General features: G+C 70.3%; 106 protein-coding genes and 1 tRNA gene (1 of these 107 running past the window's edge). 39 read left to right on the top strand and 68 right to left on the bottom strand.

Translation table 11 applies throughout. The features are described from left to right. Both AB0878_RS12070 and AB0878_RS12065 read left to right on the top strand, forming a co-directional pair. Positions 1-1,101, top strand: the 3' portion of a protein-coding gene (locus AB0878_RS12070; RefSeq protein WP_366579089.1) for a hypothetical protein. Its footprint begins 69 nt before the window's first position; the window shows 1,101 of its 1,170 coding nt (coding positions 70-1,170); its start codon lies off the left edge, out of view; it ends in the stop codon at positions 1,099-1,101. 54 nt (positions 1,102-1,155) lie between these two features. Beyond that, on the top strand, positions 1,156-2,559 hold the full coding sequence (locus AB0878_RS12065) for an FAD-binding oxidoreductase (RefSeq protein ID WP_366579087.1): 1,404 nt from the start codon (positions 1,156-1,158) through the stop codon (positions 2,557-2,559). Between the two features lie 63 nt (positions 2,560-2,622). On the opposite strand, the gene AB0878_RS12060 is transcribed toward AB0878_RS12065, so the two are convergent. From AB0878_RS12060 to AB0878_RS12045, 4 genes are all read right to left on the bottom strand, one after another. Next, positions 2,623-3,855 (bottom strand): glycoside hydrolase family 88 protein, encoded by a 1,233-nt coding sequence (locus tag AB0878_RS12060; RefSeq protein WP_366579085.1) that lies wholly within the window; start codon positions 3,853-3,855, stop codon positions 2,623-2,625. A gap of 200 nt (positions 3,856-4,055) precedes the next feature. Then, positions 4,056-4,514: a DUF4396 domain-containing protein gene (locus AB0878_RS12055; RefSeq protein WP_366579083.1), complete on the bottom strand. Its 459-nt coding sequence runs from the start codon at positions 4,512-4,514 to the stop codon at positions 4,056-4,058. Positions 4,515-4,554: 40 nt separating this feature from the next. Then, positions 4,555-5,118, bottom strand: a complete 564-nt coding sequence (locus AB0878_RS12050; RefSeq protein WP_366579081.1) for a DUF305 domain-containing protein — start codon at positions 5,116-5,118, stop codon at positions 4,555-4,557. A 59-nt stretch (positions 5,119-5,177) separates the two neighbouring features. Further along, positions 5,178-5,633 (bottom strand): hypothetical protein, encoded by a 456-nt coding sequence (locus tag AB0878_RS12045; protein ID WP_366579079.1) that lies wholly within the window; start codon positions 5,631-5,633, stop codon positions 5,178-5,180. A gap of 168 nt (positions 5,634-5,801) precedes the next feature. Here AB0878_RS12045 and AB0878_RS12040 point away from each other — a divergent pair, with 168 nt between their 5' ends. After that, entirely contained in the window at positions 5,802-6,824 is a 1,023-nt protein-coding gene (locus AB0878_RS12040; RefSeq protein WP_366579078.1) for an autoinducer 2 ABC transporter substrate-binding protein, read from the top strand. 77 nt (positions 6,825-6,901) lie between these two features. On the opposite strand, the gene AB0878_RS12035 is transcribed toward AB0878_RS12040, so the two are convergent. From AB0878_RS12035 to AB0878_RS12025, 3 genes are all read right to left on the bottom strand, one after another. After that, positions 6,902-8,518, bottom strand: a complete 1,617-nt coding sequence (locus AB0878_RS12035; protein ID WP_366579077.1) for an esterase-like activity of phytase family protein — start codon at positions 8,516-8,518, stop codon at positions 6,902-6,904. Between the two features lie 91 nt (positions 8,519-8,609). Then, positions 8,610-9,830 (bottom strand): hypothetical protein, encoded by a 1,221-nt coding sequence (locus tag AB0878_RS12030; RefSeq protein ID WP_366579076.1) that lies wholly within the window; start codon positions 9,828-9,830, stop codon positions 8,610-8,612. Positions 9,831-9,835: 5 nt separating this feature from the next. After that, positions 9,836-10,597, bottom strand: a complete 762-nt coding sequence (locus tag AB0878_RS12025; RefSeq protein WP_366579074.1) for a hypothetical protein — start codon at positions 10,595-10,597, stop codon at positions 9,836-9,838. A 517-nt stretch (positions 10,598-11,114) separates the two neighbouring features. Between AB0878_RS12025 and AB0878_RS12020 the strand changes: the two genes are divergently transcribed. The 6 genes from AB0878_RS12020 (at position 11,115) to AB0878_RS11995 (ending at position 16,966) form a co-directional block, all read left to right on the top strand. Then, positions 11,115-12,527, top strand: coding sequence for a family 2B encapsulin nanocompartment shell protein (locus AB0878_RS12020; protein WP_366579073.1), 1,413 nt, complete (start codon positions 11,115-11,117; stop codon positions 12,525-12,527). Between the two features lie 181 nt (positions 12,528-12,708). Beyond that, positions 12,709-14,088: a family 2B encapsulin nanocompartment shell protein gene (locus tag AB0878_RS12015; RefSeq protein ID WP_366579071.1), complete on the top strand. Its 1,380-nt coding sequence runs from the start codon at positions 12,709-12,711 to the stop codon at positions 14,086-14,088. A gap of 28 nt (positions 14,089-14,116) precedes the next feature. Beyond that, positions 14,117-15,139, top strand: a complete 1,023-nt coding sequence (locus tag AB0878_RS12010) for a family 2 encapsulin nanocompartment cargo protein polyprenyl transferase (RefSeq protein WP_366579070.1) — start codon at positions 14,117-14,119, stop codon at positions 15,137-15,139. A gap of 235 nt (positions 15,140-15,374) precedes the next feature. Further along, on the top strand, positions 15,375-15,686 hold the full coding sequence (locus AB0878_RS12005) for a hypothetical protein (RefSeq protein ID WP_366579068.1): 312 nt from the start codon (positions 15,375-15,377) through the stop codon (positions 15,684-15,686). Positions 15,687-15,741: 55 nt separating this feature from the next. Beyond that, a complete protein-coding gene (locus tag AB0878_RS12000) occupies positions 15,742-16,203 on the top strand; it encodes a helix-turn-helix domain-containing protein (protein ID WP_366579066.1) in 462 nt (153 codons plus the stop codon). A gap of 79 nt (positions 16,204-16,282) precedes the next feature. Continuing rightward, entirely contained in the window at positions 16,283-16,966 is a 684-nt protein-coding gene (locus tag AB0878_RS11995) for an SDR family oxidoreductase (protein WP_366579064.1), read from the top strand. Positions 16,967-16,973: 7 nt separating this feature from the next. On the opposite strand, the gene AB0878_RS11990 is transcribed toward AB0878_RS11995, so the two are convergent. After that, a complete protein-coding gene (locus AB0878_RS11990; RefSeq protein ID WP_366579062.1) occupies positions 16,974-18,098 on the bottom strand; it encodes a CapA family protein in 1,125 nt (374 codons plus the stop codon). A gap of 411 nt (positions 18,099-18,509) precedes the next feature. On the opposite strand from AB0878_RS11990, the gene AB0878_RS11985 reads away from it, so the two are divergent. From AB0878_RS11985 to AB0878_RS11965, 5 genes are all read left to right on the top strand, one after another. After that, positions 18,510-19,469 carry a substrate-binding domain-containing protein gene (locus AB0878_RS11985; protein ID WP_366579061.1) on the top strand — a complete coding sequence of 320 codons (960 nt, stop codon included), beginning with the start codon at positions 18,510-18,512 and terminating at the stop codon, positions 19,467-19,469. Positions 19,470-19,535: 66 nt separating this feature from the next. Next, positions 19,536-21,071 (top strand): sugar ABC transporter ATP-binding protein, encoded by a 1,536-nt coding sequence (locus AB0878_RS11980; RefSeq protein WP_366579059.1) that lies wholly within the window; start codon positions 19,536-19,538, stop codon positions 21,069-21,071. Beyond that, positions 21,068-22,111, top strand: a complete 1,044-nt coding sequence (locus tag AB0878_RS11975; RefSeq protein ID WP_366579057.1) for an ABC transporter permease — start codon at positions 21,068-21,070, stop codon at positions 22,109-22,111. The genes AB0878_RS11980 and AB0878_RS11975 overlap by 4 nt, the downstream gene beginning before the upstream one ends. A 1-nt stretch (position 22,112) precedes the next feature. Then, positions 22,113-22,790: an FCD domain-containing protein gene (locus AB0878_RS11970; RefSeq protein ID WP_366579055.1), complete on the top strand. Its 678-nt coding sequence runs from the start codon at positions 22,113-22,115 to the stop codon at positions 22,788-22,790. A gap of 92 nt (positions 22,791-22,882) precedes the next feature. Beyond that, a complete protein-coding gene (locus tag AB0878_RS11965; protein WP_366579053.1) occupies positions 22,883-23,974 on the top strand; it encodes a glycoside hydrolase family 88 protein in 1,092 nt (363 codons plus the stop codon). A 49-nt stretch (positions 23,975-24,023) separates the two neighbouring features. Here AB0878_RS11965 and AB0878_RS11960 read toward each other — a convergent pair whose 3' ends face one another. From AB0878_RS11960 to AB0878_RS11935, 6 genes are all read right to left on the bottom strand, one after another. Continuing rightward, positions 24,024-25,343, bottom strand: a complete 1,320-nt coding sequence (locus tag AB0878_RS11960; protein WP_366579051.1) for a DNA polymerase IV — start codon at positions 25,341-25,343, stop codon at positions 24,024-24,026. 1 nt (position 25,344) lies between these two features. Next, positions 25,345-25,662, bottom strand: coding sequence for a transcriptional regulator (locus tag AB0878_RS11955; RefSeq protein WP_220246822.1), 318 nt, complete (start codon positions 25,660-25,662; stop codon positions 25,345-25,347). Next, positions 25,659-26,300, bottom strand: coding sequence for a hypothetical protein (locus tag AB0878_RS11950; protein ID WP_366579355.1), 642 nt, complete (start codon positions 26,298-26,300; stop codon positions 25,659-25,661). Before AB0878_RS11950 ends, AB0878_RS11955 begins: the two co-directional genes overlap by 4 nt. Before the next feature lie 78 nt (positions 26,301-26,378). Continuing rightward, the gene (locus AB0878_RS11945) at positions 26,379-27,113 is read right to left on the bottom strand and encodes an ABC transporter permease (RefSeq protein WP_366579049.1); all 735 of its coding nucleotides are present in this window, start codon (positions 27,111-27,113) and stop codon (positions 26,379-26,381) included. Continuing rightward, a complete protein-coding gene (locus AB0878_RS11940) occupies positions 27,110-28,024 on the bottom strand; it encodes an ABC transporter ATP-binding protein (RefSeq protein ID WP_366579047.1) in 915 nt (304 codons plus the stop codon). Before AB0878_RS11940 ends, AB0878_RS11945 begins: the two co-directional genes overlap by 4 nt. Positions 28,025-28,196: 172 nt before the next feature. Continuing rightward, positions 28,197-29,765 (bottom strand): alpha/beta hydrolase, encoded by a 1,569-nt coding sequence (locus tag AB0878_RS11935; protein WP_366579045.1) that lies wholly within the window; start codon positions 29,763-29,765, stop codon positions 28,197-28,199. 292 nt (positions 29,766-30,057) lie between these two features. Here AB0878_RS11935 and AB0878_RS11930 point away from each other — a divergent pair, with 292 nt between their 5' ends. Continuing rightward, positions 30,058-31,227, top strand: coding sequence for a macrolide family glycosyltransferase (locus AB0878_RS11930; protein WP_366579044.1), 1,170 nt, complete (start codon positions 30,058-30,060; stop codon positions 31,225-31,227). 38 nt (positions 31,228-31,265) lie between these two features. On the opposite strand, the gene AB0878_RS11925 is transcribed toward AB0878_RS11930, so the two are convergent. The 4 genes from AB0878_RS11925 to AB0878_RS11910 are packed head-to-tail and all read right to left on the bottom strand — an operon-like array spanning position 31,266 to position 35,598. Next, positions 31,266-32,990 (bottom strand): aminotransferase class V-fold PLP-dependent enzyme, encoded by a 1,725-nt coding sequence (locus AB0878_RS11925; protein ID WP_366579042.1) that lies wholly within the window; start codon positions 32,988-32,990, stop codon positions 31,266-31,268. Then, positions 32,987-33,763 (bottom strand): amino acid ABC transporter ATP-binding protein, encoded by a 777-nt coding sequence (locus AB0878_RS11920; protein WP_366579040.1) that lies wholly within the window; start codon positions 33,761-33,763, stop codon positions 32,987-32,989. Before AB0878_RS11920 ends, AB0878_RS11925 begins: the two co-directional genes overlap by 4 nt. After that, positions 33,756-34,649 (bottom strand): amino acid ABC transporter permease, encoded by an 894-nt coding sequence (locus AB0878_RS11915; protein WP_366579038.1) that lies wholly within the window; start codon positions 34,647-34,649, stop codon positions 33,756-33,758. The genes AB0878_RS11920 and AB0878_RS11915 overlap by 8 nt, the downstream gene beginning before the upstream one ends. Next, positions 34,636-35,598 (bottom strand): ABC transporter substrate-binding protein, encoded by a 963-nt coding sequence (locus tag AB0878_RS11910; RefSeq protein WP_366579036.1) that lies wholly within the window; start codon positions 35,596-35,598, stop codon positions 34,636-34,638. The genes AB0878_RS11915 and AB0878_RS11910 overlap by 14 nt, the downstream gene beginning before the upstream one ends. Before the next feature lie 98 nt (positions 35,599-35,696). Here AB0878_RS11910 and AB0878_RS11905 point away from each other — a divergent pair, with 98 nt between their 5' ends. Further along, the gene (locus AB0878_RS11905) at positions 35,697-36,677 is read left to right on the top strand and encodes a Gfo/Idh/MocA family oxidoreductase (protein ID WP_366579035.1); all 981 of its coding nucleotides are present in this window, start codon (positions 35,697-35,699) and stop codon (positions 36,675-36,677) included. On the opposite strand, the gene AB0878_RS11900 is transcribed toward AB0878_RS11905, so the two are convergent. Both AB0878_RS11900 and AB0878_RS11895 read right to left on the bottom strand, forming a co-directional pair. Then, a complete protein-coding gene (locus AB0878_RS11900) occupies positions 36,635-37,216 on the bottom strand; it encodes an NADAR family protein (RefSeq protein ID WP_366579034.1) in 582 nt (193 codons plus the stop codon). The two genes, AB0878_RS11905 and AB0878_RS11900, sit on opposite strands and share 43 nt — an antisense overlap. Positions 37,217-38,506: 1,290 nt before the next feature. Next, positions 38,507-38,911, bottom strand: coding sequence for a hypothetical protein (locus tag AB0878_RS11895; RefSeq protein ID WP_366579032.1), 405 nt, complete (start codon positions 38,909-38,911; stop codon positions 38,507-38,509). Positions 38,912-38,961: 50 nt separating this feature from the next. Here AB0878_RS11895 and AB0878_RS11890 point away from each other — a divergent pair, with 50 nt between their 5' ends. Then, a complete protein-coding gene (locus AB0878_RS11890) occupies positions 38,962-39,363 on the top strand; it encodes a TIGR03618 family F420-dependent PPOX class oxidoreductase (protein ID WP_366579031.1) in 402 nt (133 codons plus the stop codon). Here AB0878_RS11890 and AB0878_RS11885 read toward each other — a convergent pair. From AB0878_RS11885 to AB0878_RS11865, 5 genes are all read right to left on the bottom strand, one after another. Beyond that, on the bottom strand, positions 39,360-39,899 hold the full coding sequence (locus tag AB0878_RS11885) for a TetR/AcrR family transcriptional regulator (protein ID WP_366579029.1): 540 nt from the start codon (positions 39,897-39,899) through the stop codon (positions 39,360-39,362). The two genes, AB0878_RS11890 and AB0878_RS11885, sit on opposite strands and share 4 nt — an antisense overlap. Then, a complete protein-coding gene (locus AB0878_RS11880; protein WP_366579027.1) occupies positions 39,899-41,458 on the bottom strand; it encodes a long-chain-fatty-acid--CoA ligase in 1,560 nt (519 codons plus the stop codon). The genes AB0878_RS11885 and AB0878_RS11880 overlap by 1 nt, the downstream gene beginning before the upstream one ends. Positions 41,459-41,552: 94 nt before the next feature. Next, positions 41,553-42,746, bottom strand: a complete 1,194-nt coding sequence (locus AB0878_RS11875) for a GTPase (RefSeq protein WP_366579026.1) — start codon at positions 42,744-42,746, stop codon at positions 41,553-41,555. After that, the gene (locus tag AB0878_RS11870) at positions 42,743-44,515 is read right to left on the bottom strand and encodes an isoniazid inducible protein IniA (protein WP_366579025.1); all 1,773 of its coding nucleotides are present in this window, start codon (positions 44,513-44,515) and stop codon (positions 42,743-42,745) included. The genes AB0878_RS11875 and AB0878_RS11870 overlap by 4 nt, the downstream gene beginning before the upstream one ends. 98 nt (positions 44,516-44,613) lie before the next feature. Then, positions 44,614-45,636 carry an IniB N-terminal domain-containing protein gene (locus AB0878_RS11865; RefSeq protein ID WP_366579024.1) on the bottom strand — a complete coding sequence of 341 codons (1,023 nt, stop codon included), beginning with the start codon at positions 45,634-45,636 and terminating at the stop codon, positions 44,614-44,616. 522 nt (positions 45,637-46,158) lie between these two features. Here AB0878_RS11865 and AB0878_RS11860 point away from each other — a divergent pair. Further along, positions 46,159-47,301 carry a molecular chaperone DnaK gene (locus AB0878_RS11860; RefSeq protein ID WP_366579023.1) on the top strand — a complete coding sequence of 381 codons (1,143 nt, stop codon included), beginning with the start codon at positions 46,159-46,161 and terminating at the stop codon, positions 47,299-47,301. Beyond that, a complete protein-coding gene (locus tag AB0878_RS11855; protein WP_366579022.1) occupies positions 47,298-49,853 on the top strand; it encodes a helix-turn-helix transcriptional regulator in 2,556 nt (851 codons plus the stop codon). The genes AB0878_RS11860 and AB0878_RS11855 overlap by 4 nt, the downstream gene beginning before the upstream one ends. Before the next feature lie 19 nt (positions 49,854-49,872). Here AB0878_RS11855 and AB0878_RS11850 read toward each other — a convergent pair whose 3' ends face one another. Genes AB0878_RS11850 through AB0878_RS11840 form a run of 3 tightly spaced genes read right to left on the bottom strand, consistent with a single transcriptional unit; the run spans position 49,873 to position 51,834 of the window. After that, positions 49,873-50,616, bottom strand: coding sequence for a ferredoxin reductase (locus AB0878_RS11850; RefSeq protein WP_366579020.1), 744 nt, complete (start codon positions 50,614-50,616; stop codon positions 49,873-49,875). Next, entirely contained in the window at positions 50,586-51,185 is a 600-nt protein-coding gene (locus tag AB0878_RS11845; RefSeq protein ID WP_366579018.1) for a sulfite oxidase-like oxidoreductase, read from the bottom strand. Before AB0878_RS11845 ends, AB0878_RS11850 begins: the two co-directional genes overlap by 31 nt. 40 nt (positions 51,186-51,225) lie before the next feature. Continuing rightward, the gene (locus tag AB0878_RS11840) at positions 51,226-51,834 is read right to left on the bottom strand and encodes a pentapeptide repeat-containing protein (protein ID WP_366579016.1); all 609 of its coding nucleotides are present in this window, start codon (positions 51,832-51,834) and stop codon (positions 51,226-51,228) included. Between the two features lie 97 nt (positions 51,835-51,931). Here AB0878_RS11840 and AB0878_RS11835 point away from each other — a divergent pair, with 97 nt between their 5' ends. Continuing rightward, positions 51,932-52,225: a hypothetical protein gene (locus tag AB0878_RS11835; protein ID WP_285969862.1), complete on the top strand. Its 294-nt coding sequence runs from the start codon at positions 51,932-51,934 to the stop codon at positions 52,223-52,225. Between the two features lie 104 nt (positions 52,226-52,329). Beyond that, positions 52,330-53,124, top strand: coding sequence for an LmeA family phospholipid-binding protein (locus tag AB0878_RS11830; protein ID WP_366579014.1), 795 nt, complete (start codon positions 52,330-52,332; stop codon positions 53,122-53,124). A gap of 4 nt (positions 53,125-53,128) precedes the next feature. Here AB0878_RS11830 and AB0878_RS11825 read toward each other — a convergent pair whose 3' ends face one another. The 9 genes from AB0878_RS11825 to AB0878_RS11785 form a co-directional block, all read right to left on the bottom strand. Next, on the bottom strand, positions 53,129-54,370 hold the full coding sequence (locus tag AB0878_RS11825; protein ID WP_366579012.1) for a cytochrome P450: 1,242 nt from the start codon (positions 54,368-54,370) through the stop codon (positions 53,129-53,131). Next, positions 54,370-55,023 carry a TetR/AcrR family transcriptional regulator gene (locus AB0878_RS11820; protein WP_366579010.1) on the bottom strand — a complete coding sequence of 218 codons (654 nt, stop codon included), beginning with the start codon at positions 55,021-55,023 and terminating at the stop codon, positions 54,370-54,372. Before AB0878_RS11820 ends, AB0878_RS11825 begins: the two co-directional genes overlap by 1 nt. A gap of 91 nt (positions 55,024-55,114) precedes the next feature. Beyond that, entirely contained in the window at positions 55,115-55,702 is a 588-nt protein-coding gene (locus tag AB0878_RS11815; protein ID WP_366579008.1) for a hypothetical protein, read from the bottom strand. Continuing rightward, the gene (locus tag AB0878_RS11810) at positions 55,699-57,321 is read right to left on the bottom strand and encodes a substrate-binding domain-containing protein (protein ID WP_366579007.1); all 1,623 of its coding nucleotides are present in this window, start codon (positions 57,319-57,321) and stop codon (positions 55,699-55,701) included. The genes AB0878_RS11815 and AB0878_RS11810 overlap by 4 nt, the downstream gene beginning before the upstream one ends. Next, complete coding sequence (locus AB0878_RS11805) at positions 57,318-58,469, bottom strand: toxic anion resistance protein (protein ID WP_366579005.1); 1,152 nt, start codon at positions 58,467-58,469, stop codon at positions 57,318-57,320. The genes AB0878_RS11810 and AB0878_RS11805 overlap by 4 nt, the downstream gene beginning before the upstream one ends. Continuing rightward, positions 58,469-59,560, bottom strand: coding sequence for a hypothetical protein (locus AB0878_RS11800; protein WP_366579004.1), 1,092 nt, complete (start codon positions 59,558-59,560; stop codon positions 58,469-58,471). The genes AB0878_RS11805 and AB0878_RS11800 overlap by 1 nt, the downstream gene beginning before the upstream one ends. A gap of 234 nt (positions 59,561-59,794) precedes the next feature. Continuing rightward, positions 59,795-61,219 carry an ATP-binding protein gene (locus tag AB0878_RS11795; RefSeq protein WP_366579002.1) on the bottom strand — a complete coding sequence of 475 codons (1,425 nt, stop codon included), beginning with the start codon at positions 61,217-61,219 and terminating at the stop codon, positions 59,795-59,797. After that, entirely contained in the window at positions 61,216-62,868 is a 1,653-nt protein-coding gene (locus AB0878_RS11790) for an FAD-dependent oxidoreductase (protein WP_366579001.1), read from the bottom strand. Before AB0878_RS11790 ends, AB0878_RS11795 begins: the two co-directional genes overlap by 4 nt. Before the next feature lie 131 nt (positions 62,869-62,999). After that, the gene (locus tag AB0878_RS11785) at positions 63,000-64,214 is read right to left on the bottom strand and encodes a sigma factor-like helix-turn-helix DNA-binding protein (RefSeq protein ID WP_366578999.1); all 1,215 of its coding nucleotides are present in this window, start codon (positions 64,212-64,214) and stop codon (positions 63,000-63,002) included. Positions 64,215-64,297: 83 nt separating this feature from the next. Between AB0878_RS11785 and AB0878_RS11780 the strand changes: the two genes are divergently transcribed. Next, positions 64,298-64,693, top strand: a complete 396-nt coding sequence (locus AB0878_RS11780) for an ester cyclase (protein ID WP_366578997.1) — start codon at positions 64,298-64,300, stop codon at positions 64,691-64,693. Between the two features lie 52 nt (positions 64,694-64,745). Here the strand turns inward: AB0878_RS11780 and AB0878_RS11775 are convergent, their stop codons facing one another. The 6 genes from AB0878_RS11775 to AB0878_RS11750 form a co-directional block, all read right to left on the bottom strand. After that, a complete protein-coding gene (locus AB0878_RS11775) occupies positions 64,746-65,822 on the bottom strand; it encodes an ABC transporter ATP-binding protein (protein ID WP_366578995.1) in 1,077 nt (358 codons plus the stop codon). Then, positions 65,819-66,589, bottom strand: a complete 771-nt coding sequence (locus AB0878_RS11770) for an ABC transporter permease subunit (protein ID WP_366578993.1) — start codon at positions 66,587-66,589, stop codon at positions 65,819-65,821. The genes AB0878_RS11775 and AB0878_RS11770 overlap by 4 nt, the downstream gene beginning before the upstream one ends. Continuing rightward, positions 66,586-67,521 carry an ABC transporter permease subunit gene (locus AB0878_RS11765; RefSeq protein WP_366578991.1) on the bottom strand — a complete coding sequence of 312 codons (936 nt, stop codon included), beginning with the start codon at positions 67,519-67,521 and terminating at the stop codon, positions 66,586-66,588. The genes AB0878_RS11770 and AB0878_RS11765 overlap by 4 nt, the downstream gene beginning before the upstream one ends. 1 nt (position 67,522) lies before the next feature. After that, positions 67,523-68,653: an ABC transporter substrate-binding protein gene (locus AB0878_RS11760; RefSeq protein ID WP_366578989.1), complete on the bottom strand. Its 1,131-nt coding sequence runs from the start codon at positions 68,651-68,653 to the stop codon at positions 67,523-67,525. Between the two features lie 314 nt (positions 68,654-68,967). Continuing rightward, entirely contained in the window at positions 68,968-71,220 is a 2,253-nt protein-coding gene (locus AB0878_RS11755; RefSeq protein WP_366578987.1) for an RICIN domain-containing protein, read from the bottom strand. A 361-nt stretch (positions 71,221-71,581) separates the two neighbouring features. After that, positions 71,582-71,654, bottom strand: a tRNA-Ala gene (locus AB0878_RS11750). An 844-nt stretch (positions 71,655-72,498) separates the two neighbouring features. On the opposite strand from AB0878_RS11750, the gene AB0878_RS11745 reads away from it, so the two are divergent. Continuing rightward, positions 72,499-73,785 carry an MFS transporter gene (locus AB0878_RS11745; RefSeq protein ID WP_366579353.1) on the top strand — a complete coding sequence of 429 codons (1,287 nt, stop codon included), beginning with the start codon at positions 72,499-72,501 and terminating at the stop codon, positions 73,783-73,785. 15 nt (positions 73,786-73,800) lie between these two features. On the opposite strand, the gene AB0878_RS11740 is transcribed toward AB0878_RS11745, so the two are convergent. The 9 genes from AB0878_RS11740 to AB0878_RS11700 form a co-directional block, all read right to left on the bottom strand. After that, positions 73,801-74,430: a DUF5134 domain-containing protein gene (locus AB0878_RS11740; RefSeq protein ID WP_366578985.1), complete on the bottom strand. Its 630-nt coding sequence runs from the start codon at positions 74,428-74,430 to the stop codon at positions 73,801-73,803. Further along, positions 74,427-75,341, bottom strand: coding sequence for an alpha/beta hydrolase (locus AB0878_RS11735; RefSeq protein WP_366578983.1), 915 nt, complete (start codon positions 75,339-75,341; stop codon positions 74,427-74,429). The genes AB0878_RS11740 and AB0878_RS11735 overlap by 4 nt, the downstream gene beginning before the upstream one ends. A 38-nt stretch (positions 75,342-75,379) precedes the next feature. Further along, positions 75,380-75,790: a cupin domain-containing protein gene (locus AB0878_RS11730; RefSeq protein WP_366578981.1), complete on the bottom strand. Its 411-nt coding sequence runs from the start codon at positions 75,788-75,790 to the stop codon at positions 75,380-75,382. A 49-nt stretch (positions 75,791-75,839) separates the two neighbouring features. After that, the gene (locus tag AB0878_RS11725) at positions 75,840-76,559 is read right to left on the bottom strand and encodes a MoaF C-terminal domain-containing protein (RefSeq protein WP_366578979.1); all 720 of its coding nucleotides are present in this window, start codon (positions 76,557-76,559) and stop codon (positions 75,840-75,842) included. Between the two features lie 45 nt (positions 76,560-76,604). Further along, positions 76,605-77,891 carry a cytochrome P450 gene (locus AB0878_RS11720; RefSeq protein ID WP_366578977.1) on the bottom strand — a complete coding sequence of 429 codons (1,287 nt, stop codon included), beginning with the start codon at positions 77,889-77,891 and terminating at the stop codon, positions 76,605-76,607. A gap of 28 nt (positions 77,892-77,919) precedes the next feature. After that, complete coding sequence (locus tag AB0878_RS11715; RefSeq protein ID WP_366578976.1) at positions 77,920-78,672, bottom strand: PDR/VanB family oxidoreductase; 753 nt, start codon at positions 78,670-78,672, stop codon at positions 77,920-77,922. A 517-nt stretch (positions 78,673-79,189) separates the two neighbouring features. Continuing rightward, a complete protein-coding gene (locus AB0878_RS11710) occupies positions 79,190-81,490 on the bottom strand; it encodes a LuxR C-terminal-related transcriptional regulator (RefSeq protein ID WP_366578974.1) in 2,301 nt (766 codons plus the stop codon). Positions 81,491-81,604: 114 nt separating this feature from the next. Further along, positions 81,605-82,237 (bottom strand): MBL fold metallo-hydrolase, encoded by a 633-nt coding sequence (locus AB0878_RS11705; RefSeq protein ID WP_366578972.1) that lies wholly within the window; start codon positions 82,235-82,237, stop codon positions 81,605-81,607. Beyond that, on the bottom strand, positions 82,234-83,319 hold the full coding sequence (locus AB0878_RS11700) for an S-(hydroxymethyl)mycothiol dehydrogenase (RefSeq protein ID WP_366578971.1): 1,086 nt from the start codon (positions 83,317-83,319) through the stop codon (positions 82,234-82,236). Before AB0878_RS11700 ends, AB0878_RS11705 begins: the two co-directional genes overlap by 4 nt. Before the next feature lie 154 nt (positions 83,320-83,473). Between AB0878_RS11700 and AB0878_RS11695 the strand changes: the two genes are divergently transcribed. Then, positions 83,474-84,727 (top strand): LuxR C-terminal-related transcriptional regulator, encoded by a 1,254-nt coding sequence (locus AB0878_RS11695; RefSeq protein ID WP_366578969.1) that lies wholly within the window; start codon positions 83,474-83,476, stop codon positions 84,725-84,727. Between the two features lie 27 nt (positions 84,728-84,754). Here AB0878_RS11695 and AB0878_RS11690 read toward each other — a convergent pair whose 3' ends face one another. Then, on the bottom strand, positions 84,755-85,699 hold the full coding sequence (locus AB0878_RS11690; protein ID WP_366578967.1) for a 5,10-methylenetetrahydrofolate reductase: 945 nt from the start codon (positions 85,697-85,699) through the stop codon (positions 84,755-84,757). A 218-nt stretch (positions 85,700-85,917) separates the two neighbouring features. Between AB0878_RS11690 and AB0878_RS11685 the strand changes: the two genes are divergently transcribed. Beyond that, complete coding sequence (locus tag AB0878_RS11685; RefSeq protein WP_366578965.1) at positions 85,918-86,883, top strand: hypothetical protein; 966 nt, start codon at positions 85,918-85,920, stop codon at positions 86,881-86,883. On the opposite strand, the gene ligA is transcribed toward AB0878_RS11685, so the two are convergent. The 3 genes from ligA to AB0878_RS11670 all read right to left on the bottom strand — a co-directional run bounded on the left by ligA (position 86,880) and on the right by AB0878_RS11670 (position 89,903). Then, positions 86,880-88,871, bottom strand: coding sequence for an NAD-dependent DNA ligase LigA (ligA, locus tag AB0878_RS11680; protein WP_366578964.1), 1,992 nt, complete (start codon positions 88,869-88,871; stop codon positions 86,880-86,882). The genes AB0878_RS11685 and ligA overlap by 4 nt on opposite strands. Positions 88,872-89,133: 262 nt before the next feature. After that, positions 89,134-89,700, bottom strand: a complete 567-nt coding sequence (locus tag AB0878_RS11675; protein ID WP_366578962.1) for a hypothetical protein — start codon at positions 89,698-89,700, stop codon at positions 89,134-89,136. Continuing rightward, complete coding sequence (locus tag AB0878_RS11670) at positions 89,697-89,903, bottom strand: hypothetical protein (RefSeq protein ID WP_366578960.1); 207 nt, start codon at positions 89,901-89,903, stop codon at positions 89,697-89,699. The genes AB0878_RS11675 and AB0878_RS11670 overlap by 4 nt, the downstream gene beginning before the upstream one ends. 227 nt (positions 89,904-90,130) lie before the next feature. On the opposite strand from AB0878_RS11670, the gene AB0878_RS11665 reads away from it, so the two are divergent. Both AB0878_RS11665 and AB0878_RS11660 read left to right on the top strand, forming a co-directional pair. Continuing rightward, positions 90,131-90,466 carry a hypothetical protein gene (locus AB0878_RS11665; RefSeq protein WP_366578958.1) on the top strand — a complete coding sequence of 112 codons (336 nt, stop codon included), beginning with the start codon at positions 90,131-90,133 and terminating at the stop codon, positions 90,464-90,466. An 81-nt stretch (positions 90,467-90,547) separates the two neighbouring features. Then, on the top strand, positions 90,548-90,955 hold the full coding sequence (locus AB0878_RS11660) for a VOC family protein (protein WP_366578956.1): 408 nt from the start codon (positions 90,548-90,550) through the stop codon (positions 90,953-90,955). 206 nt (positions 90,956-91,161) lie between these two features. Here the strand turns inward: AB0878_RS11660 and AB0878_RS11655 are convergent, their stop codons facing one another. Further along, on the bottom strand, positions 91,162-91,605 hold the full coding sequence (locus AB0878_RS11655; RefSeq protein ID WP_366578954.1) for a nitroreductase family deazaflavin-dependent oxidoreductase: 444 nt from the start codon (positions 91,603-91,605) through the stop codon (positions 91,162-91,164). Between the two features lie 126 nt (positions 91,606-91,731). Between AB0878_RS11655 and AB0878_RS11650 the strand changes: the two genes are divergently transcribed. After that, on the top strand, positions 91,732-92,214 hold the full coding sequence (locus AB0878_RS11650; protein ID WP_366578952.1) for a MarR family transcriptional regulator: 483 nt from the start codon (positions 91,732-91,734) through the stop codon (positions 92,212-92,214). A gap of 178 nt (positions 92,215-92,392) precedes the next feature. On the opposite strand, the gene AB0878_RS11645 is transcribed toward AB0878_RS11650, so the two are convergent. Then, a complete protein-coding gene (locus AB0878_RS11645; RefSeq protein WP_366578950.1) occupies positions 92,393-93,526 on the bottom strand; it encodes a permease in 1,134 nt (377 codons plus the stop codon). Positions 93,527-93,712: 186 nt separating this feature from the next. Between AB0878_RS11645 and AB0878_RS11640 the strand changes: the two genes are divergently transcribed. Then, a complete protein-coding gene (locus AB0878_RS11640) occupies positions 93,713-94,321 on the top strand; it encodes a response regulator (protein WP_366578948.1) in 609 nt (202 codons plus the stop codon). Beyond that, on the top strand, positions 94,318-95,733 hold the full coding sequence (rox, locus tag AB0878_RS11635) for a rifampin monooxygenase (protein ID WP_366578946.1): 1,416 nt from the start codon (positions 94,318-94,320) through the stop codon (positions 95,731-95,733). Before AB0878_RS11640 ends, rox begins: the two co-directional genes overlap by 4 nt. 54 nt (positions 95,734-95,787) lie before the next feature. Here the strand turns inward: rox and AB0878_RS11630 are convergent, their stop codons facing one another. Continuing rightward, entirely contained in the window at positions 95,788-96,507 is a 720-nt protein-coding gene (locus AB0878_RS11630) for a hypothetical protein (RefSeq protein WP_366578944.1), read from the bottom strand. Positions 96,508-96,792: 285 nt separating this feature from the next. Here AB0878_RS11630 and AB0878_RS11625 point away from each other — a divergent pair, with 285 nt between their 5' ends. Further along, a complete protein-coding gene (locus tag AB0878_RS11625; RefSeq protein WP_366578942.1) occupies positions 96,793-97,176 on the top strand; it encodes a nuclear transport factor 2 family protein in 384 nt (127 codons plus the stop codon). Between the two features lie 51 nt (positions 97,177-97,227). On the opposite strand, the gene AB0878_RS11620 is transcribed toward AB0878_RS11625, so the two are convergent. Next, positions 97,228-97,968, bottom strand: coding sequence for an SDR family oxidoreductase (locus AB0878_RS11620; RefSeq protein ID WP_366578940.1), 741 nt, complete (start codon positions 97,966-97,968; stop codon positions 97,228-97,230). Positions 97,969-98,022: 54 nt separating this feature from the next. Further along, entirely contained in the window at positions 98,023-99,147 is a 1,125-nt protein-coding gene (locus AB0878_RS11615; RefSeq protein WP_366578939.1) for a polysaccharide deacetylase, read from the bottom strand. Positions 99,148-99,295: 148 nt separating this feature from the next. Here AB0878_RS11615 and AB0878_RS11610 point away from each other — a divergent pair, with 148 nt between their 5' ends. Next, positions 99,296-100,159, top strand: a complete 864-nt coding sequence (locus AB0878_RS11610) for a LysR family transcriptional regulator (protein WP_366578937.1) — start codon at positions 99,296-99,298, stop codon at positions 100,157-100,159. A 217-nt stretch (positions 100,160-100,376) separates the two neighbouring features. Here the strand turns inward: AB0878_RS11610 and AB0878_RS11605 are convergent, their stop codons facing one another. After that, positions 100,377-100,784: a hypothetical protein gene (locus AB0878_RS11605; RefSeq protein WP_366578936.1), complete on the bottom strand. Its 408-nt coding sequence runs from the start codon at positions 100,782-100,784 to the stop codon at positions 100,377-100,379. Positions 100,785-100,897: 113 nt separating this feature from the next. Here AB0878_RS11605 and AB0878_RS11600 point away from each other — a divergent pair, with 113 nt between their 5' ends. After that, on the top strand, positions 100,898-101,479 hold the full coding sequence (locus tag AB0878_RS11600) for a dihydrofolate reductase family protein (protein WP_366578934.1): 582 nt from the start codon (positions 100,898-100,900) through the stop codon (positions 101,477-101,479). A 27-nt stretch (positions 101,480-101,506) separates the two neighbouring features. Here the strand turns inward: AB0878_RS11600 and AB0878_RS11595 are convergent, their stop codons facing one another. Next, positions 101,507-102,655: a hypothetical protein gene (locus tag AB0878_RS11595; protein ID WP_366578932.1), complete on the bottom strand. Its 1,149-nt coding sequence runs from the start codon at positions 102,653-102,655 to the stop codon at positions 101,507-101,509. A gap of 237 nt (positions 102,656-102,892) precedes the next feature. Next, positions 102,893-103,687: an IclR family transcriptional regulator C-terminal domain-containing protein gene (locus AB0878_RS11590; RefSeq protein ID WP_366578930.1), complete on the bottom strand. Its 795-nt coding sequence runs from the start codon at positions 103,685-103,687 to the stop codon at positions 102,893-102,895. Between the two features lie 98 nt (positions 103,688-103,785). Between AB0878_RS11590 and AB0878_RS11585 the strand changes: the two genes are divergently transcribed. From AB0878_RS11585 to AB0878_RS11575, 3 genes are read left to right on the top strand one after another with little or no spacing between them, the layout of a single operon-like run. Next, positions 103,786-105,108 carry an MFS transporter gene (locus AB0878_RS11585; RefSeq protein ID WP_366578928.1) on the top strand — a complete coding sequence of 441 codons (1,323 nt, stop codon included), beginning with the start codon at positions 103,786-103,788 and terminating at the stop codon, positions 105,106-105,108. Between the two features lie 13 nt (positions 105,109-105,121). Continuing rightward, positions 105,122-106,642 (top strand): AMP-binding protein, encoded by a 1,521-nt coding sequence (locus AB0878_RS11580; protein WP_366578926.1) that lies wholly within the window; start codon positions 105,122-105,124, stop codon positions 106,640-106,642. Between the two features lie 21 nt (positions 106,643-106,663). Further along, entirely contained in the window at positions 106,664-107,428 is a 765-nt protein-coding gene (locus tag AB0878_RS11575; protein WP_366578924.1) for a citryl-CoA lyase, read from the top strand. Positions 107,429-107,467: 39 nt separating this feature from the next. Here the strand turns inward: AB0878_RS11575 and AB0878_RS11570 are convergent, their stop codons facing one another. Beyond that, positions 107,468-108,418, bottom strand: coding sequence for a ring-cleaving dioxygenase (locus AB0878_RS11570; RefSeq protein ID WP_366578922.1), 951 nt, complete (start codon positions 108,416-108,418; stop codon positions 107,468-107,470). Further along, on the bottom strand, positions 108,399-109,802 hold the full coding sequence (locus AB0878_RS11565) for an amidase (RefSeq protein ID WP_366578920.1): 1,404 nt from the start codon (positions 109,800-109,802) through the stop codon (positions 108,399-108,401). The genes AB0878_RS11570 and AB0878_RS11565 overlap by 20 nt, the downstream gene beginning before the upstream one ends. A gap of 72 nt (positions 109,803-109,874) precedes the next feature. On the opposite strand from AB0878_RS11565, the gene AB0878_RS11560 reads away from it, so the two are divergent. After that, entirely contained in the window at positions 109,875-110,816 is a 942-nt protein-coding gene (locus tag AB0878_RS11560; protein ID WP_366578918.1) for a D-2-hydroxyacid dehydrogenase family protein, read from the top strand. A 152-nt stretch (positions 110,817-110,968) separates the two neighbouring features. Next, on the top strand, positions 110,969-112,123 hold the full coding sequence (locus tag AB0878_RS11555) for a TetR/AcrR family transcriptional regulator (RefSeq protein ID WP_366578916.1): 1,155 nt from the start codon (positions 110,969-110,971) through the stop codon (positions 112,121-112,123). Here AB0878_RS11555 and AB0878_RS11550 read toward each other — a convergent pair. Together AB0878_RS11550 and AB0878_RS11545 are read right to left on the bottom strand one after the other, a co-directional pair. Then, entirely contained in the window at positions 112,084-112,662 is a 579-nt protein-coding gene (locus tag AB0878_RS11550; protein WP_366578915.1) for a DUF6518 family protein, read from the bottom strand. The two genes, AB0878_RS11555 and AB0878_RS11550, sit on opposite strands and share 40 nt — an antisense overlap. 4 nt (positions 112,663-112,666) lie before the next feature. Beyond that, the gene (locus AB0878_RS11545) at positions 112,667-113,032 is read right to left on the bottom strand and encodes a glyoxalase (RefSeq protein ID WP_366578913.1); all 366 of its coding nucleotides are present in this window, start codon (positions 113,030-113,032) and stop codon (positions 112,667-112,669) included. 106 nt (positions 113,033-113,138) lie between these two features. Here AB0878_RS11545 and AB0878_RS11540 point away from each other — a divergent pair, with 106 nt between their 5' ends. After that, entirely contained in the window at positions 113,139-114,143 is a 1,005-nt protein-coding gene (locus AB0878_RS11540; protein ID WP_366578911.1) for a YdcF family protein, read from the top strand. The last annotated feature ends 13 nt before the right edge of the window (positions 114,144-114,156 follow it).

The following is a 114,156-nucleotide window of genomic DNA, read 5'->3' as shown; positions in this document are numbered from 1 at the left end:
CGGGTGGACCTGTCCACGGTGGACGGTGACGACGTGAACGTGTCCTCGGTTTCGGGTTTCCTGACGCTGGCCGAGTCCGCGTGGAACCCGGTCACCGCGCGGAGTTCCGGCGTTCTCGTCACGGCCGCGCGCCGCCTGGGGTCCTCGGTGGGCCGGGTGACCGCGCGGGTGGTGGACGACGTCCCGGCCGGCACCGCCGTGGAGGTCGACGTGCGGGGCCGCGATGCCGCCGGCGACTGGACGGAGTGGACCCCGGCGGGCCGGGAGTTCCCGTTCGCCGTTCAGGTGGTCCAGGCCCGGATCTCGCTGTCCGGCACGGCCGACGGCGTGCGACCGACCGTGCGCGCGGTGACGCTCACCGCGTCGGGCGGCACCGCGCGGGCCGCGGTGGTCACCGAACCGCTCACCTACCGGATCTACGCGACGCGCGAAGGCCTCGTCGGCGGCAAGACGTCCAACGGGCACATCATCGCCAAGAGCGACCACTTCGTGTCGTTCCCGTCCACGAAATCGGTGTCCCCCAAGGGAACCGGCTCGTACACGGCGAAGGTCTGCCGCACCGACGGCACGCGCTGCGAGTTCGCGCCGGTGTGGGAGGTCGGCCCCTGGAACACCCACGACGACTACTGGAACCCGTCAGATCAGCGCGCCACCTTCCCCACGCTGCCGCAGGGCACGCCCGAAGCGCAGGCCGCGTTCCAGGACGGCTTCAACGGCGGCAAGGACTCCCGCGGGCGCGCGGTGAAAAACCCGGCGGGCATCGATCTCGCCGACGGCGTCTTCTGGGACGGCCTCGGGCTCACGGGCAGCTCGTGGGTGGACGTGACCTACCTCTGGACGGGCACCGGCGGCCCCGCCGGCGTGATCACCACCGCCGGCGCGCCGCTGAATCTACGCGAAAGCCCCAGCACGTCAGCGGCGATTAAGGGCGTCGCCGCGCCGTACGCGCGTGTGCCGATCGAGTGCTCGGTGACCGGCGAGTCCGTGAGCGGCGCCCTCGGCACCAGCGCGATCTGGGACCGCGTGGGCCCGGATCTGTACGTCTCGGACACGTACGTGAAACCCGGCGCCGCCGGTCCCGTCGCGCCGATATGCCCTTGAGCTGCGACGACAGGCGACCAATACTGGACAATTCGCCAAGCCTGAGGGGGCAGCATGACCACACTCGACACGAAGGACGTGACCCCGTTGCGGCGGGGGTTCGCGGGAACCGTCTTCACCGCGGCCGACGACGGCTACGACGAGGCGCGAAAGGTCTGGAACGGCCAGATCGACCGGCACCCGGCCGTGATCGCGCAGGTGGCCGGCACCGCGGACGTCTCGACGGCGCTGGCGTTCGCCCGCGAGCACGGGCTGCCGGTGAGCGTGCGCGGCGGCGGGCACAGCTTCGGCGGGTTCTCGGTGTGCGACGACGGCCTCGTGATCGACCTGAGCGCCTTGCGCTCGATCACCGTGGACACGCACTCCTCCACCATCCGCTGCGGTGGTGGCACCACGTGGGCCGAGCTCGACGCGGCGGGCCAGCAGGAGGGGCTGGCGGTGCCGGGCGGCACGATCAGCGACACCGGCGTCGGCGGCCTCACGCTCGGCGGCGGCGTCGGCTGGCTGACCGCGCGCCACGGCCTCAGCGTCGACAACCTGATCTCGGCCGAGGTCGTCACGGCCGACGGCACCCCGCTGCACGTGTCGGCGGACGAGAATGCCGACCTGTTCTGGGCCCTGCGCGGCGGGGCCGGCAACTTCGGCGTGGTGACGGCGTTCGAGTTCCGCGCGCACCCGGTCGGCCCGATCATCGAGCTGGGCCTGTTCTTCTGGCCGCTCGCCCAGGGCCGCGAGGCGCTGCGCTTCATCCGCGACACCCTCACGACGCTGCCGCCGACGACGGGCGCCATGCTGGTCGGCCTCAACGCGCCGCCGGCCGATTTCGTGCCGCCCCAAGCGCACTTCGCGCCCGGGTACGCGCTCGTCATCGCCGGGTTCGAGGGGCCGGAACAGCACGCCGAGGTGGTCGCGCAGGTCCGGCGCGGGCTGCCGGCCGCGTTCGAGCTGGTCGCACCGATCCCCTACGTCGGGCTGCAGCAGATGCTCGACGACGCGGCTCCGCGCGGGATGCTGGCGTACGAGAAGGGGCTGTACGTCGACGAACTGAGCGACGAGGTGCTCGACGTGATCGCCGAGTACCTGCCGCGCAAGTCGTCGCCGCTGTCGATCACGCCGATGTTCCTGCTGCGCGAGGCCTTCTGCAACGTGGCCGAGGACGCGACGGCGTTCGGCGGCACGCGCACGCCCAAGATCGCCGTGAACCTCGCGGCGACCACGGCCGACCCGCAGGAGTTCGAGGCGGACCGCGCGTGGGTGCGCGAGTTCTGGACCGCACTCACGCCGTTCGCGTCGAGCGCCAGCGGCTACGTCAACTTCATGACGGAGTACGACGAGAACCGCGTACGCGCGGCCTACGGCGCCGAAAAGTACGACCGCCTGGCGCTGATCAAGGCGAAGTACGACCCCGGCAACGTCTTCCACCTGGGCGCCAACATCCGGCCCGCCGTGGCCGTCTGAACGACAACCGGGCCGAGGTGCCGGCCGCCGGCGGACACGGCGGCCGGCACCTCGTTCGGGACCTCAGTGCCCGGACAGGTCGATCGCCTTGTCGAGTTCGCGGGGCTTCAGCACGCGCAGGATGCCTTCGAGGAGGTAGTAGTCCGCGTACGGCAACGAGATCTCGATCCCGTCCTCGGCCGGGCGGTTGCGCGTGCAGCGGGCCACCACGGCGTCGGCGCGGGTCGACTTCGTCGTGAGGCAGGTGCGGGAAGTCGCCTCCAGCAGGCGCAGGCCGGCCGCGCGGTAGTCGGGCCGGCCCGCCGCCGCGGCGAGGTCGATGAGGCCGCACGCCATCACGACGCCGGCGGACGCGTCCTTGATGTCGTTCGGCGCCTGCGGCGCGGTGTAGTCCCAGACCGGCACGTTGTCCGGGGTCAGGGCCTTCAGCGCGAAGTCGGCGAGCCGCCGCGCAGCGGTGAGGAACGAGCGGTCTCCGGTGCGACGGTACATCGTGGTGAATCCGTAGATGCCCCACGACTGCCCGCGTGACCAGCAGGAAGCCGGGCTGTAGCCCTGCACGGTGTTGGGGCCGATCTCGGCGCCGGTGGCCGGGTCGAAGTCGAACACGTGGGGCGTGGAGCCGTCGGGGCGCAGGAACACGCGCTGCGCCGTCTTCGCGTGCTCGATGGCGATGTCGAGGTACTGGCTGTCGCCGGTCTGCTTGGTCGCGAAGTCGAGCAGGTCGAGGTTCATGATCGTGTCCATGATGATCCGGCCCGCGTCCTTCGGGTCGGTCAGCGAACCCCAGGCCCGGATGAAGTGGCCCTTGGCGTTGTAGCGCTTGATCAGCGACGAGGCCGCCTGGATCGCGCCGGCGCGCCACTTGTCGTCGCCGGTGATGCGCCACGCGGTGACCCACGACGGGTAGAACAGGAATCCGAGGTCGTGCGTGCTGGTGTCGTTCTGGCGCGGCGCGAGTTTGTCGGCCGATGCGAGTGCGAGCGTGCGGAATTGTTCGTCACCGGTGTGCAGGTATGCCATCCAGAGCGTGCCGGGCCAGAATCCGCCGACCCAGTCACCATTCTGCGAAAAGGCCCATTTCTCGAACTTGGTCCCGGTGGGAAACGAGGTGACACCCGGCGCGACCGCGCGCAGCTTCTGCACTGCGTAGTCTGCCGCTGAGCGGAACACCTTCTCCTGGCTCGCGATGTCGGACACCCCTTGCTCGGCCGCCGCCGCAACGGTGCTGGTCGCGGTCACCGCCACGGCGGCACCGGCCGCGGTGGTCAGCAGGGTACGCCGGGAAACACTCACGATTGCCCGCCATTTCACAGTCGTGGAAACACCAGTGGGGAAATGCCTCACGAGAAGGCCGCCTGAGTTTTACATGACGGTCATGTGGTTGTACACCCGCCAAAGCGTGCTTTCACGGTTGTGAATTGTTCATGGATGTGAACCCGCTATTCCACGCTCCGGACCGGAGTGAACCACGGGCTCACCCCGGTCCGGACCACTCAGTGGTGGTGGTGCGCGTGGACCACCGCGTGCCCCTTGCCCCGGCCGATCATCCACTTGTTGACCGGCACCGTGATCACGAAGGCGACGACGAGCGAGAACAGCAGCGACAGCCAGAACAGCGCCGTCGCCAGGCCCGCGTCCATCGCGCCCGGGACCACGACGATCACGAGGTTGTCGACGATCTCCATTACGGCGATCGACACGGTGTCGGCGGCCAGCGCGACCTTGAACGCCGCCGAGAAGGCCAGGCCCGACTTCAGGACTCCGCGCATCGTCAGGCCGTAGCCGAAGACGAACGCGAGCACGATAGACAGCACCACGGTGGCCGCGTTGTGCAGCCCGAACGCGGTGCCGAGAACCATGCCGAGCACCTCACCGATGGCACAGCCGGTGAGGCAGTGCAGCGTCGCCTGGATCGCGGTGGACCAGGACGCGCCGTGCTGGTGGTCAGTCATGTCGTCCACTATACCCCCTTAGGGTATCTCGACCCTGCGCTCAGCCGGCGAGGAGCGACTTCATCGTGGTGATCTCGGCCTCCTGGGTGTCGGCGATCCGCTGGGCCATGGCCTTCGCGGCCGCGCTGCTCCCCTGGGCCAGCTCGGTGCGCGCCATCGCGACGGCACCCGAGTGGTGCTCGATCATCAGCTCGAGCCACTTGCGGTCGTAGGCCGCGTCACGCAGCTGGTCGAGACCCGCGGTGTCGACCATGCCGGGCATCCGGCCGTGGTCCATCCCGGACATCCGGCCGTGGTCCGTGCCGCCCATCGTCGAAGGCGCTGGCGCGCCCCAGGCCTTCAGCCACGCCGTGAGCTGGTCGATCTCGGGCTGCTGGGCCTGCTGGATCTGCTGGGCCAGCTTGACCACGCGCTGGTCGCCGGTGTGCTGCGGCACCGGCACGGACATCTCCACGGCCTGGCGGTGGTGCGGGACCATGTCCTGCGCGAACGTGACGTCCGCGGCGTTGTGGTCAGCGGTCGGGGCGGCCGGTTGCGACGAGCAGCCGACGAGCACGGCGGCGATCGCGGGCGCCACGATGCCCGCCAGGAACTTGCGATTCATGACGTTTTCTTTCCTCACTGGGTACGACGGAGTTCGGACACGATGGAGCGCGTGCCCGATCAGATCCGCAGTGCGCAGGAGGCGGTGAGGAGTTCCCGGCCCGTTCGCGAAGGCGGCGCCCGGGCGAACCCGCCGGTCCCGCGTTCGACCGAACCGGGCACCGCACGCTCGCGACGCCGGCGCAGCCAGGCCAATACGAGCAGCAGGCCCGCCGCGGCCAGCAGCACCGCGAGGCACAGGTGCAGCATCGCGTGGCCACCGTCGCTCGCGGGCGGAGCGGCAATCGGATCCCCGGACGTCGACATCACCGGCACCGGCACCACCGCCACCGGGTCTGTCACCACCACGGGCGCGTCCATCGGCGAATGCGCGACGGACACCGCCGGCATCCCGCCCATCCCGCCACCGTGCGGCGCCGGGACGTGGTGCATCGCGAGCACACCGAAGACCAGCGCGCCGAGCAACAGCCAACGCGCCGGGGCCGGAAGCGGGAACCCGCGGAGCGGTCGAGTCATCGGGAGCAGTCTAACCACATACCCCAAACGGGTATATCCCCAAGATCACCGTTGAACTCACTTCCGTAACCCTTTGCACACGACCGGTTGACCACCGTGAACACGCTCCCTTACGTTCACTCCAGGTCGCCGGCGGTGCGCAGACCGTGAAACCGAAGGACTGGTGGGATGCGAAGGCCGACCAAGACGCTCGTGCTGGGCGTCGCGCTGCTGCTCACGGCGGTGGTGGGACTCGGCAGCTGTTCGTCGGCACTCAGGACGTCGGCGGCCGACGACCGGACTTCGGTCCGGATCGCCTTCGTGCCGAAGGTCGCGGGCATCGCGTACTTCGACGCCATGAACGCGGGCGGCCGGGAAGCCGCCGAACAGCTCGGCGCGCAGTGGATCACGCGCGGCCCCGCGACGGTCGACCCGGCGGCCCAGACCGCCATCCTGCACGACCTCGTGAACCAGCACGTCGACGTGATCGCCGTGGCGCCCAACGACCCCGCGGCCCTCGCGCCCGCGATCGCCGACGCCCGCGCCAAGGGCGTCCACGTGCTCACCACCGACACCGACGCGCCGCAATCGCAGCGCGAGGTGTTCGTGAACCAGGCCTCCCCCGAGGGCGTCGGCACCGCGCTCGTCGACTCGCTCATGGCGAAAACGGGCGGCAGCGGCAAGTTCGCCATCGTCTCGTGCGGGCGGACCGCGGCGAACCTCAACGCGTGGATCTCCGTCGAGCAGACCTACGCGGCCGAGCGATACCCGAAGGCGCAGCTGGTGGAGACCGTCTACGCCGGTGAGGACACGACAACCGCGACCGAGCTCGCGAAGCAGGTCCTCGACCGCCACCCCGACCTGACGGGCCTGATCGGCGAGTGCACCACGTCGGCGCCGGGCGTCGCGCAGGCGGTGCGGGACCAGCAGAAGATCGGCCGCGTCTACACCGTCGGCACGGGCACCCCGCAGACGATGAAGCCGTACCTGCTCGACGGTTCCTGCTCGATGTCGGTGCTGTGGAACGTCGAATCGCTGGGTTACCTCACCGCGTGGGCGGCGGAGCAGCTGGTGCAGGGCCGTTCGTTCGGCCCCAGCAACAACGTGAGCCTCGAACTGCCCGCGGTGAAGTACGACGGGCGCTCGAAGACCATGCTGCTCGGCGACCCACTGCTGATCACGCAGGACAACGTGGACCAGTTCAAATACTGACGGCCGGGACCCCCGCAGCGGGAGCCCCGGCCGTGCAGTGCGTTGCGACGAGCAGTGCCTTGCCGTGAAACGGGAACTCAGCGCACGTCGATGGTGACCGTGGCCGTGGTGACGCGGGCGGGCAGCTTCGTCGTGTCGATCTTCAAGTACTCCCCGTCGTCCTGCCGGCCGTTGGGCAGGATCTTGGCGTGGAGCGCGTACGGCGGCGCAGTGTTCGAAAGGCCGTCGATGCCGAAGTCGTTGTCGTTGCTGACCACGAGGGTGCGGCCGCCGTCGGTGGTCGCGACGCCCTCCACCTTGTCGTGGCCGAAAAAGCCGCCGGTCGGGTCGAACCCGGTCACCAGCGCACCGAGGTCCAGGTACAGCTTCTTCGCCACCGGCGTGATCCCCACCTTGGCGAGATCCGCAGTGGCCTCCTCGGTGGTGTCCTTGCCGACGTAGGCGTCGATGCTCGACTGCTTGTCGCCCACGAGCAGCCCGCCCTTGGCGGAGTCGTAGGCGGCACCGGCCACCTTCGCCTTCGGCCCGACGTCGGTCGCGCCGCGCAGGTCGATCTCGTAGATCTTCTTGAACGCACCGGGTTCGAAGTTGCCGTCGCGTTCGTCCACGAGGAACTTCGTCGACGACAGCGCGGTGATCTCGCTGACCGCCGTGCCCGTGTCGTCCGGGTCCTGCAGCAGGTACAGGTACTCGTGCGTCGCGCGCGTGCGCAGGTCGACCGTGACGATCCGCAGGGTGGTCACGTTGCCGGGCTTCTTCGTGAGGTCCGGCTGCTGCAGGGCCGACTGCATGATGCCCACGAGCGTCTTGCCGTCCGGCGTGAGCGCGAGGCCTTCCATGCCCTTGTTGGGCACGCGGTACTTCAGCTCCTGGGGCAGCGAGCCGTCGAACGGCGAGAGCCGCTCGATCGCGCGGCCGTCGGCGCGGAAGTGCGTGATGAAGGGACCGTACTCATCGGACACCCAGAACGTGCCGTCGCGTTCGGCGACGAGACCCTCGGAGTCGTAGCCGTTGGGAGTGGCCGGCAACGGCTTCCCGTCGAGGCCCACGATCGTCTCGCCGGTGTCGGCGGCCGTGCTGACCTGCCCGTTGTACGGCGAACCGTCCTTGGCGCGCAACGGGATCCGCTTCTCGAGCACGGCCTTGCCGTCCTTGAGGCGGAACTTGCCGATGGCCGGGTCGAACGCGGGCAGCGGCTCCACCTTGGCCCCGTCCGGCGCGTCGACGTTCGGGCCGCGGTCGGTGAGGCCGTAGAACTCGTCGCGCGAGCCCGGCACCGGCGTGAGCGCGGAACCGTAGGCACCACCGGTGAGCTTCACGCCGCCGATGGTCGCCAGCGGCGGCAGGGAGGTCGGGTAGAGCTGCACCGCGTCCGACACGGAGTACGTGAAGGTGTCACGGCCGTGGAAGCCCGGCGCGGGCGTGTAGCTGAACGACCCGCTGGGGTCGAGGGTCAGGGATCCGTGTGCCGGCGCGGTGTGCCGCACGATGGCGCCGCTCGCGCCGCCGCGGCTGTCGTTGCCGAGTACGCCGTCGCCGTGGACCTGCAGCGATCGGCCGGCTCGGGTCCCGTAGTGGTCGTCGCGGGCGGCGAACTCGGCGTGCCCTCCGCCTCCGTGCGCCGACGCCGTGCCGGTGGCCAGCAGCGGCAGGGCGAGGATCCCCGCGGCGACCCCGATTCTCACGCGCTTCATCCGTTTTCTCCTCCTCCGGCGTCACACGACGCCGGAGGAGGAGTCTGGTTAACGGAGTTGGACAACCGCCGTCTTCGAGGCGACGCCCGCGTTAACGGCCTCGTCTCACATGCGCGGCCGCCGCTCCGCCGCCGATCACGAGCACCAGCACGGCGACGCTCCACCTGCGTTGTTTCTCCACGCGGTGGCCGGCGTCGGCCACCGCCGGTTGCGGAGTCGCGACAGGACGGAACTTCGTCGGCGGCGCGACCGAGGTCGAGGCGACGATCGGGGCGGGCGAAGTCGCGTTCGGCGGCGGGGGCACCGCCGGCGACTGTTCCGCGAGCACCGGTGGTGAAGGTGGTGGTTCTTCCGCCGTCTGCGAAGGTTTCACCGAGTCCGACGACGGTGGGGGATCCAGTCGCGCGGGCGGCGGAGGCGGTGGGGGTGGCGGAGGCGGCGCGGTTGCCCCGGCGAGGCACCCGGCCGCGTCGGAGGTGTAGAGCTCGGGTCCGGTGCTGATCTCCTGCGCCCCGCCGGAGCCATCGCGCGGCAGCCGGTAGGTCACGCTGCGGTGGCCGATGCGGTTCGCCGTCGCGTAGAGGGCACCGTCCGGTCCGAACACGACCGAGCCGTACGCCGTGGCGAGCGGGAACTTCAGGCCCGGCACGATGGCGACGCGGCCGTCGCGCGGGTTGATCGTGACCACCGAGCCGTGGCCCGCGGCCGTGACCGAGACACCGTAGAGCAAGCCGTCCGCCGAGTTGTAGGCGAAGTCGTCGACGCCGGCGGACAGGACGACGGGCCGAAGCACCTGGTGCGCGACCACGTCGAGGTAGTGGGGACTGGCCGGGTCGACGTCCACTGTGTACAGACTGTTGGCGTGCAGCAGGTACCACGAGTTGCCGGCCATGGCGCCGCCCGTGGAACCCGTCGCCCAGCTCCAGATGCCGTGGCGCGCGCCGGCGCGGAACACCCCGCCGAGGTCGGTCACGTGGCCCGCTGCGTCGATCCGCACCGCGTGGGCGCCGTCGTGGAAGTGGCCCGAGGTCGGACCGTCGGCCACGCCGTAGACCACGCCCTGCGAGGCGGAGTAGGCCATCGCGTTGATCGTGTAGCCGGGGTCGCCGAGCGACTGCCGCTGCCCGGTCGGCAACGTGAGCCGGACGAACGACGACGAGTGCGAGTTCTGGCTCTCCACCTGGAGAACCGGGCACGTCGCCGGCGCGGCCGGGTGGGTCCGGCCGGGTGGTTCGAGCCACCCCGACGCCACGAGCAGCGCCGACACGGCGACCGCGGCGGCCACCACCGGGAGGAAACGGGGAATGCGCACCGCGGTCAGCCCAGTCGCGCCAGTGCCGAGCTGAACGCGTCGGGCTGGATGCTCGCGCCGCCGGCGAACGGGTTCTGCAGCTGGAAGATCGCGTAGAGCAGCAACGCGATCGTGCCGGCCAGCGTCGACACGATCACCAGGTGCGCCGCCATGCGCGTGCCGCCGAAGAGGTTGGGCAGCAGCACGGAAATCAGGCTGCCGAGGATCAACGCGAACCACACCACGGAGCCGACCCCGCTCGTGGCGGCGTCGGTGAGGCGCGCCTGCCGGGCCTGGTAGACCTGCCACAGGTCGTTGGCGGCCTCGGTCTTGCGGTCGTTCTCCCAGTCGTCGGTCGCCTGCGCGCCGGCGATGGTGCGGCGCATCTGGTCGAGCTGCGTCCAGCCGGTGTCCGGGATCGTGCCGCCGTCGGCCAGGCGCGGCCATTCCTGGCGCTGCACGGTAGTGGCGTACGCAGTGGCGAGCTGTTGCACGCGTTGGCCGGTGTCACCGGGCAGCGCTTCGGCGGCCCAGGTCATGGAAACGAGGCTGTCGGCCTCCGTGTAGGAACCGTCGCGCGCGGTGCCCACGGCGTCGAAGAGCGAGATCAGCACGAACGCCACCAGAACCGCGTGGAGCCCGCCGACAATGGTGAACACCTGACCGGCCGCATCGTTGTTGTCACGACGACCTTCATCCCAGCCAAACCGCCTCACCAGATAGCCGATACCGCCGCCGACGACAGCCGCTCCGACCACCCAGAAGATCCCGGTCAGGTAGACGCTCATCTGACCCCTTTCACACTCGAAGCCCACTGGATCCACCATTGTTCGGCGAATTACCGGAAGTGGGCCCGCTCAAGTTAGTCATCTGATTCCCAGGCGACAAGAAGCGACAGTTCGGTTCATTCGAGTGGCCCTGCGACGCGCCCGATGATCACTGGAACGGAGCAGTTGAAAGTTGGAACACCTGCTCTGGATATGCCCGTTCACCTGGGGTACACCGGCGATCTTCGGTCGAACTTCCCGTCCGGGTGAGTCCTGTCGACCGAGGGTGACGAACGCGGTACCGATCAAGATCGTCTGAAACTGGCGCGCCAACAACAGCAACTGGAATGTCCGATTACCCGTTCTGGCAAACAGGTGAACCGGCCCGGTTACCCGATCGTGGGATTGTCGGGCGAGGCCGGCTTGCTATGTTGATTCCGCGGTGCCGACCCGAATGAATTGCAGCAGGATAACGAACTCCAATTCGTGCTGGAAACTTTCTCACACGTCCGAAATCCGACGATAGGTGGTTTTCGCTGTGACCGTCACGGACCCCGTGGACTCCGCGAATCAGGAACAACCGCAACTGAGCCTGGGCCGGGCCGCGGCCCGCACGCTCGCGACGACGACCAAGTCCGTTCCGCAGATGCAGGGCATCACCACGCGGTGGCTTCTCAAGGTGCTGCCGTGGGTGGAGGTTTCGGGCGGCGCGTACCGCGTGAACCGCCGGCTGAGCTACGCGGTGGGCGACGGCCGCGTCACGTTCACCACCACCGGCGCCGAGGTCCGCGTGATCCCGCCGGAGCTGGGTGAACTGCCGGCGCTGCGCGGTTTCGACGACGAAGAGGTGCTCATCGAGCTGGCCGGCCGGTTCGTGCAGCACGAGTACTCCCCCGGCGACGCGCTCGTGGAGTTCGGCCACCAGGCCGACCAGATCTTCCTCGTGGCGCACGGCAAGATCAGCAAGGTCGGCACCGGCGCGTACGGCGACCAGACGGTGCTCGGCACACTGGCCGACGGCGACTACTTCGGCGATGCCGTGCTCACCAACGCCGACGGGATCTGGGAGTACACGGCGAAGGCCGTGACCGCGTGCACCGTACTTTCCCTGTCCCGCAGCGAGTTCCAGGGCGTGCTCGACCGCTCCGACGCGCTGCGCGAGCACCTCGACGCCGTCGCCGCCGGTTCGGCCGGGCCGGCCAACGACCACGGCGAGGCGGTGATCGACGTCGCATCCGGGCACGACGGCGAACCACAGCTGCCCGGCACGTTCGTGGACTACGACAGCTCGCCGCGCGAGTACGAGCTGAGCGTGGCGCAGACCGTGCTGCGTGTGCACAGCCGCGTCGCCGACCTCTACAACCAGCCGATGAACCAGATCGAGCAGCAGCTGCGGCTCACGGTCGAGGCCCTGCGCGAGCGGCAGGAGCACGAGCTGGTCAACAACCGCGACTTCGGGCTGCTGCACAACGCGGACTACTCCCAGCGCGTGTCGACCCGCACCGGCCCGCCGACGCCGGACGACTTCGACGACCTGCTTTCCCTGGTGTGGAAGGATCCCGCGGTCTTCCTGGCGCACCCGAAGACGATCGCGGCGTTCGGCCGCGAGTGCAGCCGGCGCGGCGTGTACCCCGACGCCGTGGACCTCGGCGGGCACCAGGTGCCGGCGTGGCGCGGCGTGCCCGTGTTGCCGTGCAACAAGATTCCGGTCACCGACACGCGCACCAGCTCTGTGCTGCTCCTGCGCACCGGAGAGCAGTCGCAGGGTGTCGTCGGTCTGCACCAGACCGGGCTGCCCGACGAGTACCAGCCGGGGCTGAACGTGCGGTTCATGGGCATCAGTGAGCAGGCGATCATGTCGTACCTGGTCAGCGCCTACTACTCCGCCGCCGTGCTGGTGCCCGACGCGCTGGCCGTGCTGGAGAACGCCGAGATCGGGCGCGGTGACTGAGCATGGCCCCGCCCGCCACCCCGCCGCGCCCGCCCGAGGCCGCCCCCGTGCGGCCCGGGTCGGCGCCACTGCCCCCGTCGGCGTTCGGGCCGACGGGCCTGGGCACGAGCGCGCTGCGGATCGTGCCGAGGCCCGCGTCCCAGAGACCTCCCGAAGCTGAGCCCACCAAGCGAGGAACCGCATGACCGTGACCGAAGAGCCGCCGCTTTCCCTCTCCACGCGCGCGGCCCGGACCCTGGCCACCACTACCAAGTCGCTGCCGCAGATGCGCGGCATCACCCCGCGGTGGCTGCTGTCGCAGCTGCCGTGGGTGGAGGTGCCGGCCGGTTCGTACCGCGTGAACCGCCGGCTGACCTACACCGTCGGCGACGGCCGGGTGAGCTTCTTCAACACCGGCGCGCGGGTGCAGGTGGTCCCCGCGGAGCTGGCGGAACTGCCGCTGCTGCGCGGGTTCGCCGACGCCGACGCGCTGTCCGCGCTGGCCGAGCGCTTCGAACAGCGCGAGTACGAGCCGGGCGACACCATCGTGACGGCGGGTTCGCCGCTCGACTCGGTGGTGCTGGTGGCGTTCGACAAGGTTTCGCGCACCGCACCCGGTTCGTACGGCGAGGAGGCGAACCTCGGCACCCTCACCGCCGGCGACCACTTCGGCGGCGAGCTGCTGGGCGGTTCGGCGGGTGACTGGAAGTTCACCGCTCGCGCGGCCACTCGCTGCATCGTGCTGGCGCTGCCGGCGGAGGCGTTCGAGCGGCTCAACGGGCGCGCCGAAAGCCTGCGCGCGCACATCGCCGAGGTGCTGGCCGGCCCGCGGCGCGAGCACAACAAGGCAGGCGAGGCGAGCATCGACCTGTCCGCCGGGCACGACGGCGAGGTCGCGCTGCCGGGTACCTACGTCGACTACGACCCCGCGCCGCGGGAGTACGAGCTCGCGGTGGCGCAGACGATCCTGCGCACGCACAACCGCGTGACCGATCTGTACAACCAGCCGATGAACCAGCTGGAGCAGCAGCTGCGGCTGACCGTGGAGGCGTTGCGGGAGCGGCAGGAGCACGAGCTGGTGAACAGCACGGACTTCGGGCTGTTGCACAACGCGGACCTCGGCCAGCGCGTGACCACACGCAGCGGCCCGCCGACGCCCGACGACCTCGACGAGCTGCTGTGCCGGCGGCGCAAGTCGCGGTTCTTCCTGGCGCACCCCAAGGCGATCGCCGCGTTCGGGCGCGAGTGCACGGCGCGGGGCCTGTACCCGGCGAACGCGGTGCTCGACGGGCGCCGGGTGACGACGTGGCGCGGGGTGCCGCTGCTGCCGTGCGACAAGATCCCGATCTCGCCGCAGGGCACCACGTCGATCCTCGTCATGCGCACCGGCGAGGAGGACGCGGGTGTGATCGGGCTGCGGCCGGCGGCGTTGCCGGACGAGTACCAGCCGGGGCTGAACGTGCGGTTCATGGGCATCAGCGACCGGGCCGTGACTTCGTACCTGGTCAGTGCGTACCACTCGGCCGCGGTGCTGGTGCCAGACGCGCTGGGAGTGCTCGACGACGTCGAGATCGGGCGCTGAGCTTCGTTTTTCCGTTCGGAGGGGATGTATGACCACAGTGGACGCCCGGGCGCGGACGGTGCCGGAGGTGCTGGCGTGGAGCCGGGACCTGTGGGAGCCGGCGATGCGCGCGGCGGTCGACCGGCTGCCCGACTCGATGCGCCGCATCGCCGGCTACCACTTCGGCTGGTGGGACGCGTCGGGCGCCGCGTCGGCCGTCCCGGCCGGCAAAGCCCTGCGGCCGGCGCTGGTGCTGCTGTCCGCGGAGGCCGCGGGCGGCGACCCGGCCGACGCGATCGCCGCCGCCGTGGCGGTGGAGCTGGTGCACAACTTCTCGCTGCTCCACGACGACGTCATGGACGGCGACGAGACCCGCCGCCACCGGGCGACCGCGTGGACCGTGTTCGGCACCAGCCCCGCCATCCTCGCGGGGGACGCGTTGCTGACGTTGGCCTTCGACGTCCTGGCCACGGACGGCCCCGCCGCTGCTCGCGTCCTGAGCACGGCGGTGCTGGACCTGCTCCACGGCCAGAACGAGGACCTCGCCTTCGAACGACGGGCGTCGGTCGACCGGGCCTCCTGCATCCGCATGGCCGAAGGCAAGACGGGCGCCTTGCTCGGCGCCGCCTGCACCCTGGGCGTCCTGGTCGTCGGCGGCCGCGGCACGCACGTCTCGGAACTCGGCGCCTTCGGCCGCTCCCTCGGCCTGGCCTTCCAACACGTCGACGACCTGCTCGGCATCTGGGGCGACCCGGCCGTGACGGGGAAACCGGTGTACTCGGACCTGCAGAACCGGAAGAAGTCCCTGCCGGTCGTGGCGGCCCTCGCTTCGGAGACGGCGGCCGCCGGGGAGCTGGCGGAGCTGTACCGGCAGGAGGCGCCGCTGTCCCCGGCCGAACTGGCCCGGGCCGCGGTCTTGGTCGAGTCGGCGGGCGGACGTTCGTGGAGCTCCGCGGAAGCCGAGCGGTTGCTGGCTTCGGCTTTGTCGTCCCTGGCCGCCACGGCGCCCGCCCCGCGCCCCGCGGCGGAACTGACCTTGCTGGCCCACCACATCACCCGCCGCGACCACTGACCGGCGGCGGCCCGGCCCCGGCGTGCTCGTGCCACTCCCCCGAGGCACGAGCACGCCGTTCCTGCGCGTCGCCGCGGTGTTCGACAGCGATGTCGAAGACTTCTTCCTCGCGCACTTCGCCATGAGCGGCGCGTCGACCGAAGTCGCTCGCGCCCAAGGCCCACCGGGCTGCCCACGGGGCTCGACATCACCACCCGGCTCACCACGTCGCCCGTGATCAGCATCGCGAAGATCCGTGGTCGGCTACGTCAACCGAGCCGTGCCCGACGCCGAACTCGACGAGTACGTCGACGCCCTCGCGAGGCGCATCGCGTCGTTCGGCCGGCAGCCCATCGCCGCGGCCAAGACCCTCGTCAACCGGACGACCCTGCCCGACGTGCGGCATCTCGTGGAAAGCCAGGCGAAGTTCGGCGAGACGCTCACCTGGCTCGAGACCACGGCCCGGGTTCGCGAGCTGTTCGGCCGGGGCTTGCAACAGCCCGGCGACCTCGAGAACCGGTTCGGGTACCACCTCGGCGTGCCGCCGGAAGAAGCAAAGCGAGCGTGACCGAGAGCGCCGACGTTTCTCTCCGGCTGGGTTGCGAAGTGATATTCTGCTTGCTATGGCACCACTGCAAAATGCCACCGAGGAGCTGACCGACGACCCCGCCTGCTCCATCGAGCGAAGCCTGGAAGTGCTCGGCGAACGGTGGACCTTCCTGATCCTGCGCCAGCTCTTCCGCGGCCAGACGCGGTTCAGCGAGCTGCGCGAGTCACTGGGCATCGGCCCCAATCTGCTCAGCGCGCGACTGCGCACGCTGACCGCCGCCGGGGTCGTGGAAACCGCGCCGTACCAGGAAATCGGGGCGCGTCCGCGGCAGAGTTACCACCTCACCGAGGCCGGGAGGGAGCTGCGGGTCGTGCTCCTCGGGCTGCAGCAGTGGGGTGACGTGCACCGGCCGCGGCCGGCCGGGCCTTCGGCCGTACGGCGGTCGAAGACGACGGGAAAGGCCGTGCGAGTGGCGTTCGTCGACGAGGACGGGGTCGAGGTGCCCGTCGACGACGTGGAGATCCTCGCGCGGTGAGTCCCCTGGGCGAGCTCTCATCGCCTGAGTACTAAATCTGTATTCAGAGTGATAGTGTGGCGCCCGGAAGGGAGCCACCATGGACATCAAAGGATCTGTCGCGCTGGTCACCGGAGCCAACCGCGGCATCGGCCACGCCTTCGCCCGCGCGCTCGTCGAGCACGGCGCCGCGAAGGTCTACGCGGGTGCACGAGACCCGGCGACGGTCACCGACCCCGACCTGACGCCGCTGCGCCTGGACGTCACCAGCGCCGAGGACATCGCGGCCGCCGCGGCCGCGGCGGGCGACGCCACGATCGTGATCAACAATGCCGGCATCCTCGGCAACGTCGGCGAACTGCTTGCCGGCTCACTGGACACCGCCCGGCAGGTTCTGGAGGTCAACTTCTTCGGCACCTGGGCGGTCTCGCGGGCGTTCGCGCCCGTCCTCGCCCGCAACGGCGGCGGCGCGCTGGTCAACATGCTCTCCGTGGCGTCCTGGAAGGGCAACGCGAGAACCGCCGCCTACTCGGCGTCCAAGGCGGCCCAGTGGTCGCTGACCGACGCGCTGCGCGAAGGTCTGCGCGACCAGGGCACGCTGGTGGTGGGCGTGCACGCCGGGTACGTGGACACCGACGGCGCCGCGTGGCTGGACGCCCCGAAGATCGAGCCGGCGCAGGTCGCGGCGAAGACCATGCAGGCGTTGCTGGACGACCGCGTCGAGGTCCTGGCCGACGACGCGGCGCGCCGCCTCAAGGCCACCCTTTCCCAGCCCCTCGACTGAGGACCCGCTACTTACCCGGCCGAGTCAAGCCGTCGTCGCCGGCACCGCGCGACAGGACCACCTCGTCGGTGTTCGCCAGCGCCTCCGTGCCGCGTGGGGTGGGCGGAGCGGAGGTCAAGTCGCGCAGGCGGATCGGCGGGCCGAGGTCGATCAGCGTCGGGAGGTACTCCGCCTTGGACACGGCCCAGTGGCCGTCCGTCTGCGTGAAGGTGAAGCGGGCGGCCGTGCCTTCTTCGGTGGAGCCGCGGGGGTCGTCGTGGCGGGCGATCTCGTTGCCGAGGCCGTAGGCGACCCACTTGCCCTCGACCTTTTCAAACGGCTGGACCACGTGGGCGTGATGCCCGACGATCAGGTCGACGTCGGGAGAGGCCAGCAGCTTGCGGGCCAGCGAAGCCTGGTCGTCTGTCACCGAGTGCTGGTACTCGATCCCCCAGTGCAGGCTGGCGATCACGACCTCGGCGCCGGCCGCGCGGGCGGCGTGGGCGGCCGCGAGGATGTCGTCGGCGTCGATTTCGTTGGCCAGCCAGGGTTTGCCGGCGGGGACCTTGATGCCGTTGAAGCCGAAGGCGAACGACAGTTGCGCCACCTTCACGCCGTGGACGTCGAGGATCAGCGGCTGCGAAGCCTCGGCCTCCGAGCGCGCGGAGCCCGTGTGCTTGAGGCCCACCTCGTCCAGCTTGTCCAACGTCCGCGTGATGCTGGCCGCGCCCTTGTCCAGCGTGTGGTTCGAAGCCGTGGAGCAGGTGTCGTAGCCGGTGTCCTTGATGGCGTCGGCGATCTGCGGCGGCGCGCTGAACGACGGGTACCCGGTGTACGGCCCGCCCTCGGGCGCGAGTGGCGTCTCGAGGTGGCAGATGGCCAGGTCGGCCCCGGACACGAGCGGCTTGACGCCCGCGAGGATCTGGCGGTAGTCGATCTGCCCGCCGCCATCGGCCTCGGCCTGGTCGGTGAGCGCGGGGTGGATCAGCACGTCGCCCGTCGCCACGACCGTGAACGACGTCGGCGCGGCCGAAGAAGGCAAGCCTGCGGGCGCCGAAGGAGCCGGCAACGCGGCCTGCGGTGCCCCGCTGCACCCCGCCAGCACCAGCACGGCACCGGCCCACCCGAGGATCGAGCGGCGGATGTGCGTCATGTTCGCCCCCTTTGTCCAGCTGCCGTCGACATCCTGCCGCATGTCGACCGGACAAGACGCAACGCCCGCCATGACGGACCGTAATCGAACCCAAGTCAACAAGAAAACCCACCAGCAACCGAAATAGCAACACGATCAGGGCGGAGCAACAAACCCTGGTCAGCCGGGAAAAAATACGATAATTAGCGCCCAACCACCAGTAGGAAAATCACTCTCCGTAGGTATCCATCCGCTAACTGCGGCAGAACCTGTGGTTGACGTCACCCGCTCCAGTGTCTTGTAATACGAGTTACGCGGAGTTCACGCCCACGCAACAGTCGTCCTCGGCCCCCATGGGAGCACTCGATGTCCACATACCCGCACAGATCACGCACCTGGAGCGTTGTTGGTTGTTGTTTGATTGCCGGTGCAGTGTTGGTAGGATGCTCCTCCGGCAAGGACACCGCCGCGCCCGCGCAGCAGGCGCCGACGAACGGCAAGATCACGCTCTACTACCTGCAGAAGCAGGGTGATCAGCAGTACTTCGTGGAGCAGGCGCAGGGCGCCCAGGAGAAGGCGAAGGAGCTGGGTGTCGACCTCAAGGTCGTCAACCTCGGCCAGGACGCCAACAAGGCCATCACCGAGCTCGACGCCGCGGTCGCGCAGGGGGCCAACGGCGTCGCCATCGTGGTGCCCGACCAGGCCATCGGCCCGGAGGTCATCGACAAGGCGAAGTCCGCCGGCATCCCGCTGATCTCCTCCGACGACGTGATCAAGGACGGCACCGGCAAGGCCGCCCCGTTCGTCGGCTTCAACGGCACGCAGATGGGCACCTCGGTCGGCCAGGAGGCCGCGAAGCTGTTCAAGGCCGCCGGCTGGTCCGCCGCCGACACCAAGGTGATCAGCGCCTACAAGCAGGACCTCACCGTCTGCACCGACCGCGTCAACGGCGCCAAGGCCGCGTTCGAGAAGGACGCCGGCGCGCAGGTCGACGTGATCGACGTGGGCACCGACAACTCCCCCGTCGACGCCCAGAACCGCTCCGGCGCCGTGATCAGCTCCAACCCCGGCGTGAAGCACTGGGTCGTGTGGGGCTGCAACGACGAGAACGAGACCGGGGTCGTCACCGCGCTCGCCAACTCGGGCGTCGCCGCGAACAACATCATCGGCGTGGGCCTCGGCGCCTACCTCGACTGCAAGGACTGGGCCGCGGGCAAGGACACCGGCAACAAGTCCTCGCTCTACATCTCGGGCGCCGAGGTGGGCCGCACCGCGATCCAGGTCCTCGTCGACAAGGTCAAGAACGGCAAGGACCTCCCGCTCGAGACCATCGCCAAGACCCAGATGGTGAACAAGGACACCTTCAAGGCGGCCGGCGTCAACTGCACCTGACCCGACCACGGCCCGGGGGTGTCCACACGCGACACTCCCGGGCTCACCTGTGAAGGAAGGCTCACCATGGCCAGTTCCACGGCGCTCATCGCCGAGGGCATCGGCAAGCGCTTCTCCGGCGTCACCGCGCTCGACGACGTGACGCTGGAGTTCCACTCCGGCGAGGTGCTCGCGCTCATGGGCGAGAACGGCGCCGGCAAGTCGACGCTGCTGCGTGTGCTCTCGGGCGACCACGAGCCCAGCGACGGCACGCTGCGGGTCGACGGCGAGCCGGTGGTGTTCGACAACCCGCGCGCCGCGATGGCCGCGGGCGTGCGCGTGATCTACCAGGAACCGGAGATCATCCCGCACGTCTCGGTGGCGGAGAACGTGTTCGTGGGCGAGCTGCCCTCGCGCGCCCGCGTGTTCAGCCGCCGCACGCTCAACCAGCGCACGCACGAAGCGCTCGTCGAGTACGGCTTCGAAGGCGTGCTCGACCCGGCCACGCCCGGCAGCAAGCTCTCGGCCGCGCAGCGCCAGCTCGTCGAGATCCTGCGCGTGCTCACCGCGGCCACCCCGCCGCGTGTGATCGCCTTCGACGAGCCCACCTCGTCGCTCTCGGAGCACGAGGTCGACGCGCTGTTCCGGCTCATCCGCCGCCTGCGCGACTCCGGCGTGGCCGTGGTCTACGTGTCACACCGCATGAAGGAGATCTTCCAGCTCGCCGACCGCGTGGCCGTGCTGCGCGACGGCAAGCTCGTCGGCGTGCAGCAGGCGGCGGAGTCCGACGAGAACCAGCTGGTGCGCATGATGATCGGCCGCGACCTCTCGGCGCTGGAGCGGCGTGAGACCGCCGAGACCGGCGAGGTCGTGCTGCGGCTGGAGGGCGTGACCACCGACGACGTCACCGACGTCTCGTTCGAGGTCCGCGCCGGTGAGGTCGTGTGCCTGGCCGGGCTGGTCGGCGCCGGACGTTCCGAGCTGGCGCGCGCGATCGTCGGCGACCTGCCCGTGCGGTCGGGAAAGCTGGAACTCGACGGGAAACCGTTCAAGGCCCGCACGCCCGGCGACGCGGTGAAGGCGGGCATCGGCTTCGCGCCCGAGGAACGCAAGACCGACGCGTTGCTGATGCAGCGTTCCGTGCGCGACAACGTCTCCATCGCCGTGCTCGACCGTCTGCGCCGCTTCCGCGTGATCCGGCGGGCGAAGGAGCGCGAGCTCGTGGCGGAGTACATCCGCGAGTTGCGCGTGCGCACGCCGTCGATGGAGCAGGAGGTGCGCAAGCTTTCGGGCGGCAACCAGCAGAAGGCCGTGCTCGCGCGCTGGCTCGCCCGCCGGCCCCAGCTGCTGATCCTCGACGAGCCCACCCGTGGCGTCGACGTCGGCGCGAAAGCAGAGATCTACCGCATCATCGACGGTCTCGCCGCCGAAGGCATCGCCCTGCTGGTGATCTCGTCCGACCTGCCTGAAGTCCTCTCGCTGGCCGACCGCATCGTCGTGATGCGCGCCGGGCACGTCGCGGGCCAGCTGAACCGCGACGAAGCGACCGAAGAAGCCGTACTGACCCTGGCCATCCCGGCGACGGAGCCGGCCGCCGAAGACATCCAGGAGGTGGGGGCGTGAGCACCCCGACCCGGCCCAGCCCCGCGCAGGAGCAGCCGACCGAACACCCCGACCCGCACCGCGTGTCCACCGCGCGCAAGGTGCTCAACGGCATCGGCGTGCAGAACAGCAGCCTGATCATCACGCTCGTGGTGCTCGTCGTGCTGCTCTCGACGCTGAACGACAACTTCTTCCGCACCAACAACCTGCTGCTCATCGGCAGCGCGATCACCATCATGGGCCTGCTGTCGCTGGTGCAGACGCTGGTGATCATCCTTGGCGCGCTCGACATCTCGGTCGGCTCGATGGCCGGGCTCGCGTCGGTGATCTCGGCGATGGCGTTCACGTCCACCGGCAGCTCGATCGTCGGCATCCTCGCCGCGGTCGGCACCGGGATCGCGTGTGGTCTGGTCAACGGCCTGATCATCATCTTCGGCCGCGTGAACCCGGTCGTCGCCACCCTGGCCACGCTCGCCACGTACAAGGGCATCGCGCAGGTCGTGTCCGACGGCAAGGCCCAGGGCTACACCGGCGCCGACGACCTGTTCATCTTCCTGGCCAAGGGCAGCGTGCTCGGGCTGCCGACGCTGGTGTGGGTGTTCCTGATCGTCGCGGCGGTGCTGCACTTCCTGCTGAAGTACACCGACATCGGCCGCAACGTGTTCGCCATCGGCGGCAACGACACGGCCGCGCGCCTGGCGGGCATCAACATCAACCGCTACATCATCGGCGTCTACGCGCTCGTCGGTGTGGTCGCGGCCATCGCGGGTGTGCTGATCACCGCCCGCACGGGCTCGGGTCAGCCGACGTCCGGGTCCGAGGGCTTGGAGCTGCAGGCCGTCACGGGCGCGGCGCTCGGCGGCACGATGCTCAAGGGCGGCAAGGGATCCATCGTCTCCACGGTGCTGGCGGTGTTCATCCTCGGCGTGCTCGACAACGGCATGTCGGGCCTGGGCATCAACCAGTTCTGGCAGAACGTGGCCCACGGCGCGCTGCTCGTGGTCGCCGTCGTGCTGCAGCAGCTGCGCAGCGGGGAGCGCCGCGTCGGTCTGCCCGCCTGACGTGGGTGCCGACGGGGCCGGCCTGCACGCCCGCATCGTCGACGCGCTGGGCCGGCTGATCGTCGAAGGGGCGCTGCCCACCGGCGAGCCGATCGTGCCCGAGGACATCGGGCGCCGGTTCAAGGCCTCCCGGACGGTGGTCCGGGAGGCCTTGCGGGTGCTGGAGTCGAAGGGGCTCGTGGCGGCGCGGCCGCGCGTCGGCACGTGGCCGCAGCCGCCGGAATCGTGGGACGCGATCGACCCCGACGTGATCGGCTGGCGGGTCCGCGGGCCGGATTCGATTCGGCAGCTGCACGACCTGATGGAGCTGCGCCACCTCGTGGAGCCACAGGCCGCGCGGCTGGCGGCGCGGCACCGCGCGCCGGACGAGCTCTCCGCGCTGGCGGCGGCGTACGGGCTGATGACCGACGCCGTGGAACGCGAGGACACCGGGGCGTTCACCGAGGCCGACACGCTGTTCCACGCCGCGCTGGTGCGGGCCGCGGGCAACGCGTTGCTCACCCAGCTGCAAGTGCCGGTCGTCGCCGCCCTGCGCGCCGCGCCCGAGCCGACGGCGGGCACGCTCGTGGCGCATTCGCGCGTGCTCACCACGGTGCTCGCGAAGAACGCCGACGGAGCCGAGAACGCGACGCGCCGGCTGCTGGAAACCGTTGCGGCGTACCACTCACCGGCACCTTGACACGCCCAGTGGTCCACACCATAGTCCGTGATCGACCGGCCACCGATCACGATGGCCTCCGCCGCCATGAGCTGCTTGAGGAGGACGCACCCATGCGTTTCCCGGGAATCCGCGGTTTCGCCGTGCTCGCGGCGGCGGTGACGGCCGGTGGGCTGGCGCCGGCCGTGGCGAGTGCGGCACCGGCGGCGCCGGCCGCGCAGTGCGCCGTGGCCGACGCGATGGTGAAGGCCGGTGACTACTGGGTCGCCCACGGGACGAACCTCGCGCCGGCCGACTGGCAGAACGCGACGTTCCACGTGGGCAACCTCGCCGTGGTCCGCACCACCGGCGTGTCCAACCACCAGACGCTGCCGTGGGGCGAGGCGAACAACTACCTGCTGCCGACCACGCCGGGCCAGCCGTTCGCGGCCGAAGACGAGGCCGCCGGCGAGGCGTACCTCGACCTGTACACCTACTTCCACCCCGACCCGCCGATCCTCGCCGACCTGCGTTCGCGCCTGGCCGACGAGGTCGCGAGCGTGCAGGCCGGGCACACGGGCTACTGGGACCACGTGAGCGCGCTGAACATGGCGATGCCCTCGTTCGCCCGCATCGGCGTGATGGACTCCTCGGAGCCGACGCTCGCCGCGATGCAGAAGCTCTTCCAGCACACGGAAAAGAGCCTGTTCGACGAGTTCTCCGGCTTGTGGCGCACCGATGCGCACTCGCTGTCGTACTGGTCGCAGGGCAACGGCTGGGCGCTGGCGGCCCTGACCAAGGTGCTGCAGGTGCTGCCCGCAAACGACCCGCGGCGCCCGGAGTACCTGCGCGTGTTCAAGAAGATGGCGACGACGCTGAGCGTGCTGCAGCGGCCGGACGGCTTCTGGAACGCCAATCTGCTGAACCCGTTCGGCGGCCCGGAGAGCAGCGGCACCTCGCTGATCACCTACGGCCTCGCGTGGGGCGTCAACGCCGGGGTCCTCGACAGCCGCTGGTTCGAGCCGGTGGTCGACCGCGCGTGGAAGTCCTTGTCCACCAAGGCGGAGAACGCCGACGGCTTCGTGGGTTACGTCCAGCCGAAGACCGACGGACCCGGTTCGGCCAAGGCCACGGACACCTCGGCCGCCGGTGTTGGGGCCTTCCTCCTGGCCGGTCAGCAGGTCGCGGACCTCACCCCGGGGTGCGCGCTGCCGCCCGCCAGCTGAACCGAGGAAACGTGAAGGGCCGCCACTCTCGTCGTGGCGGCCCTTCCGTCTACTTGAGACAGTCTTGGGGGTCGCCGCGGGTCAAGGCGGGGTCGGTTTGCTCGAACGTGCGTGCCACGCCCGGGCCGGAGGTCCGCGTCTCGAAGCGCACGGTCACGCGGCCGTGGCCGGCGCCCTGGACCCAGCCCGTGCCGAACTCCGGGTGCACCACGTCGTCGCCCGGGCGCCAGCCGCTCGACGACACCGGGGCCGACCCACCCGGTGACGGCACCACCGCCACCACGGGCTCGGCCGAGGCCCCCGGCACGGCCAGGGTGAACAACGCGTCTTGGTGCGGCACGGAAAGCCCGCTGAACGCCACGCCGACCAGCCGCACGCCGCCGAACTCCTGCGGATCCAGCAGCAACCGCTCGGCGGTGGCGACGAGCTGGTTGAGGTCGTCGGTGGGCGAGGCCGTGGTCTCCGAGCGGGTCACCGTGCTCATGTCCGTGTGCCGCAGCTTGATCACGACCGTGCGCGCCACCCGGCCCGCCTTCACCAGCCGCGAGTGCGCGCCCGCCGCGATCTTGCGGACTTCCGCGCGCAACCGGGTGAGGTCCACGATGTCGACGTCGAACGTCGTCTCCGCGCTGACCTGCTTGGCCTCCCCGCGTTCGGCCACGGGCCGGTCGTCCGTGCCGCCGGCCAGCTTGCGCAGCTCCCGGCCGACGACCCCGCCCAGCGTCGCCACCGCGTCCGGCTCCGACAACGCCGCCAGCTCGCCCAGCGTCAGCACCCCGATCGTTCGCAGCTTCGCCTCCGCCACGGGCCCGATCCCCCACAGCGCCCGCACCGGCAACGGCGCCAGGAACTCCCGTTCGGTGCCCGGCGGAACCACGAGCAGGCCGTCGGGTTTGGCCCGGTCCGAGCCGATCTTCGCGACCTGTTTGCCCGTGCCCGCCCCGATCGAGGCCGTGAGCCCGGTTTCCGCCCGAATCCGCGCCCGCAGCTCCTCCGCGAACCGCGTCACGTCCGCCACCGACGCACCGGCCAGCGAAGGCGGCTCCGCGAACGCCTCGTCCAGCGAAATCCGCTCCAGCACCGGTGCGACGTCGGCGACGATGTCGAAGACCTGCTTGCTCAACGTCTCGTACAACCGGAACCTCGGCGGCAGGATCACCGCCCCCGGCGGCAGCAACCGGCGCGCCTGCGACATCGGCATCGCCGACCGCGCGCCGTACACCCGCGATTCGTAACTCGCCCCGGCGACGACCCCACGCGGCCCGGTCCCGCCGACCACGACGGCGCGGCCCCGCAGCGTCGGGCGCGTGAGCTGCTCGACCGAGGCGTAGAAGGCGTCCAGGTCGAGGTGGACGACCCAGCGGGTCACGTCAGCTCCCGCCGGTGGCGTCCAGCAGCCGGTGCAACGCCGTCGTGTAGGACTCGAACGCCGCGCGGCCCTTGGCGGTCAGCTTCACGAGCGTGACGGGCGTGCGGTGCTCGTAGGCCTTGGTGATCTCCACGTACTCGGCGTCTTCGAGCTTGCGCAGGTGCGTGGAGAGGTTGCCGGCCGTCATGTCGAGGAGCTGCTGCAGCCGCGGGAAGGTGATCTGGTCGCCGTGGTGCAGCCCGGCGAGCGCGACCGTGACGCGCAGCCTGGCCTGGGCGTGGATCACCGGGTCGAGCTCCGGCAGGCTCGCCTCCGTCACGTGCCGGCCCGCCCGCCGGTGCGCGCGGGCCGGCAACGCAGGTCACGCACGAAGTACACGAGCGCCGCGACGAGGAACCCGCCGCCGCCGGCCAGGCACAGCACGAGGAAGTTGCCCGGAACACCGACGAGCACGCTCGCGCCACCCGACACGATGATCCACACCCCGAAGCCGTACTGCAGCTTGTCCTGCCACAACATCCCGCCGGCGAGGTAGAGCATGCCGGTGAGCAGCAGTGAGGAGCCCGACCACAGCAGGGAAATCGTGTGCGGGTCGAGCGCGCCCTTGTTCATGATGCTGATGTTGATCAGCGACAGCGCGGCGAACGAGATCATCCAGCTCCAGCCGTACATCGCGCCGGTGCGCCGAGACGGGCCGCGTATGCCCCGGCTGATGCGGCCGCCGTAGTAGGCGGAGTACGCGATGGCCGCCACGAACAGCACCCCGACCACGATCGCCGCGACCCACCCGGGCATGAGCGGCCTCGCGTGGCTGTCGTCGGACAGGTACACCAGGCCCCAGCCGACCAGCCACGTGAAGGCCCAGACGCCGAGCAGACGCGCCGGGCTGGCCCCCAGCTCCCGGCGCGTCCGCTCGTTCTGCCGGGCGATGAGGTTCAGCGACTCGGCGGCCGACATCGGCTGCTCTTCGTCGTCATCCACCTTGTTTCGCCCTCCCACCGTGCTGACCCCACATGCAGCACGGAAGTTAACACGTCAACCGACTTTGGCCGTGTCCAACCGGAACCGCCGCACCACCACGAGCGCAGGGATGACGAGCCACGCCGCGAGCACCGCCACCGCGAGGCCGAGACCGTTCGCACCGCCCACCGGCATCGTGCCGACGCGGCCGAGCCAGTAGGTCGGGACGAAGTGCGCGATCGTGGTCATCCAGGCCGGCATGATCGACAGCGGCATCCACAACCCGCCGAACACCCCGAGCGGCAGCATCAGCGCGCCGGTCATCGCGCCCACCGTGTCGCCCTTGCCGAACAGCCCGAGCAGCAGGCCCAGCACGGCGAACGGCAGGGCCCCGAGCCACAGCGCCACCGCGGTGAGCACCCATTGCGTGGCCGTCAGGTCGACCCCGCGCAGGGCGCCGGCCACGAAGATCACCACGAGCACCGGCAAAGCCATCGCCATGGCGGAGGCGATCTTCACGAACACGTAGTCCGGCGCGCGCATCGGCGTGAGACGAAGCTGCCGCTGCCAGCCGTCGGTGCGTTCGGTGGCCACGCGCGTGCCGGTGAACAACGCGCCGCTCAAGGCGCCGTACGCGCCCATGTTGATCATCGTGGTCGTGCTCGCCTTCAGCCCGTCCGGGCCGACGTAGTCGCCGAACAGGCCGCCGAAGAGCAGGAACATGCCCAGCGGCACGGCGATCGTGAACAGCGCGAACTGCGGGCTGCGCACGATGCGCAGGATCTCCAGGCGCAGGTAAACGAGGTTCATCGCAGGGCTCCTTCCGGCTCGTCGGTGTGCTCGTCGCCCGTCAGCGCGAGGAACGCTTCTTCCAGGCCGACGGCGGTGATCTCGATGTCGCTCGCGTCCGGGAAGGTGGTGAGCAGGGCGCGGATCGCCAGGTCGGAGTCGGCACACGCCAGCTCGGCGCGGCCGCCCTGAAGGCGTGCGGTCGTGACCCCGGCGAGCGCGGCCAGCTCGGCCTCGCTCGCGCCCGGCACCACGGCCCGCAGCACACGTCCGGACACGGCGGCGCGGACCTCGGCGACCGAGCCGTCGGCGACGACGCGGCCGTGGCGCACGAGCACCACGCGGTCGGCGAAATCCTCGGCCTCGGCCAGGTAGTGCGTGGCGAACAGCACCGTGCGGCCGCCTGCGCTGAACTCGTGCATCGAGGCCCAGAACGAGCGCCGGCCGTCCACGTCCATGGCGGCGGTCGGCTCGTCGAGCACCAGCAGCTCGGGGTCGCCGGCCAGGGCCAGCGCGTAGCGCACGCGCTGCAGCTGGCCGCCGGAAAGCTTGCCGCAGCGGCGGTTCGCGAAATCCGTGATGCCGGCGCGTTCGAAGACCTCCGCGGCCGGCAGCGGGTCGCGGTACATCGAGCGCATCAGCCCGACGAGCTCGGCCGGCGTGGTGTCGCGCAGCAGGAAGCCGTTCTGCACCATCGCGGCCATGCGCCCGGCGTCGACGGCCGCCCGCGCGTCGCCGCCGAACACCCGCACCTCGCCCTCGTCGGGCCGCGTGAGCCCGAGCAGCATGTCGATGGTGGTCGACTTGCCGGCGCCGTTGGGGCCGAGCAGCGCCACGACCTCGCCGCGGCTGACCTCGATGCTCAGCCCCTCGACAGCGTGCACCGGCCCGAACCGTTTCGTCAGGCCTCTCAGACTGAACGCCTCACTCATCCCGTCCCCCGTCGACTTTGCGTTGCAAACCTGCTGGGGAACTTTGTAACACAAACCTCGTTGTGATGAAAAGCCCTACGAGGGACGAAGTTGTTTGATCAAGCCCCTGGAACGCCGAAGCGCCGGGCGGGGATGGTCCCCACCCGGCGCTTCGAGCCGGTGTTTCAGCTGGTCAGAGGTGACCCAGCAGCGGCAGCACGTCGGCCTTGGCCTTCGCCTGCGCGGACGCCGACGGGGCCGGTTGCGGCTGCGGCAGCGGCGCGCACTCGACATCGGCCGTGCGACCCGGCTTGCGGGCCGGCAGGGCGCCGGTCGCCAGGTAGTCCGCGATCTTGGTGTCCACGCACGCGTTGCCGCGCGGCGTGATGGCGTGGCTCGTGCCGCCCGGCTCCGCGATCAGCGACGCGCCCGGGAAGCGGCTGCGGACCTCGAGGCTGCCCTCGTACGGCGTGGCCGCGTCGAGCGTCTCGTCGATCATCAGCACGCTCTGCACACCCTTGCCGTCGACCTGCACGGGCTTGCTCGCCTTGGCGGGCCAGTAGACGCAGGGGGCGTTGAACCAGGCGTTCTGCCAGGTGAAGTACGGCGCCTTGAGGAACGTCTTCCAGTTGTCGAGGCGCCACTGGTTCCAGTTCGTCGGCCACTGCACATCGGTGCACTGCACGCCGAGGTACACGGCGTAACCGTTGTCGCTGTCGGACTCGAACAGGGCCTTGACCAGCGACGGGTCGTTCTTCGTGACGATCGCCGACAGCGCGTCGGCCACGTCGAGCCAGGTCAGCTGGTAGTAGCTGGCCTGCTGGATCACGTCGGTCAGCTCGTCGGGCCCGATCTGGCCGCCCGCGGGCTTGAGCGAGAGCTTCACCAGCTCACGGTCGACGGTCGCCTTCACCGAGGCCTGCGTCTTGCCCAGGTGGTAGGTGCTGTCGTACTTGGCGAGCCAGCCGAACCAGATGTTGAGGTTGCGGTCGAACGCCACGTCCTGGTTCAGGTTCGCCTGGTACCAGACGTTGCGCGGGTCCACCGTCGAGTCGAGCACCATGCGGCGCACGCGCTGCGGGAACATCGTGCCGTAGACCTGGCCGAGGTAGGTGCCGTAGGAGTAGCCGTAGAAGTTGATCTGGTCGGCACCCAGGGCCGCGCGGATGGAGTCCATGTCGCGCACCGAGTCGGTGGTCTTCAGGTTGTCGAGCAGCGCCTTCGGGTTCTTCTTGGCGCAGTCCTCGGCGTAGCCCTTGGCGCGGTTGAGCCACGTCTTCTCGAGGCTCGGCGTCAGCGGGACATACGAGGGCCGGTCGAAGCTCGTGTAGCCGTTGTCGCACGACAGCGCGGGCTTGCTCGAACCGACGCCGCGCGGGTCGAAGCCGATCCAGTCGTAGGCGTCACCCGCGTGGTTGGGCACGTTGGCGCCGACGCGCGAGAGCGTCAGGCCCGAGCCGCCGGGGCCACCGGGGTTGGTGAGCATGACGCCCTGGTACTGCGCGTCCGGGGTCTTGTGCTTGATGCGGCTGACGGCGAGCTGCGCCTTCTGGCCACCCGGGTTGCTGTAGTCCAGGGGCACGGTCACGAAACCGCACTCGGCGCCGGCCGCCTTGAGGCCGGCGTTGTCGCACTGCCCCCACGCCACGGGCGGCGGGGTGTAGGCGGCGGGGGCGGTGGCCGGCGCCGCTGACGCGACGGGCACGGTGACCAGCGAGGCCAGCGTCGCGACGGCGACTGCCGCGAAGACAGCACGTCTCACGGGAGTTCCTTCTCTGTCGGGGTTCTCGTCTGTCGGGTCCGCCAGACGTTAGTCGTCTTGGCGGCGTGCGGCCGGGTGTTCTGGCCGCTCTGCCCGATAGTCCCTACGAAAGGTGGACGCTCTAATCGGTTTGGCCGCCGTCCGCTGCCACCGCTACCGTGTCCGGCATGACCATCTTCCAGCGCTTGCGGCAGCTCTAGCCCCGGCGTGACTCTTCACGGCCGCGCGTTCGCGGCCGTCTTCCCTGCGCGCCGGGTCCTCCCCCTTTTGACGGAAAGGACCTGCGTCTTTCATGCGCGAACACATCGTGATGGTCGGCAGCACCGCGCCGAGCCACATCTACCCGTCCCTGGGCGTCATCGCCGAGCTCGTGCGGCGCGGGCACCGGGTGAGCTACGTGGTGGGCTCCCCCCTCGAGTCGCTGGTCGCCCCCACGGGCGCCCACGTCGTCACCCACCCGACCCTCCTGCCCCTCGGCGAGGCCGGCGTGTGGCCCGACGACCCGGCCGACGCCATGCGCGTCTTCCTGGACGAGGCGATCGCCGTGCACCCACTGCTCCTGTCGACGTTCGACGCCGACCGTCCCGACCTGGTCCTCTACGACATCGGCGGCCTCGGCGCGCCGCTGCTTGCGTCCCGGTACGCGGTGCCGGCTGTGCAACTGTCGCCGACGCTCGTGGCATGGGAGGGCTACGACGAGGACATGAGTTCGGTGCGGGACCCGATCAAGTCCTCACCGTCCGGTGTGGACTACGCCCGCACGATGACCGCGTGGCTGCGGGAGAACGGCGAGACCGAGGAGGCGTGGACCTGGCTTTCGCACCCGCCTCAGGTGCTGTCGCTCATCCCGCGCGCGATGCAGCCCCACGCCTCACGCGTCGGGCCGCACGTGCAGTTCGTCGGCCCGTGCCTGTCACCGGATCGGCTGGCCGAGACGTGGACCCCGCCGTCGTCGGGGAAGCCGGTGCTGCTGGTGTCGTTCGGAACGGCGTTCACCGACCAGCTGCCCGTGTACCTGGCCTGCGTCGAGGCCTTCGCCGACTCCGCTTGGCACGTCGTGATGTCGATCGGCGCTTTTGTGTCCGCTTCGGACCTGGGCCCGCTGCCGCCGTCGTTCGAGGTGCACTCCCGCGTGCCCCAGCTGGCAGTGCTGTCGGCGGCCTCGGCGTTCATCACCCACGCCGGGATGGGCAGCTGCACGGAAGCGCTGTGGTACGGCGTCCCCACGGTGGCCATCCCCCAGGCCGCCGACCAGTTCGGCAACGCGGCGCAGCTGGAAACGCTGGGCGTGGGGCGGCATCTGCCGGCCGCGGACGTGACCGCCGCGTCGTTGCGTTCGGCGGTGGACGAGGTCGCCGGATCCGCCGAGATGGCGGCGCGGCTGTCGTCGCTGTCCACGGAAATCCACGCCCACGGCGGCATTCCGGCGGCGGCTGATGCGGTGGAGGCGTTCTTGAAGTAAGGGTCGGGGGTTCCCGGTTCGTCCGGGATCCCCCTCACTCAGGCTCTGATCTCGTTCAAGTAGTTGTAGATCGTGTACCGGGTCACGTCCAGGTGGGTGGCCAGGTGGTCGACCGCGTCCTTGATGAGGAAGAACCCCGCCTCGTCGAGTTCGCGCACGACGGCGGCCTTGTGGCGCTTCTTCATGAGGTCCACGGGGATGCCGGCCTTGCCGATGGCGCGTTCGACCAGGAAGTGCTGCAGGCTGTCGACGTCGGGTGGGAACGTCTCGGGCCGCGCGGCGGCCGTGTCGGAGGACGGCGACGTTTCGCTGTTCACGCAGAGGCAGCCGACCGCCACGCCGGCGGCGTCGCGGAGGAACAGGGTGGACGAGCGGATCGCGCGGCCGTCCGGGCCGTGGGTGCGGTAGTTGGTCAGGTCCTGCGTGGTGCCGCGGCGGACGAGGCCCAGCAGGAGGTCGGTCATGGGCCCGCCCACGGTGCGGCCGGTGACGTCGCCCGCGATGGCGACGATGGAGTCGGGCAGGCGGGACAGGTCGTGGAGCAGGACCTCGTTGCCGGGGCCCAGCATGGCGGCCAGCCCGTCGACGGCGGGGATCAGGGCAGTGAGCAACGCGTGCGTCGCGCCGCCCGAGACCATCGACGGAAAGGTCACCGTGGTGCGCGGGTGCAGGAGACTGTCCACAGCGGACCGGACGGCCTCCGCGGCGGAGACCGGCGTTGACGCGTGCGGGGAAAGGCGGACATGTTCCGGCCGCACCGTCGCCGCGATGCCGGCCGCCGACAGAGCCGCGCCCACCTGTTCCGCCGGGTGGCCGGGCAGCTCGAACGCCAGGATCCCCGCCCGACGGTCCACAGCGGACACGATCGTCGCGCCCAGCGACAGCAGCACTTCCTCCAGCGCGTCCACGCGTTCGCCGATCCGGCCGGCGATCGCTCCGACACCGGCCTCCTCCACCAGCTCCAGGGCCGCCGCGAAGGCGCCGGACGTGATGGGGCTGAGGTTGGAGATCGACCAGCCGGCGGCAGTGGTGTCGGCGGGGTGGATCTCGTCGTCGAACAGGCCGGGGTCGCGCGCGCCCGTCCAGCCGGACAGGATCGGGTCCATGCGCTCCAGCGCGCGGTCGGACAGCACCGCGAAGCCCGTGCCCCAGCCGGCCCGCAGCCACTTCTGGCCGCCGACCACGAGCACGTCCGCGACCTCCCACGGCGCCTCGATCACACCGAAGCCCTGGATCCCGTCGACGACCAGCAGCCGGTCGCCCACCACCTCGCGCAGCGCGGCGAGGTCGGCGCGGTAGCCGGTGCGGAAGTCGACGGCACTCACCGACACCACCGTCGTCTCGGGCGTCAAGGCCTCGGCCACCCGCGAGGGAGTCACAAAACCCGCAGGCAGCCGACGCAGGTGCACGCGCCCAGCCTGCGAAGCCCGCGCCCACGGATACGTGTTCGCCGGGAACTCACCCGCCGAGACCAGCACCTCGCCGCGGGAGTTGAACGCCGCCTGGAACAACCCGAGGCTGGTGTGCGGCAGCAGCACGGTGTGGTCGGTGTCGCTGCCGCACAGCCGCGCCGCGGCCGCCTTCGCGCGCGTCTCCTGGCGCATCAGTTCGTCCACAGTGGACGGTCCGGCCTTCGTCGCCGCTTCCAGCAGGTTCGCCGTGGTGTCGAGCACCGCGTGCGACGGCGGCCCGAACCGGGCGAAGTCGAGGTAGCCGGCGGGCTCGTCGAACTGCAGCAGGTACCGGGGCGAGATCCGCGTCACGAGAGGACCCGCGCGAGGAACTGGCGGGTGCGTTCGTGCTCCGGGTTCTTCAGCACGGTCTCGGGCGGGCCCGTCTCGACCACCGCGCCGTCGGCGAGGAACACCACCTCGTCGGCCGCCTCGGCGGCGAAGGCCATCTCGTGCGTCACGACCACCATCGTCATCCCCTCCCGCGCCAACGTACCCATCACCGCCAGCACCTCCCCCACCAGCTCCGGGTCGAGCGCCGACGTCGGCTCGTCGAACAACATCAGCTTCGGCTTCATCGCCAACGAACGCGCGATCGCCACGCGCTGCTGCTGCCCGCCGGAAAGCTGCGCCGGGTACGCGTCCGCGCGGTGGGCCAGCCCCACGCGGTCCAGCAGTTCGAGCGCTTCCGCGCGGGCCTGCGACGGGTTCGTGCCGAGCACGCGCACGGGCCCCTCGACCACGTTCTCCAACGCCGTCCGGTGCCCGAACAGGTTGAACCGCTGGAACACCATGCCGATATCGCGACGCTGGCGAGCGACGTCCTTTTCGCGCAGTTCGTACAGCTTCCCGCCGCGCAGCTTGAAGCCGATCGGCTCGCCGTCGACCCAGACCTGCCCGGCGTCGATGGTCTCGAGGTGGTTGAGGCACCGCAGAAAAGTGCTCTTGCCCGCCCCCGACGGCCCGAGCAAGCACACCACCTGACCTCGGTGCACCTCCAGGTCGATGCCCTTGAGCACCTCGGTGTTCCCGTAGCTCTTGCGCACGCCGACCGCACGCAGCAGTGGCCCTGAAGGTTCAGACACGGGCACTCCTCACCAACGGCATCCCCCGCAACGCCTTCCCCACCCTCGCCGCGGGCCCGCGATCGGCCGCGCCGAACGAGCGTTCCAGGTAGTGCTGCCCGACGCCGGCCACGGTCACCACGACCATGTACCAGATCGCGGCGGCGATGAGCGTTTCCATGACCAGCAGGTTGTTGGACGAGATGTTGTTGGCCGCGTGGATCAGCTCCGTCACGCCGATCACCGAAGCCATCGACGTGCCCTTGAGCATGTTGATGAAGTCGTTGCCGGTCGGCGGGATGATCACGCGCATGGCCTGCGGCAGCACCACGCGCCGCAGCGTCGCGCCCGGCGTCATGCCGATGGACTTCGCGGCCTCGGTCTGCCCGACGTCCACACTGGTCAGCCCCGCGCGCACGATCTCGGCCATGTAGGCGCTCTCGTTCAACGCCAGGCCGAGCAGAGCCGCGGTGAACGCGCTGATCAGCACGTTCGTCTGCTCGTGGACGAGGTAACCGCCGAAGGGCAGCGGGATCGAGATCGTCGGGAAGATCAGCGCGAGGTTGTACCAGATCAGGATCTGCAGCAGCACCGGAAGCCCGCGGAACAGCCAGATGTACGCGGCCGCGAACCACTTCGCCACCGGGTTGGCGCTGCGGCGCAACAGGGCGATCAGGATGCCGAGCACGATGGCCACGGCCTGCGAGATCACCGCGAGCACCACGGTGTTGAGCAGCCCGACGGCCATCACGCGGTAGAACACGAAGTCGGGCACCGAGCCCCACTCGATCTGGGCCTGTGCGAGCGCGAACCCGAGCAGCACGAGCAGGGCGACGATGACCACCGCGCTGACCCAGCGGCCCCAGTGCTTCAGCCGGACGATCGGCAGCGGTTCAGCTCCCGCCATTGACGGCCGCCTCCTTGACCGCGCCCTGCTCCACGCCCCAGGCCTGCAGGATCTTGCCGTACGTGCCGTCGGCGACGAGCTCCTGCAGCGCCTGCTTCACGGCGTCGCGCAGCTTCGTGTTGGTCTTGGTGAAGCCGATGCCGTATGGCCCGCCCTCGATCGGCGCGCCGGGCACGACCTCGAAGAACTTGCCGTCGCCCGCGGTGCGCGAGATGTAGACGGCGCTCGGCAGGTCGTTGAGGATCGCGGCGACGCGGCCGGTGCGCAGCTGGTTCTGGTTCTGCGTGTCGGAGTCGGTGGCCGTGACGGTGATCGCCGGCTCGCCCGCCTGCGTGCACTTCGTGCTCTGCGCGGCGGCGAACTTCTGGTGGCTCGTGCCCTGCACCACGGCGATGTTCTTGCCGCACAACGTGTCCGGGCCCGTGATGCCGTCGGGGTTGCCCTTGCGGACCATGATCGTGATGCCGGAGGAGAAGTAGTCGACGAAGTCGATCTGCTGCTGGCGTTCCTTGGTGTCGTTCATCGCGGCCATGGTCAGGTCCACGCGGCCGGACTGCAGGCTCGTGATCAGCGAGCCGAAGGCCATGTCCTGGTAGGACACCGTGACGCCGAGCTTCGCGCCGATCGCCTTCGCCAGGTCCACCTCGTAGCCGATCGGCGTCTTGCCGTCGCTCGAGTAGAAGTTGTTGGGCGCCGACTGGATGTTCGACGCGAGGTGCAGCGCCTTGGCCTGCGCGACGGCGGGCGGCAGGGCGGCGGTGAGCTGCGCGTCCGGCTTCACGGCCGCGATGAGCGCGGTGTTGTCCGGGATGGGCGAGGCTCCCCCGCCGGCCGGCTGCTGCGTGCCGCCGGCGCCGTCGGGACCACCTCCGCAGGCCGCGGTGACGAGGGCGAGCGCACCGGTCAGCAGGGCGGCCTGCCAGGCGCGGGTACGGGACGGCGACGGCATCGGGGACCTCCAGGGCATCGTGATGGCCGGAACGGTACAACTGGTTGTTGAAGTGGTCAACAGGCAGTTGAAGTTCGCTGGTCCGCTAAGGTTCGATCATGCGCATCGGAGTGCTCGGAGCCGCGGGCATCGTCCCGGAAGCCCTGCTCAAGCCGGCCCGGGAGAACCCGGACGTCGACATCGCGGCCATCGCGGCGCGCGACATCTCGCGCGCCCACGAGTTCGCCACGAAGCACCGCATCCCCGAGGTGCACGCGAGCTACGAAGAGCTGCTCGCCGACCCGTCGATCGACGCCGTGTACAACCCGACGCCCAACGGTCTCCACGGCCGCTGGACCCTCGCCGCCCTGGCCGCCGGCAAGCACGTGCTCTGCGAGAAACCCTTCACCGCCAACGCTTCCGAGGCCCGCCTCGTCGCCGACGCGGCCGAAGCGGCCGGGCTCGTGGTGATGGAGGCCTTCCACTACCGCTACCACCCGTTCACGCGGCGCATGGAGGAACTGCTGGCGTCCGGCGAGCTGGGCGAGGTGCAGCACATCGAGACCGCGGTGTGCTTCCCGCTGCCGCGCTTCAAGGACATCCGCTACAACCTGTCCCTCGCGGGCGGCGCGACCATGGACGCGGGCTGCTACGCCGTCCACATGGCGCGCGTTCTGGGCGGCGCGACCCCGACGGTTGTCGACGCCCGCGCCAAGCTGCGTTCCCCGGAAATCGACCGCGCCATGACCGCGTCCCTGCGCTTCCCCTCCGGCGCGACGGCCCGGGTGCGCGCTTCACTCTGGTCGTCGGACGTCCTGCGCATCAGCGCCCGCGTGGTCTGCAGCGGCGGTGAGCTGCGGGCGATCAACCCGCTGTCACCGCAGTTCTGGCACCGCCTGTCCGTCCGGCGCGGCGATTCCCGCTCAGTGGAACGCTTCTCCCACCGGCCTTCGTACGCCTACCAACTGGAAGCCTTCGCGGACGCGGTGTTGCGCGACGTGCCAGTGCCGACGTCGCCCGCCGACGCCGTCGAAACCATGACCGTCGTCGACGCGATCTACGAAGCCGCCGGCCTGCGCCCGCGCGTCCCCACGTCCTGACGCACCTTCATCAACGCGAACCCCAGCAGGTTGAGCCCCCGCCACGCGCGGGGCTCGCCCACCCGCTTGTCGTCCGGCGCCAGCCCGATCCCCCACACCCGATCCACCGGGCTCGCCTCGACCAGCACGCGCTCCCCCGTGTTCGCCAGGAACTCGGCCAGCCCGGCGTTCTGCCCGAACTTCGCCGCGTTCCCTTCCACGACGATGTCGAACCGGTTGGCGTTCCACAGTTCGTCGTTGAAGCCTCTTACTTCGCGGCCCAGCGCCTTCGCCGCCCCCGGATGCCGCGCCTGGTGAATCCGCTCCGCCGCGGCTTCGTCTCCGAACAGGATCGCCTTCCGCCACATCATGTAGTGCTCGGCGGTCGCGAACATCCGCCCGCCCACCTCGAACCCCGCCGGCCACCACTGACTCAGGCAGCCCGCCCCGATCCGCCCACCGGGCTCGGGCCGGTGCCCCCAGAACGGTAAGTACTTGAAACGCCGCCCCCGGTCCAAGGCACGACAGAGCTCATCGAACGTCCGCGGCTGTGGTCCCATACGGACAGTGTGAACGAGTGCGGGGAGTTTTGCCCGGGGTTTTCGCAGGTTGGCGCACTGGAGGCGGGGCGGTTGGGGGATCGGGGGCGGCTGGATGGGGGATGGAGGGTTGTCGGTGAGCGGGATTTGGGTGGGGGTTGTTGGTCGGGTTCGGTGGCTGTGGGGTTGCCGGGCGCGTGCTTGATTCGGTGTGGCGCTCGCAGTTCGGGCCCATCGTGACGATGCGACTCGGCTTGCTCCGGCGGCGACGTTTGGCTCATGGCAGCAGCGCGATTTGACCTATCCCTGTTTCGCGAAGCGGCCGAGCCCGGCAACTCAAGGCCACCCAATCTCGCCTCGCGAAGAGAACAACCACGCCAGCCAGCCAAGCCTGGCGGAGCGAGACAGCCCGACAACACGACGCCGCCCAGCCTCGCCTCGCCTCGCCTCGCGAAGCAAGACACCCCACAACGCATCTCGGCTTGCCCGACAACGCAAGTTGGCTCACGCCGGCAACGCAACTCAACCCACTCCTACCGCACAGAGCGAGCCAGCCCAACACACAACGCCGCCCCAGCCCGCCTCGCCTCGCCTCGCCTCGCGAAGCAGGACACCTCACATCGCGTCTCGGCTTGCCTCGACAACGCGCGTTGGCTCACTCCCGCACGAAACCCAACCCACTCCGACCGCCCGATCGAGCCACCAACAACACAACGCCGCCCAGCCCCGCCTCGCGAAGCAACCCACCCCACAACCCACCGCCACTGGGCGTCCGAAACAGAACCCTCCTCCCCACTCCCCCTTGGTTCCCCACCACACAAGCCACACCTTCCCCCACAACAAAAACGCAACGGGCCCTCCCAACTGCGGAAGACCTCCCACCCCCTCCCCTTCCCCTCCCGGCTCCCCGACAAGAAGCCTCAGCGCGGTTCGGGGCTGGTTGTCAAGGTACTCTTTCCAGCCTTGACAACCAGCCCCGAACCGTAGCCATAATTGTCGGCTTCGGGGAGCTCTCGCCAGGTGCTTTTGTCTTTTCGCCGTTAGGCGAATCTTTAGACCCACAAGAGAAAAGAGCCGCCTAACGGCGGAAGAGATATGCACATATCACCACCCCGATTTTTCTATCGTTCTACGGTGCTCACTTTGTGTCAAGGCTGGAAAGAGTACCTTGACACAAAGCGACCACCGTAGAGAAGGTAAAGAATCGGGGGGCCGCCGGGGGAAAGGATGTTGAAGGAGTTTTCGTTGCCGTTTGGGTGGGGTGTTGCCGATGCAACGGCGTCCGCGCGGCCGAGCAGATGGCTGGGACCGTCAGCCTTCGTCCTCGTCCTCGAACCAGTCGCCGATGTTCTTCCAGGCGAACTCCAGCAGCCAAGACTCGTCGCCAGAAAGCCACCCGCCACCAGCAATGATGACCTTGTCGCGGGAAACAGTCAGCGTCTGATAATGGCAGGAAGGGGAACCATCGCGGTATTCAACTTGGTAAGTCCCATTGGGTCTGTACCAGATTTGCCAATAGGTGTTCTCGACACCACCATCAAGAATCAAGTGGCCGCCGCGCGGCAAGACCTCCATGACGGCGGCGACGTTGTCCCCGGTCGGGTTCTCCACGTTGAGGCCCGTGGATGTCTGCATCGTGACCAAGGTGATCACCTCTCCGGTAGGCGAGCCGAAGGATATCGTCACGACGAGCGTTGACTGCGTCACGGCAACCACAACCCAACCCCCACCCGGCCGAGGCTGCCTCGCCAGCTAGCGTGGCCCGTATGGAGATCGACCTCAGCACCCGCGGCGAAGAGTTCCGGGCTTTCTGGACCGAGCGGAGGCTCGCCTCCCTCACGACAGTCCGGCCGGATGGCACGCCGCACGTCGTGGCTGTGGGGGTCACCGTCGACTTCGAGGCCGGTGTGGCCAGGGTCATCACGTTTTCCGACTCCCACAAGGCGCGCCTGGCCGAGGCGGCGGGTGAAGGCGGCGTGGCGGCGGCGGTCTGTCAGCTCGACGGGCCCGTGTGGTCCACGCTGGAAGGGCGAATGGTCCTCCGCGACGACCCGGAGGCCGTCAAGGACGCGGAGGATCGGTACGCCGCGCGGTACCGGCAGCCGAAGCCCAACCCCAAGCGGGTTGTGTTGGAGATCCGGATCAGGCGGGTCATCGGCAACGCCTAGGCGCGGGCGTGCACCAGCCAGGTGTACTCCGCGATCAGGGCGGCAAGATCCGTGTCCTCGCCGGCGGCGGCCAGCTGCTGGTGCCCGACGAGCATTGCCAGGCCGAGGGCGGTGAGGGTGCGGGCGAGGGCGGCGTCCCCCACCAGGCCCTTCACGGCGCGCCCCACGGTTCGGAGGCGGGCGTCGTCCACGCGTTTCTGGGCGGCTCGCACGGCCTCGTCGTTCGCGGCCCAGGCGCGGATCGCCGCTTCGGCCTTGTGGTGCAGGCCGAGGGTGAGCTCCATCAACGCCGCGAAATCGGCGGCGGGGCCGGACTGGCCGAACGAGCCCGAGGCCAGGATCAAAACCTGCCGGTTCTCCCAAAAGCCCAACAAGTCCTCGACGAAAGCCGACCAGCCGCCGAAATGGTGGTAAAAGGAGCCACTGGTCACGCCCAAATCGCGGCACAGACGGCCGACGTTCAGGCCGGCGAAACCGTCGCCGGCCAACACTGCCAAAGCCGACTCGAAGTATTGTTCCCGGGTCACCGCGGCCATCAGACGTTGCGGTCCCGATCCCGCCAATAAGGCTCACGCAGAGAACGCTTCAGGATTTTCCCCGTCGCGTTGCGGGGCAATGCTTCGAGGACGTCGACGCTGCTCGGGCACTTGAAGTGGGCCAGGCGCTCGCGGCAGAACTCCAGCAGCTTGTCCACGTCGAGGACCTCGCCCGGCACCGGCGCGATCACGGCCTTCACCTGCTCGCCCCACCGATCGTCCGGCACGCCGATCACGGCGACCTCCGCGACGCCGGGGAACTCGGCCACCACGCGTTCCACCTCGGGCGAATAGACGTTCTCACCGCCGGTGATGATCATGTCCTTCACGCGGTCTTCCAGAAACACGAACCCGCCGTCGTCGACGCGGCCGACGTCGCCCGTGCGCACCCAGCCGGCGACGATCGTCTCGGCGGAGGCCTCGGGTTTGCCCAGGTAGCCGGACATCCGCTGGTCCGTGCGGATCCACACCTCGCCCGAGTCGGCGTCCTCCAGGGTCGCCGGGTCGACGATCCGCACCTCGACACCGGGCACGGGGGTGCCGGCCGAAGCCAGACGCTCGGGGCGGGACGCGTCGCGGTGGGCGGCGCCGTCGAGCGTGGTGACGGCGCCGGAAAGCTCCGTCATGCCGTACACCTGCACGAACTCCATGTCCGGCCATGCGGCCAGCGCCGTGCGCAGCAGCGGAAGCGGCATCGGGGAAGCGCCGTAGCCGAGGTACTTCAGGCGCGAGAAGCCGGCGATCGCCTGCTCGCCCGCCTGCACGATCGCGCCGACCACCGCCGGCACGAGGAACGCGTGCGTCGCCCCGGCGGCCAGGGCGCCGAACAACGACGGGGCGTCCGGCTCGCGGGTCATGATCGTCGGCAGGCCGGTGAGGAAACCCAGGATGGCGTAACAGGTTCCGCCGACGTGGAACAACGGCATGGCCACGAGGTTCTTGTCGCCGTCCGCCATGGGGAACGCCGTGCCCACCGCGATGCCGTGCGTCAGCACGCTGCGGTGAGTCAGCACGGCACCCTTCGGAAAGCCCGTGGTGCCACTGGTGTACATCACGAGCACACCGTCGTCCTCGGCGACCGGCGGCAAGTCCACAGAGGACGGATCACCGGCCGAGACAAGCGCCTCGAACGCGTCGGATTCCCCGCCCACGACAACGAACCGCCGCAGAGCCGGCAGCCGGTCGCGGATTCCCTCCAGAACGGGCAGCAGCTCCGCCCCGACGAAAACGATCTCCGCACCGGAATCCGCGAGAATGTAAGCCAGTTCGTCCGGCGAGAGCCGCCAGTTCGCGATCGCGTTGGCCGCCCCCAGGGCCGCCACGGCGAAGGACACCTCGAGGCACGCCGGGTGGTTCTTGTCCACGAACGCCACCCGCTCGCCGCGCCCGACGCCTTCGGCCGCCAGGGCCGCGGACAGCCGCCGCACGCGGTCGTCGAACTGGGCCCAGGTCCGCGTGACGCCGCCGAAGGTCACCGCCGGCTCGTCGCCCCGCTCGCGCGCCCAGTGTTCGAGAACGTCTCCCAGCAGGCGGAAGTCGGGACGGTCGTCGACAGCCACGTGTGGCTCCCTTCGCAGGCACCAGCGCCATAGAGTGCTCTATGGTGCGACGCCGAAACCCCGGCCGTCAACACCCCGGCCAGGGGAAACCCGCTCAGGCGAACAGCGCCAGCACCCCTTCGGCGCTGCGCACCACCACGTGCGCAGCCGCGCGCTCGGCCGGCGGGCGGTCCTGCCGTTCGGCCTCGTGCCGCCACCGCAGCACGGCGTCGGCGCCGGCGGCGTAGACCTCCCGGGGATCGGACTCGAAGTCGAGGCCCAGCCGTTCCTCCGGCGTGGTCCCCTGCGCCCCCAGCAGCCGCACGGCCTCGTCCGCCGGTTCGCCGGACAGCGCGGTCCGGCCGCCGCGGATGTCGGCGATCAGGCGCAGCTCCGTGAAGTCGTGGGCGGTCGCCGCGAAGCGCTCCACCCGCGCCTCCAGCCGGTCGCTGCCCGGCCGCGGTTCGTTCTGCAGCACGGCTTCCAGCCGCACCACCGCCGTCCGCGCCTTCAACGCTTCCGCGCGCGCCGCGAAGCACCCCGCGACGGTGTCCCGCAGCTCGCCCAGACCACTGCGCCGCACGAGCTCCGTGGACAGCTTCACGCGGCTGTCGCTGCCCGTGCGGATCAACGTCAGCGCCAGCTTCACCCCGAACAACCCGAACCGCGAAACCAGCGACCGCCGCGTGTCCACCGAAACGGGACCGGGGAACGCGGGATCGGTGAACGCGTCCACCGACAGCAGGTAGCGCTCCAGCTCCTCGCGCGGCACGGCGGCGAACGCGGCCAGCAGCTCGAACTCGTCGTCGGTGAACGCCCGGGCGCCGTACGCGAGCTGCGCGGCCACCGCGATCACGCCCTGCGCCCCGCTGCACAACGGGTCCTCGCGCCACGCCCGGCGGGCCAGCTGCTTGGCCGTGAGCAGCGCGTCGATGCGGCCCGCGCCCGTCTCGTCGGCGCGCGCGAGCACCAGGACCGTGTCGACGGCCGTCTGCCGCGCGAACGCCGAGCGCGCGGCCGGGTGCGCGCTCGCCAGCTCGTCGGGCTCGAGGTGGCGCAGCAGCCGCACGGTCGCGTCGGTCAGCACCGCGGCCGACGGGTCGTCGACGAGCGTCAGGTCGCGCAACGACCGCGTCTCGCCGAGCGCCGCCGCGAGCGTCGACTTGCCCGTGCCCGGCGCGCCGGTGATGCCGACGCGCAGCGGTTCGTCGAGGTGGTTCAGAGCTTCGTGCAGCGACGCGGCCGCGCGCGGGCTGTCGCGGTACAGACCGCAGGCTTCGGCCAGCAGGCCGCGGACGTCCTCGGTCACGCCGGCAGCTCCCTCGGCGCCCGGCCCGCGAGCACACCCAGCTCGCCGGCGCGCTGGTGCAGACCGGCGAGGCGCTCGATCTCGCGGCGCAGCTTGACCATCCGCCGTTCCCGCTCGGCCGAGCCGGCGATGATCGTCTCGCGTTCGCGCGCGAGCTGGTCGGCCAGCTCCTCGGCCAGCGCGGTGAAGTGGTCGCGCAGTTTCCGCTGCACGCCGCGGATCGCGTCTCGGCATTCCTTGGAGAACCGCAGGAAGACGTCGTCGACGTGGCGCTGCGCGGTCATCTTCGCCACAGCCTGGCGGCGCTGCAGCCGCATGCCGCCCTCGTCGCTGATCGTCTTCGCCGCGAAGGCCGCGCCCGCACCGAGCGAGACGGGGTTGATCAGCGGCAGCCCCGCGAGGCTCGTGACGAGGCCGAACATCAGCACACCGCCGTAGGAACCGCGCAGACCCGTGAACAGCTTCTGCCCGATCTTGAACCCCTCGATGCGCGGCTGGCGGACGTCGGCGATCAGCTCGGCGCCCGACTCCCCGAGCCGCAGGTCGTGCAGGTCGTACTGCGCCCCGAACGCCGCGGCGACGGCCTGCGCGATCCACTCCGCGCGGTCGGCGGTGAAGTTGTAGTTCGTCTCCACGGCCTCGGCGAGCGTCTTGTCGAGCCACGGCCCGAACTCGTCCCACACCTTCACCGGGTCACCCTTGTCGAAGGTCTCGTCGATGGTCTCGACGATCTTGCGGGTGCGCTCGCGCAGGTCGTACTCGGCGTCGGACTGCAGGTCGGCGATCTCGTCGGCGAGCAGGTTCTGCCAGCGGGTGTTGCGCTTGCGCAGCTCGTCGGCCTTGCGCTGCGCCCGGTGCAGCAGGGTCGTCTGGTCCACGCCCGCGTCCTGCCCGGCGAGCTCCGCGCGGGCCCGCAGCGTCTCCACGAGCTCCGCGGCCGCCGCGCGCACGCTCAGGGCGGCCAGCACGGCGCTCGTGTGCTCCGGCGGCCGTGCGGCCTGCTCCGCGATCCACGCGAGCAGCGCGGGGAAGCCGGAGCGAGTGTTGAGGTCCTGGTCCCCTGCCTTCGCCGCGGCCATGCGCACGGTGGCCGACACGGGCAGCACGGGCGAGTCGATGCCGGCGCCGGCCAGCAGCGCGCGGTCGCGTTCGGCGACGGCGCGCCAGCTCGGGCTGGCGTCGATCTTCGTCAGGGCAAGCACGACGTGGGGGCACCACGTGCGGACGTGGTGGGCGAGCGCGACTTCCGCTTCGCCGAGCGGGGTGGTGGCATCGGAGACGAGCACAACAGCGTCGGCATCGGCCAGCACGTCGAGGGCGGCGGCGGTGCGCGGCGAACGCGGGTCGCCGATCGCGGGGGTGTCGACGAGCACGAGGCCCCCCGAAAGCAGTTCTCGCGGCACGCCGACCTCCACGCGGCGCAGCGAGCCAGGGGGGCGCGCGCCGACTTCACCGGTGAGGCGTTCGACCGGCACGGGCACGCGCTCGTCGGCGCGGCCGACGAGCGTGGCGGTGGGCTGGGCGGAGTAGCCGATCTCCACCGGCACGGCGGGAGTCGCGGCGTCGCCGACGCTGCAGACGGGTGCGTTGAGCACGGCGTTGACCAGGTAGCCCTTGCCCTGCTTGGGAAAACCCAGCACGGCGATACGGGTGACGCCCGGCGGACGGTCGCGGCGCCGGCGCAGGCGCTGCACCAGGTCTTCGCGGCCGTGGGACCGGCAGGCGTCCAAGGTCTCGTCGAGCACTTCGAGCCAAGCGGGAGCGGTCACGTCGAAGGAGTGTCCCCCGTGCACGAGGAGTGAGCGAACCGGGTGGTGGCTCCGCGGTCGCACCCAGACCGCGGAGCCACTCCGTCAAAGCAGGTGAATCACAGGTGCAGGTCGAGCCCGGCGCCGCCGTGGCTGGTCTCCGCACCGGCCTGGAGGTCGAGGCCCAGCGTGTGCTGGCCCAGGTCCGTGACGGTCGAGACGGTGTCGTGCACCGCGCCGAGGCCCGCGTCGGTGCCCGCGTGCGCGTCGGTGCCCGTGTGCGCGTCGGCGCGCTCGCCGCCCAGGTCCGGAACGACCGAGTGCGTGAGCCCCTGAACCTCGTTGGTCACGCCGCCCACGGCGTGGTCCAGGCCGCCGAGGCCGTTGGTGAGGTTGCCCACCTGGTCGGTGACGGAGCCCGCGAGGTCGCTGACGTGACCCTCGACGCCGGTGGCGGACTGGGCGAGGTTGCTCGTGAGGCCACCCACGGGGGCCATGGCGCCACCGGCGACCGGCAGGTCGCTCGCGTGCAGCGGCGCGGAGCCGTCGACCGCACCGGTGACCTGGCCGGCGACGTCCTGGACCTGCGCGACGGCGCCGCTGACGGCGCCGGCGTCGAGGCCGCCCGAAAGGTCGTTGACCAGACCGAAGGCGCTGGTCGGGTCCTGCGCGAGGGCGGTGACGCCCGCGGCGGTGTTCTGCAGGTCGGTCACGCCGGACAGCGCGCCGACGGCGGGCAGCTCGCCCACGACGGGGAGGTCGCCCACGGCGGGCAGCTCGCCGACGGCCGGCAGCGCCGGCAGACCCGGGACGGCGGGCAGCGCCGGGACCGAGAGGCCGTCGACGCCGGGCAGGCCCAGCGACGCGGTCAGCGCCTGCAGCTGCTCGATGGCGCCCTGGGGGCCGTCGGCGAGGACGCCGGTGAGGTCGCCCGCCTGCGGGAGGTTGCCGAGCGAGCCCAGGTCGTCGACCGGGATGTAGTCGAGCACCAGCGGCATGACCTCGTGCACGTCGGCGGCGCTGATGTCGCCGAGACCGGCGGCCTGCAGCGCGGCCTGCGGGTCCTGCGCGAAGGCGGCCAGCGACATCGGGTCGCTGAGCAGGTTGAGCGTGAAGTCGTGCAGGGTCTGCACCGGGTCCATGTGGGGATCTCCAGAGGTGTTGATTACGGGGGATTGGCCCGGCCGTCCCCGGCCAGGTTGCCGATGAAGGTAGAGACGGGACTCCCGGCCCACATCGGGGTTCACTCCCAGTTGTCGCGCGTTGCGCCGTTAGGGGGTCGGCGGCTCCTCGTTAGGGAGCGGGGGTGACCCGTCGACCCGTCAGTGGGGTTAAAACCGACATTCGCCCGGCGATCGTGACCCGAACGCGTGAGGATGATCGGGGGCCCCGGGGTTCGGCCGTGAACCGCTCCGGAACGCCCCCTCGAAACCGGCTCCACACCCCTGTTCACGTCGGCGTTCACTAACAGTCGCAGCTCACTCAGCCGTTAGGGGGTCGATATGAGATCGTTAGGGAGTTACGGGCTCATCCGTTCGGGGGCTCGGTTGGGTAAATCCCACCCGCCCTTGCCCGGATGACCCGAACGGGTGAGGATGGCGTACCCCTAGGGGGCGGATTGCTCTCCTTGGCCCGCCCCGGTGCGACGAAGGGAGGAAGCGGCGTTGCCCTATGTGCTCGGCATCGATGTCGCCCACACCCGGACCCACGCCGCCACCCGCCGCAAGCTTGCCGACGGCTGGGGCGCCCCCGAACCGCTGTGGCTCGGCGAGAGCTCACCGGCCGCGGCCACGGCGTTGTTCCTGGACGATGAGGGTTACCTGCTCACCGGCGACGCCGCGGCGCGCGCCGGAACGAGCGTTCCGTCTCGGTTGCTGACCGGGTTCCACCGCCGCATCGGCGACGACGTTCCCGTGTTCGTCGGGGGCGAGCGGTTCTCGCCGGAGTCACTCACCGCAGTCCTCGTCGAGGGCATCGCGGAGCACGCGGGTGCTCAACTGGGAGGAGCACCGCGCCACCTCGTCGTCACCCACCCCGGTGATTGGGGCGACTACCGGCGTGACCTTCTGCGACGAGCGCTGGGGCAATCCGGCTTCGCCGCCGTGACCTTGGTGCCGAGTTCGATCGGCGCCCTTCATGCCCACCTGCCCGATCCCGGCGCCGGCGACCGGACGGCCGTGGTGTGCGACTTCGGACCCGACGGCGTCACGGTCACGCTGGCCACGGCGTCCGGCGCGGGCGGCTGGGTCGCGCGCACGAGCACCGAGGGCGTGGCGCCCGCGGCGGCCGTGAGCACGGCTTTCGCGCTCGCCCACGGGATTTCGGTGCTGCCCGAGCAGCTGGCGGGCATCGTGTTCTCCGGCGAACCCGGCCCGGGCGTGCTTCCGGGCCGGTTGCCGTGCCCCGTGTTCGCCTCGCCCCAGCCCCCGCTCACGGCCGCGTTCGGAGCCAGTAGCCTCGCCGCTCAACGGATGAGCCCGCCCGCCCGGCGGGAGCAGCCCGTCGCCGAGACGACCCTGATCCCCAAGGTCGACTCGGTACCCGAGCTCACCGAGCGGCCCTCCCCGCCGCCGGTGGACATCACGCCCTTCGAGCTCCCCGAGCCCGAAGGCGCCGCGAAACTGCTCCGCCGGTGGCGTCCCCTCGCCGCCGCGGCAGCGGTGCTCGCGATCGGTTCCTCGGTCCTGATCGCCGCTCTCTCCTCCCACGAAGCCACGGCGGACAAGGGAACCGCCCCGGCCCACCCCGCGTCCCTCACGTCATGCGCCCGCCCGGGCGCGGCCCCCACCGGTGAAGGTCACTGTTGAACGCACTGCTGGCGAAAACCGGCACCGACGCCGTCCACCCCGTTGCCCGGCTGCTCCTCGCGGAGCTGGCGGCTGCCTCCGAGACGCCCGCGCGGCTCGTGGTCGTCGCGCCCGGCGGCTACGGCAAGACCACGTTGCTCGGCGCACTCGAGTCCGGCTGCCGCGAGGCCGGCGTCGACGCGACGCTGGTCGACGACGCCGACCAGCTCGGCGAAGACGACCTGGCGAGACTGACGTCGCTGGCGGGACCGGTCGTGCTGGCGCACCGGCCGAACCCGCGTTCGGAAGCGTTGCGCGTGTTGGCCGAGCCCTTTGCCCGGCAGGTGGCCTTGCCGCCGCTGGACGCCGACGAGGTCGGCGCGCTCGCGCGGCAGCTCACGGGCCGGCTCGTCGACGGGACGGCCGCGGCTGCGTTGCACTCCCGGACCGGCGGCGTGCCGCGGCTGGTGGAGCGGGCGGTGACCGAGCAGCTCGGCGAGTTCCGGGCCGAGCTGGCGGAGCTCGACGACGACGTGCTGCGGTACTTGATCGCGGCGGAGGCCGGGGCCGGGCGCAATCTCGACCTGCTGTGCGCCTTGCTGGAGCTGGCGCCGGACCGGTTGCCGGAGGTCGTCGACGGTGCCCGGGCGACGGGGCTGCTCGACGCGAACGACGAGTTGCTGCCGGTCGCCGCGGAGGCCGTGCGGACGTACGGGCCACCGGCACGCCGGCTGACGGTGTTGCAGCAGCTCGTGGAGATCCAGCTGCGCGGCGGGTTGCCCGTGCTGGAGCTGGCGAAGTCGTTGCTGGACACGGGAAGTTCGGGCGCGAGCGCGGCGGCCGCGTTCGCCGCGGCGGCCGGCGAGGCCCTGCCTGGAGACGCGAAGCTGGCGGCGCGGCTGTTCGCAGCCGCCGCCGACGCCGGCGCGCGCGACACGGCCGTGACCACGGGGTGGGCGCGAGCGGCGGCGTTGTCGGGTGACCTCGACACGGCGCTGCGCCTGGGTGACGGGATGTTGAGCGGCGACGATCCCGAGGCGCGGGCCGCGGGGGCGGAGATCGCCGCGACGGTACTGGCGCACCGGGGTGAGCTGGCGCGGAGTGCGGAGCTCTACCGGTGGGCCGCGGCGGCGGACGCTTGCGCGCCCGGTGACGGTGACGGGCCGGATCTGACGGCGTCGACCTGGGGTGCGCCCCGGACCACGCCCGGACACAACGCGCCCGTGCCTGGTGAGGCTTGGGCGCCTTCGTGGACCAACGCCCGCGGGCCCGAGGTGTACCGGTGGGCCGGGCGCGGGGCCGCGAACGCGTTCGCCGCGATCGCGCTCGCCGGCTCCGGACAGCTGGCCGCGGCGCGCAACCTCGTGGACGCGCCCGTGCCCGGGGTGGCGCCGACGTTGTTCGCGGGGGCCGTGGCGCGGACGGCCGACGGCATCGTCGACTCGGTGAGCGGGCAGGGCGCGGACACGCTCTCGGCGCTCGTCGGCGCGGCCGCGATGCTCGAGCCGGCCGCGACGGGCGCGCCGCTGCCGGACAGCCCGGCCGCGCTGGCCGCGCTCGTCGGACTGCACTCGGGTGAGCTGGGGCTCGCCGAGTCGGTGCTGGACCGCGCGCTGGCCAGCGGCGTCGGCGGCGACCTCCTCACCGCGCGGCACCGGCTGTTGCTCGGCTGGGTCGCGATGACCAGCGGGCACCTCACCGCCGCCGCCGAACACCGCGACGCCGTGGCGGGCACCCGCCTCGAAGCCCGCGACGAGCTCTTCTTCGCGACGCTCGAACTCGGCCTCGCCCGGCGCGCGAGCGACCTGGTGGGGCTGCAGCAGTCGTGGGACCGCGCGTACCAGGCGTCGATGCGGCAGCAGACCGACCTGTTCACCCTGCTGCCGCTGGGCGAGCTGGCCATCGCCGCCGCCCGCACCGGCGCGCACGCGAAGCTCACGCGCCAGCTGCGCCACGCCCACGCCATGCTCGGCGAACTCGGCAACCCTCCACTGTGGACGGTTTCCCTGTGCTGGCACGAGCTGCACGCCGCCATCACCGTCGAAGACCTCGACACCGCTTCCCACCACTTGGCCGCCCTGACGAGCTTCGCCGGCCACGGCCGTTACCCCGCCGCGCTGGCCCGCGCCGCCACCTGCTGGCTCGCCGTTCTCGGCGGCGCCTTCGACCACGACGAGGTCTCCGCGGCCGCCGCCGAGCTCCACGAGCTCGACCTCTGCTGGGATGCCGCGCGGCTCGCCGGCCAGGCCGCCATCCGCACGTCCGACCGCAAAGCCATGGTCCAGCTCCTCGAAGCCGCCCGCCAGTTCCAGGCCGGCACCGGCCGCCGCGAATCCGCCACCCCGGAACCCGGCGCCGCCCCCGGCCTCAGCACCCTGAGCGAACGCGAGCTCGAAGTCGCGCGCCTCGTCGTCGACGGCCTGACCTACAAACAGGCCGGCAGCAAGCTGTTCATCTCGGGCAAAACCGTGGAACACCACATGGCACGCATCCGGGCCAAGCTGGGTGCCGCGGACCGCCGCGAGCTGCTGGCGACGCTGCGGGAGCTGCTCGCCAAACCCGACTTCTCCTGACGCCGGGGGCAGGCGCGCGTCAGTCGCGGCTGGGGCCGAAGCGTTCCGTCTTGATCGCGTGCGGCGAGTGGCCCAGCGCCAGCAGCGCGTCGGCCACGGTCTCCACGAAGGAGGTCGGCCCGCAGACGTACGAGGTGGGCCCGAAGTCCGCCGGCCAGCCGGCCGTGTTGAGCGTCGCCACGCTGAGGCGGCGGGGAATGCCGGCGGCGCCCTCGGGGAGTTCGCGGGTGTAGACGTACGTGACGTCCAGGCCGGCGTACGGCTTGCGCAGCTCTTCGGCGTAGAAGAGGTCCGCGGGGGTCCGCACGGAGTACACCAGGCGGAACAACGCGCGGCTCCCGGCAGCGCGGCGGGCGCGGATCATCGCCATCAGCGGCACGACTCCGGAGCCGCCCGCCACCAGGAGGACGGGGGCGGGTTCGGTGGGACGCCAGACGAACCAGCCGCCGATCGGGCCGCGGATCTCGACGGGGTCGCCGACGGCGTAGGGGCCCGTGAGGTGCTCCGAGACCTCGCCGCCGGGGACTCGCTGGATCGTCAGCTCGAGGCGGTCACCGTCGGACGGCGCGGCGAGGGAGTAGCTGCGCTGGGCGGTGTAGCCGTCGGGGGCGGTGAGGCGGACGTCGACGTGCTGGCCCGCGAGGTGGCCGGGCCAGCCGGGGACGTCGAACACGAGGGTGCGGGCCGTCACCGTCTCCTGGCGGATCTCCGCGAGGTACGCGACGCGCCAAGCTAGTCGCCCTGATACCGCTGTTCGCGCCATGGGTCTCCGTAGTCGTGGTAACCGGACGACTCCCAGAAGCCCGGCTCGTCCTTCGTCGCAAGTTCCAGGCCGCGCACCCACTTCGCCGACTTCCAGAAGTACAGGTGCGGCACCAGCAGCCGCGCCGGGCCGCCGTGTTCGGGGGTGAGCGGCTTGCCGTTGTACTCGTACGCGATCCACGCCTGCCCGTCGAGCAAGTCGGCCAGCGGCAGGTTGGTGGTGTAGCCGCCGTAGGAGTGCGCGAGCACGTAGTCGGCCTCGGTGTCGAGGTCGCCGATCAGCGTCTCCACGGGCACGCCACGCCAGCGCGTGTCGAGTTTGGACCACTGCGTGACGCAGTGGATGTCCACGGTGAACTTCTCGCTCGGCAGAGAGATCAGCTCGCGGAACGACCACGAGCGCTTCTCGCCCTTCTCCGTGGTGACCGCGAACTCCCACTTGTCCAGGTGCACGCGCTGTGTCGGCCCCGCCGACAGCACGGGGAAGTCCTCCGTGAGGTACTGGCCGGGCGGCAGCCTCGGGTTGCCCCCACGGGCGCGACCGGTGAACCCCGGTGTGATGACACCCATCGCGGACTCCTTTCGCCGGCCATCGAACGCCCAGCGCAGCCTACCCGCGAACGTGCAGTCCGAGCGACGTCACCAGCACTGCCGCTTGTTCAGGCGACACGATGGCGCCGCCGAGCTCGGCGTGCACCGGGTCGAGCGCCGACAGGTCACTCCCCCGCAGCTCGGCGCCGCCGAACTTCACGTCCAGCAGCTCCGCGCCCGACAGGTCGACGTCGGCGAACGTCGACCCCGTGCAGTCCGCGCGCGTGAGATCGGCCTCGCGCATCCGCACGCCCTGGAACGTCGCGCCGCGCAGGTCCGCGCCCGCCAGCCCCGCGAACGACCAGTCGCCCCCGAGCACCTTCATCGGCCGCAGCGCGCACTCGGTGAACCGGCTGCCGACGAGCTTGCACCCGCTGAACTCCGCGTCGAACAGGTTGCAGCGCGTGAAGCTGCAACCGGTGAACGCCGTGTCCACGTGCTTCGACGCGTTGAAGCGCACGTTGCCGAACACGCAGTCGACGAACGAGACACCGCGCGTGACGGCCTCGGTGAGGTCGACGTCGTGGAAGTCGCACCGCTCGAACCGGCGCCCGGTCAGCTCCTCGGCGTACCAGTCCTCGCGGCGGAAGGTCAGCTCGGTTTCGGCAGGCTCAAGGGTGTCGGGCACGCGGCCAGGCTAGCCGCCGCGCGCCGGTGATCGGCCAACCGGCGCAATTCGGCCGGCGACGCGTTTCACCGTCACCCGGAAGTGGGAATTAACCAGCATGTCCAGATGGCGAACTTCCACCAGAACCAACACGGCAGCACGGGTGATCACCGGAATCGGCGCGTTGTTCGCGTTCATCGAGGTGCTCTACCTGGTGATGCTGCTCGCCGGCGCGAACGCGGCGAACGGCTTCTTCATCTTCATCCGATCATTGGCCGACCCGCTCGCACTGTTCTTCCCCGGCCTTTTCCCGGTGAGCAACCCCGACCTCGCGGTCATCCTCAACTACGGCCTCGCCGCGGTGTTCTGGCTGGTCGTGAGCGGGATCATCGCGCGGCTCGTCGCCCGCTGACCCGTTTTCCGCCCGGTCAAACGTGTTTTCCGCCAATTCCGGCGAAAGCGCGGTGAACACCACAACCGGAAGCGCCCGGTTATCGCGCCCCCTACGATGTCCGGGTGACCGAAGGCAGATGGTTCGAGGGCTGGCCCGAAATCGCGGGCCTCGCCGCCGCGGCGGGTCGTTCCCTGCTGCCGAACGTGCCCGCCACGCCGGCGGCCCTCGCGCGCACGGTCACCGAACAGCTCGTCGGCCGCCGTCTCACGGCGAAGGCCAACGGCGGCGAAGCCCGCTTCACCCTCACCGGACTCGACTACCCCGCCGATTCCCTGCGCCTGGCCACCGGCCGCCTCGGCGACGTACGCCTGTCCGCCGCGGACGTCGAGTGGCCGACGTCCGCGACGAGCACCATCCCGCTGCGCCGCGTTGTCCTGCTGGCCAAGGACGTCCGCCTGCGCAGCCTGCCGACCCCCGCCGTGGTTCCCGGTGAGGTCGAGCTGGACCTCACCGTGCCCGGCAGCGTCGTGCGGGAACGCGTGGCGCAGGCCCGGCCGGACCTCGTCGCGACCCCGCACGAGGACGGGTTCCAGGTGCGCTGGGCCAAGCGCCCCGGCTGGGGCCGGCTCACGCTCACGCCCGCCGTCGCCGCGGACGCCGTAGTGCTGACTCCGACGACCCTCCACATCGGACAGCGGGAGTTCCGCGCCCCGAAACGGATCCGGCCCGTCGTGCTGCCGCTGCCCGAGCTGCCGAAGGGACTGCGGCTCACCGCCGTGCGGCCGGCCGAAGACGAGCTCGTGCTCCGCACCGTCGCCGACGAGTGGCCCGAGCGCCTCTCCCGCGTCCCGCTGCCCGACCTGCTGGCCTGGCTCACGACGGCCGCGCTCACACTTACCTTGCCCCGGTTCCGGTAGCCCCTCAGGACCACGCCACCGGCAGGGAATGCACGCCGTACACGAGCATGTCCGTGCGCAGCGGCACTTCGTCGGCGGGAATCGCGAGGCGCAGCTCCGGCAGACGCGCGACCAGCTCCGCCAAGCCCACCCGGAGTTCCGAACGCGCCAGCTGCTGCCCGAGGCACTGGTGCACGCCGTGCCCGAACGCCAGGTGCGGTGTGCGCGGACGCTTGAGGTCGAGTCGTGCCGGCTCCGGCCAGTGCTCGGCCTCGCGCTTGGCCTGCGGCACCGAGATCAGCACGGTGTCGCCGGCGGGGATCGTGACACCGCCGACTTCGAGGTCCTCGGTCGCGACGCGGTTCGGTCCGATGTGGATGATCGACAGGTAACGCAGCAGCTCGTCGACGCCGTTGTCCAGTACGGACGGGTCTTCGCGCACGAGAGCCAGCTGGTCCGGGTGTTCGAGCAACGCGAAAGTGCCCAGCGCCAGCATGTTCGCCGTGGTCTCGTGACCGGCGCCGAGCAGCACGGTCGCGATGTCGACGAGTTCCTGCTCGGTCAGCGCCGGGTCGGCGTCGCCGTGGATCAGGCCGGACACGAGGTCGTCGGCCGGGTGCTCACGCTTGTGCGCCACCAGCTCGCGCATGAACGCGTAGATCGACTCCGAGGCCTTCGCCCGCTCCTCGTCGCTCTTGGTCAGGTTGAGCGCGATCCCGGTGTGCTCCTGGAACTCCGCGCGGTCCGCGTAGTCCACACCCAGCAGCTCGCAGATCACCAGCGAGGGCAACGGCAAGGCGAACGCGGGCACGACGTCGCCCTCGTTCCCGGCCGCGCGCATGGCGTCGAGGTGCTCGATCGAGATCTCGCGGATCCGTTCCTCCAGCAACTGCATGCGCCGCACGGTGAACTGGCCGGTGAGCAGCCGGCGCAGCCGCGTGTGCTCGGGCGGGTCCATGAACAGGAACCGGCCGTCCTCGCGCTGGGCCACGTCCACGGGACAGCGCGCCTCGCCGACCTCTTCGGGGCGCAGGTCCATCGCGCTGCGGTTGCGCACGTTGTCGGAGCTGAACCGGGTGTCGGCCAGCACCGCGCGGGCCTGCTCGTAGCCGGTGACCACCCAGGCGTGCGCGCCGTTGAGCAGCTCGACCCGCGACACCGGCGCCTTTTCCGCGAGCACGGCGGGCGGGTCGAACGGGCACTTGCCGCGCCGCAGCATCTCCGGCGGGACAGGGCGGCGCATCGTGGGCGGTTTCGTGGCGGACATCAACGATCCTTCCGGGTGGTGGGGACACGCGGGGCGGTCAGCAAACCGGTGAGCGCGTCGGTCAGGGCCTCACCGACCAGCGCCCAGTCGGCGGGCACGCCGGTGGTCGCGGCGAGCCGCTCCTGCTCCGCGCACGTGTGGATCACCGCGACGCGCGCGGTTTGGCTCCGTAGAGCCGATTCGGCCGCCGGCAACGGCGTCACGTGTGCCCACACCGCGGCCGTGCCCTCGACGAACTCGACGGCCAGCACCGGCTCGACGCCCTCGACGTCGAGCAGCGCCGGATCGGTCACGACCTGCGCCAGGAACCGGGCGCACCAGCTGGGGTTGCCGAGGCTCGCGAGGTGCTCGGTGTAGGGCAGCACGAGGCTGGCGACGTGGTCACGTGGCCGCTTCGACCGCCGGACGGCCGCCACGCGTTCCTGGGCCCGCGCGGCGATGGGCTCGACGTGCGAACGCGTGATGGCCCGGATCAGGTCCTCGCGCGTGCCGACGTGATACGCCAGCGCGGAGTTGTTGGCCTGGCCGGCGGCTTCCACGATCTGGCGGTTGGACACCTGCGCGAGCCCGCGTTCGGCGAAGAGCCGTTCTGCCGTGCGCAGGAGCAGCTCGCGCGTCGCCTCGGCCTGTTCCCGGCGCGAACTCGTCTCCACTGCACGCTCCTCCGTAAGACGATCTTCTTACGAAGCTAGTGCTAAGACACGTGTCTGACAACCACCCGGTCGGAAATTCCCCGGACCGGTGCTAGGAGTCTTCGCCGAGGTAGCGCGTGTGGTCCTCCTGGCGGTTCACGTCGGCCGAGTAGTACTCGCCGGCGAGCTTCTCGGCCTTGCCCCGCAGGAGGTCCAGCTGCTTCGCGAGCTCGTCCTCCGCGCTCGTGCCGTCCGCGTCCCGCCGGGAGGCGAACCAGCGCGGCAGGTTCAGGTACGTCTCCACCGACAGCGGCAGGTCCGTGCGCGCGAGCAGCAGCACGCGGTACTGCAGGTCCGGCGTCGAGGCGAGGCGCAGCGGGTCCTTCAGCAGGTCGGACAGCACCTCGGCGACGTGGCGGACACCGTCCACAGCGGACGGTGGCAGGCGCCCGGCGTGGCCGGACACCGTCTGCACCAGCGCCTCCAGCGACGAGCGCACCTGAGCCGCCTCCACGGTCGGGTCGACGACGAGCCGCACCTTCTCCGGCGGCGCGAGCAGCGCGCCGGCTGTGTAGAGCACGGCCATGACCACGAACATCAGCCACAGCGGGCCGATCACCCCGACCGCGTACAGCACGAGGCCGATCAGGCCGCCGACGCAGCCGGCGATGTTCTTGGTGGAGCCGAACCAACGCCTCATTGGTACCCGCGAATCTCCTGGAAGACACTGGACAGCTGGGTGTTGCGGGCGTCGAAGACCTTGCCGCCGGTCATCGTGGCGACCTGCGTGAGCTCGTCGCCGCTGCCCTCGCCGAACAGCACCGTGAACACCGGGATCTGCTTCATCGCCGCGGGCAGCGACGCGAAGGCAGACTTGAAGCCGTCGAGGTTCGAGCCGCTCTCGTTCTCGCCGTCGGTCATCAGCACGATCGAGTTGAACCGGTCCGGGTCCTGGGCCACGAGCGGTTCCATCACCTGGTACGCGCGGTCGAGGCTGTCGTAGATCGCGGTGCCGCCGTCGGCCTGCAGACCTTCGGCGAAAGCCTTGATCTTCGCCAGCTCACCCTGCGGGTTCTGCTCGGGCACGGTGAACGTGACCGGGTTGCCCGGCGCGGTGTTGAACGGCAGCATCGTCACCTCCTCGCGGCTGCGGAACTGCCGGTAGCGGCCGACGAGTGAGTTGTCCGCGCCGGTGAGGCCGGCCAGGGCCGTACGCAGGGCCTGGATGCGGTCACCCTGCATCGAGCCCGACGTGTCGAGCACGTAGAGCGTGCGCGACGGGCGGCGGATCTTGCTGAAGTAGGCCGAAAGCAGCGCGTCGACGGCCTGCTGCGTCGCCGGGAACGGCAGCTCGACCAGGTCGTGGGGCACGAACTGCGCGCCGAGCTGCACCCCCGGCACCACCGGGCGCCGCTGCGTGACCTGCATGATCCGCCGCTGCACGTCGGGCGTGCGCAGGTAGTCGGTGAGCCGCTGGTGCGCGTCGCGCGCGTCGTTGCTCGCGCTGGTCAGCAACGTGAGCGGGTAATCGGCGGTGACGACACCGTCGCTGGGGTAGATCAGCTTCATCGGCTGCGGCAGCTTGCCGGAGGAGTTCATCGACAGCAGCACGGACTCGTAGTTGACCAGCCCGTCGACCTTCGCCCCCGGGTCCTGGCCGGTCGCGCGCCGCTGGAACGCGTCGGAGAGCCAGCCCGACGAGCCGGCGGACATCACCTGCGCGCTGAAGAACTGCGTGAGCTGCGGCGTGACGGCGGTGATCTGCTGCGCGTCGATCGCCGTGCCGGAGTGTGCCAGCGCGGACGCGACGCCCACCAGCGCGGAGAAGCCGGAGTTGGACGCCGACGGGTCGGTCATCCCGTAGGTGAACTCCTTCTTGCCCGCGGCCGCGGCGATGTCACCCCACGTCGGCGCCTTCTTGTCCCACCCGAGCCGCTGCGCGACCGGCTGCGCCAGACCCAGCACCACCGGCGAGCTCATGATCTTCACCTGGTTGCCCAGGCGCTTGGCCGCTTCGGGAATGCCCGCGGGGTAACGGTTCGACGAGAACCACACGGCGTCGTACTTGCCGTCGAGGCTGCCGTTGGCGAGCGACTCGGCGCCCTCCAGCGTGCCGGTGAACGTGAACTTCACCTTCACGCCCGTGGCCTTGGCGGCCTCGTCGAGCACCGGCTGCATGTCGGCGAGCTCGCTGCCCGCGAGGATGCGCAACGTGCCGGCTTCGGGCGGTCCGGCGTCGTCACCGGAGCTCGGATCCGCCGACGAACATCCCGTGACCAGCAGTGCGGCGGCGAGCGCCAGTACCGCAAGTTTTTTCACAGCTCCCCCTCGTGCGAACGGCGCAGCCGGTCTTCGGCGCGCCGCAGCTCGCCGGACAACGATTCCACTGTGGACGCCATGTGCAGCACGGCCTCGGCCTTGAACCCGTCGATCGCGTCGAGGGCCGAGTAGATCCGGTCGAACGAGTCGCGCAGCGTGTCGACGGCGACGGCCGGGTCGCTCGACGCCTTGCGGATCTCCGCACTCTGCGACTCCAGCAGCGCCGCGTTGGCGCGCAGCAACCCGTCGGTGGTCGACTGCAGGGCCGCGACCTCGTCGAGCACGTCGCGCTGGTTGGCCAGCGCCGCGCTCACCAGCAGGGCCACGCGCAGCGCGGAGACGGTGGTGGACACCGCCCGTTCGACGCCGCGGATCAGCTCGTCGTTGGTGCGGCGCACCAGGTCCAGCGCGAGGTAGCCCTGCGCGCTCACGGCCAGCTGCGTCAGTACATCCTGGTGGCGCTGGCGGATCGGGTACAGGATGTCGGCGCGCAACGCGTTGGCGTGCGAGGGATCCGTGAGGTCGAAGACGCCGGCCTGCCGGTCGATCGCCCCGTCCACGGCCTCCGCGAACGCCGCCGCTTCGGCGAGCCGGCCGAGCGTGGCCCAGAGCCGTTCGCGCTCGCCTTTGAGCGCCGCGTTGTCTCGGCGGAGCACGTCCTGGCGGGTGCGCAGCTCGCGGACCAGCGCGTTCACGGGCTCGTTGGCCGCGCGGTAGCGGTCGAGGGCGCGCTTGGCACTCGCGGCGGCCGGGAAGATGCCGAGCAGCTTGCGGCCGGTGATCGGCAGCTTGGCCGGGTCGAGCTCGGCGACCGTGCGGCGCAGCTCGACCAGGCTCGTGGTCACCTGCTGCTGCGGCGAACCGGCGGAGCCGCGCGCGGATTCCAGCGCCTTCGTCGAGCGGTCGAGCATGGTGCCCGCGACCGTGGCCGCCGCGCGCATGTCCGCTTCGCCGACGGCGAGGATCTCGTCGAGCAGCGTGGTGAACTCGGGTGACTTGACGTCGAGTGCTTCCAGGCGCGTGGCGAACTCGCCGGCACGACGGGCGATGTCGGCTCGCGTGTCGTCACCGAGCGCGATCAGCCCGGCGGCGCGCTCCACGGGGACCGCCGCCACCGGCTCCGGCGGGGTGAGGGTGAACTCGTCCATCAGTACTGCTTCTGGATCGCGTCGAGCAGCCGTTCCAGCGTCTCGAACGACGGCGGTTCCACCGTGTCCACGAGATCGGCCGGCACCGGGGCCTTGGCCGCGGCCACGACGTCGCGGAACTGCTGCGGGTTCGTGGTGCGGAACCCGAACGTCGCGGCGAGCTTGCCCAGCTCCGGGTCGGTGGAGAGCAGCTGGCCGACCTTGTCCCCGTTGGGAGAGAAAGGAACCAGCGTGTGCTTCGAGTACACCGTGGGTGCGGTGTAGAGCATCCGCATGTCGGGCCGGATCGAGCCGTCGTGGCGCACCAGGCGATCGACGTACTGCGACTCGTAGATCAGCGCGAGCGGCGTCTTGCCCATGCCGGCCGAGAGGTAGTCCTCGAACGGTCCCTCGGTGCTGTTCTGCGTGTAGCCCTGGTCGAGGAACAGCTTCGACACCTGCGGCAGCACCTTGGCTTCCTGGTCGGGCGTCGAGACGACGTTGTTGCCGTTGGCCACGAACGACACGATCGACAGGTACATCGCCGCGGAGTTCGACTCCCGCGGGTCGGTGGTCGTGACGAGGATGTTCTTGCGCACGGGGTACGCGGTGTTGCCCGGCAGCTGGTCCCAGCGCGTGCCGGCCTGCGTGAGCTGCAGGTACTTCGCGATGTCGAGCACCTGGTAGTCGCCCGCGCCCTTGTGCACGGCACCCGCGCCGGTGAGCAGCTGCACGATGGGTTCGAACGTCGCGATCGCCATCGGCGACTGGAACGGCGTGTACACCGTGGTCACCTTGCGGTCGCGCTGGATCTTCTGCGCCGCCGGCGACGACGAGGGGAACGCGAACTCGTACTTGGCGAGGTCGACCGTGGTCGCGATCTGGCGCGAACCGGCGGTGTCGACCTTCACCTTCAGGCCGTGCTTGGCGAACGCGTCGACCACGCGCTGGTCGGTGAAGAAGGCCTGCTTCTCCGAGCCGATCACCCCGCGCACGACGGTGAGGTCGCCCCCGCCCGACGCTTCGTCGCTCCCGGACCGCCCCCACAGGATCACGGCCACGACGGCGAGCACCAGAACCACAGCCAGCCCGATGGACAACCGGCGTTTCACGAACCCACCTTCCGCACGTCCCGCGACGCGTCACCTCGGATCCTTCAGTCCCCGCAACTCGTTTGACGCGCGGCACGAGGAGTTCGAAGTGAACGATCAGTGAACGAACGGGGTCGATCGGGATCCGGTGCGGACCGGGCTTTTCCTTGCAGCGGAAGGGAAATCACCAACCGCCCGCGTGCCGTCGCCGGTTGATCACGGCGGCGGCACGCGGGCGGATTGGAGGTGGACGGTTCAGAGCGAGGCTTGTTCCTCCACCGGCAGGCAGATCTCGAACCGCGTGTCGCCCGGCACGGACGTCACCTTGATGTCGCCCGAGTGCCGCTCCACCACGATGCGCCACGAGATGTCGAGGCCGAGGCCCGTGCCCTCGCCGACGCCCTTGGTGGTGAAGAACGGCTCGAAGATGCGCTGGCGCACCTCTTCCGGGATGCCGGGGCCGGTGTCGCCGATCTCGACGCGCACCTGCTTGCTCTCCTGCCACGTGCGCAGCGTCAGCGTGCCCTCGCCGCCCATGGCCTGGATGGCGTTGTCGATGATGTTGGTCCACACCTGGTTCAGCTCGGCCGCATAGGCCGGGATGTGGTCGATGCCGCGGTCGTACTCCTTCACGACGTGGATCCCGTCGAGCTTGCCCGACAGCATCACCAGCGTGGAGTCGAGTCCTTCGTGGACGTCGATCCACTGGTGCGGCGCGCGGTCCATCTGCGAGTACTGCTTGGCCGCGCCGACGAGCACCGAGATGCGCGTGGTCGAGTCCTCGATCTCGCCCATGAGGATCTCGGTCTCGAGCGCGTACGCGAGCCAGCGCAGCGCGCCGTCGAGCAGGCCCTCGCCGACGGATTCCATGACGCCGTCGAGGTTCTCGGTCTTGAGCCCGGCCGCGACGAAGATCGCGGCGAGGTCCCAGCCCTGGTCGATGCCGTGGTCGTCGAACCAGTCGCTGATCTCGTCTTCGCGGTCGGCCTGCTGCATCGCCGAGAGCCGCGGCGCGTCGGCGACCGTCTTGACCAGCTCTTCCTGCACGTCGAGCAGTTGCTCCAGCAGGTCGGGGTCGATGTCCTTCTTCGCCAGCAGGGCGAGCTTGTGGCGCATCCCGGCCACGCGCTCGCGCAGCGACGCCGTGGCCCGCACCGCGGCCGCGGCCGGGTTGTTGAGCTCGTGGGTGAGCCCGGCCGACAGCTCGCCGAGCGCGAGCAGCCGGCGCCGCGACGAGATCACGGTGTCGGAGTTGCGCCAGCCGAGGTACATGCCTTCCAGCAGGTGCGCCGCCATCGGGAACCACTTGCGGAACTCCACCGCGAACTCCGCCGAGGGCAGCGCGAGCAGCGTCAGGTCCCCGATCGCCTGCACGGTGGCGCTGTAGGTGTGCTCGGTGTCCTGGTGCACGAAGAACTGCGTGGCGCCGAAGTAGGAGCCGCGCTGGTCGGAGCGCTTCACCTCGACGTCGGCGCCGCTCACCAGCCGCGACATCCGCAGCGCGCCCGAGAGCAGGATGTAGAAGCAGGTCGCCGGATCGCCCTCGCGGTGCACCGCGGTGTCACCCTCGTAGCGCTCCAGCACGGCGTGCTGCTCGATCCAGTCGAGCTGCTCGTCGGAGAGGTGCTCGAACAGGAAGAGGCCGCGGAGTTCTTCGCGCGGCAGTGCAGGCTCCTTCACTGTTCCTCCAGGTAGCGGTGGACCAGGGTGACGGCCATGGCGCCCTCGCCGACGGCGGAGGCCACGCGTTTCACCGACTGCGACCGGACGTCGCCGGCCACGAACACGCCGGGCACCGACGACTCCAGGTGGTACGGGTCGCGGTCGAGCGGCCAGCCGGCCGGCCGGCGGCCCTCGGCCACCAGGTCGGGCCCCGTCTGGACGAACCCGTGGTGGTCGCGCTGGATGACCCCGCCCAGCCAGTCGGTGCGCGGTGCCGCACCGATGAAGATGAACAGGTGCCCGGTCTCGACGGTCTCCGTCGCGTCGCCGTGGCACAGGGTCACGGCTTCGAGGTGGTCGGCGCCGTGGGCCTGGACGACGGTGGTGCCCGTGCGGACGGTGATGTTGTCGATGCCCGCGATCTGCTCGATGAGGTAGTGCGACATCGACTTCTCCAGCGAGTCGCCGCGCACCAGCAGCGACACCTCGCTCGCGTGCTGCGCGAAGAACACCGCCGCCTGGCCGGCGGAGTTCGCGCCGCCGACGATGTAGACGTGCTGGCCCTTGCACTCCGGCGCTTCCGTGGCGGCGGAGCCGTAGTAGACGCCACTGCCGGTGAGCTCGCGGATGCCGTCGGCCTCGTGCGCGCGGTAGGTGACGCCGCTCGCGAGGATCACGGTGTGGGCGGCGATCTCGGAGCCGTCGCCGAAGGTGACCACGCGGCTCGACCCGCGCACCTCCAGCCCCACCACGTCGCGCGCGGTGAGCACCTCGGCGCCGAACTTCTGGGCCTGACGCCGGGCGCGGTCGGTGAGCTGCGCGCCGGAGACACCGTCGGGGAACCCGAGGTAGTTCTCGATGCGCGAGCTCGTACCCGCCTGCCCACCTGTGGCCTTGCGCTCGACGAGCACCGTGCGCAGGCCTTCCGAAGCGCCGTACACGGCCGCGCCGAGGCCGGCCGGGCCGCCGCCGATCACTACGAGGTCGTAGAACTCCTGCGCAGGCCGCGTGGACAGGCCCACCGCGACGGCGATCTCGCTGCCGGTGGGCTGCTTCAGCACGGTGCCGTCCGGCGTCACGACCACCGGGATGTCGGTCTCCGCGACGCCGGCGGCCTGCAGGATGCGCCCGCCCTCGTCCTCGTCCACCGAGTACCAGCGGTACGGCACGGCGTTGCGGGCGAGGAAGTCGCGCACCTTGAACGAGGGCGCCGAGTACCGGTGGCCGACCAGCTTGGTCTCCTCGACGGACTTGTCGCCGACCGCGAGCCACGTCTCCACGAGGGAGTCGATGACCGGGTACAGCTTCTCCTCCGGCGGGTCCCACGGCTTGAGCAGGTAGTGGTCGACGTCGACCACGTTGATCGCCTGGATGGCCGCGTCCGTGTCGGCGTAGGCCGTCAGCAGCGCGCGGCGGGCGTTGGGGAACAGGTCCATCGCCTTCTCGAGGAAGGCGATCCCGTCCATGTGGGGCATGCGGTAGTCGGCGAGGATCGCCGCGACGGCGTCGCCGCGCAGCTTGATCTCGCGCAGGGCGTCGAGGGCGTCGGCCCCGGAGTCCGCACGGATCACGCGGTAGTCCTTGCCGTAGCGGCGACGCAGGTCACGCGCGACCGACCGCGAAACAGCGGGGTCGTCGTCGACGGTCATCAGGATCGGCTGGCTCACACCCGACAGCCTACGGCGGTGTCCACCAGCGGAGAACGCTTGCGCGGGCTGGACCTGCTCCAGCCGGGCCCGGACCTGGGGATCGGTGCCGGAAGTGCCCGCGCGAACGGTCCGTTCGCGCCACTCTCGGCTCAGGCCGAGCGGCCGAGCAACGCGAACGCCCGCGCGGCCAGCTCCCGCACCCGAACCCACTCGGGCGCCGTCGCCAGCGCCTCGAACGACCACGGACCCGTCGGGCCGCTCATCTCCTCCAGGAGGGCGTCGAGCTCGGCCAGCACCGCGACGATGTCGGCGGGCAGCGCGTGCTTGAGCGCCGCGAAGTACCCGTCGAACTCCAGCGCGAGCTCGTCGGCGTCGCGCAGCCCCTGCTTCTCCAGCAGCGCGATCTGTGCGGCGGCCGGCTGCGCCAGGTCCCCGACGGCGATGACCAGGCGCCGGAAGAAGGACTCCTCGTTCCCGCGCGAGACCCCGGCGACCGCGTTCCACTGCGCCCGCAGGAAAGCCAGCCGGGCGGGGTCCGCGACCGTGCGCAAGGCGGAGATGCGCCCGCCCCGCGTCTCCACGACCGTGAGCCCGACGACGGTGCCGCCGGAGAGGAAGAGGATGCCCGGGCCGCCGTTGACCTCCGTGAGCACGAAGTCCGACACGTCCGCGAAGCGCGCGAGCGTCGCGGCGGCGTTGCGACGGACGGCGTCGCGGCCGCGGACGTGCACGCGTTCGCCGCCACCGAGGTCCATCCACGTGGCGATGTCGGCCACCAGCAGGTCTTCGAGCCGCTCCAGCCGGCCCGAGCGGACAGCCGTCATGAAGCTCTCGGTGAGCCGCATCGAGCCGCTGTCGGACGTCGGGAACCGGGTCTCGCCGGCGTCGACCCGACGGCGCGCGCGGCTGTAGTGCTGGCGGACGCCGGCTTCCGTGAGGTCCAGCAGGCTCGCGAGCTCCGGGTAGGGGTAGTCGAAAGCCGTCCGCAGCACGAACACCGCGCGTTCCACCGGAGTCAGCGCTCGCATCAGCACGAGCATCGCGAACGACACCGACTCACGTTGTTCCACCGTCTCCAGCGGCCCCAGCGCGCCGCCGCCGGTCAGCACGGGCTCCGGGAGCGCGTCGCCCGCGGCCGACTCGTGCCGGGCGTGGGCGGCCGTCAGGCGGGTGAGGCAGAGGTTCGTCACCGCTTTCGTGAGCCACGCGCGGGGCGCAGTGATGCCGGCGTGGTCGGCACGGCGCCAGCGCAGGTAGGCGTCCTGCACCGCGTCCTCGGCGTCGGCCGCGGAACCCAGCAGCCGGTAGGCCAGGCCGAAGAGCCGGCCGCGTTCGCCGTCGAAGAGTTCGGGCGTGGTTGTCACAAGGCGCTCCCCTGCTCAGTCTCCACTGCGCCCCTGCAGGAGGCGGAAACCGCAACCACCATCACAGTAGAGAGGGGACCCCTGTGGCCACCACCCGCGAAACCGTCGAACGCTTCTACGCCGAGCTGGTCAACGACCAGCGCTTCGAGCTGTTCGACGAGCTGCTCACCCCCGACGCCGTGACCCACGGCGACGTCGACCAGCCCGCCCGGGACGCCTTCGTCGGCGCCGACCGGATCGTGCGCTCGGCGTTCTCCGACGCCGCGCTGCACATCGACGACGTGCTGGTGGACGGCGACAAAGCCGCCGTTCGCTGGACGCTGACCGGCACCCACGACGGCGACTTCCACGGAACGCCGCCCACCGGTACCTCGATCAGCGTGCGCGCCACCGCCGTGCTGCGCCTGCGGGCCGGGCGCATCGCCGAGCTGTGGCAGGTGATCGACGTCCACTCCTTGATGAGCCAGCTCGCCGCCTGAGCGGAGGCCGCCGCCGGGGATCGGGGCACGGTCTCCGGCGGCGAGCCCGGCGTCAGGTCGCCAGCAGGACCGGCTGCGTCCCGAACGCCACGTCCACTCCCGTACCCGGCAGCAGCTCCGCCGCCGAGACGCTCGGGAGGTCGGCCAGCACCGCCGTGCCGTCGGACAGCAGCGCCGTCACGCGGGTGACCGCGCCGCGGAAGCTGTGGTCGGTCACCACCGCGCGGCCGTCCGAGGCGGCCACGAGCGTCACCGCTTCCGGGCGGACCAGGACCGTCACGGCGTCGCCGTCCGTGCGCCGGCCCGGTTCGGCCAGCACGAGCCGCTCCCCCGCCACGTCGACGGACGCGCCGCCGACCGCCACCACACCCGGGAGGCGGTTCATGGTGCCGACGAACTCCGCGACGAACGCCGTCGCGGGCCGGGCGTAGAGCTCGGCCGGGCTGTCGCACTGCTCGAGGCGCCCGGACCGCATCACGCCCACGCGGTCGGCGATCGAGAGCGCCTCCTCCTGGTCGTGGGTCACGAACAGAGTCGTGATGCCCACGCGCAGCTGCAGCCGGCGGATCTCGTCGCGCAGCTGCGTGCGCACGAGGGCGTCCAGCGCCGACAGGGGTTCGTCGAGCAGCAGCACGCGCGGCTCGATCGCCAGCGCGCGGGCCAGCGCCACGCGCTGCTGCTGGCCACCGGAGAGCTGGTGCGGGTAGCGCTTCTCCTGCGCCGACAGCCCGACGAGCTCCAGCAGCTCCTGCGCCCGCTTCTGCCGCGCCGCCGTGGCGACGCCGCGCAACCGCAGGCCGAAGGCCACGTTGTCGCGCACCGTGAGGTTCGGGAACAGGCTGTAGGCCTGGAACACCATGCCCATGTCGCGCTTGTTGGCCGGCACGCCGACCACGTCGGTGCCGTCCACCAGCACCTCGCCGGCGTCCACCGCCTCCAGGCCCGCGAGCACGCGCAGTGCCGTCGTCTTGCCGCAACCCGAGGGGCCGAGCAGGGCGACGAGCTCGCCCGGCGCGATCGTCAGGTCCAGCCCGTCGAGCGCCCGCACCTCGCCGAACTCGCGGCGCAGGCCGCGGAACTCGACCGACGCACCGGTCTTCGCCTGCGGAGTCTCCAGGACAGTTTTCACGCCACACCTCGCGAAGCCTTGCGGCGACCGGCCACAAGGGACAGGACGAACAGGAGCAGGAACGCGACCAGCAGCGACAGCAGGGAAACGGCGACGGACACGCCCGCCTCCGACTGCCCGGTGCTGACCGTCCACACGGGAAAGGTGTCCATCAGCAGGATGCTCGCCAGCGTGTACTCGCCCAGCACCAGCGCCAGGTTGAGGAACGCGGCACCGAACACGGCCGAGCGGATGTTGGGCACGATCACCCGCAGCAGCACCGTCGGCCACGAAGCGCCGAGGCTGCGCGCGGCCTCCACCAGCGTCGGCAGCGAGATCGCCGCCAGGCCCGCGTCAAGCGTGCGGTAGGTGAAGGGCAGCGCGAGGATCACGTACTCCAGCACGAGGATCACGGGCGTCCCGTTGATCACCTCCGGCGCGTCGCGGAACACCACGAGCACGCCGTTGACCAGCACGATCGGCGGGATCACCAGCGGCAGCAGGCTCACGCCCTCGATGAGGCGGCGCAGCTTCGGCTTGCGCAGGTGCACCCAGCTCACCGTGGGCACCATCAGCAGCAGCGTGAGCGCCACCGTGCCGGCCGCGACCCACAGCGACGTGCCGAGCGTGGGCAGCAGGTCCGGCTCGTCGAGGATCTTGCCCCAGGAGGCGAAGCTGTGCGTGTTGTTCACGTCGCGGAGGCTGAACTCCACCGACGCGCCCATCGGCACGAGGAAGTACAGGCCGAACAGCGTCAGCACGGTCCAGCGCAGGGCTTTGTTCCTCACGACAGCCACCTCGAAGCGCGCTTCTGCAGGTACGCGTAGATCGCCATCACCAGCGCGACCACCACGACCATGCCGAGCCCCAGCGCCTTGCCGAGGTTCTGCTGGTCGGCCACGACGTTGCCGCTCACCAGCGAGCCGATCTGGATCGGCACGAGCGGCACGACGCCGGTGGTCAGCGCGTACGCCGTGGCGTAGGCGGAAAACGCGTTGGCGAACAGCAGCAGCGTCGAGGCGAGGAACGGCGGCAGCAGCACCGGCACGGCGATCAGCCGGAAGTACTGCGCCCGCGTGGCTCCGAGGTTCGCCGCGGCCTCGCGCCACTGCTCGCGCATGCCCTCCAGCGCCGGGGTGAAGACGATCACCATCAGCGGGATCTGGAAGTACACGTAGACGATCGCGAGACCCGTGAACGTGAACAGGTTGAAGCCGCCGGCGTAGATGTCGAAGCCGAGGCCCGCCAGCGCCTTGGTGACGATGCCGATGCTGCCGAGCGTCGCGATGAACGCGAACGCCAGCGGCACGCCGCCGAAGTTCGCGAGCACGCCGGCGGCGCTCGAGACGACCTTGCGCAGCAGGCCGTCGGGCTTCGAGCCGAGCACCGCGTTGGCCAGGACGGCGCCGAGGATCGCTCCGGCTGCGGCCGTGAGCGCCGAGAGCTCGATGCTGGTGGCGAACGAGCGCCCGAACTGGTCGGCGAACGCCGCGGTGAGGTTCTCCGTGGTGAAGGCGCCGTCGTTGTCCTGGAACGCGCCGATGGCGACCATCACCACCGGCGCGCCGAGGAACACGCCGGTGTAGAGCAGGAACGGCAGCAGGCCGAGGTGGCCCGCCACCCACGAGAGCACGCGCCGCGCGGACCCGGGGCGCACGGGCGCGGCGGCGGGAGCGGCCGGGGCCACTCCCGCCGCCGCGGTGACGGTTTCGGCGGTCACGTCAGCCGAGCGCCTTGGCCCACTCGTCGGCCAGGACCTTCTTGGCGTCGTTGACCTGCGCGTCGGTGGGGAACTTGACGTCGCCCTCCACCTTCGGCAGTGCGGCCAGCGCGGTCTTGTCGGCCGTGCCGGCGGCTTCCATCTTCGGCAGGCGCGCCGGGCGCGAAAGGCCCTTCAGGAACAGGTTCTGGCCCTCGTCGGAGTAGAGGAACTCCTCCCACAGCCGCGCGGCGGCGGGGTGCGGGGCGGTCTTGCTGATGCCCTGGGCGTAGAAGTTCGAGTAGACGCCGTCACTCGGGACGGCGACCTTCCAGTCGACCTTGCCCTTGAGCTTCGCGGCGTAGCCGGCCTGCAGGTAGTCCCAGTCGAGCGTGATCGGGGTCTGGCCGCTCTCGATGGTGGCCGCGCTCGACTGCACCGGGATGAAATTGCCGGACTTCTTGAGGTCGGCGAAGAACTGCACACCCGGCTTGATGTCGGCGAACGAACCGCCGTTGGCCAGGGCCGCGGCGTAGACGCCGGCGAACGCCGCGCCCGCCTTCGTCGGGTCGCCGTTCAGCGCGACCTTGCCCTTGTACTCGGGCTTCTTGAGGTCGGCCAGCGTCTTCGGCGGGTTGGTGACCTTCGAGGCGTCGTAGCCGATGGAGATGAAGCCGCCGTAGTCGAAGAACCAGGAGCCGTCGTCGGCCTTCTGGCCTGCCGGGATGTCGTCGAAGGTGGCGACCTTGTAGGGCGCCAGCAGGCCGTCGGACGCGGCCGAGAGGGCGAACGCGCTGCCGAGGTCGACCACGTCGGGCGCGCGGTCCTGGCCCTTGAGCTGCTTGACGGCGTTGATCTCGTCCTGGCTCGCGCCTTCGGGGTTGGCCTCGTTGACCTTCAGGCCGTACTTCTTCTTGAAGGCGTCGAGGATCTCGCCGTAGTTGGCCCAGTCGTGCGGCAGGGCGATCACGTTGAGCGCGCCCTCCTTCTTGGCCGCGTCGACGAGCTTGTCCATACCACCGAGGTCGGCGGCGGACTTGGCGGTGGCGGCGCCCGAGCTCTGCTCCGAGCCCGACGCGCCACCCCCGCAGGCGGTGAGCAGGAGCGTGCCGGCGGCCGCGACGGCGGCCAGGGCGGCGAAACGTCTTTTCACTTGGTCCAGTCCTTTGATACCCGGGGTGGGAATGCCGAGCGAACAGTCCACGAAGGACACAGACGGGCCGTGAACCGGACGTGAATGCCGGGTGCCTTGATCATGCACGCTGGTCGTGCTTCGGCGCAGCGCGACGGTGCCGGTGCGGCCGGTGATCTTTGTGAACGTTGTGGTCACGAAAAAGTCGCCCAGTTTCCGGGATTCCCGGGAACTGGGCGACGATAAACGATCTCTTGCTCGTTCTCATGTGGACTGGGAACCGGTGCGCGCCGAGGCCGCCACCACGGCGCGCACCGGTTGTCTTCGGCGGTGGGCTAGGGGTAGCTCACCAAGTTCACCGGCCGCGTCCCGTCGGGCGTGGTCGCGCCCGTCGTGTTGATGACGTGGGTGATCGTGCCCGCGTGGTTCAGCGACACGGTGACCATGTCGTGGAACCGCACGCCCGGGGTGTTCGGCGCCTCGTACGCGTGGGCGCTGGCGACCGACGGGTTGGTGTTGAAGAAGCAGTAGCTGCCCAGGCCCCAGGCTTCGTGGCTGGTCACGTTCGGGCCGACCTTGTAGGCGGAGTAGCCCTGCGTTGAGCCGTTCATCCAGGCGGCCTGGTTGGGCACGTCGTAGGGCATCTCGTTCTGGAAGAAGTACGTGCGCCCGCCGTTGCCGTTCCAGACGACCTGCGTCTTCTGGTAGTGCTCGACGAACAGGCCGTACATGGTGACGTTGTTGCCGTTGACGGTCAGCCCGTTGTCGGCGGTGTTGGTGTTCCAGCCGACGAAGCTGTTGTTCGCCGCGTGGTCGGCGCGCCAGATCCACATGTGGTCGCCGATCACGTTGTTGCTGTTCACCACCAGGCTGTTGGTCGCCTTGCCAACAGCCGGGCCGCCGATGCGGAAGAACACGTCGTGCAGCGACGTCGGGTCGGCCGAGTGGTCGGCGGTCGAGCCGGGCGCGCCGACCTGCATGAGCGTGGTCGAGTTCGTCGTGCCGGCGTCGACGAGCAGGCCGGCGACCTTCACGCCGTTGACGTCGTCCACGTTCATCGCGGTGATGCCGTTGTCGGGCACCAGGGTCGCGATGCCGAGGCCCAGGACCACGGTGTCGGGGCGGGTCACGTGCAGGGTCTGGTTGAGGTGGTAGACACCCGGCGTGATCAGCAGGTTCTTGCCCGCCGCGAGCGCGGCGTTCATGTCGGCCGCCGAGGCGCCCGGCTTGGCGATGTAGAACTGGTCGATCGGCAGCGACGAGCCCGGCGCGGTGCCGTTGGCCCAGCTGGTGCCGGAGGTGTTGGTGCGCAGGGCCGGCACGAAGACCTGGTACTTGCCGGCGCTGTCGATGTAGAGGAACGGCTTCTCGCGCACCACCGGCGCCTGGCCGACTGTGGTGTAGGGCGGGCTCGGGAACGTGTTCTGCGGCGCGCCGTTCACGCCGACGAAGACCATGTTCCAGTTGGAGCCGTTCCAGCTGCCGAACTGCGAGTCGCGCGAGATCCACTGCTGCTGGGAGCCGGAGCGGACCTGGCCGTCGATCTTCGAGTCGGAGATCCAGCCGCCGCTGGCCCAGCCGCCGTCGTCGAGCTGCAGGTCACCGCGCACGTGCATGCGCCGGTAGGGCGCCGCCTGGCTCACCGCCCACCGGTCGGCCCCGCCGGTCGGGTTCACCGACAGGTTCTCGGCGCCGCGCCAGAAGTTCTGCGTCGCGTTCTGCGGCGGGAACCAGTCGGCCTCCACGTGCACGGCGCCGTTGATCGTCACGGCGTCGGGGCTGAGCCCGAGGCCGAGGACCTGCGTGTAGAAGCCGACGTTCACGTCGTTGGAGTACGTGCCCGGCTTGAACATCACGGCGTAGCGCTGGCTGCCGAACTGGTTCTTCTCCTGCTGGCTGAAGATGCTGTTCAGCCTGCTCTGGATGCTCGCGGCGGACATCGACGGATCGAAGATCACGACGTTCGGGCCGAGGTCCGGCTGGTCGGAGTCCGGAGGAGTTGTAGTGCCACCCACGGGAGTCATTGTGAACGACTGCGCACTGGTGTTATTACAGGTGTACTGCTGAAGCTGAACGCTGTCTGCGATAGAAGCACTCGGCACGTCGAGGCACTTGCCGCTGTTGCGGTTCACGAAGTGGTACGCACCACTCGCCTCCTGGACCGGCTGCCACTGCTGGTTGGCGCCGTTGGAGTACGACCAGAGCTGCACGAGCCCGCCGTCGTCCTTGGAGACGTTCGTGATGTCCCAGGACTGGGCCGGGTTGAGCTGCGTGTTCACGCGGACGTAGCCGTCGGTGGTGGGCTGGAACTGCCAAGCCTGCGATGCGGTCTGGTTGCAGCTGTACTGCTGGACGACGGTGCCGTTGGCGCTGGCGGCGGATTTGGCGTCTACGCACTTGCCGCTGTTGACGGCCTGCACGGTGTACCACTGATCGGGCGAGATGACTTGGGCTTGCGCCTGAGGTTGGGGCTGCGCTTGAGCTTGTACTGGGGCTTGGGCTGCCGGCTCCGCCTGCGACACCCCCGCATACCCACTCACCAGCGCGAACGCGGACAGCACCACCGTGCCCACTCTCCGCAATCCCATCGGAACCTCCTCCACCGCACCGCGGCGTTCGACGAGCAGGAAACGGCAAGGCTCATGCCCAAACATGAAGACGCGGCGTAGCGGGCGGGGACCTCGGCGTCACAACCGGGTGAAAATGTAACGGCGACCACACAGGGAGTCAATACAGAGCTAAAAATAAGTCATGAAGAGGCTCTTGAGCTGGGGTTTCTCGCGGTGTCTCGCGCCCGGCGATGACCTACACCGTTGTGGCACCGAGCAGCTGCTTGGCCAGACCACGGGCCCCGGCCCGAGTGGTTCCATCCGGGGAACGCAGGCCCGGCGACGCAGAAAACCCCTCCGACCAGCCGGAAAGCTGAAATCGAAGGGGTTTCTTCGAGAGTGGAGCTAAGGGGACTCGAACCCCTGACCCCCTCACTGCCAGTGAGGTGCGCTACCAGCTGCGCCATAGCCCCGAAGCGAAGGTGAACTCCGCATCTCGTGTGAACAAAGACTACACCCCGCCACAGGCCGCCTTCACCGGGGGGTCCACCAAGGCCCGAAGCCCCCAAAACCCCAGGTCGGACCATGCTTCCGTAACCCGCGGAGCATCCCACCCGGCCGGCGTGGGCCGGCGAGGAAGCGGCCCCGGCTCCAGTCCGCCACAACCAACTGCGTCGCGACACCTCACCGAACCATCGCGGAACGTGACACCACAGCCACCCGGCGCCCAACTCCCGATGAGGCCAACTCAGGCACCGGCGCCACGACGCCAAGTCCGCGCATCCTCCGCGAGCGAGACCCACCGCCGAGTCCATCGGACCATCCGCCCGCCGGGACCGCAACCCGCCACACCTTCACTAGATGCACGGGCCATCGAGCACTTCGTATTCACGCCATTCACCGACAACATACCGCTTGAAATACGTCTATCGCACGCTGGCGATGAATTGATACTCTCAAATATATCTCCTACCAAACAAGGCGCGCCGTCTGTTTTCCGGCGGCACATCCATTACCTGAATTTCAAATGTGGCAACTCGACCAGAAGGCCCCGACCTCGGCATATACAGCCGGATTCCAGTCATCACACCCTTCCCCGAAATGTGCAGCCGCAGCTGTCGATGGCCACTGACAGCGCTCGTTGTGCTACGGTGCCGGCAAATGGTCCGGAATTCACACAGGTTCCGATCCTGAAACGGCGGACTCGGTGGTCAACCGGCCTGGTTCCATCGGGAGCCGAGAGAATGGGGGCTGTCCGTGTCAAGGGAGACCAGCGGGCCCGGTGATCGTGTGCTCGGCAAGGTGGCGGTGCGGATCATGCCGTTCCTCGCGTTGCTGTACTTCGTGAACTACCTGGACCGCGTGAACATCGGGTTCGCCGGGCCCAATGGGATGAACGAGGACCTCGGGTTGACGGCGACGGCGTTCGGGTTCGTGTCGGGCATCTTCTTTCTCGGGTATCTCATCCTCGAAGTGCCGAGCAACCTCGCGCTGCACCGGTTCGGTGCGCGGCGGTGGCTGGCGCGGATCATGATCACCTGGGGTGTTCTCGCGACGGTGCTGGCCTTCGTGCCCAATGCGACCACGCTGGTCGTCCTGCGGTTCCTGCTGGGCGTGGCCGAAGCCGGGTTCTTTCCCGGCATCATCCTGTACCTGACGTATTGGTTCCCGGCCGCGCAGCGGGCGAAGGCCGTAGCGCTGTTCATGGTTGCGGTGCCGGTGTCATCCGCTATCGGGTCCACGGTCTCGAGCCTGTTGATCGCCGGTGGTCACGGGGTGTTCGGCCTGGACGGCTGGCGGTTCATGTTCCTGGTCGAGGGTGTGCCGGCGATCCTGCTGGCGTTCGCGACGTGGTTCTGGCTCACCGACAAGCCGGAAGACGCGAAGTGGCTCAACGCGAACGAGCGGCAGTGGCTCATCACCGAGCTGGAAAACGAACGGAAGGCGACCGTCGCCGAGCACCACTGGCCGCTGAAGAAGGCGCTCACGCACCCGCGGATCCTCGCGCTGGCGTTCGTGTATTTCGCCATCGCCTACGGGCTGTACGCGCTCGGCTTCTTCCTGCCGACGATCATCGCCGGGTTCGGCGCGGAGTTCGGCACGAAGCTCACCGTGGTCCAGTCCGGGCTGGTCAACGCGATTCCGTACGTGATCGGCGCGGTGGTGATGGTGCTCTGGGCTCGCCACGGCGACCGCACCGCAGAGCGCAAGTGGCACGTGGCGCTGCCGATGCTGGTCGGCGGCATCGCCATCCCGATCGCGCTGTACCTGGGCAATCCCTACGCCGCGATGGCCGCCGTGACGGTGTGCGCCGTCGGTGTGTGCTGTGCGCTGCCGACGTTCTGGGCGCTGCCCTCGAACTTCCTCGCCGGAGCTGCCGCTGCGGGAGGGATCGCGCTGATCAACTCACTGGGCAATATCTCCGGCTTCGCGGCGCCGTACATCACTGGCTGGCTGCGCGATCTGACCGGAACGCAGCGCACGGGCTTGTGGGTTGTCGGCGCTTGCATGGTTGCCGGGGCGATCGTCACCATCGCGGTAGGTGCCCGGCCACGCCAGTCAGCGGTGGCGGAGCAGAGCGACAGGTCCGCGCAGGGGTCGTAGGCCACCGCTCAAGCGCTACATCATCACGGCGAACATCGTCGCCATGCCCGCGGCCATCAGGGCCTGGGTGGCGATGGCGAGCTGGGCGCGGCTCGAGGCGAGTGGCTTGATGCGACGGCGGGCGAGGAGCTCCGAAAGCCACCACGCACCTGCGACGGCGGAGCCGATGGTGAGCAGCCAGTTCAGCAGGGTGATGAACGGGGACGTGCCGGTGGTGGTCGCCACAATGGGCACGTCGGTCATGTGCATTCCCGGCATGCGCATGACCGGCATCGGAGCACCGTGCCCCGCCAGCGCAGCCGGGGCCGGTGGCGGGCCGACGGTCATCGCGGTGTACATCCACGCCATCGCGAGCATCGTCAAGGCGTGGTAAGCGTTCGAGCGGCGATGGCCGGCGACCCGCGCGGCGGACGTGATGAACCACAACGCCGCCAGTAAAGAGAACAGCACAAACCCCGTCGTCGGAAGGGCGGCGCCGGGCGGCCAGGCCGTCAACGCCATCGCGAGACCCATGAGCGCGTGCAAGGAATGGCCGACGACGCCCTGCCAAGGCAGGCGCCCGACGGCGATTCCGTGCACGCGCTCGGCCGCGCAGAGGGCGAAGAGCGCGGTGAGGACCCACCGGAGAACGGGGTCGTGGATCATCGGGCGAGGGCGCGGGTGACGTGGTCGGTGATGCGGGAGTACATGCGGCGGATCGTGTCCGTCTCGTTGGTCATGATGTCGTAGCCGTGGTCCACATCGGACACCTCGATGTACTCCGCGAGCGCGCCGGCCGCGGAGAGCTTGTCCGCGTACTGCTTGGCCTCGTTGCGCAAGCGGTCGTACTCCGCGGCGATGACCAGAGCCGGTGCGATGCCCGCGATGCCGTCGGCGTTGTCGCCCCAGGCCGGGGAGACGAACCGGTGGCGGCGGACAGCGCGGTCGGGCACGTAGGCGGTGTCGAAGACCTCGCAGAGCCACGGCTGCAGCACGGCTTTCGAGCCCAACGGCGTCGGCTTCCGCGACGGCGGGGTGACGATGTCGAGCGGCGGGTAGTGCAGGATCTGCAAGGAGATCGCGGGCCCGCCGTTCTCCAGGGCCATCCGCGACACGGCCGCGGACAGGTTGCCGCCCGCGCTTTGGCCGCCGACGCACAGGCGGGTGCCGTCCCAGTCGCGCTCGGGTGCCGACGCCCAGCGGACCACGTCGTAGAACTGTTCGACTGGCGTGGGGAACCGCGTTTGAGGGGCCAGCGCGTAGTCGGTGTTCAGCACGACAACACCGGCGTGCGCGGCCAGAAAGCGGCACCAGGCGTCGTCCTGTTGGCGGTGCCCCACGACAAATCCGCCGCCGTGGGCGTTGACGTAGACGCCGGGGACGCCGGCGTCCGACGACGGCGGGAAGTACAGCGTCGCGGCGACCGGACCGTGGCGAGTGTCGACGCTGATGTCGGTGGTGCGGACAGTGATTTCGGGGAACCGAGGTTCGCCGGCGGGGTGGATCGCCGAGTTGATCTTGGCGGCGAACCTGCGGGCGACGATGTCGGCCACCGGCCGTCGCGACAGTACTGACATGAATCCTCGTCTCGTTTAAGATCCGGTCGCGGCGACGGTCAGCCCTGGTGCTGCCGGGCGCTCGGGTGGCGCAGGTGATCGCGAGCCACGATCTCCTCCGGCTCCAGCATCGTGATCATCTCCACGCCGGGAGCGCAGATGCACACGGCGACGAACCGCGCCCAGGAGTCCGGGTCCGGGTTCGCGACCTGGTAGTGCACGACGTCACCACCGGGCTCCCAGAACGCCTCACCCGCAACGATTTCCCGCGGCTCCTCGCCTTCCAGCTCGAAGAAGATCTTGCCTTCGGTCACGTAACCGAATACCGGTCCGGAGTGGCGGTGCGGCGCGAGGCCCGGGTCGGCCGGCGGGAGCTCGACGAGCTGCGTCATCGCGTGCGAACCCTCCGGGATCGCGGGCGGAGTGGCGTGGAGGAGATCGGTGACCTGAACGTTTCCCTTGGCCAGCATGGCTGTTTCCTTTCTTCGAGGACGAGCGCGAGGTGCGCCCGATCCGGGTTCAGACAGTGGTTGCGGTGTGGCCCAGCAGTTCGCCGGCCGCGCCGAAGGTGTGCTGCGTCGGCTGTGCGCCGGTCCGGTCCAGCCCGAAGACCGCCCCGTACGCGCGCAGAGCCGCGAGGTCGCGGTGGTCGGCAATGGTGACGGAGGCGGAAGGAGCCGCCTTTTCCCGTGCGGCGAGGACGTAGATCTCGGGCCGGAGCTCATAAGTCGTGCACTCGTCAGTACCGGTGAGACCGGCCGAGGGGCCGGACACGCAGCGCCACGAGTTCGCGTTCGGTTCGACGTGGACGTGCTCGTAGCGGCTTCCGTCGCCGTAGGTCCACCGCACTCGCCGGCCCAGGAGCGCGGCCGTGGGTGCCGGTTCCGTCCCGCTCGTCGCCAGCCCCTCGATGAGGCCGGGCAGGAACGTGTGCCGCACCCTGGCCCGGTCCTCGATCGTGCTCACGACGGCCAGGCTGCGCCCGTGCTCGAAGTCGAGGACGAGGCTGACGGCCACGTCGGGCACGTCCACCTGGTGGTGGAACTGCGTGTACACCAGCCCATCCGCGATCTCAAAGGCCTCGTAATCGTCGCGCCCGGACAACGCCGGGTGCGGGTCGCCGGGTCCGGGTTCGTAGCTCCAGTCGAGAATCGTCGCGCCGAAGCGATGCACCACGCGGCTGCCGTACGAGTTCGTGAACACGATCTCGCGACCGGCCACAGTGGAGTGTCTGGTCATGGGTGCTTTCTCCGTTCTTCTTCGGACCGCGAACACCGGGTCAGGTCAGGACGGGTTCTTTTCGACGTCCCAGCTGACGTGCAGCGCTTCCGGGCCCCGGAACGAGGTGTTGGGCACGTAGTGGAACTCCTGGTGGTCGAGCGTCATGTGCGGCAGGCGCCGCGTGAGCTCCTCCAGGTAGATGACCATCTCGAGCCGCGCGAGGTGGTTGCCCAGGCACATGTGCGTGCCGGCGCCGAACGCGATGTGCGCCTTGGCGTCCCGGTCGATGTCGAACCGTTCGGGCTCCTCGAACACCGCGTCGTCCTGGTTCGCCGACGCGATCACCATGAGGATCTTCGCGCCGGCGGGAATCGTCACATCGCCGACCTGCACGTCTTCCTTCGCGAGCCGCCGCCACGCGGCCACGGAAGGGTTGAGCCGCAGGCATTCCTCGACCGCGCCGGGGATCAGCGAAGGCTGCGCGCACAGGCGCTCCCACTGGTCGCGGTTGCGCAGCAGCGTCACGACGGCGTTCGCGGTGGCGTTCGTCGTGGTTTCGTGCGCCGCCATCGCGCCACCCATGACGTTCGTCTGCAGCCAGGTGTCGGAGATGACGTCCGGGTGTTCGCGCTGCATCTTGATCGCGTGGCCCAGCCAGCCGGGCGGGTCGTCGAGCTCCTTCAGTTTCCCGATGACCCGCTCACCCATCGCCCAGAACTGGCCCAGGCCGTCGGCGGCGCGCACCTGCTCCTCGGGGCTCGGCCGTCCCCAGACGAACTCGGTCATCGACGTCGCCAGCCTGCGCACGGTGTCGACGTCCTCTTCGGGAATCCCCAGGAACTGCAACGCGACCAGGCACGGGATGTCCCAGAGCATGTCGGCGATGAGGTCGGCGTGGCCGCGCTCGATGAACCGGTCGATGTAGTCGTTCGTCGTCTGGCGGATGTAGGGGGCGAGGGGGTCGATCCGGTCGGGCATGAACGCCGGCGCGTTCAGCCGGCGGTACTGCCGGTGCATCGGCGGGTCGGAATCCGCGAGCACGGGGCAGGGCGCGAAGTCGTACTTCTCGAGTTGCGCGCCCGCCGCTTCGGACGGGGGCGTGACCGGCGTCAGCGTAATCGCCGCGGAGAATTTGTTGAACTGGCTGAAAACCGATTTGACGTCTTCGTGCCGCGTGACGACCCAGTAGTCCGAGTCGTCGTTGTAGAACACCGGCTGGCTCTCGCGGGCCCAGGCCAGCGACGCTCCCGGGTTCTCCTGGTATTCACGGTCGAAGAACGAAAAACCCGCGGCCGTGTGCGCGACCGGGCACCCGGTCACCGGTTCGTTGCTGCTGACAGCGCTGTCCATGGGCAGCCTTCCTCTCTTCGGTGTGCGGTCAGAGATCGAGCTGGATCTTCGGACATGCGGCTCGGCTGATGCAGATCATCAACGTGCTGTTCTCTTCCTGCTCCTCAGGACTGAGAACCGAGTCGCGGTGGTCCGCCCGGCCCGACACGATGTTCGTTTCGCAGGTCCCGCACGTGCCTTCCGAGCAGGAGAACGGCGCGGGAATGCCGGCCGCCCGCGCGACGCCGAGAATCGACTCGTCCGGCCCGACGGAAACTGTGATCCCGCTTCGCACGAATTCGACTTCGAAATTGTCGAGGACGGCTTCGTCGAGCTGAGGCTTGGGAGTGAACCGCTCCAGGTGGATCTGGCCGGCGATTCCGAAGTCCGCAGCCATCTCCTCCACCGCGCACAGCAGACCCTCCGGGCCGCACCCGTAGATCGCGGTGCCCGGGAAGACTCCGGCGAGGATGCCCGCGAGATCGATGCGGCCGTGCGTGTCCTCCGGAACCAGCGTCACGCCGTCGCGGTGAGCTTGTTTCAGGTCAGGGGCGAACGCCATGTTGCCCCGGCTGCGGCCGCCGTAGACCAGCGACCATTCGGCGCCCGCCCGATCGACCGACTCGATCATCGGCAGGATCGGGGTGATGCCGATTCCGCCGGCGATGAACAGGTACTCGGGCGCTTCGACGAGGCGGAAGTTGTTGCGTGGCCCCCGAACGGCGATGTTGTCGCCTTCGCGCACCTCCTGGTGGACGCGTGCGGAGCCACCTCGGCCGTCGGGCTGGTGCAGCACGCTCACCTGCCACGAACGAAGGTCACTCGGCCTGCCGCACAGGGAGTACTGCCGGACCAGGCCCGGTCCGAGCACGAGGTCGATGTGCGCCCCCGGCGTCCACGCGGGGAGGTCGCGACCGTCGGCGCGGACGAGGGTCAGCTGCGTGATGGTGTCGGTGATCGGCGTCTTCGCCTTGACTTCCACCACGAGGTCGTCGTGCGCCTGTGTCTCGGGGTCCGCCCACCGGGGCTGTTGACCGGAGTGTCCGGCCTCGAACTGCGATGCCATGGGGACTCCTTCGGATTTCGCCGGGTGCCCCGACGTGTGCTTCGTTGCACCACCGCACGCCGGCGGCTCGGCCGGTTAGTGCGTCGCTGACTGGCAGCCCTTGTAATCTCCGTCACTGTGGGAGCACGCACATGGGGGAGATCACGGGAGGCGGTACGGAAGTTACGGACGTCCGTACCGAGCGCAGCCGTCGAAACGGCCCTGACCTGCGAGGTCTAGTACCGCAACGGAAGGTGGTGGATTCGCGGCCCGGTCAGAGCGACTGCGCGATGTACCAGGACGCGATCTGACTGCGCGAGCTGAACCCCAGGCGCGTCATGATGTTGTCGATGTGGCTTTCCACCGTGCGCGCGGAGATCACCAGTGCCGCCGCGATCTGCGGGCTGGTCAGCCCTTTCGAGATCAACGCGGCGATCTCCTGTTGCCGGCTGGTGAGCACGGGTGATTCACCCTCGGGAGCCCGCTCGGCGAGCTGCTCCGCCAAGGCGTAGGCGATGATCCCCGTCGGAGATCGCTTGGCCCCCGCCTGCATCGCCGTGGTCAGGGCGCGGGCCGGCATGGTCCGTTCGAGCTGAGCGAGACACGCGGAGTGGAAGCCGGTGAGCTTCGGCCCGAACGCCACCAGCTCCGTACCCGTGCGCTGCCACAGGCTTCGGGACGCGCCGAGCAGCTGTGCCGCGCGCTCGCACTGCCCGGTCGACGCCGCGATCCAGGCCAGCAGCTCGGTCATCAACGCGGTGCCCAAGGACGGATCGAAATCGCGGTGGTCGCGAAGCGCGTCGACCGCAGTGGTCTGCGCCGCCGCGCAGTCGCCGCGCAGCCACTGGTCGAGGCCTTGGCTCCACTTCAGGTAGGACCGCGCCCAGCGTTCGTCGCGCTGACGGCACACGGCCAGCGCCGACGTGCTGACGGCGATCGAGTCCGCACTGCGGCCGGCGAGGGAAAGCGTGACGGCGTACTCGAACGACGCCATCAGCCATTCCGGGGTCTCGCCGACGTCCGCCAGCTCGCGCAGCGCGACCTCGAAGTGCTTCTCGGCTTCGGCGAGGTCGCCACGAAGCTGCGCGGCGAGTCCCCGCAGACCGCGGCACTGGGCCGCCGCGTCCGGCAGGTGCAGCCGCACCGCCAGCGCTTCGCACTCGTCGAGACGCTGCACGGCCGCTTCCTGGTCGCCTTGCAGCAGGCCGACTCTGGCGGCGACCCACAGGGCTTTCGCCCGAGCCGCACTGGGTGCGCGGTCGCCTTCGGACGCGTCGAGCGCTTCGTCGGCCCAGCTGCGGCCCTCGGCGATGTACCCGTCGGCGTACCAGCGGTAACGCAGTCCGGCGACCAGCTCGAGCTGATAATTTCCGCCCGGGGCGGCGGTTTCGAAGGCGGCGCGGAGGTTTTCCCGCTCGACGCGCATCCACCTGGCCGAGGCGGCTTGCTCGGGCCCGCTCCACGACCGTTCCAGATCCTTCACCACGTCGAGGAAGTACTGCCGGTGACGGACGCGGAAGCGCGCCGAGTCGCCGGTGCGCTCGAGGACCTCTGCGCCGTACGCGCGGATGGTCTCCAGCATCCGGAAGCGCCTCGACGATTCCTGGTCCTCGACGTTCAGCACGGACTGGTTCACCAGCGAGCTCAGGAGATCGAGGGTGGCCTCGCCGTCGTCGCCGCACACGCCTTCGGCCGCCGTGAGGTCGAAACTGCCCGCGAAGACGGAGAGGCGCGCCCACAGCCGGCGTTCCGCTTCCGTGCAGAGGTCGAAACTCCAGTCCACGAGCGACCGGAGGGTCTGCTGGCGCGGCGCCGCCGATCGGCTGCCGACGGTGAGCAGCCCGAACCGGTCCGACAACCGGTCCAGGATCTGGTCGAGCGAAAGGATGCGCATCCGGGCGACCGCCAGCTCGATGGCCAGCGGAATTCCCTCCAGCTGAATGCACAACCGCGCCGCTGCGGCGGCGTTGTGCGCACCGAGGGCGAACCCGGGGGACGCGGCCACGGCCCGTTCCTGGAGCAGCCGGATCGACTCGAACTGCGCCAGGGCCTCGAGACTGACCGGCTCCGCGTCGTCGGGAACGGTGAGCGGGGGTACCGGGTAGAGCAGCTCCTCCGTCACGGTCAGCGACGTTCGAGTGGTGACCAGGATGCGGGCCGCGGGCGCGTGTCGCAGCACTTCGTGGACGACGTGGGCCGCCCCGGCGAGAACGTGTTCGCAGTTGTCGAGGATGAGCAGGATCTCGCGATCGCGAAGGTGGTCGACCAGCTTCGCGGTGGCGTCGCGGTTCGACTGGTCCGCGATCCCCAGCGCGTGGATGACCGCTGTCGGCACGTCGCCGCCGTCCGCGACGGACGCGAGCTCGACGAAGTACACCCCGTTTTCGAAGAGGTGGTTCATCTCGTCGGCGAACTGCAACGCCAACCGGGTCTTGCCCACTCCCCCCGGGCCGATCAAGCTCACGAGCCGGCCGGCCGCCAGCCGGTCGCGGATTTCCTTGCGCTGCTGACGCCGGCCGACGAAGCTCGTCGCGGTGAAGGGAACGTTGCCGCTGCGGGCTCTCGCCTTGGCCACGGCACCTCCACGGGTCGGCTGGACGATCAGGCAAGCGCTGCCCGGTCGACGGTTCTGCCCATGATGAGTTCGAACCCGATGGGGGTCAACCTGCGCCCGTGGTGCCCGGCCCGCTCAGTGGCCGCGGGCGATCCACTCGTCCAGGTGCGGTGATTCGTCGCCGACCGACGTGCCGTCGCCGTGTCCGGTGTGGACGCGGGTGTCCGCCGGCAGGACCAGCAACCGGTCGCGGATGGACGAGATGATCGTCGGGAAGTCCGAGAACGAGCGGCCGGTCGCGCCGGGGCCGCCGGCGAACAGCGTGTCGCCGGTGAACAGGGCGCCGGCCTCGGGCAGGTGCAGGCAGATCGAGCCGGGTGAGTGCCCGGGCGTGTGGATGAACTCCAGCGCCGTGCCGGCGACCGCGATCCGTTCGCCGTCTTCCGCGCGCCAGAACCGCTGCCCGCGATGGGTCAGCTCCCACAGCTCCTGGTCCGCCGGGTGCAGCAGCACCGGCGCGTGGAGGTGCTCGCCCAGCTGCGGGGCGACGGTCACGTGGTCGTTGTGGCCGTGGGTGCACACGATGCCGACGACGTTGCGGCCGCCGACGGCCTCGGTGATCGCCTTCTCGTCGTGCGCGGCGTCCACGACCACGACCTCGTCGTCGTCGCCGACGAGCCAGACGTTGTTGTCGACGTCCCACGTACCGCCGTCGAGCTCGAAGACGCCCGACGTGACGACGCGGTCGATCCGGAACGCGCCGCTCACAGGATCACCACCGACCGCAGCACCTCGCCCGCGTGCATGGTGTGGAAGGCCTTTTCGACGTCGTCGAGGGAGATCCGCTCGGTGACGAACTTGTCCAGCGGCAGCCGGCCCTGGCGGTGCAGGTCGATCAGCATCGGGAAGTCACGCTCCGGCAGGCAATCGCCGTACCAGGACGACTTCAGGGAGCCACCGCGGGCGAAGAAGTCCAGCAGCGGCATCTCCAGCCGCATGTCCGGCGTCGGCACGCCGACGAGCACCACGGTGCCGGCCAGGTCGCGGGCGTAGAACGCCTGCTGCCACGTCTCGGGGCGCCCGACCGCGTCGATCACGACGTCGGCGCCGAAGCCTCCGGTGAGCTCCTGGACGGCGGTGACCGCGTCGGTCTCGGCCGCGTTGACCGTGTGCGTCGCGCCGAGGTCGCGGGCCCAGGCGAGCTTCCGGTCGTCGCGGTCGACGGCGATGATCGTCGTCGCGCCGGCGAGGCGGGCGCCCGCGATCGCGGCGTCGCCCACTCCCCCGCAGCCGATGACCGCCACCGAGTCCCCGCGGCCCACGCCGCCGGTGTTGACCGCTGCGCCGAGCCCGGCCATCACGCCGCAGCCGAGCAGGCCGGCGACCGCCGGGTCCACGGTCGGGTCCACCTTCGTGCACTGCCCGGCGTGCACGAGGGTCTTGTCCGCGAACGCGCCGATGCCCAGCGCCGGGGTCAGCTCGGTGCCGTCGGTCAGCGTCATGCGCTGCGTCGCGTTGAACGTGTTGAAGCAGTACTGCGGACGGCCGCGCTTGCACGCCCGGCACTGCCCGCACACCGCGCGCCAGTTGAGGACGACGAAGTCGCCCGGCTTCACGGACTCCACGCCGGCACCGACGCTTTCGACCGTGCCGGCGGCTTCGTGGCCGAGCAGGAACGGGAACTCGTCGTTGATGCCACCTTCGCGGTAGGTCAGGTCGGTGTGGCAGACGCCGCACGCCGCGATGGCGACGACCACTTCACCGGGGCCGGGGTCCGGGACCACGATGTCCGTCAGCTCGACCGCCGCGCCCTTCGACCGGGCGATCACCCCGCGCACCTGCTGTGGCATTTCCCTGAAACCTCCGTTGGTCACCGGCCCGAGGCATGCGCGGCAACGCATGCCTCACGCGACCCTAAAACGGGTGATCGCGACTGCGACCTGGTCGTTGGTCGAGGGAAACCTGGTCTTCCGGCCAGGGCCGGTGGTCGTTATCGTGGTTCCGGTGTCCGATCCCACCGAGCTGACCGACCTGCGGGAGGTCGTCGAGGGCCCGCTGCGCGAGATCGCCGCGCGGTTCTCGAAGTTCCTCGCCGAGCGCTGGCCGCACCAGGCGCTCGTCATCTTCACCCTCGAGTGCACCGGGCGTCCGCGCAAGGTCGCCGGCGCCACGGCGATCACCGAGAAGATCACCATCGCCGAGCTCGAGCAGCTCAAAGCCACCGTGCCGCCCGACAGCCAGACGACCACCCACGCCGAGCTGGGCGGCGCCGACCGGACCGTCTGGGCCGCCCTCGACGCCGGCGGCACCCTGCTCGCCCTCGTCCCGCGTTCGCCGCGGGCGCGATGCCCGCAGCCGGCGCTGCTGGGTGCGCTGTTCGGGATCGTCGCGACCTCCATCCGCCAGCAGGTCGCCCAGGCCAGCCCCGACTACCTGGCCGAGTCCCGCGCGGCCTCGACCGAACGGGCCCGCACGATCGCCGAAATGGCCGCGGCCCACGAAACCGCGCTCGTCACGATCCTCACCGCGCTGCGCTCCACCCGCCTGGACGACCACCACGCCCGCCTCGCCGCGACCGACGCCGCGTCGGCCGCGCTGGTGGCCCTGCGCTCGGCGCAGACGTCCGACCTGGCCCTGTCCGAAGAGCCGGCCCACAGCGCGTTCACCAGGCTCCGCCGCGAAGTCCGCCAGATGCTCCGCCACCACGACGCCGAGCTGGAGTTCGTCACCCCACCGAAGGACGCGCACCCGCTGCCCGGCGAAATCGCCCACGCCGCCCGCGCCATGACCTGCACGGCGGTGCTGGCCTTCACCACCCAGCCCGAGCTGACGCGCCTGCGGATCGCCTGGTCGACCGACTCCACCACGCTGTACCTCGACATCCGCGACCGCGAATCCGGCCACCTCGACGCCCCCGCCCTCCGCCGCCAGCTCGACGGCCGCGCGAAAACCCTCGGCGCGACCGTCGACGTCGACGCGGTCCCCGGCTGGGGCAGCCGCGTCGCCATCGCTGTGCCGTTCGAGCCCGCTTCGGATCAGCCGGATGACGCGCTGCTGTCTGCGCTCAACCGACGTGAGCTGGAAGTGCTGCGCCTGGTGTCGAGGGGGCGGCGGAACAAGTCCATTGCCGAGGACCTCGGGATCACGGAGAGCACGGTGAAGTTCCACGTGGCGGGGGTGTTGAAGAAGCTGGAGGTCAGCTCGCGCGGCGAGGCCGCGGCGCTGGCGTTGGCAGCGGGGATCACTACGGCTGACTGACTTGGGTGCGAAGGAGCCCGCTCTGGCTCAGCCCCTGTTCCCGCCCCGCTGCAGCAATCCACTCAGCTCGCCGGCGAGCGCGACCGACGCCTCGATCTCGGCCTTGCGGATGGACACGCTTTCCACCAGGAAGCCGAAAGGCAGACCGAGTTTGCGGCAGAAGGCGATCAGGTCGCGGGCGGTCGCGAGGCAGTGTGCGTAGGACTCGGCCAGCGTGTCGTCGGCGTGGCGCAAAGAATTTTCCAGCCACCGTGGGACGTGGACACCCAGCCACTCGAGGAAAGCCAGTGTCTTCACCGAGCCGCAAACCGACAGGGTGAACAGGACCGGCTTCGGTTCGAGGTGCCGCTCACGGCAGGCGTAGTAGTAGTCGGAGACCATGCTCTTCGCCGCGTCGGAGCTGTAGACCACCTGCGAGATGAAGTACGTGCAGCCCGCCTGCTGCTTGCTGATCAGCCGCAGGTGTTCGTCGGGGCGTTCGGTGATGGCGACGCCGCCGAGCGGCACGTCCGGGCGCGCGTCCCGGCGCAGCGCCTGAGCCTGGGACAGGCGCGTCCGCACCTCCTTGTCCTTCGAGGACGCGCCGACGAAAACGGTGAGCACGCGGTCGGTGTCGGCCGCCTGCAGCCAGGTTCGCAGCTGCGCCTCGGTGTACTTGCCGACACAGCGGTAAATGACCGCCGCGCGGTTCCACTCGCCGAGGTACTCCTCGTGGTACACGGCGGGATCGAGGGTCGGCAGGTACGGAAACGGCCGCTCCGCCGGGTTGCGGTCGCTCTCGTCGTCGATGTCGTACAGCGCGAGGCCGTCCACGTCGAGGGAGTCCAGCCGCGCCAACGTCGCCGCGGTGATCTCCCGGATGCGCTCGGGGGCGGCGCTCAGGCGGGGCGGCGTGATGCCGAACAGCAGGATCTCGCTTCGGGCGTCGGTCATCAGCGTCCGGAGAGAGGCGTTGTCGCCGTGGTCCACCATGGCGCGGAAGTTAGCAGCTCGGCCATCGGACGGTGGGCCATGGCCTCGACGGCTCTGCGGACGGGACCGCGAGCCGTCCGCGGCAGTGTCCACAGTGGCCGAGGCCACGCTTCGCGAGGTGTGTCCGAAACGTTGCCGTCTCGTGCCACTCGGGCCGTAACGACCGGAGGCGGTCGCCGATGTTTTGCGGCGAGGCCGACGAGGTTGGGTGGTACACAGTGGACGAGTACGACATCGAGAACCATCCGGACCTGATGGACCCGGACTGGCAACGGCACGCCGAGAAGGAGGCATGGGTCAATCTGCGGCGCAGACGCGGCCGTGCGAAGTGGCGCAAGCGGTTGACGACCTCGGCGCTCGTGGTGGTTGTCGTGGCGGGGGCGGGCGTCGGGCTGTACGTGTGGGGGAAGTCGACGTCCGAGAAGACCACCGATGCGGATCTCGGCGCGCCGGAGTCGGTCGTGACGACCGAGGCGGCGCCGACCGACCTGCCGCAGGAGGGGCACGTCGATCTCACGCGGCCGTTCGACGGCACGCCGGCACAGAACTGGGCCGAGGGGATCGCGGGGCTGACCGTCCCGGCGGCGGTGAAGGTGGGCGCGTTCTCGGCCAAGCAGGTCGGGCAGGCCGAGGACCAGGTGAAACAGGCGATCGCCGTGGCGCAGTTCGACCCGGACACGCTGGATCGCCACAACCCGGCCAAGTACGCCGCACTGGTCGCGCCGGACGCGAGGCCGGACGTCAAGGCCCACCCCGACGGTTACGTGATCTTCCTGGCGGACGGCTATCACCTGCTGCCCGTCTCGCCACGCATGACCGGGGCGATGACCGTGAAGCCGGGCAAGCCCGGTGAACTGCTGATCCACGCGTCCTACGTCGTGGCCTACGCGTTCGACCCCGGCGACCACCCGGTCGACGGCCCGGGCGACCTGGACCCCTTCGTCCGCGTCGACGCCGACTACACGGTGCGCAGCGGGTCGCACTGGCTGGCGTCGAGCCGCGGGCTGTGGGTGGACAAGTTCAGCTCGTACTTCGACAGCGTCGCGTGCACGAATGACGACAAGCTCACGCCCGCGTTCAGCGACCACGACTACTTCGCCACGTCCGTGTCCCCCGAGCCCGGCCGGTTCGACCCGAGCAAGCCGATGCCCACTCAGGACAACTGCCACGGCACCCCCGGCTAGACCACGCCGGCCTCGATCAGCTGTTGCCAGATCACGCTTTGGTCCACGACTTCGACACCGAGTTTCTCGGCCTTCGTGAGCTTGCTCGCTCCGACGTCGGCCCCGGTGATGAGCAGGTCGGTGCTCGCCGAGACCGACGACGCGGTGGTCGCGCCGGCCTGTTCGCACAGGCGCTGGAAGGTCGGGCGGGGCACTTTCTCGCCCGACCGCGGGTCGCTGATGCCGCCGGTGATCACCACCGTCTTGCCGGCCAGCGGCGCGCCGGCGGCCACGACCGGCGGGAGGTCTTCTTCCAGGACGTCGAGCGAAACGCCGCGCTCGCGCAGCCGTTCGAGCTCGGGCCGCAGCCGCGTGAGGTGCTCGATCAGCGACGCGGCGACCTTCGGCCCGATGTCCTCGACCGCCACGAGACCGTCTTCCCCGGCCTCGGCGACGGCTTCCAGCGAGCCGAAGCCCGCGCGGCACAGCCGGGCCGCGGTGCCTTCCGACGCCATCGGGATCGCGAGCCCGATCAGGGCGCGGCGCAGACCGACGCGGCGGCTGGCGTCGATCGACTCGATCATGCGCGTGGCCGAGACCTCGCCGATGCGGTCGAACTCCAGGAGCCGTTCCTTGGTCAGCCGGTAGAAGTCGGACGGGTGCTCCAGGATGCCCATCTCGGCCAGCCGTTCGATCCACACCCCGCCGATCGCGTCGATGTCCGCGGCGGCGCGTGAGGCCCAGTGGATCAGCCGGCGCACGGTCTGGGCGGGGCAGGCGACGTTGGTGCAGAACAGTTCCCGGCTGTTGCCCTGCTCGGTCAGCGGCTGCTCGCACGACGGGCACTGCGTCGGCGGAACGATCTCCCGCTCCGCGCCCGTGCGCTTCGACGCGTCGAGCACGCCGGCGACGAACGGGATCACGTCGCCCGCGCGGCGTACCAGCACCGTGTCGCCGATCTTGATGCCGCGGGCGCGGATCACCTCCTGGTTGGCCAGGGTCGCGCGGGTGACGGTGGTGCCGCCCACGAACACCGGCTCCAGCCACGCGACCGGGGCGATCTTGCCCGTCTTGCCGACGTCCCAGACCACATCGGACAGCACCGTGGTCTTCTCCTCGGCGGCGAACTTGAACGCCAGCGCACCCCGCGGTGAGCTGGACCGTGTGCCGGCGGCGGCGTAGGCGTCGCGGTCGGCCAGGCGCAGGACGGCACCGTCGAGGTCGTAGTCGAGATCGTTGCGCTGCTGCTCGATCTTGGTGATGACCGCCTGCGCGGCCTCGGCGTCGGCGCAGCGGCGCATGTCGGCGGCGGTGAAGCCGAGCGTCTGGAGGGCGCGCGCGAGGTCGGTGTCGGCGCTGTCGGGGTCGGTGTCCAGGTCGAAGGCGAAGAACCGCAGGCGCCGCTCGGCGACCGTCGCCGGGTCTTTCGCCCGGAGGGTGCCGGCGGCGGCGTTGCGCGGGTTGATCAGCGGTTTGTCGGGGTGGGCGGTGTTGTAGGCCGCGAACGTGGAGCGCAGCATCACCGCCTCGCCGCGCACCTCGACGCGGCCGGGCGCCTCGACCTTGTCGGGCACGCCGTCGGTCAGGGCCCGGACGAGCACGGTCACGTCGTCGCCGGTCGTCCCGTCGCCACGGGTGACGGCACGCGCCAGGCGGCCCTGCTCGTAGACGAGGGCCAGCGACAGGCCGTCCAGCTTCGGCATCACCACGACAGGCTGCCCGGGGAAACGGTCGAAGAACGCCGCCACCTGCTCGGGCTTCGTCGCCTTCTCCAACGACAGCATCGGCCGCGAATGCCGGATCGGCGCGTGCAGCACCGCCGGCGCACCCACCTGTTCCAGCGGGTTCGGGTCGGGCGCCAACGCCGGGTTGGCCTCGATCAACCCCCGCAACTCGTCCTCGACCACGTCGTACTCCGCGTCCGCCACCACCGGCGAGCCCCGGTAGTACGCGTCGCGCAGCACCACGATCTGATCGGCGAGTTCCTGAATCCGCTTCCGAGCATCCACGGCTGAGGACGCTACCGGGGCGCACCGACAGAAGTGAGGCTGTGGCTCTTCACGAGCCGGGTGATTTTTCGCCGGTGAAGGGTTCGTGCGCGTCAGTACCCGGCCGGATCGTGTTCGGTCCACACAGCGTGGCCGGCAGGCGGCAGCGCGCGATCGCCGTCGAGCTTCTCGACGTGCGGGGCCTTTCGCCCGGCGGAGGGCATCGTGGTCGCCGCCCGGGTCGGGCGCGATCCGAGCCCGACCCCAAGTCCATTATGGACGGTCAGCCGATCTTGATTCGTTTCGCGGAAACACCGCGCCGGTACGGCAGAAGCCAGTGCAGCAGCAGTCCCGACAGCGCCGAGACCGTCACGGCGCCCGCCGAGCCGAAGATCGTGAACTGCTCGTCCACCTTGATGCCCGCCGAGGCGGTGATGACCCAGCCCAGGCACCACAGCACGGGCGTCACCACGGCCCACGCCCAGCGGTGGCGCGCGGCGCGGGGCAGGGCGGCCACCTGCGCGCCGCCCAGGACCACGCCGGTGAAGGCGCCCATGATCGCCAGGTCGGCCGTCGAAGTCCCGTAGTCGACGGCGGCCGCGCCGACGAACAGGCCCGCGCCCATGCCGAGGGTGGTGGCGGGGATCCAGCGCACCGGGTCGAGCCGCCGGCGGCTGACGAGGACCTGGCCGGTGCCGACGACCAACCCGGTGACCGCACCGCCGAACAGCGCGGCCAGCGGGCTGTCGACCCGGCCGACGACGGCGCCGCCCGCCACGCCGCCGAGCGGGAAGGCGAGGAACCCGACCGTCCAGAGCACCCAGGTGGCCAGGAACGAGTTGCGTGTCATGGTCGCAGCCTCCCCACCATCGTCACGCCGAACTGCCGCCGCGCCCTCCACATGGCGGTCATGGCGGCCCGCGTGGTCGCATCACCGGTGACATAAGAGGCGGCGAGCGGCGGGACCACCGCGAAGGCGATCGCGCCCGCGAGGAAGAGGCCGCCGGTTGTCTGACTGACGCGGGTGGACGTGCCCGCGGTGGTGACTGCCATGCCGGCCCCCTCTGGGCGCGCTGTGGACGCCGTCGGATCACGGTACGTTGCCGGGTCCCGGGTCGTGGTCACCCAGGGAGACGGCCGGAGGGTGCGACAACGGCGGTGTGGATCCCCGGGGCCGCAACGAATCCGCAGGACGGCGGTGGCATCCGGGCGCGGGCGCCGGGTACCGGTCACCGCCACAAAGCCGGAGTTTTCACGGCGGTCGCCGTAGGGTTCCGGGCGTGCGCGAAGACGATGGCCGGACCGAGCGAGTCGCGAGGATCGTGATCACGGCGCTGGGCGGATTCCTGATCGCGCTCGGAGTGGCCGCTGCGATGGGTCTTGCGTTCCTGATGAGCCTGGCGCACAGCAATCGTGACTTCGCCGGCTCCGGTGGAACGTTCACGGCGTTCGGTCTCGCGGCAGCCTGGACGATCCTCGCGGGAGCGGCGGCGATCCGCGTGTCCCGGCGGGCCCGCACCCGGGCGGTCTGGCTGGCCGGCCTCCCCTGCATCGCACTCGGCGCGGTGCCCGCCGCGGTCGTCGCGGTCGACGTGGTGTTCCTCATTCCCGGCTGAGGTTCACGAACGAGGACCGCTGCTGTCCGCGATCGGAGCTAGCGTCGCGCAGGTCGGAAAGCAGCAGCGGGAAGGAAACCAGTGAACTTCGCGTCCATTCGGATCATCACGGGCGACGTCGGGCGGCTCGTCGCGTTCTACGAGCGGGTCAGCGGGAAGGCGGCGAGGTGGAGCACGCCCGATTTCGCCGAGGTGGCGTTCGAGTCGGGGACGTTGGCGATCGGGAGCACGCGCACGGTGGGGCTGTTCGGGGCCGGGTCGGCGGAGGCCGGGGTGAACCGGTCGGTGATCGTCGAGTTCATCGTGGACGATGTGGACGCGCGGTACGCCAAGCTGAGCGAGTGGCTCGAGGAAGTGGTGACCCCGCCGACGACGATGCCGTGGGGGAACCGCGCCTTGCTGTTCCGGGATCCCGACGGGAATCTCGTCAACATTTTCACACCGGTCACCGAGGAGGCCGTGGCGAAGTTCGTTGCGGTGTCGCGGTAGGCGCCGGTCACCTACCCGGGCGAAGCCCGCCACGCGACCTGCATCGCCCTGGAGCCGGGGTTACCGTCGAAAGCGATGCACCACAGCGAGCAGGAAGCGGTTCAGCGAGCGGCTTCCGGCGCGGTAGTCGTCGACGCGTGAGCGAGCCGGCTGGCCAGTCCTTTTCGGACAGACCACCCGGCTCGCTCAACCCCCGGCACGAAAGATCACGCGGGCTCGACGCGGAACACCGCGATCCGGTCGGCCGATTCGGCGACGGCGTCCGGTGACGCCGCCCCGGCCAGCCCGGTGGTCACGAAGCGTTTGCCGACGCTCGCGGGACTCGTGGCGACCAGTTGGCGCAGCAGTGGACGCCGGTCCTCCACCGGGACCTCGACCAGCCGTGCGGTCCGGGATTTCCGGCCTCTCGTGAGCGTGACGGTGTCCGCGGCGCGCGCGTTGGCGACCCACGCCGCTTTCGGGAAGGCCTGGAAGATGTAGCGGCCGCCGCCGAGTTCGTTGACGGCGATGGGAAACGTGCGCGGCTGCCCGGTGCGCCGGCCCTTCACGGTGAGCAGCTGCATCGGCCCGAACGCGATCCCCCCGCGCTGCAGTCCGACGATGATCTTGTTGATGGTGTTGGTCATCCGGCGGTAGCTGTCTGTGCTCATGCCGTCGAGCGTACCTCAAGTTCTACGAGAACGATATAATATCTAACGCATATATCGTCGAGGCGCCGGTGGCACGTCGGCCGCGATACCCTACGGATTCCATACGAACCACGAGGGGACAGCGGCATGAGCCCAGACCGGGCCACGGCGCGGCGGCGACGGCAGCTGACGACGTCGGTCAAGGACGCCGTCCGCGACCTGAACATCCAGCTGTCGCTGCTCAACCGCCGCTTCGGCAGCCGCGTGGAGCTGCGCGACGTCGACTGGACCTGCCTCGACTTCATCAACCGCCACGGCCCGCTGTCGCCGAGCGAGCTGGCGCGCCGCGCCGGGCTGCACCCCGCGACGCTCACCGGCATCCTGGACCGCCTGCAGAAGGGCGGCTGGATCGTCCGCGAGCGCGACCCCGAGTCGGCCGACCGCCGCGCCGTGACGCTGCGCGGCGTGCGCGAGCGCAACGCCGAGCTGTTCCAGGTCTTCTCCGGCATGAACACCCGCATGGACGACGTCTGCGACCGCTACTCCGACGCCGAGCTCGAGGTGATCGCCGACTTCCTCCGCCGGACGTCCACAGCCGGGCAGGACTCAGCCGACGAGCTGGCGCCCTAGCGCTTCGTCCTTGCGCGGCACCAGGTTCGCCTGACCCCGCAAACGAAAGTGCCGGCGGAATCGCGTTCCGCCGGCACTCCCTCCTTGCACGTGGTCTTCCGGTCCCCCCGGCACCGAGAGATCAGCTACCCGGGTGCCGGAAGATCGAAACGGCACCGTGTCCTGCGCCACACCCGGCTCAGGCCGGGGCGCCGCCCATCATCCGCAGCATGGCGCGGCCGCCGGTCCGGACGAACCGGACGACGAGCAGGCCCGCGAGCAGCAGGAAGACGATGTTGAGCCACGTCGTGTAGTTCCACGAGATGCCGCTCTCCCCGACGGTGGCGGTGCGCTGCGTGGGGGTGAGGCCGGTGACGCCGAAGAGGAGCTCGACGGCGTAGCCGGCCGCGACCATGGCCGCGTAGAAGGCGCCGAGCAGGACCAGGGTCATGCGCAGGCCGTAGTACTTCCGGTAGATGTTGAGGATCGGGAGGATCAGCAGGTCGGCGAAGATGAACGACAGCACGCCGCCGAAGCTGATGCCGCCGTTCCAGAGCACGGCGGCCAAGGGGACGTTGCCGATCGAGCACACGAACGACAGGATCGCCACCAGCGGCCCGACCAACGGGCCCCAGAGCGCCGAGACGAGCGGGTCGTCGACGAAGAAGAACGCGCGCCAGAAGGAGTCGGGGACCCAGGCGCCGATGGCACCCGCGATGAGCAGGCCGACGACCAGGTCACGCAGGATCGCGGCCCACTCCATCACGAACACGTGCGCCACCGCGGTGAACCCGGCGCCGGAAGCCAGGCGGTGCCGGAACGATCCCTCGCCCGCCACGGACATGTCCATCGCGGCGTGGCCTTCCATGGACCCGGCCACGCCCTTGTCGGCTTGCGCCCGCGCCGCACGGATCAGCCGTTGCCGCACGAACAGCCGGAACAGCACCGCCACCAGCACGATCATGATCGGCCCGCCGACGAACTCCGCGACGGTGAACTGCCAGCCGAGCAGCAACGCCATGATGATGCCGAGCTCCACCACCAGGTTCGTCGACCCGATCTCGAACGCCATCGCCGCCGTGAAGCCCGCACCCTTGCGGAACAGGGACCGCGCCAGCGCCACGGCCGCGTAGGAGCACGACGACGAAGCCGCGCCCAGCAGCGAAGACACCGCCAGCGTGCGCGGCCGGTCGTCGCCCATCAACCGCACGATCGTGGACTTGCGCACCACCGCCTGCACCACGGCGCTCAGCACGAACCCGAGGATCAGCGCCCAGAGGATCTCCCAGGCCATCGACCCCGCCAACGCCAGCGCGTGCCCGATCGCTGCCACCTGACCTCCGGATACGGTGTGGGGGTATTCCACCGGCGACTCTAACCCTCGGGACAGATCCGGGCCAGGCGAACACCCTTGGGCGGACGACCGCGTCGCCGAAGACGGCGGCGAGCTGCGCGTGGAACAGGAAGCCGGCCGGTTCCTCACGGCCGCGCGGTTCCCGGTGAAGCTGCGGGAGGCCCGATGACCACCGTGGTCCTCGCCGACGACGAAGCCCTGCTGCGCAAGGCGCTCGCCGCGTTGCTGCCGCTGGAAGGCGAGATCGCCGTGCTCGCCGGGGCCGAGGACGGCGAGGGGGCGGTGCGGGCGACGCTGGAGCACCGGCCCGACGTGCTCGTGATCGACCTCGAAATGCCCGCTGTGGACGGCCTGGCCGCCGTCGCCGAGATCCGCCGCACGCGGCCGGACCAGGTGATGCTGACGCGCCACGCGCGGCCGGGCGTGCTGCGCAAGGCGCTGAAGCTTGGCGTGCAGGGATTCGTGAGCAAGTCGGCCGAGCCGGCGCACATCACGTCGGTGATCAGGACGTTGCACGAAGCGGCCCGATACGCCCGCGAACACGACTGGCTCTGGCGTCCGTCCACTGCGGACATCAAGGCGCGGACATCCAAGCGCGGACAACCAGGCCCGGACACAAAGAAAGGCAGGAAATACTCCTCCTGCCACTTCCAACGTATACCGCACCCCGGGGCTTGCGGCAAGACCCTGGTGGCGGCGCACAATCGTCCACCGTGGCCGGGACCCGGGGTGTCCGGCCCGGAGCCGAAACCGAAGCGGGGGAAGTTTTCGTGATCGATGTGCTCATCGCCGGTGGCGGGCCGACCGGCGTGATGCTGGCAGCCGAGCTGCGGCTGCAGGGCGTGGACGTGGTCGTGCTGGAACGCGATGCCGAGCCGAGCAAGATCGTGCGCGGGCTGGGCCTGCACACGCGCAGCCTGGAGGTGCTGGACCAGCGCGGGCTCCTGGAGCGGTTCCTGGAGGTCGGCACGACCTACCCGATCGGGGGATTCGCGGGGATCGCCAAACCGATCCCGCCGAACCTGGACACCGCGTTCCCGCACACGCTCGGCGTGCCGCAGACCGTCGTCGAGCGGTTGCTGAGGGAACACGCGATCGAGGTCGGCGCCGATCTGCGGTACGGCCACGAAGTCGTCGGGCTGAGCCAGGACGACGAAGGCGTGACGGCGGAGCTGGCCGACGGCTCGCAGCTGCGTGCGCGCTACCTCGTCGGCTGCGACGGCGGCCGCAGCACCGTGCGCAAGCTGCTCGGGATCGAGTTCGCCGGCGACCCGTCGCGGCAGGAGTGGCTGCTGGGCGAGGTCGAGCTGCAAGCGCCCGCCGACGAGGTGCTCGCCGTGATGACGGAGGTCCGCAAGACCCAGCTCGGGTTCGGCGCCGGCCCGCTGGAGACCGGGGGCTACCGGCTCGTCACGCCGGCCCTGGAGGTGGCCGAGGACCGCACGCGCCCGCCGACGCTGGAGGAGCTTCGGGAAGCCACGCGCGCGACCGCCGGAACCGATTTCGGCATGCACTCGCCGCACTGGCTGTCGCGTTTCGGCGACGCCACCCGCCTGGCCGAGCGCTACCGGTCCGGCCGCGTGCTGCTGGCGGGCGACGCGGCGCACATCCACCCGCCGATGGGCGGGCAGGGGCTCAACCTCGGTATCCAGGACGCGTTCAACCTCGGCTGGAAGCTCGCGGCCGCAGTTCACGGCTGGGCGCCGGCAGACCTGCTGGACACCTACGAGACCGAGCGGCACCCGGTCGCCGCGTCCGTGCTGAACAACACGCGGGCGCAGGCCGAGCTGATGTCGCTGGACCCGGGTCCGCAGGCCGTGCGCCGGCTGGTGTCGGAGCTGATGGACTTCGAAGAGGTGAGGCGGTTCCTGATCGAGAAGGTCACCGCGATCGGCATCCGCTACGACTTCGGCGCCGGCCCCGAACTGCTCGGCCGGCGGCTGCGCAACGTGAACCTGAAGCGCGGTCCGCTCTACACGCAGATGCGCGCCGGGCGCGGGCTGTTGCTCGACCAGACCGGCGCGCTTTCCGTGGCGGGCTGGGCGGATCGCGTGGACCACGTCGTGGACGTCAGCGAGGAGCTGGACGCGCCCGCCGTGCTGCTGCGCCCCGACGGGCACGTGGTGTGGCTCGGCGACGACCAGCAGGAGCTGGCGGACCGGCTGTCGCGGTGGTTCGGCGCCTGATCCCGGAGTTCGACGCGGCCGGCGTTCTTCGAGCTGCCGGCCGCGTCGCGACGGTCAGGCCTCGCTGCCCCAGCCGCGCTGGAACCCGTCCGGGGTGAGGCCCTCGCGCTCGCCCGCGGCGTGGAAGATCGGCAGGTAGCGCTGCGCCTCGAACTCGCCGAGCTCCTTGAGCGCGGCGACCCCGGGGGACGCGAGCCACGCGTCGAGCTCCGCGGGTGAGTCCCAGTGCGTGAGCAGGAGGTAGCGCACGGGCGCGAGCTCGGGGAACTCCTGCAGCGGCCCGACGAACTGGAACGGCTGCGCCTCGAACTCGCCGACCACGGTCTCGAACGGCCGCACCCCGAACCCGGGCAGGCTTTCCGTCAGGTCCGACAGCACCTGCGCGGCTTCGGTTTCCGACAGCGGGGTCTGGCGCGCGAGCGCGATCTCGGAGAACACGCGGCCCTGGATCTCCTCGCCTTCCGCGGGAAGGCGCCACTTGCGCAGGTACACCGACTTGAACCACGTCCGGTGCGCCTTGTTCTGCACGGCCGTGTGCGCGCGGTCGTGGTACCAGTCGTCCATCGCCGCGGGCGTCGACCACTTGCCGCAGAAGTACAGCCACGGCGAGTTGGCGATGGGCCCGCCGATCACCGCGCGGAACCCCGGCGACGCCGCCGCCACGGGACCGAACTTGTCCTGCGCCGCCCAGAACTGCTCGTCGACACCGGGATCGAGGGTGAAGCACGCCTCCATCACGGTGAGGGTTTGCGGGATCGTCGTCGAAGAGGTCATGCGTCGCCCCTGTCGGTATGTGGTGGTCGCCGCTGACAACAGCACGGAAGTCCGTGCCACCGCGGGCTTTCAGTGCCGAACACCATATGCCTCTCTCGCGACGGTCGTCAACGAAAAGCGATACAAGAGCGGCCGACCGGGTGAACCGTCCACAATGGCGGCAAGTTTGAGAACACAACCTTGTGCAGTGATATTGACCAGAGAGTACGCGGAGGGCTACCGTCTGATTCCATCGAACACTCGCGTGCCATCAAAATCGGCGTCGCCCCGAACGGAGCTCTCCCCGTGGCCTCCTCGTTTCCCCTGCCCACGTCAGCCGAAGACATTCCCGATGCGCTACTCGCCCGTTTCAACTCCGGCGACGTCGACGCGATGGAAGACCTCTACGCGCCCGAAGCCGTGTTCGTGACCAACCCGGGAACCACGGTGAGCGGTTGGCCGGCGATCCGCGAACAGCTCGCCGTGTTCCTCGAGCGGAAGCTGCCCATGAACTGCGAAGTGCGCCACGCGTTCGTAGCCGGCGAGGTCGCGATGTTCGCGCTCGACTGGCGCCTCGAAGGCTCGGACGTTTCCGGGGTGTCCACCGACATCGTGCGCCGAGGCGCCGACGGCCGCTGGCGGTTCGTGATCGACAATCCGTTCGGCACCGCGGCTCGCGAACCCGCGTAGAGAACTCGCCTGCCCGGTCGGTGCCGGACGGGCGAGTTTCCCGGGAAAAGCTCAGGCGCTCAGGCCACCGTCGACGCGGAGGGTGGCGCCGGAGACGTGGTTCGCTTCGGCGCTCGCGAGGAAGGCCGCCGCGGCGGCGTCCTCCGGCTTGCCGATGCGGCGCAAGGGGACCGTCTGGGCGAGGGCGGTGTGGTCGAGCGGCAGCATGTCGGTGCCGGTGGGGCCGAGCTGGACGACGTTGACCGTGATGCCGCGCGGGCCGAACTCGTGCGTCCAGGAGCGGGCGTAGGCCTCGATGGCCGCCTTCGTGGCGGTGTAGTCGCCGTAGCCCGAGTTGCCGCCAGTCTGGATCGCGCCGATCGAGCTGATCAGGATGATCCGCCCGCCCTCCCCGAGGTGGGCGGCGGCCGCACGGGTGGCTGCGGCCACGGCGTGCGTGTTGACCGCGAACTGGCGGTGGTGGGCGGAGTCGTCACGGTCGGGGTCGTCGAGGCGGCCGGTGACGAGGATCGCGGCGTTGTGCACCAGGACGTCCAGCCGGCCGAACTCGGCGACGGTGTCCCCCACCAGCCCGACCGCCTCGCTCGCGCTGGCCGCGTCGGCGCGGAACGCCTTGGCGCGCACGCCCAGCGCGGTCAGCTCATCCACCAGGGATTCGGCTTGGTCCTTAGAGTTGACGTAGCTGAACGCGATGTCGGCGCCGTCTCGCGCGAGCCGCAGCGCGATGCCCCGGCCGACACCGCGGGATCCCCCGGTGACCAGAGCGACCTTGTCCTGCAGTGAGATCGTCATGGCTCCACCGTGACGACGCGCCGGTGGGCCGGCCACACCCCGACGTGGGTACCTTCACGGTTGCGCGGGCGGCGCCTCCTGCAGCCGGCCGAGCACGGCCGGGTCCTGAAGTTCCAGCCACCGGATCACTTCGCTGTAGGTGGCGCAGACGGTTTCCGGCTTGGTGCAGACCTCCCCCATGAAGTCTTCGGTCGCCTTCGCGAACGCGCCGCCGGCCCAGTCGTTGAAGTGGTTGGCCACGACCAGCGGTGCGCGGTTCCCGGCGAACGCCGCCTGGTACGCGCCGCGGTAGGTGGCCAGCGTGTCCGCGCGGAACTCGGCGGTGCGCGTGGCGTCGTCGCGAGCGTGGTTGAACTGGAACCACAGGTTGTAGTCCATCATGATCACTTTTTTGTTCAGCGCGGGCACTTTCACGTACGGCATCCAGAACTCCCAGATGCCGTCGAGCTGCTCGGGCCAGCGCACGCCCTCGGACGACTGGCTGGAGTCGTAGCGCAGGCCCGCTTCACGCATCGCGGGCAAGGCCTGTTTCCAGTCGCCTTCGAGACACGGCGTGCGGCCGCCGCGGATCGTGGCCGGGTCGACGTTCAGGCCGCGCTGAGCGCGCGCCTGGTCGACGAACTGGAAGAACTGCGCCAGCTCGTCGCTCCACGCGGCGGTCGTCCAATGGCCGACGCTGGGTTCGGCGCCGGTGCAGAAGTGACCGTTGTAGTGCGTGCCGATTTCCTGCCCCTGGGCCACAGCGGTGTTGAGGTCGGCGACGAGCGTGCGCACGTCCGCGTCCGACCCGCCGAACCCGATGGACGCCTTGCCGGGACGGTGGCCGGGGCCGGGACCTTGGTACTGGTCACGTTGGTCGTTGGTCAGCAGGTAGATGCCGGAGAGGAAACCGCTGAAATGGGCGTTCACGGACTTGGCCAGCGGGAGGACCCGCTGCCAGTGCTCGTGGGATCCGGCGCCGTCGAAGGAAAACAGGACGAACTGCGGGGGTTTCTCCCCCGGTCTCAGCTTGTGCAGCCATTGCGCCGGCCGCGCGGCCGCCGGCGCGCTCGCGCCGCCGCCTTCCTGGGCCGGGGCGTCGTCGAAGACCAGCAGCGCCACCAACGTCAAGGCCAGCGCCACGCTCAGCGCGAGCACCGTTCTTCGCCGTCTGATCACTGCCTTGCTGGGCCGAGCCATCCCGCCTCCCTGTCCCCGGCGAGGGACACTACCTGCGCCGATGCCCGAAACCCGGGATTGACGGCGCGGCGAACAGCGCGGAAGTTATTCCTCTGCCGCACGGACATATGGTGATCATTACTCGCTGATTCAGCACTAGGATCGCTGAATGGAGCTGAGGCAGGTCGAGCACTTCCTCGCGGTGGTGCGGTGCGGGAGTTTCACCGCGGCCGCGCAGGAGGTGCACGTGGTGCAGTCGGCGCTGAGCGCGTCGATCCGCAAGCTCGAGGGCGAGCTGGGCACGTCGCTGTTCGAGCGGACCACGCGGCGGGTCGAGCTGACCGAGGCCGGGCGCGCGCTGGTGCCGGCGGCGCACCGGATCGTCGCCGACGTGGTGGCCGCGCGCGGCGAGGTGGCGGCCGTCGCGGGGCTGGCGAGCGGGCGCGTGTCAATCGGGACCATCCAGACGCTGACGGTGGTCGACCTGCCGGCCAAGCTCGGGGTGTTCCGCACGCGGTACCCGGGCGTGCGCATCCACGTGCGCGAGGGACTGATGCCCGATCTGGTGGCCGCGGTCGCCAGCGGCGAGTTGGACCTGTCGTTCCTCGCGGGCGAGGAGCCGTTGACCGACGAGCTGAGCAGCTTCGCGCAGTGGAGCCAGCAGCTGGTGCTGCTCTGCCACCCCGGTCACCGCCTCGGCCGGCGCCGCCGCGTCCGCCTCGCCGAGCTCGACGACGAGCCGTTCCTGGACTTCAGCGGCAGCGGGATCCAGGCCATGGTCGCGCGCCGCTTCGCCGACGCGGGCCTGCGGCAGAACCGCGTCTGCGAAGCCACGCACATGCCGTTGCTGGTGGAACTCATCGCCGCCGGACTCGGTGTCAGCATCGTGCCGGAGCCGGTGGCCGAGCGCTCCGGCCTGCCGTTCGCCCGGATCGAACAGCCCACCTTCAGCCGCGCGATCCACCTGGCGGGCCGGGGTCCGGCTCCGACGAACCCGGCCGCGCGGGCCCTTCTGGCGCACCTGCTCTCGTGACCCTGACCCTGGGCCTGGCGAACAGCAGCGCGCACCCGACGAGCCCGAGCGCCATGGCCACCGTCGGGTAACCCACGAGCCCCGCGACCGCCGCCAACGCCAGCGCGCGCACGCCGAACCGCCGCAGCAGACGGACGAGGTCCGTGGTCTCGGTGTCCATGCGCTTGAGTATTCGCCGGACCGGGTCAGCGAGTCCAACGCAGAATTTTGCTGGGATTCAGCTGTGTGGGAGCTGAATCAGGACCCCGTCCCACTCGGCCAGGTACCGCACGGTCCTCACCTTGAGCCAGGTGTGAAACTCGTTTTCGCCGTTGCCCTGCATCACGAAGACCCAGTCGCCGGCTCGCCAGATCAGCACCTGCCAGCTCTGGTCGGCGTCGTGGAACGGCCTTCTCGGAGTGCCCATCGGCGCGCGCGTCCACGTGCTCAGGTCCTGCTCGATCGGACTCCACCACGGGAAGTCGATCTGCGTCTCGAGACCCCGGTCCACGAACCGGATTCCCGACCCGCCCGCGCTCGGATCGTCGAACACCTCGATCACGAACTCGTGGGCGACCGGGAAGTCCACCTCGAGCTCGCCCACCGTGCGGTGGTCCTCGATCCGCAGAACGGGTTCGTCGCGCATGCGGCCTCTTTCGACGTCGGGGCTCACCTCATTCTCGCAGGGCGCAGGTGTCGATTCCGGGAAACGCTGTTCGACGTACTCGTGACCACACCGGCAACGCGAGGAGAAAGCACATGGCCCACGACGCGAACGGTCCCATCCGGCTGTACATGTCGATGTCGCTCGACGGGTTCATCACCGGGCCCGACGACCGGCCCGGGCAGGAGCTCGGGGAGGGCGGCGGGCGGCTGTTCAACTGGCTCGACGACCGCCACGGCGACGGTCCCAGCGGCCGGATCTTCCAGGAGGCCATGGCGACCGGCGCGGTGATCTCGGGGCGGCGGACGTTCGAGCTGGCCGGGCGGTGGCAAGGCGATCACCACGACGGCGTGGCGATCAACGTCCTGACCCACCACGTCGATCCGGACGACCGGCCGCCCGGCAGCGCGCGGTTCTTCACCGACGTCGGCGCGTGCGTGGCCGAGGCGCGGGCCGCTGCGGGTGGGCGCGCGGTGCTGGTGCACGGCGCGGGCGCGGCGCAGGCGTTGCTGCGCGCGGGTTTGCTGGACGAGCTGGAGATCCACCTCGTCCCGGTGGTGCTGGGCGGTGGGCGGCGGCTGTTCGACGACACGCGCGTCGAGCTGCGGCAGGTTCGGCAGCTGACCGATCGGGACGTCACGCACCTGCGCTACGCCGTGGCGGGCCACCCCCGGTGAACGGAGGCGGCCCGCTGCGTCAAGAGATCAGCTGTGCGCCGCGGCCAGCTGGGACTGGTCGGTGGCCGGCGGGACGAGCTTCGGGTATTCCTTCTGGAACTTGGTGATCATCGTCGCGGAGGGGACGATCTTGTTCGGGTTGGCCTGGCTCGTGGCCTGCTTCTCGCCCCACGCGCCGGCGGCCTTGCGCTGGTCCGGGGTGCCGTGGCTGTGCTGGCAGTCGCCGATGGAAGCGTTGAGGTAGGTCACTTCCTGCTGGGTGCGGGCGTCCCACGCCTCACCCTTGGCGTGCGCGACGAAGTAGCCGCCGTACGCGTCGGGGCCCATCTCGCCGGACTCGTTGCGCGGGAAGTTGTCGTGGGCGAAGTCGACCTGGTGGCCGTATTCGTGGCCCAGCACGGCCTCCACCGCGACGTCGTCGAAGCCGAGCAGGTTGGTGGTGTCGAGGATGCCGTCGCCGAGCATCACGCGCTTGCCGCCGAAGCTGTCGGCGGGCGCGGAGAACGCGTTGAGCGTCAGCAGCGGGTTGCGGCCGCCCTGCAGCACCGGAAGCTCGAAGAGCACCTTGTTCGCGAGCGCGGCCGCGTCCTTCACGCGCGCCGGCGCGAGGCCGAGGCCGAAGGTCTGCGCCATCTTGGTGGGGCTGCCGAGGTCGGTGCCCTTCCAGGCGACGAGCTGCACGTTCCAGCTCTCGATGTCCCAGAACCCGCGCAGCTTCGAAATGGCCGAGGTGGCGCGCGACGTGTACTGCCCGTCGGTGCCGAACACCTGCGGCTGCTTGTCGGTGGCGACGCCCTGCGCGTAGAGCTGACCGAGCGCGGAAAGCGCGTCGAAGGCTTGCCCCTCGACCGGCGTGAGCTGCGAGGCGAGCTGGTTCGCATACGTGAGCAGCGCACCCTCGGTGCAGTCCGCGGCCGGCTTCTGCTTCGCGTTGGTCTGCTTCCGGCCGATGTGGTCGATCGGCGAGTCGATCAACGAGTCGACGCCGGCCCGCGCACTCGCGGGAATGCCGTTGTACAGGTCCACGACGTTCTGGTACAGCTGCGTCACGTCCTGCTCGACCGTCGACGGCGCCGGCTCGGCCGCGAACGCCGGCACGGCCGTGGCCACCGTGAGCGCGCACAGCGTGCCCGCCGCGGCCAGAGTTCTGCTGAGCGTGCGTGGAAGTTTGGGCACAGGTGTTCCCCTCCTGAGAAAAGACCCGGGATCAAGATCGAGAATCAAGATCACCTTAGGACGGACTCAGGCCCCGAAACGGGCATCACCCGAAGACCCCCGGGATGGCCTACACCATTCGGCGGGGTCCCCCTGGCCGAAAGTACTAGGCCCGGACCGGCCGTGGACAAAGACCGACGAAAGTGCTGGGCCAGGCAGGGGAAATCGGCGTTCCGGCTCAACCTTTCAACGCGCCGCTCACTGCATTTCGAATGAGTGCAGCAACGCCGGAAAGCGCTCGAACGCCTCCCCCAGTCGCGCGGCGAGCTCTTTCAGCAACGGCAGCCGCGTGGCCACGAACTCCGGCACCGGAAGATAGCCGGAAACCGTGGAACAACTGACGCCCGCGACCACCGAGCCGCCGAAGACCGGGCAGCCCAGTGCGGTGATGCCGACGTCGAGCTCGTCGACGACGACCGCGTAACCGTCCTGGCGGGCCTGGGCCAGCGAATCGCGCAAAGCCTCGGCGGAGGTGATCGTGGAGGCCGTTCGCGGGGCGAGCGTGGCGGCGGCGAAAAAAGCGTCGACGACGGCCGGGCGTTCGTTCGCCAGGATCGCGCGGCCCGACGCGCTGACGTAAGCCGGCACCCGAGCCCCCGGAGTGATGGCGAAGCGCATCAAGCGATCGGTCTGCGCGTGGCAGACGTGGAGGATGTCCGTGCCTGCCAAGGCCGTCAGGGAAACGCTGTCGCCGGTCTCGTCGCGGACGCGTTGCAGCAGCGGCTGCGCGAGGCTGCTCAGGTTCATCGCGCGCGTGTAGCCCGCCGACAGCTCCAGCACGCGGGGTGTGAGGACGAACCGCTTGTCCACCTGAGCGAGGTAGCCGAGCTCCACGAGGGTGAGCAGGAAGCGGCGCGCGGCGGCCGGACTGAGGCCCGTGGCCGCGGCGACCTGGCTGAGGGACATTTCGGGCTGGTCGGGCCCGAACGCCCGCAGCACCGTCAATCCCCTGGCCAGCGAGGTGACGAACTGTTCCTTGTCGGCGCTTGACATCGTCGCGATGCCCTTCCTAATCTCCGTTTACCGCCTAGCGGAAAAATATTCGCTAGGCGAAATTCTAGCACTGCTCCGGCTCAACGAGGAGGCTCGGCGTGCGCACCAACGAACAGTCGGCACACCTGACCAGACGAGCGACCATTGCGGCGACGTTCGGCACCGTGGTCGAGTGGTACGACTTCTTCCTCTACGGCACCGCGTCCGCGTTGATCTTCCCGAGCCTGTTCTTCCCGTCGGCCAGCTCACTCAACGGCTCGCTGCTGTCGTTCGCCACGTTCGCCACCGGGTTCGTCGCCCGGCCGCTCGGCGGAGCGATCTTCGGGCACGTCGGGGACCGCATCGGACGCAAGAACGCGCTGGTCATCACGCTGCTGGCCATGGGACTGGCGACGCTGGCCGTCGGCCTGCTGCCCACGTACGGGCAGATCGGCGCACTGGCCCCGATCCTGCTGGTGGTGCTGCGGATCGTGCAGGGCATCGGCACCGGCGGCGAGTGGGGCGGCGCCGCGCTGCTGACCAAGGAGAACGGCAGCAACCGGCCCGGGTTCTGGGGCGGGTTCCTGTCCAGCGCGGTGTTCGCGGGGCTGATCCTCGCGTCGGTGGTCTACGTCGTGATCGGCGCGCTGGTGGACAACCACCAGCTGCTGTCCTGGGCCTGGCGCATCCCGTTCCTGCTCAGCGTCATCCTCGTCGGCGTGGGCCTGTGGGTCCGCAAGGGCCTGCCGGAGACGCGCGAGTTCGCCCGCATCAAGCAGGCCGGCGAGCAGGAACGCGCGCCGCTGATCAAGGCGTTCAAGCAGCCGCGCAACATGCTCGCGATCTTCCTGATGCGCGTCGGCCAGAACGCGACGTTCAACATCGTCTCCGTCTTCATCCTCACCTACGCGACCACGCAGCTCGGCCTCGGCAAGTCGCAGATCCTGTGGTCGACGGTCATCGGCGCCGCGGTCGCGTGCGTGCTCTGCCCGGTCTACGGCCACCTCGGCGACCGCTTCGGCTTCGGCCGCGTGATGATCGTGGCCCTGCTCTTCCAGGCGGTGTTCGCGTTCCCGTTCTTCCTGCTCGTGGACAGCAAGGGCGTCGCGCCGGTGATCATCGCCGTGACGGTCGGGATCGCGGGGGCGGGCGCGGCGACCGACGCCATCCAGGCCGGGTACTTCGCCGGGCTGTTCAGCACGCGCAGCCGCTACAGCGCCATCTCCGTCGGCCGGGAAGGCGGCACCGTGGTGGGTGGTGGCCTCGCGCCGCTGATCGCCACGGCGCTGCTGGGCTGGCTGCACGGCAGCCCGTGGGCGATCGCCGGCTGGATGGCGCTGACGAGCTTGATCGGCATCGTCGGAGTGCTGCTGGTGCGCCCGCACCACGAAGCCGAAGACGTCGTCACCGAGTCCGGCCGCACCGGTTCGGCCCTGATCTGAACGGGAACCGCGCATGACAACGGGAAACCTCGTGCTCGACGCCGCAGCCAGCACGGTGGGCACGCTCTTCGAAGACCGCGCCCGGACGCACCCCGGCCGCGTCGCGCTGCAATCCGGCGAGCGGCAGGTGACCTACGGAGAGCTGGCCGAGCGCAGCCGCCGGATCGCCGCGCTGCTGGCGAGCCGGGGGGTGCGGCGCGGCGACCGGGTGGCGCTGGTTTCGGAGAACCGCACCGAGTACCTGGAGATCACGCTCGCCGTGGCGCTGCTGGGCGCGATCGTCGCGTGCCCCGGCCTGCGGGCGGGCGCCGACGAGCTCGTGGCCTGCCTCGACCTCGTCGAACCCACGGTGCTGGTGACCTCACCGCGAGCCGACGAGAAGTTCGCCGCGCCACTGGGTTCCCGCCCGCGGCTGCTGCTGGGCGAGGCTTTCGAAGCGGAAGTCGCGGCGACAACCCCGTGGGCCGAGCCGTCGGCGGCGCAGCCGGAAGACGTCCTGATCATCATCTACACCAGCGGCACCACAGGCGTGCCGAAAGGCGCGGCCATCAGCCACCGCGCGGAGATCGCACGTAGCTCCGCCACGCGCGCGGAGTACGGCCTGGCGGGTGACGACGCGTTCGTCGCCTGGTCGCCACTGAGCCACATGGGCGCGTTCGACAACTCGGTGAGCACGCTCATCAGCGGCGGCAAGGTCGTGGTCGTCGACGGGTTCGACGCGGCCGAGCTCGCCCACGTCGTGGCCACCGAACGGCTCGGCTGGCTGCTGCTCATGCCCGGCACGGTCCGGCGCTTCGCGGACGTCCTGCGGGACAAGCAGATCACGCCGGCCGGGGTGCGCCTGTGCGGGGTGATGCCGGACCTCATCGGGCCGGACGAGATCGCCGAGATCACCGCGCTGCTCGACGCGCCGTTCGCGAACACCTTCGGCACCACCGAAACCGGGTGCCCGCCGGCTTCGGGCGACGCGCTCGCCGTCGGCGTGGAACCGGCGTCACTGTCCAAAGTGCAGAGTGGCTACTGCGAAATCCGGCTGGTCGGCCCCGACGACCACGACGTCGCCGACGGCGAACCGGGCGAGATCTGCATGCGCGGGCCCACCGTGTTCAGCGGCTACTGGAACGACCCGGCCACCACCGCGCACGACTTCCGCGGCGGCTGGTTCCACCTCGGCGACGTGTTCGTGCGCAACCCCGACGGCACGCTGGACTTCGTCGACCGCGCGAAGTACCTGATCAAGAGCGGTGGCGAGAACATCTACCCCGCCGAGATCGAGCGCGCCCTGCTGCGCCACCCCGAGGTGCTCGAAGCCGTGGTCGTCCGCCGCGCCGACCCGACGTGGGGTGAGGTGCCGGTCGCGTTCGTGGCCCGGTCCGGCGACACGGCCGTGTCGGCGGAAGAGCTGATCGAGCTCTGCGGCGAACGGCTGGCGAAGTACAAGCGGCCGCGTGAGATCCGGTTCGTGGCGCCGGAGACGTTGCCGCGCAACGCGTCCGGGAAGGTCGTCCGCGGCGAGCTCGAGAAGCGAGCCTGAGCGTCGAAGGAAGGAACACGCATGTTGGGTGATTCACCGGAGTTCCGCTCCGACATCAGCTGGAGCACGGCGAAGAGCATCACGGTGTTCGGCCACGACCTGGTCGACGACCTCGTCGGCAAGGTCAACCTGGGCGACATGGGCTTCCTGGAGCTCACGGGCCGTCTGCCGACCCCGGGTGAGTCCACTGTGTTCAACGCACTCACCGTCAGCCTGGTCGAACACGGCATGACCCCGAGCGCCATCGCCTCGCGGCTGACGCACTACGGCGCACCGGATTCCCTGCAGAGCGCGGTCGCGGCCGGCCTGCTGGGGCTCGGGACGACGTTCGTGGGCTCCATCGAAGGGGCCGCGCGGTACGTGCAGGAGGCCGACCTCGACGGCGATCTCGCGGCGGAGGCGGGCGCGATCGTCGACCGGTTCGTCGCCGCGAAGACGCTCATCCCCGGCATCGGCCACCCGATCCACAAGCCGCTCGACCCGCGGGCGGAACGCCTGTTCACGCTGCTCGACGAGGCCGGCCTCACCGGGCCGGAGGTCGCGTTGATCCGGGAAGTCGCGCGCCAGGCGGGAATCGCGCTGGGCAAGGAGCTCCCGGTCAACGTCACCGGCGCGATCGGCGCCATCGCATCGCGGCTGGGCATCGACTGGCGCGCCGCGCGGGGCATCGGCGTGATGGCGCGGGCCGTCGGCCTCGTCGGCCACGTGCTGGAGGAGATCCGCAGGCCGACGGCACCGGCCATCTGGCGTGAGGTCGACGAGGCCGCGACCCGCCACCACGAGTGAGCGGCCCGGGGCCGGGCGCGGGCCCGGCCCCGGCGTCCGTCAGATGTCGATCGGTTCGAGCCGGCCGAGGATCTCGTCGCGGCGGGACTCGAACTGCTCGGGCAGCTGGAAGCGCTTACCCAGCTCCTGCGGTGACTCGTCGCAGTCCCAGCCGCCCTCGTTGTGCGTCACGGCGAGCTCGAACAGCGCGCCGCCCGGGGACCGGACGTAGATGGACTTGAAGTACTTGCGGTCCCGCAGCTCCGACAGGTCGGTGTAGCCGGCGCCCTCGATCTCGAACTTCAGCTCGTCCTGGTTCTTGAGGTTGTCGGCGTTCCACGCGAAGTGGTGGATGGTGCCGGCGCCGTAGATCCACGTGCCCGGGCCGTCGGTGCGGTTGACCACGAGCTCGACCGCGCCGCCGAGGCCGGATCGGCCCGCCTCCAGCGCGAACCGGTCGCCTTCGCTGAGGCCTTCGCGCGCGCCGAGGTGGTTGGCGGCGAACTCGACGGCGGTGTCCGGCCCGGTCACGTGCACGCCGACGCCGTAAATGCCGTGGATCGCGTACTCCTGCGGCACCCCGCCGCCGGTGAAGCCGCGCCGTGGGTCGTTTTCGACCTCCACGAGCTGGTACTCGATGCCGCACGGGTGGCGGAACAACACGCGTCGACGGTCGAACACGGTGGCGTCGTGCACGTCGGCCGCGCGGTCCTTGAGCCGGTCGGCCCAGTAGTTCAGCGAGCCCGACGGGACGGCGAGCAGCACCTCACGCGCCTGGTTCGTGCCGCGGCGGCCGTTGATCCCGGCCTGGCCGAACGGGAACGTGGTGAGCACGGCGCTCGGGTCGCCGTCGGCGTTGCTGTAGTAGAGGTGGTAGATCGGGATCTTGCCGTCGAACAGCACGGTCCGCTTGATCAGGCGGAGGCCGAGGACGTTCACGTGGAAATCGACGTCCTCCTGCGCTCCGGCCACCGACATCGTGATGTGGTGGCTACCGTTGAGGTACGACATTCGGGCTCTCCTTTTCTGTGGTGTTCACGAGTTCCGGCCACCGGTCCTGCACGGGCCCGGTCAGCCGTTGCACGAGTTCGCCCGTGTCCAGCAGCAGTTCTTCCCGCCACGGCGCGGCGGTGAGCTGGACGCCGACGGGCAGTCCGGCGGGGTCGAAACCGCCGCGGACGACGAGGGCGGGCAGTCCGGCGAGGCTCTGCGCGGCGATGCCCGGGAGGATGATCGCGCGGAGGCCGGCCGGAATGGCGTCGATCGGCGGCGGCGCGATCGGGACGGCGGGTGAGAGGACGACGTCGACGCGGGAGAGCACCTCGGCCCACGTCGAGCGGACGTACGCGCGGCCTTCCTGCGCATCGAGGTAGTCGGCGGGGTCGGCGGCGTCGGCCAGTTCGAGCCTCTCGCGGACGTCGGCGCCGTACTCACTGGCCCGGTCCGGCCAGAGGCCGTCACGCCGGTGGCCGCGGCGGCCTTCGGCGAGGATCGTCGTGCCCAGCAACGGGTTCGCGGCGGGGAGCGCACCGGCGTCGAGCTCGACGACGGGCAAGCCGGCGTTCGCCAGCAGATCCGCGATGGTCGTGCAGACGCGCGCGGCTTGGGTAGTGGGGTCGTCCAGCAGCAGTCCGACGCGCACCGTCGTGGTGTTCGGCGGCGACGCCGGGCCCACGACCGTCCACAACAGACGGAGGTCCTCGACCGTCCGCGCCATCGGGCCCACCACGTCGGCCGAGGGCGCGAGCGGCCGGACGCCGGTGACGGGAACCGCGCCGAACGTCGGCCGCAGACCCGTCAGCCCGCAGAACGCCGAGGGCAGCCGGACGGACCCCGCGGTGTCGGTGCCGAGGGCGAGCGGCGCGTACCCGGCCGCGAGCGCCGCCGCCGAACCGCCGCTCGAACCACCCGGCGTGCGCGAGGGGTCCCACGGGTTCCGGGTCGGGCCGAAGTGCGGGTTGTCGGTGGTGACGCCCCACGCGAACTCGTGCGTGGCGGTCTTGCCGAGCACGATGGCACCGGCGCGGCGAAGGACGGCCACCGCCTCGGCGTCGGCCGCCGGCACGTGGTCGGCGAACATCGCTGATCCGTACGTGGTGCGCAGGCCTTCGGTGTCGATCAGGTCCTTGACGAGCACGGGGACGCCTTCGAGCGGCCGCGCGGTGCCCCTCGACCACCGCCGCTGCGCTTCCCCGGCTTGGTGTGCCGCGGCATCGAAGTTCGCCGTGGTCAGGGCGTTCAGGGTCGGATCCTGCTCGGCCGCGCGGCGGGCGAGGGTTTCGACCACCTCGACCGGCGACAGGTGGCCGGCGCGGAAGGCGGCCAGCAGAGCGGTCGCGGACGAGGGCGGAGGAGGCGCTCCACCCGGTGTGAGGGGACTCATCCCGTCGGGCATGTACTGCACCGTACAGTCGATCTAGGCTCAGCGCTACGCCCCGGTGCACCGAACTCGATGAAGGAGAGCCCGATGAAGATCGCGATCCTCGACGACTACCAGCAGGTCGCGTTGACCTTCGCGGACTGGGACTCCCTCGGCGCCGAGGTGCGGGTCTTCACCCGGCCGTTCACCGGACCGGAGGACGTGGTGCGGAGCCTGGCCAGCTTCGATGTCGTGGTCGCGATGCGCGAGCGGACGCGGTTCCCCGCCGAGGTACTGGACGGCCTGCCGGACCTGAAACTGCTGGTCAGCACCGGTCAGCGCAACGCCGCCATCGACCTCGCGGCAGCCCGGCGGAGCGGCGTGGTCGTGTCCGGCACCGGCTACGACGGGCGCTCGACGGTGGAGCTGACCTGGGCGTTGATCCTCGCAGCCGCACGCAACCTCCCCGCCGAGTTCCGCTCGGCGCGCGAGGGCGGCTGGCAGGTCGGCGTCGGCACCACGTTGCAGGGAAAGACGCTCGGCGTGCTCGGGCTCGGCGACGTCGGGTCGGCCGTGGCGCGCATCGGCCAGGCGTTCGGCATGAAGATCCTCGCGTGGAGCCGCAGCCTCACGCCGGAGCGCGCCACGGCCCACGGCGCCACCGCCGTGAGCAGGGAAGAGCTGCTCGAACAGGCCGACGTGCTGTCGATCCACGTGGTGCTCTCGAAGCAGACGCGCGGCCTGATCGGCGCCGGAGAACTGGCCCGGATGAAGCCGTCCGCGCTGCTGGTGAACACCTCGCGCGGCCCGATCGTCGACGAGGCGGCACTGCTCGACGCGCTGCGCCGCAAGGTGATCGCGGCCGCCGCGCTCGACGTGTTCGACCTCGAGCCGCTGCCTGCCGACCACGCGCTGCGGGGCCTCGACAACGCGATCCTCACGCCACACATCGGGTACGTCGCGAAGGAGCTGTACACGACGTTCTACCGCGACGCCGTGGAGGACATCGCCGCGTTCCAGGCGGGTTCGCCGATCCGCGTGATGGACTGATCCGACGGCCGTCCGGGCCCGGCTCGTCGAGCATCGCGGGTTCCGGTCGGACGGCCTGCTCCTCGTGCCGGATTTCGCGGATCACCTGCGTATAGTGAATGCGGAACCCAGCCAGGACCGGCGGGTATAGTCAACGATTTGGACTAACAGCGATGTCTCAGGTAGTGCGGTCGCGCAACTACGACCTCGGCAAGCGCGCCGACGACGTGCTGGCGACCCGCACGCGCATCATCGAGGCCGCGATGCAGCTGCACGGCACCGTGGGCCCGGCCCGCACCACGATCTCCGCCGTGGCCGAGCTCGCCGGCGTCCGGCGCAACACGCTGTACCGCCACTTCCCCACCGAAGACGAGCTCTTCGCCGCGTTCTCGGAGCACTTCTGGTCGCTGCACCCGCTGCCCGACCCCGCGCGGTGGCGGCAGGTCGAAGAACCGCAGTGCCGGTTCGAAGAAGCCCTCAGCGCCGTGTACGCGTACTACGGCGAGAGCTCCGACCTCCTCGCGAACCTGACCCGCGACGCCGAGTTCATGCCGGTCGTCGAGCGTTCGCTGGAGGAGTACCGGGCGCTGCTCGAGAGCATCGCGCACATCGCGGGCGAAGATCAGCCGGCCCGCGCGACGGCGCGGCACGCTCTGGAGTTCGGCACCTGGCGCTCGCTCGTGGAACGCGGCGGGCTGAGTGACGACGTCGCGGTGGAGCTGATGTCCGCCCTCGCGTTCGGCACCGCCGGGCGCCCCGTCACCGTGGTCGAACCGGCGCCGCAGCAGGGCAAGCGCGACGCCGTGGTGCGCGCGGCCTTCGCCGCCTTCGCCGAGCACGGCTTCCGCGTGAGCCTCGACGAGATCGCCGAGCGCGCCGGCGTGTCGAAAGTGACCATCTACAGCCATTTCACGAGCAAGGAAGCCCTCTTCCGCACGGTCATCACCGAGCAGCTCGACGAGGCCGTCGCGGCGGCCCGCAAGCTCTCATCGGGCGACTTCGACCTGCGCGAGCTGTGCGAAGCGTGCGTCGATGTGCTCACCTCTCCCGCGATGGCCAACCTGCACTCCGTGCTGGAAGCCGAGGCCAAGCGCTTCCCCGACGACACCGCCGCCTGGCTCGGCCGCGTGCCCGCCGAGCTGCGCCGCGTCCTCGACACCGCGGTGCGCGCGCTGCCGGGGATCCACATCCCCGATCCGGCCGCAGCGGTGAGCCAGCTGTACGCGCTGTGCGTCCAGCCCGGCTCGCCGGACGTGATCGAGTCGGGGGTGGCGATGTTCCTGAAGTTCTACGAAACGCCACCGAGCGCCGCACCCAGCAAGGCATAACCACCGGCGCCGATTGCCACGAGCGACAGGGTCGCCGCCGCGGGCCGCCAGGACCGGCGGCTCAGGAGGGCAAGCAGGACCGCCGCCACGACCAGCATCGTCACGCCGGCGCCGGGCGAGCCGAGAACCACAAGCCGGTAAAGCCCGTCGACCGAGAAGAGCGCGACCAGCAGCGCGAGGCCGACGGCGCCGGGCACGCTGTCCGGCCGGTGCCGCCACCACGCCGCGCCGAGGCCGAACACGATCCCCGCGAGCACCGCGCCGACGGCCCACACACCGGCGGTGACCAGCGCGCCGGCGGAGTAGAGGCCGTTCACGGCTTGGGCCACGCCGTACCAGACCACCAGCGCCAGCAGCAGCGAGCCGACCGCCGCCGCGACGACACGCCACGACGGCCGCCCGCCGGCGCACCCGACGAGAAACGCGAGCGCGGACCAGGTGGCGATCGAGTTGGTCGTCCAGCCGAACGGCGTCAGCTGCGTCAAGTACGTGCCGGCGCCCAGCACCACGCCGCCGCCCACGGCAACGGTTTTCTGCACCGCGTCAGCCTTCCAGGAACTCCAGGCGGTTGCCCACCGCGTCGAACGTGTAGAAGCGGCGCTGCCCGGGGATCTCCGTCGGGTCCGCCCAGGCCACTCGGTGGCCGGCGGCGGTCAGTGCCCGCGCGGTGGCGTCCACGTCGGTCACGAAGGCCGGGTGGGCCTTGACCGCGGGGCGGAAGTCCCGCTCGACGCCGACGTGGAGCTCGCCGGCCGGGCCGCCCACGCCGGGCACGCGGAACCAGCACCCGCCGCGCTGGGCGAGCAGCGGGGGTTTCGGCAGCTCGGGCCAGCCGAGCACCCCGGTGTAGAAGGCGCGCTGCGCGTCCTCCGCTCCGGCCGGGCAGGCCACTTGGACATGGTGGATCACGATTTGAGGCTACCCTCGCCGGAGGTGAGCCAGGGCCGGCGCGGTTCACTCGAACGGGAACCCGCACAGCCCGCCCACCCGGCCATGATCGCCTTATCTTCTGAGCGTGGCCTACCTGCTCACGTCGATCCCGTTCTTCGCCGGCTTCGCCATCAGCTTCCGCTTCGAGCGGCGGCGGTTGCTGAACGGCGTGCTGTTGCTGGCGGGACTGCTGTTCGTCGCGGTCGGCGTGGTCTTCGCGTTGCTGGACATCCCCGCGGTGCACGACGTGGTCGACGGTGACGTGCTGGCGATCGCGTTCTTCCTCGTGATCGCGGTGCTGCTGCCCGCGTTCCTGGTGCTCAACGGCTTGCAGATGGTGCGCCGCGAGGGGCGGCGGCTGGGGAACCTGCTGTCGCTGCTCGCGGGGCTGGCGATGTTCGCCTTCGCGCCGGCGTTGCTGGTGCTGGGGAAGAACGCGGTGCCGCGCGCGGTGGAGGTGGTGATCATCAGTGTGTCCATTGTGCTCGGTTACCTCAGCCTGGCGTTCGCCGCGTTCGTGGTGTGTTCCGTGGGCTACGGCCTGCTGCGGCCGCCGAAGGGCGCGGACTTCATCGTGGTGCACGGGTCGCGGCTGATCCGGGGCAAGGTGCCGCCGCTGCTGGCCAGCCGGCTCGACCGCGGGCGGGCGTTGTACGACGCGGGTGTCGCGCAAGGGGCGACGCCCACGCTCGTCACGTCCGGCGGTCAGGGTCCCGACGAGCCGCGGCCGGAAGCCGAGGCGATGGCCGATTACCTGGTGGCCCAAGGCATTCCGCGCGAGGAGATCGTGTTGGAGGACCGCTCCACGACCACGCGCGAGAACCTGCTCTACAGCCGCGAGCTGATGACCGAGCGCAACCCCGGCTACCGCTGCCTGCTCATCACCAACAACTTCCACGCCTTCCGCACCGCGATGCTGGCGCGCCGCCTCGACGTCAACGGCCAGGTCGTCGGCTCCCGCACCGCTTGGTACTACGTGCCCAGCGCGACCATCCGCGAGTTCATCGGCATCCTGCGCGACTACCGGATCCTCAACGGCGTGGCGATCGTGCTCCTCGCGGCGGCGTACCCGGTGTCACTGGCCTTCTGAGCCGCCGCCCTGC

It is taken from the genome of Amycolatopsis sp. NPDC047767, assembly GCF_040704195.1.
Taxonomy (GTDB): domain Bacteria; phylum Actinomycetota; class Actinomycetes; order Mycobacteriales; family Pseudonocardiaceae; genus Amycolatopsis.
This window is presented reverse-complemented; position numbering and strand designations above follow the sequence as displayed.

What these genes read in the sequence shown, in the direction of transcription:
- AB0878_RS12065 (WP_366579087.1), top strand. Translation starts at nt 1,156, where the DNA reads ATGACCACACTCGACACGAAGGACGTGACCCCGTTGCGGCGGGGGTTC.
- AB0878_RS12055 (WP_366579083.1), bottom strand. Translation starts at nt 4,514, where the DNA reads ATGACTGACCACCAGCACGGCGCGTCCTGGTCCACCGCGATCCAGGCG.
- AB0878_RS12050 (WP_366579081.1), bottom strand. Translation starts at nt 5,118, where the DNA reads ATGAATCGCAAGTTCCTGGCGGGCATCGTGGCGCCCGCGATCGCCGCC.
- AB0878_RS12045 (WP_366579079.1), bottom strand. Translation starts at nt 5,633, where the DNA reads ATGACTCGACCGCTCCGCGGGTTCCCGCTTCCGGCCCCGGCGCGTTGG.
- AB0878_RS12040 (WP_366579078.1), top strand. Translation starts at nt 5,802, where the DNA reads ATGCGAAGGCCGACCAAGACGCTCGTGCTGGGCGTCGCGCTGCTGCTC.
- AB0878_RS12035 (WP_366579077.1), bottom strand. Translation starts at nt 8,518, where the DNA reads ATGAAGCGCGTGAGAATCGGGGTCGCCGCGGGGATCCTCGCCCTGCCG.
- AB0878_RS12025 (WP_366579074.1), bottom strand. Translation starts at nt 10,597, where the DNA reads ATGAGCGTCTACCTGACCGGGATCTTCTGGGTGGTCGGAGCGGCTGTC.
- AB0878_RS12015 (WP_366579071.1), top strand. Translation starts at nt 12,709, where the DNA reads ATGACCGTGACCGAAGAGCCGCCGCTTTCCCTCTCCACGCGCGCGGCC.
- AB0878_RS12010 (WP_366579070.1), top strand. Translation starts at nt 14,117, where the DNA reads ATGACCACAGTGGACGCCCGGGCGCGGACGGTGCCGGAGGTGCTGGCG.
- AB0878_RS12000 (WP_366579066.1), top strand. Translation starts at nt 15,742, where the DNA reads ATGGCACCACTGCAAAATGCCACCGAGGAGCTGACCGACGACCCCGCC.
- AB0878_RS11995 (WP_366579064.1), top strand. Translation starts at nt 16,283, where the DNA reads ATGGACATCAAAGGATCTGTCGCGCTGGTCACCGGAGCCAACCGCGGC.
- AB0878_RS11990 (WP_366579062.1), bottom strand. Translation starts at nt 18,098, where the DNA reads ATGACGCACATCCGCCGCTCGATCCTCGGGTGGGCCGGTGCCGTGCTG.
- AB0878_RS11980 (WP_366579059.1), top strand. Translation starts at nt 19,536, where the DNA reads ATGGCCAGTTCCACGGCGCTCATCGCCGAGGGCATCGGCAAGCGCTTC.
- AB0878_RS11965 (WP_366579053.1), top strand. Translation starts at nt 22,883, where the DNA reads ATGCGTTTCCCGGGAATCCGCGGTTTCGCCGTGCTCGCGGCGGCGGTG.
- AB0878_RS11950 (WP_366579355.1), bottom strand. Translation starts at nt 26,300, where the DNA reads ATGTCGGCCGCCGAGTCGCTGAACCTCATCGCCCGGCAGAACGAGCGG.
- AB0878_RS11945 (WP_366579049.1), bottom strand. Translation starts at nt 27,113, where the DNA reads ATGAACCTCGTTTACCTGCGCCTGGAGATCCTGCGCATCGTGCGCAGC.
- AB0878_RS11940 (WP_366579047.1), bottom strand. Translation starts at nt 28,024, where the DNA reads ATGAGTGAGGCGTTCAGTCTGAGAGGCCTGACGAAACGGTTCGGGCCG.
- AB0878_RS11930 (WP_366579044.1), top strand. Translation starts at nt 30,058, where the DNA reads ATGCGCGAACACATCGTGATGGTCGGCAGCACCGCGCCGAGCCACATC.
- AB0878_RS11915 (WP_366579038.1), bottom strand. Translation starts at nt 34,649, where the DNA reads ATGGCGGGAGCTGAACCGCTGCCGATCGTCCGGCTGAAGCACTGGGGC.
- AB0878_RS11910 (WP_366579036.1), bottom strand. Translation starts at nt 35,598, where the DNA reads ATGCCGTCGCCGTCCCGTACCCGCGCCTGGCAGGCCGCCCTGCTGACC.
- AB0878_RS11905 (WP_366579035.1), top strand. Translation starts at nt 35,697, where the DNA reads ATGCGCATCGGAGTGCTCGGAGCCGCGGGCATCGTCCCGGAAGCCCTG.
- AB0878_RS11900 (WP_366579034.1), bottom strand. Translation starts at nt 37,216, where the DNA reads ATGGGACCACAGCCGCGGACGTTCGATGAGCTCTGTCGTGCCTTGGAC.
- AB0878_RS11890 (WP_366579031.1), top strand. Translation starts at nt 38,962, where the DNA reads ATGGAGATCGACCTCAGCACCCGCGGCGAAGAGTTCCGGGCTTTCTGG.
- AB0878_RS11885 (WP_366579029.1), bottom strand. Translation starts at nt 39,899, where the DNA reads ATGGCCGCGGTGACCCGGGAACAATACTTCGAGTCGGCTTTGGCAGTG.
- AB0878_RS11865 (WP_366579024.1), bottom strand. Translation starts at nt 45,636, where the DNA reads ATGGACCCGGTGCAGACCCTGCACGACTTCACGCTCAACCTGCTCAGC.
- AB0878_RS11850 (WP_366579020.1), bottom strand. Translation starts at nt 50,616, where the DNA reads ATGGCGCGAACAGCGGTATCAGGGCGACTAGCTTGGCGCGTCGCGTAC.
- AB0878_RS11845 (WP_366579018.1), bottom strand. Translation starts at nt 51,185, where the DNA reads ATGGGTGTCATCACACCGGGGTTCACCGGTCGCGCCCGTGGGGGCAAC.
- AB0878_RS11835 (WP_285969862.1), top strand. Translation starts at nt 51,932, where the DNA reads ATGTCCAGATGGCGAACTTCCACCAGAACCAACACGGCAGCACGGGTG.
- AB0878_RS11825 (WP_366579012.1), bottom strand. Translation starts at nt 54,370, where the DNA reads ATGTCCGCCACGAAACCGCCCACGATGCGCCGCCCTGTCCCGCCGGAG.
- AB0878_RS11815 (WP_366579008.1), bottom strand. Translation starts at nt 55,702, where the DNA reads ATGAGGCGTTGGTTCGGCTCCACCAAGAACATCGCCGGCTGCGTCGGC.
- AB0878_RS11805 (WP_366579005.1), bottom strand. Translation starts at nt 58,469, where the DNA reads ATGGACGAGTTCACCCTCACCCCGCCGGAGCCGGTGGCGGCGGTCCCC.
- AB0878_RS11755 (WP_366578987.1), bottom strand. Translation starts at nt 71,220, where the DNA reads ATGGGATTGCGGAGAGTGGGCACGGTGGTGCTGTCCGCGTTCGCGCTG.
- AB0878_RS11745 (WP_366579353.1), top strand. Translation starts at nt 72,499, where the DNA reads ATGCCGTTCCTCGCGTTGCTGTACTTCGTGAACTACCTGGACCGCGTG.
- AB0878_RS11740 (WP_366578985.1), bottom strand. Translation starts at nt 74,430, where the DNA reads ATGATCCACGACCCCGTTCTCCGGTGGGTCCTCACCGCGCTCTTCGCC.
- AB0878_RS11735 (WP_366578983.1), bottom strand. Translation starts at nt 75,341, where the DNA reads ATGTCAGTACTGTCGCGACGGCCGGTGGCCGACATCGTCGCCCGCAGG.
- AB0878_RS11730 (WP_366578981.1), bottom strand. Translation starts at nt 75,790, where the DNA reads ATGCTGGCCAAGGGAAACGTTCAGGTCACCGATCTCCTCCACGCCACT.
- AB0878_RS11725 (WP_366578979.1), bottom strand. Translation starts at nt 76,559, where the DNA reads ATGACCAGACACTCCACTGTGGCCGGTCGCGAGATCGTGTTCACGAAC.
- AB0878_RS11720 (WP_366578977.1), bottom strand. Translation starts at nt 77,891, where the DNA reads ATGGACAGCGCTGTCAGCAGCAACGAACCGGTGACCGGGTGCCCGGTC.
- AB0878_RS11700 (WP_366578971.1), bottom strand. Translation starts at nt 83,319, where the DNA reads ATGCCACAGCAGGTGCGCGGGGTGATCGCCCGGTCGAAGGGCGCGGCG.
- AB0878_RS11690 (WP_366578967.1), bottom strand. Translation starts at nt 85,699, where the DNA reads ATGGTGGACCACGGCGACAACGCCTCTCTCCGGACGCTGATGACCGAC.
- AB0878_RS11675 (WP_366578962.1), bottom strand. Translation starts at nt 89,700, where the DNA reads ATGACACGCAACTCGTTCCTGGCCACCTGGGTGCTCTGGACGGTCGGG.
- AB0878_RS11670 (WP_366578960.1), bottom strand. Translation starts at nt 89,903, where the DNA reads ATGGCAGTCACCACCGCGGGCACGTCCACCCGCGTCAGTCAGACAACC.
- AB0878_RS11655 (WP_366578954.1), bottom strand. Translation starts at nt 91,605, where the DNA reads ATGAGCACAGACAGCTACCGCCGGATGACCAACACCATCAACAAGATC.
- AB0878_RS11650 (WP_366578952.1), top strand. Translation starts at nt 91,732, where the DNA reads ATGAGCCCAGACCGGGCCACGGCGCGGCGGCGACGGCAGCTGACGACG.
- AB0878_RS11640 (WP_366578948.1), top strand. Translation starts at nt 93,713, where the DNA reads ATGACCACCGTGGTCCTCGCCGACGACGAAGCCCTGCTGCGCAAGGCG.
- AB0878_RS11630 (WP_366578944.1), bottom strand. Translation starts at nt 96,507, where the DNA reads ATGACCTCTTCGACGACGATCCCGCAAACCCTCACCGTGATGGAGGCG.
- AB0878_RS11620 (WP_366578940.1), bottom strand. Translation starts at nt 97,968, where the DNA reads ATGACGATCTCACTGCAGGACAAGGTCGCTCTGGTCACCGGGGGATCC.
- AB0878_RS11615 (WP_366578939.1), bottom strand. Translation starts at nt 99,147, where the DNA reads ATGGCTCGGCCCAGCAAGGCAGTGATCAGACGGCGAAGAACGGTGCTC.
- AB0878_RS11610 (WP_366578937.1), top strand. Translation starts at nt 99,296, where the DNA reads ATGGAGCTGAGGCAGGTCGAGCACTTCCTCGCGGTGGTGCGGTGCGGG.
- AB0878_RS11605 (WP_366578936.1), bottom strand. Translation starts at nt 100,784, where the DNA reads ATGCGCGACGAACCCGTTCTGCGGATCGAGGACCACCGCACGGTGGGC.
- AB0878_RS11600 (WP_366578934.1), top strand. Translation starts at nt 100,898, where the DNA reads ATGGCCCACGACGCGAACGGTCCCATCCGGCTGTACATGTCGATGTCG.
- AB0878_RS11590 (WP_366578930.1), bottom strand. Translation starts at nt 103,687, where the DNA reads ATGTCAAGCGCCGACAAGGAACAGTTCGTCACCTCGCTGGCCAGGGGA.
- AB0878_RS11580 (WP_366578926.1), top strand. Translation starts at nt 105,122, where the DNA reads ATGACAACGGGAAACCTCGTGCTCGACGCCGCAGCCAGCACGGTGGGC.
- AB0878_RS11575 (WP_366578924.1), top strand. Translation starts at nt 106,664, where the DNA reads ATGTTGGGTGATTCACCGGAGTTCCGCTCCGACATCAGCTGGAGCACG.
- AB0878_RS11570 (WP_366578922.1), bottom strand. Translation starts at nt 108,418, where the DNA reads ATGTCGTACCTCAACGGTAGCCACCACATCACGATGTCGGTGGCCGGA.
- AB0878_RS11565 (WP_366578920.1), bottom strand. Translation starts at nt 109,802, where the DNA reads ATGCCCGACGGGATGAGTCCCCTCACACCGGGTGGAGCGCCTCCTCCG.
- AB0878_RS11560 (WP_366578918.1), top strand. Translation starts at nt 109,875, where the DNA reads ATGAAGATCGCGATCCTCGACGACTACCAGCAGGTCGCGTTGACCTTC.
- AB0878_RS11555 (WP_366578916.1), top strand. Translation starts at nt 110,969, where the DNA reads ATGTCTCAGGTAGTGCGGTCGCGCAACTACGACCTCGGCAAGCGCGCC.